Below are 115343 nucleotides of genomic sequence, written 5' to 3'. Positions count from 1 at the left end.
GGGCGAGCGAGGCCGCCAGCCCGTCCTCGCCCCGCTCCCGCATCGTCAGCCGGGCCAGCTCCCGCAGGGTGGCGGCCAGCTGGTCCACCTGCGGAGCCCGGCCGTGCGCGGTGCGGGCGCGGGCCAGCGCCGTCCCGGCGGCGTCCCAGCGGTCGGCCCGGGCGAGCGCCAGGGCGGCCTCGCAGGCGACCATGGTGTGGGTCTCCTGCTCCTCCCAGCCCGCCACCAGGTCGGCCAGCCGCAGGTACTCCTCGGCGGCGTCCCGGTGCTCCTCCAGCTCGGACAGGCCCCGGGCGAGGTCCAGCCGGGCCTGGGCGAGCAGCCGGACGTCCAGCCGCGCCGCCGACGCGTCCAGCAGCACCGACTCCAGGACGGCCACCGCGTCCGCCGGCCGACCGGTGTCGCGCAGCACGTCGCCCAGCTGGAGGCGCACCCGGGCGGCCTCCTCGGCCCCCTCGGCGCCCTTGCGGTCGTAGCGCGCGGCCGCCTCCGACAGTGCGCGGACCGCACCGCCCGGATCCCCCGCCCGGAGGCAGGAGTGGCCGAGCATCGCGTACGTCGGCGCGTACGGGTAGGAGTCGTCGCCCCAGCGGGCGGCCTCGGCCAGCGCCCGGTGGAACACCTCCACGGCCTGGCCCGGCTCGTCGGCCTGCACCAGCACCTGGCCCAGCAGGCCGAGCACCCGCGGGGTGTGCCAGGCCAGGGCGGCCCCGTCCAACCGGGCCAGCACCTCGCGCAGTTCGGCCTCCGCCTCGGCCAGCCGGCCCTGCCGGGCGGCGATGTCCGCGGTGTACTGCCGGGAGGTGGCGGCCCGCCGCTCGGAGCCGAGCTCCACGGCGGTGCTCCGGTAGGCGCCGGCCGCCGACTCGAAGCGCTCGACCACCTCGGCGGAGGGCTCGGGCAGCGCCGCGGCGAGGTCGTGGTGGGCGGCGTAGGTGCGGGTCTGGAGCACGATGAGGTAGTCGTCGTCGGTGAGCGCGCCGTCGGCGCGCAGCTCCTCGGCCCGGGCCAGCACCGCGTCCAGGGCCGGCCAGTCGGCCCGGCGGGCGCCGCCGCTCTCCTCGCCCCGGCCGGTCTCGCCTCCTCCGCCGTCCTCGTCGCCGTGCCCGTCCTCGTCGCCGTGCCCGTTGTCGTCGCCGCTGCCGTCGGCCCTGTTCCCGCCGCTGCCGTCGGCCCCGTTCCCGCCGCCGCCGTCGGCCCCGTCCAGGTCCGCGATCAGCGTCCGGGCGCGGCACATCAGCGCCGGTCCGGGCAGCCCGGCCTGCTCGAACAGCTCGGCGGCGGCCAGCAGCCCGGCCCTGCCCTCCCCGTACGCCTCCCGCTGGAGCGCCTCGTGGGCGCGCTGCTCGGCGAGTTCGGCGCGCAGCCGCTCGGGGCCGCCCAGCTCGGCGCTCTCCGGGTGGACGAAGTTTGCGGCCTCCGCCCGCTCGGCGACCCGCTTCCACAGCCGGTCGGCGTCCGGGTGGCCGAGCACCTCCAGCTCGCGGGCCCGCAGTACCAGCGCGGTGAAGTCCTCCGGCTCCGGCTCGGCCGCCCGGCGCGGCGCGGGCACGACGGCCGGGGCGGCGGACAGCCCGGGAGCGGCGGCCCGCACGCCCAGCGCCAGCGGCTCGGCGAGCAGCGGCTCGGCGGCCAGCCGGGCGCGCCGCCCGGCGCCGACCGCGTCGGTGCCGTTGCGGGCGTCGAAGCGGGCCGCCAGCGCGTCGGCCTCGGTGCGTACGTGGGCGAGCAGGGAGTCCACCGTCCAGGCGGTGCCGGCCGGGCCGCTGACCGCGAGCGCGCCGTGGCCGGACCGGGCGAGCCTGGCGAGCAGCACCTCGACACCGGTCAGCAGGTCCAGTCGGGCGGCCGGCTCGCCGGTGACGGCGAACAGGGCGCGGTTCTCGGCGAGCAGCTCCAGGCCGCGCGGCTCGTTGCCGCTCAGCGCGCAGAACTCGATGTGCAGGCCGACGGCGCTCAGCATCGAGGTCTTGCCGCGGGCGTGGCGGTACCCGGCGAGGTGCCCGGAGCGGGCCTCGTCCAGCCGGCCCTGGCGCAGCTGCGCGAGCAGCGCGGTGGCCTGGCTGAGGGCGGGCTCCTGCTCGCAGCCGCTCCGGCCGTCCAGCACCGGGGCGAGCGTCTCCAGGGCCCGGGCGTCGTCCCCGGCGGCGAGGAAGTGCCGGGCGCGGGCCCGGGTCTCGCAGGCGTGGCAGTCGCTCAGCTCGGAGCGCGGGCGGGCCGCCCACAGCTCGTAGGCGTCCTGCACGTCGACGCCGGTGTGCGCGGCCAGGTGGTAGCGCTGGGCGTAGTACGGCTGGAGGTCGTGGCCGGCCGCGCGGTAGCGGTCGCGCAGCTCGGTGTGCCAGCGCCGCACCGCCGCGAGCGGGACGTCGGGGGTGTCCTTGAGCGTCTCGGCGACCCACTTGAAGCGCCAGAAGACCTGGTGCCGGGCCCAGTCGCCGAAGCCGTCCGGGTCGGTGTCCCAGAGCTTGAGGAGGCGGGCGAAGACGACCGGGCCCTTGCCGCGCTCGCCGTCGTACTCGTAGGCCTCCATCAGCTCCAGCAGGGCCATCGAGCGGACCCTGGTGTCGTCGAACTGCTCGGCGGCTTCGACGAGTTCCTCGGCGGTGACGGTCCTGGTGCGGCCGTACGGGCGGGCGTCGTTCTCCCGCAGCGCGGTCATCACCTCGTCGGGGGTCTCCAGCATCACGCCTCCTGCCCGCCGTCGGACGCCCCGCCCTCGGACCGGCCGCCCTCCGACCGCCCGCGCTCCGACTGCCCGCCCTCCGCGGACCCCGCCGCCTCGTGGCCGAGCATGGCGTGGTCCAGCAGGCTGATGAACGAGCGGTTGAGCAGCGCGGACTCGCTGGCCTTGAGCGGGCGGCGGGTCATCAGCACGGCCTGCCCGTACAGCGCCTCGACGGCGGTGACGGCCAGCTCGCGGCTGGTGACGGTGGCGGCCCGGCGCACCAGCGGGTTGAGGTGGTTGAGCACCAGCTGGGCGCGGGGCGCCTCGGCGCGCAGCGAGCCGAGGATGTCCGCCCACAGGCCGTCGCCCTCGTCGGCGAGTTGGGCCCGGGTGCGCTCGTGCCGGGCCTCCCGGTTGTCCAGCAGCAGGGCGGGCGCGCTGGTCGGGTGGAAGCTGCGCAGGGCGACGTCGCAGTCGAACCGGCCGACCACCTCGCGGGCGATCGTCAGGAAGGCGTTGGCGGCCAGCTCGGCGGCCGGGTCGACGCCGTCCAGGTGCGCGGTGACGGTGCCCGGGTCGAGGTCGGCGACCGCGACCCCGGGGCGGATCTCGGGCAGCCGGTGGACCAGGTCGTGGTCGTAGGTGTAGCCGCCGTTGACCACGCCGAGCCCGGCCGCGCCGGCGATCGGGGCGACCTGCCGGAACTCCTCGACCGTCCGGGTCACCAGCACCGTCGGGTGGCTGCGGGCGAACTCGTCCAGGGTGACGTTGCCGTCGGTGGTCTCGAACGGCAGCCAGGGCAGCATCATCCGCAGCAACTCGTCGTCGTAGCGGGCGAGTTCCTTGACGGCCAGGTGGTGGACGGAGAGGAAGCGGTGCAGCAGCGCGGGGTCGCTCGCGGACAGGCCGGTCAGCCAGTCGCGGATCCGGGCGCCGAGCGCGTCCCGGACGGCGGCCAGCGTCTCGTCGGCGTACAGGCCCTCGCGGGAGGCGGTGGGGCGCAGCCCGTCGGTGTCGACGACGCAGCGGACGAAGAACGCCCAGTCCGGCAGCAGTTCGTCGGCCTGGTCGGAGAGCAGCATGCCCTTCAGGTGCACCCGGTGGCCGTTGCGGCGCGAGGGCGGGGCGGCGTCCGGCAGGACGTACGCGACGCCGCGCAGGCCGACCAGCGGCAGGTCCAGCTCGATGGTGTCGAGCGGGGTGAAGTCGAAGGCGGCGCGGCAGTACTCGGCCAGTGCGTCGCGCCGGGCCGACGGGGAGGCGTGCCGCTCGGCCCACGGCGGGGTGCGGTTGACCCGGTGCTCGGTGCCGCTGCCGTCGACCACGGTGACGTCGTGGCGCAGCAGGCTGCCGAAGTCGCGGGCGAGGGTGAGGACCCGGGCGGGGCGGGTCCACTCGGCGGCGTCGGCGCGCGGGGCCAGCGTGACGGTGGTGCCCGGCTCGGGCCTGGCCGAGGCGGGCAGGGTGCGGATGGTGTAGCTGCCGTCGGAGCTGCCGCGCCACTCGATCGCGGGGGCGTCCGGGGCGGCGGCGGAGCGGGTGACCACGGTGATCTCGTCGGCGACCACGAAGCAGGCGAGCAGGCCGATGCCGAACTGGCCGATGAAGTCGCCACGGGCGCGGGCCAGCCCGTCGCCGTCGAGCCGGCCGTCGGCGTCGCGCTTGGAGCTGCGGCCGATGGTGGCGAGGAAGGTGTGGACGTCCTGCTCGGTCAGGCCGATGCCGGTGTCGGTGACGGACAGCTCGTCGTCGGCCCGGACGGTGATCCGGGCCGGGGCCGCCGGGTCCAGGGCGCGGCGGGCGGAGATCGCGTCCACCGCGTTCTGCAGCAGCTCGCGCAGGTAGACCCGCGGGCTGGAGTAGAGGTGGTGGGAGAGCAGGTCCACCAGGCCGCGCAGGTCCACCTGGAAGGTGTGCGCACTCGTCGGGTTGTCGGTAGGGGACACCGGAGGCTCTTTCGATCGCGGGCGGGTGACGGTCGGTGGGGGTGGCGGGTGGCGGGTGGCGGGTGGCGGTCGGTGGCGGCGGACGCGTACCGGTGCCGGTGCGGGACGGTGCGGTGCGGGACGGCGCCGTACGGCTCAGCGCCGGGCGGAGGCGCAGCGGTCGCGGTGGGCGCGGAAGACCGTGGCCGGATCGCCCGCCAGGTAGTGCCAGGGCGCCTCCGTCACGCAGCCGTCCAACGCGTCGAACAGCAGGCGCGCCGTCTTCGGCTGCTCGGCCAGGGAGAAGGCCATCGCGAAGGCGTTGAAGCTCCGCTGCCAGCCGCGCACCGGCGTGAACGCTGGGTGCAGGACGGAGCGGAAGGCCGCCTCCTGCAACCCGGCGACGACGGCCGGGCCGGTCAGGTAGGCGCGGTCCTCGCCGTCCGGGAGGGACAGCCAGTGCTCCAGGTGCGCGAGCGCCACCAGCTCGCCGAGCGGGCTGCCCTCGGGGGCGGCGAGCATCGTGGCGCGGGCGAAGGCGTGCATCTCCTCGTGCGAACCGCCCCACTTGGCACTCAGCTGCTGGAGCCTGGTCCGGTACGGGCCGGGGCTCCCGGGCGCCCGGCGCACCGCGGCCTCGAAGCGGGTGGTGGCGACGGCCGGGCCGAGCGAGGCGCCGAGGGCGCTCTGCTGGAGGAAGGCCCAGGGGGCGTGCCAGGACGGCTCGCGCTCGGCGGCTTCCAGCAGCTGCTCGTCGGCGGTGTCCAGCCGCTCGTGGAACACCCTCCAGCGCTCCTCGGTGACGTCCTTGGCCCGGCGGCCCGTCCGGGCCTCCCAGCCCCAGACGACGTGCCGGGCGCCGGACAGCACCAGCAGCAGCGGATCGTCCGGGGTCTCGGCCAGGGCGCGGGCCGTCCACTGCTCGACCCTGGGCACCTCGGATATCGCCCCGACGAGGAACGAGCGGTCGTCGTCGTCGGCGGCGGCCAGCGCCGGGCGCAGCGCGGCCCAGTCCCCGGCGCCGGCCTGGCGCAGCGCCCGGCGGACCGCCTCGTCCCCGTACGTCGGGTCGAGCCGCGGCTCGGCGCCGCCGGCCGGGGCGGGCGCGTCGGTGCCCCGGCGGGCGAAGCCGAACCCGAAGCCGCGGCGCTCGGCGCGCTCCTGCCCCTCCCGCCCGCGCTGCCCGCTCTGCCCGCCCGGCCCGCTTTGCCCGCCCTCGCCGCCGGAGCGGCGTCGGAACAGCGGCATGTCTGGCCCCCTCGAACGTCATCGGCATCCATCGCACGGCCGCACGACGGTCACGAGATAGGTACATATCACGCCCGACTGACATCCGTTTGCCCAGCCCAGCGCCCCGGCCGTTCCCGGCGGGGCCGTCAGCCCACGCCGAGCCCCGCGTCCGGCGTCCGCCCGGACTGCGCCTGCTCGATCCGCTTCACCAGCATCACCGCGAACCTGCGCGTCGCGGCCAGGTCCACCGGGCCGCCCTCGGTGGTCACGCTCGCCACCACGGTGCCCGAGCGCACCACGATGCCGACGCCCTCGCCCTCGGCCAGCGGCCCCTGGAAGGCCTGGCTCTCGCTGCCCAGCGCCGGGGTGTCGACCTTCGTGAACGGCCCGGCGGAGTACGAGGCGTAGCTCTCCTTCAGCCGCTGCGCCGCCGCGTCCCGGCTGGGCAGGGTGTCCACCAGGAAGCGGACCACCACGTCCCCCGACGAGAAGCGGACCGATCCGCTGAGCGGCTTGCCGGCGCAGGAGGCCGCGGCGGCACCGGCACAGGTGACGGTGTGGTCGGCGGTGTCGACCTTCCGCTTCTCCTCCTCCCACCCGGCCATCGCCCTGGCGTCCGGCAGCACCTGCCCGACCACCTTGTCGTCCAGCAGCGCCGCCTCCAGGTCCCCGCGCGGCGCCTCCGCGGCGGCCGGGGCCGATGCGGGGGCCGACGCCGACGCGGGGGCCGACGCCGACGCGGGGGCTCCGCCGGCACCCGCCGACGCACCCGCCGCCGTGCCCGCCGTCGCCGTCGCCGTCGCATCCCACGGCGAATCCGTCGGCACCCCCGTCCGGGCCTCCGCCGAAACCGCCGCCGACCCGGGCGAGGCCGTCGCCGCCGACCCGCCGGCCCCCTTCGACCCCCCGGAGGAGCACCCGGCCAGCACACCCGTCAGCACTCCGGCCGCCGCCACCGCGGCGAGCACCCGCCGACCACCCATCCCGTCGCCCTCCCCAGTCCTGTCAGTGACCCCTCAAGATAGCGACCGCCCCGCCCGCGGACGCCGACGGGGCGGTGACCGGTCGGTCACCGCCCCGTCGTACCGGTGCGTCGCCCTGCCCCGGCGGCGGATCAGACCGCCGGCACCGGGAAGGTCGGGTACTCGACGCCCGAGATGTACTGGACGACCCGGATCACCTGGCACGAGTAGCCGAACTCGTTGTCGTACCACAGGTAGAGGATCGCGTTGTCGCCCTCGACCTTGGTCGCGCCGGCGTCCACGATCGAGGCGTGGCGCGAGCCGATGAAGTCGCTGGAGACGGCGTCCGGCGAGTCGGTGTAGTCGATCTGGCGCTTCAGCGGCGAGGTCAGCGAGACGTTCCGCAGGTACTCCAGGACGTCCTCGCGGTTGGTCTCCCGCTTGAGCTGGAGGTTGAGGATCGCGATGGAGACGTCCGGCACGGGGACGCGGATCGAGCTGCCGGTGATCTTCGCCTGGAGGTCCGGCAGGGCCTTGGCGACGGCCGAGGCGGCACCGGTCTCGGTGATCACCATGTTCAGCGGCGCCGAGCGGCCGCGGCGGTCGGCCTTGTGGTAGTTGTCCAGCAGGTTCTGGTCGTTGGTGAACGAGTGGACGGTCTCCACGTGGCCGCGGACCACGCCGTACTCGTCCTCCATCGCCTTCAGCGGCGGGACGATGGCGTTGGTGGTGCAGGAGGCGCAGGACAGGATCTGCTCGTCCGGCTTGATGGTGTCGTGGTTGACGCCGTGCACGATGTTCGGGACGTCGCCCTTGCCCGGCGCGGTCAGCACGACCTTGGCGATGCCGGGGCGCAGGTGCTTCGAGAGGCCCTCGCGGTCGCGCCAGCGGCCGGTGTTGTCGATCAGGATCGCGTCCTTGATCCCGTACTCCGTGTAGTCGACCTTGGTCGGGTCGTCGGAGTAGATCACCGTGATCTCGTTGCCGTTGGCGATGATCTTGTTGTTCGCCTCGTCGACGGTGATCGTGCCCTGGAACTGGCCGTGGATGGAGTCACGGCGCAGCAGCGAGGCGCGCTTGACCAGGTCGTCGCCGCCGCTGTTGCGCACGACGATGGCCTTCAGCCGCAGGCCGTTGCCGGAGGCCTTCTCGACCAGCAGGCGGGCGACCAGCCGCCCGATGCGGCCGAACCCGTACAGCACGACGTCCTGCCCGGACCGGCGCTCCAGCTTGTTCTCGCCGGTGGCGCCGACGACGGCCTGGGCGGTGAACTCCGCGACCGACAGGCCGCGGTCGTCCGCCTTGTACGTCGCGGCGAGCATGCCGAGGTCGATCTGCGAGGGGCCGAGGTCCAGGGCGGTCAGGGCCTCCAGGAACGGCATCGTCTCGGTGACCGAGAGCTCCTCGCCGGCTATCTGCCGGGCGAAGCGGTGCGTCTTGAGGATGCTGACCACCGACTTGTTCACCAGGGACCGGCTGTGGAGCAGGACGGTGACGTCCCGCTCCCGGTGCAGCCGCCCGATGATCGGGATCATCGACTCCGCGATCTCCTCGCGGTTCTTCCAGTCCGTGAACACGTCGTCGTTGACAGTCACAAGTCCATCTTTCGAGCTGAGGGTGTTGCCCACATGGTAGCTTCGCCCGCCCGCGCCCCCACCGCCGGTCCCTCCCCCACCCTCCCCGCCCGCACCCCCGGACCTGCGCTTTCCCCGCCACCCCACCCCCGAAGGTGATCACCGCCACCCTCGGCGAGGGGGCGCCCGCCCCGTAGCGGCACCTCCTGCCCTCCCGGGGGAGGCGGTCCTTCGGTCAGTCAGCCGTTCCGTCCAGCACCGCCAGGGCGGCTTCCCGTTCGGCCTTCGACGCCTTCTTGTCCCGGAGGTTGTTCTTGATGATCGTCGGGATCAGCGAGGTGTCGAGAGCCAATGACTTGAGGGTGTAGACGTCGATCCCGCCCTCGTGGCCGGTGACGATGTCGAGCCCGAGCTCCCGCAGTTCACGCGTACGGCGCTCGGTGTGGACGGAGTCCTTGGTGACGACGCGCAAAAGGGCTGCTTCCACCGGCTTCCCCTGCCGTTGGAGGAGCATGGAGAACAGTTCCTCATGGGTGCGGCTGCCGTAGGGGACGGTCAGGTACCGCTTCCCGATCCGCCCCCCGTACTCCTCCTCCATCCGTCCCGCGAGCTGCGCGCGGAGGTCCCTGAACGCCTCGCACTCCGGGGGCAGGGTGGTCCGCACGAGAGCCTGCATGGACTCGGCCAGCAGGCGCTTCGCATAGAGGTAGACGTCCAGGATGTTCTGCGGATCGTCCTCGTCCTGCTCCAGCTGCTTGAGAACCCCCTTGACCGCGAGGGCGGTGTCCGGCTTAAGCCGGCGCCAGTCTGCCTCAGGGCTGCTGTTGTGGTCGGGCACAGTGGTCGTCCTATCGTTTCGCAGCAGCGGTGGTCGCGCTGTCGGGCGGGTAGCGGAGGATGTGCACGTCCTCGCCGGCGACCTCGACCGCTTCGAGGTCGTCGAGCCATTCGCGGAGGAACTGCTCGCCCTCCTGGTCTGCACGGTTGGCCCGCATGAACCTGACCTGGCTGCCGATCCTCACCCTGGGGTCCCTGGCAGCGCCCCGGGCTCCGAGCGACTCCTGGAGGCTCAGGCCGGCGGCGAAACGGCGGATGTCCGAGACGAAGTCGAGGACGACCACCTTCTCCTTGCCCGGCGCCAGGCGCAGGCCGCGGCCGAGCTGCTGGACGAAGATCCGCCGGCTGTGGGTCACCCTCTGGAAGACGACGATGTTGACGTCCGGGACGTCCACGCCTTCGTTGAGGACGTCGACGGCGCACAGGATGCCGGTGCGGCCGTCGGCGAAGTCCCACAGGATCCGGTTCCTCGTGGCCGCGTCCAAGGCCTTGCCCTGCGCGGTCCTGGAGGCGATCACCTCGGCGCTTGTGAAGCCGAGCGCGTTGATCCGGCCCGCCATGCGCTCGGCGTGGTCGATGGTCCCGCAGAAGACGATGCCGCGCGGCTGGTCCTGCTCGGCCCAGGCCTCGGCGAGCCGGTCCACGACGGCGTCGTCCCACTCGTCGATGAAGACGGTGCGGTTGATCCCCCGGGGGGTGAGGGCGGGTGCGGTCTCCGCGAGCCCGGCCGCGAGCGCGTCCCAGTCGATATTGTCGGTGAACATCCGGTAGTCGACGTTGGCGAGGTAGCCCTCTCGGAGCCCGCGCACCATGTCGATGTCCACGACGGGGTAGTCGAACCATCTGTGCAACGACTTCCCGTCGGGCCTCCACGGCGTTGCGGTCATCCCGAGGAGGAACGCTCCGCCGTCGGCAGCCGACAGTTCGCCGAGGACCGAGTCGTAGGCGATGGTTCCGAGGTGGTGGCACTCGTCGACGAGCACGAGGCCGAACTCCGGCAGCGCGCGCCCGGACCTGACCGCGGTGGCCACGCTGTCGACGCACGCGAAGACGACGTCCAGGTCCTTGAGCGCGTCGCTGTCCGGCCGCTCGTAGCCGTTCCACACCCCGGTGGACGCCGAGGCCGGAAGGAGGGGCCAGAAGGCGCGCTCCAACTGGTAGACGAGCTCGTTCCGGTGAGCCAGGACCAACGTCTTCGTGCGGGGCCGCAGCCCCCGGAGCCGCCGGTGGAACTCGGCGGCCACGTAGGTCTTACCCAGCCCCGTGGCGAGGACGATCAGCGCGCTGCGGGCCCCGTTGACGAACTCGTTCATCAGCCCGTCGACAGCACGTTCCTGATAGGGGCGGAGCTGGAAGCGCTCCGGGTCCCGCAGCGCCGGAGGGGCTTCCCCGACCCGCTCCGCCTGGCGCTGGAGGGTCGACCTGTCCCACAGCTGCAGCGGGATGCCCTTGACGGCGAGCTGCTCCTGCTGGGCCCTGACGGCAGCCTCGAAACCGTTCAGGCTGACGACTACCGGGATGTCGGCTTCGTAGCGGCGGCAGGCGTCGACCGTCTGCGCGACGACCTCGGGCCCGACCGGCCCCCGCCACCGCTTCATCTGGAACAGCCACCGCCGCCCGTTGAGGCTCGCGATCACGTCGGCTCCGCCGTCGCCCGACGCACCGGCGAGCTGGACGCCCGAGTAGCCCCGTGCCGCGACGAGGCGCTGCACGGTCCGCTCGAAGGACTGCCAGCCGGTCCCTGCCAGGTTGAGGTCGGTAACGATGCGCTGGGTCACGCGAGCTTCCCGGCCAGGTAGTCGACTGCCGCCCGGGCGCGGACGACGATGAGCCGCTCCGGCTGGTCGTAGCGGAGGTACGAGGCGCAGTCCTCCAGGCAGCGCAGGTACTTGACTTGCAGGTCGTCCTGGAGCTTGCGTGCGATCAACGGGCCGGCCTCGCTCTCGCTCGGCCACGGGTCGTCCCAGACCAGGCCGTTGAACCATCCCTCGGCATGGCGGGCGAAGAACGCGGTGACCGTGTCCCTGTCGCAGTAGCGGAGGTAGCCGCCGGAGTCCTTGAGGCGCCCGAGCTCGGCGAGGTCGGCACCGGACTTGATCATCGACTCTGCGAGCGCGAGCTGCTGCTGCTCGTCGAGTTCGTCGTAGAAGCGGTCAGCGTGAGGTGCCCTGAGGATCCGCTCGGTGATCTGGTCGAACAGCGACTTGATGGCGCTCCGGACGCTGTCGGCACTGTCCGTGACCGCATCCCCCCACCCCTTCTGGAGGACTTCGGCGGTGAGCACGGCCACGGTGTGCCCGGGACGGCTCTGCAGGTTCCGGTGCAGGGAATGGAGGTACTGGGCGACCTCCGTCGCGATGAGGTACTCCGCCCGGAGCCCCATCGCCGTGAAGACTGCATGGGTCGGATCCATGAAGACGGTGATCTGCCGGGTGTCGGCGCAGGTGACGAGCGGGACCGGGGGCTGTCCGAACGCCGGGAGGATCGGCCGGTGCGTGGTACGGACCCGGACGTCCAGGGGGCTGCTCGTCTTCCCGTCGGCCAGCACGACGGCCAGCTGCTGCGCGCTGAGCTCCGGGGCGGCCGCGGAGGCAGGGTCCAGCGCAGCGGGGCTAGCAGGATGCGGCGCGCCCTTGACGTGGCCGCACACCTCGCAGCGGTCCGCGTCCGCCTTGTTCTCCTCAGCACAGAAGGTGCACTTCCACGGCAGCTGCACCCTGAGGACCTGCGAGGTGCCGCAGTGCGGGCAGGCCGTCGCCGACCGCAGGATCTGCTGCCCGCAGCCGGAGTCCAGACACGGCTTGCCGTCGAGCACGTAGCCGCAGCCTACGCACTCCTCCGCCGTCGCCGTGTTCTGGAAGCCGCACTCCGGGCACTCGGGGAGCACCTGGATCGGAGGCTCTCCGGCCGCCTCGACGCGCTCCCACCACTTCGCGTCGTCGTAGTAGCCGGGCTCGCGGTTGAGGAAGCGGCTGTAGAAGTCCTCCTCGACGGTCCGGGGGATGCGGTCGGCCTTCCCCTTCGCCGGGTTGTACTGGCCCATGTACATGTCCGCGCGGCCGAAGTTGCGGACCTTGCGGTAGCCCTGGAAGAGCCTCGACACGGGCGAGTCGTTCGTCTCGCCGTCGGCCCAGTTGTTCGGCAGCAGCGAGCCCCCGCGCAGGAACCTGATGGCCTCCTGCCACTCGTCGGAAGCCTGCTGGAAGTGCTGCTTCTGGAAGTCGACCGGTACCTGGTCGAGGTGGACCTCCCCGACGATCCGGCCGTACTGCTGGTCGACCGGGTACTCGCGTTCGGCCCGCCCGGTGGACTCGTCGGAGTACTCGAAGAACGCCGTCTTCTCCGCCTGGCGGATGGCCCGCCCGTTGCGGATCAGGTCGATCCCGAAATCGTTCTGGTCGTCGTAGCGCTGGATGCCCACCCAGCCGTGCACCCGGTGGTTGATCTCCCGGCTCTCCGTCCCGCCGCAGCGCGGGCACGCCTCGAGCTCGCCGAAATCGGTGCCGTCGTGGAGGCAGCGCCGCGCACTGCTGATCACCTCGTCGAAGCTGATCTGGGCCGGGATCTTGCCGTGGGACTTCCGCTCGACGAAACGCTCCGGCGCCCACACGCAGTGCTCGAAGGCCTGGCAGCGCTCACCGTTGACGGTCACGACCACCGGCTGGGCTGCCCCCGGGCGCAGAAGGGTGGCGTACCGCCGTCCGAGCCGGCTGCGCAGGGTCTTCTTGGGCATCCTGGCCAGTTCGCGGATGAAGCCGCTGTTGGCGTCCCCGTCGGGCCACCAGCCGCGGATCTCGACGACCGTGCCGTGGCGCAGCCCGGCCGGCTTCTCGATCTGTTCGGCCACCGCGGAGAAGCTCTGGGACTGCATGAGTTCGGGCAGGTCGAGCGTGACCTGTACCGCGTGGTCGTCGGCCGCCCGCGCGGAGATCACCCTGGTGATCCGGCCGAGCTTCCCGGTGGCGATGTTGAAGCCCATGCCGAACAGGCCGAGGCTGTCGAAGTGGTTCTTGGAGGTGAAGCCGGCCCGCATCGAGTCGGCGATCTGCGCCTCGCTGAGGCCGGGCCCGGTGTCACGGACACGGACCACGCCTTCGCCCCTGGAGACCTCTGCCTGGCCAGGAAGATCGATGATCACCTGGCGGACCGCCGAAGGGATGCCGGCGGTGGCGGCGGTCCGGAAGGAGTCGACGGCGTTGTCAATGAGCTCGCTGAGCGCGTCGATCGGCAGGATCGGGGTACGGGTGAGCGCCACGAGTACCCGAGGGCTGGGGGTGATGTCGAGCAGCTTGTGCGCCATCGTTCGGTCGGCTCCGTGTCCAGGTTCAGGGGGGGTGGGCTCGCGCCGACAGCCTATCGACCGGCCGGTGTCGGCCGGGTGGCCGCCGGTCAGGCCTTCAGCTGCACCTGGCGCGCGGCCAGCCGCTGCAGCGGCAGCCGGTCGGTCTCTCCGACGTCACGCACCAGCTGGACGAACCAGGGGGCGACCCAGGTGTCGCTCCGGTAGGGCCACTCGCCCTGCGCCAGTTCCGTGCCCGGATACCACTCCGGCGCGGGCCTGGCCTCGGACCGGACCGCCGCGCAGAGCTCTACGGGGGGCTCGTCCTCCGCAGGGTCGCGGTACCCGAACTCGGCCGTCACCCCGATGAGCCACCACTGGAAGTGGCGGCGCCGCTCGGACTCCGCCAGCTGCTTCGCCGTCCGCGTCGTGAGCCCGGCCGCCCGGTATGCGGCCAGAGCGAGGCCGTCCGGCGGCACGACCACGTGGGCGTTGTCGTCCGTCACCGGGGGCTGCTGGTCGGTGCCGCCTCGCTGCACCACCGCCTCCGCCGCGCGGTCGATCTCCTCGTAGGTGGCGCTGGTGAGTTCCATAGTCGGTGCGAGGAACTCCTCGATCCCCTGGAAGAACTGCCGCGGCTGTTCGACGCGGAGCTCCGCGCCGGTCCGCTGCCGGAGCTCCGTGAACAGCTGCGGCCACGGCCGCTTCCCGCCGTTGCGGTCGAGCTCCTGGTACCAGTCCTTCTTCGTGTCAGCGGACACGAACAGCACCCGTTCCACATCGGGGCGGGCTGCCCGGTCCAGGATCTCGGCCCAGATGAGGTAGTCGCCGGCCTGGTCGAGCGGCTTGCCCTTCCCCTCGTCGGCGAATCCCGGCGGGATCTCGTTGGGGAAGCGGAACAGCAGGGCCTCCTCGAGCCTCTGCTGCACCACCGCGTACTCCGTCGGCGGCGCGATTCGGCCGCCGAACAACGCCGCCACCCGGGGCAGGACGGGGTCGTCCGCCTCGACAGCGGCCGGGACGAGGTCGTGGCCGGACTTCAGCTCCTTGGCGTGCCCCTTCAACAGGTCCTGCCACTCGCTCAGCAGGCTCTTGACCGTGGCCTGGTTGATCGCCTCCTCCAGGCTGCTGTACGCGGCGTGGTCGTTGGCGTACTTCAGCAGCAGCCGCTGCACGTGAGCACTGGCCGCCAGAACCGCCTTGTACGCCTGCTGCAGGTGGCGGTCGATGGTGGCGGCGGCATCGCCGAGCTCCTTGCCGCGCTCGACGATCACCCGGTGCCGCCCCCGCACGAACTCCTGTCCTACCTGGTAAGGGAGCCAGAGCCGGTCCGAGATCTGCTCCATGGCCGCGAGGACCTGGTTGCGCACCGAAGGGTTGTACTCGTAGAGGCTGAGCAGCACATTGGTGTCGAGCACGACGAGAGCGGACTCGAAGAACGCCTTGCGATCGGCCGCACGGGTGCCGCTGTCGGGGAGGATCCAGGATCTGAACTGGTCCACCATCGGTAGGTCTGCCTGGCCCAACGTCCCTCGTCTCCTCCCCTAGCAGGCCCACCATCCTGGCCAGGCGGACTGGTCGCGTCAAGGCGCAGTTACGGAGCGGAGCCGTCGCGATAGTTCCGGCCCGACCTTCTGCTCTGCCGCGCCTCCCGTTCGCACCCGTACCTGCCAGGCCCCGGGGCGAGGCCCGGGCCCCTCCCCCGATGTCCACCGCCCGATACGGACCGCGCCGCCGGTGCGGCATTTTGGGCTGTGTCAGTGCCGTCGCCTAGGCTTCTGGTTCTGCTGGTGGCGCCTGACCCGGGGCAGCTCTCAGAGCACGGTGAACAGCTCCTCGCGCACTGTCGTCGGCAGTAGCAGCGCGTAGTCGGCTGCGAGCAGTAGTGGAACATGTCGGCGTCCGCCACAGCAGGGGCGCCACCGAGAGGAGGTCTCATGGCATCGGAGCGCCTTGAGGTGGTGGAAATTTGCGCCGGCGCGGGCGGTCAGTCCCTCGGCCTGCACAGGGCCGGGTTTGCTCACAGGCTCGCCCTTGAGCTCGACAGCAACGCTGCTACCACGCTCAGCCACAACCTCGCCCGGCTCCTCGTGGCCGAGGAGGGCGCGAGCCCTGAGGAGGCCCAGGAGACGGCGAAGTCGATCGTCAAGGTCGGAGACGTTGCCGACAAGGCCCTCTGGGACCCTTACGACCACAAGGGCGTCGACCTCCTGGCCGGAGGCGTGCCCTGCCCGCCCTTCAGCATCGCCGGCAACCAGCTCGGTGCGACGGACGAGCGCGACCTGTTCGCCTGGGCTGTCCACCTGTGCACCGACATCCAGCCGAAGGCGCTGCTCCTGGAGAACGTCAAGGGCCTGAGCGGCAACCGGTTCTCCGCGTACCGCCAGCACATCCTCGAACTCCTCCACAACGCCGGGTACGTCGGCGAGTGGCGGCTCCTGGAGGCCCACCAGTTCGGCGTCTCCCAGCTGCGGCCGCGGTTCGTCCTGGTCGCGCTGCAGAAGGAGTTCGCCGAGTACTTCCACTGGCCTGAGCCCTCGGCCGAGAAGCCCCCCACGGTCGGCGAGCTCCTCAAGGACCTCATGGCGGAGGACGGCTGGGCAGCTGAGCACGTGGAGGCCTGGGCCGCCAAGGCCTCGGCCATCGCGCCCACCATCGTCGGGGGCTCCAAGAAGCACGGCGGCGCCGACCTGGGCCCGACCAGGGCCAAGGCCGCCTGGCGCGAGCTCGGGGTCGACGCGATGGGCGTGGCCGACAAAGCTCCCGGGGCTGACAAGGGCGGCGACCACCTGCCCAAGCTGACCACGGCCATGGTCGCCCGCATCCAGGGCTGGAGCGGCGAGGACTACTACTGGGAGTTCCAGGGCCGCAAGACCACCGTCTACCGCCAGATCGGCAACGCGTTCCCGCCACCCGTCGCCGAGGCGCTCGGCAAGGCCATCAAGAGCGCACTGCGCAAGGAGAAGAAGCGGGAGGACTCGGTCGAGTGGGCGCGTCCCGACCTCGACCCGGTGTACCTGCTGCTCCGCCACTACCCTGGCAAAGCCCCTCTCACCGCGCAGAAAATGGCCGACCTCATCGCGGTGTCCGGCGGCAAGAAGCTCCCCGTACCGGAGATCGAGCGCCGCATCGCCCACATCGAGCGCGACTTCCACGTGGAGAAGACGGCCCGCAGCAACGGGGAGCTGGCGTACCAGCTCGGGGAGTTCAAGGCCTTCATCGGCCAGCAGGACCACGCCCGCCACGACTACTTCGCCCAGCACCGGGGGAAGGTCAGCTGACGGCCCCGCCTGTGCGTCGCTGCCGGACGTACTCGACCACAGTCGGCGCACAGGACTCCGCTGCCTCGTGCTCCCAGAACCGCAGGACGAGCCAGCCCTCGGCCTCAAGCCGGGCATCGGTGTCCCGGTCCCGCTGGACGTTGCGGCCGATCTTCTCCCGCCAGTAGTCCGGGTTCGTCTTGGGCGGGACGAAGTGGTCCGGGCACCCGTGCCAGAAGCAACCGTCGACGAAGACGGCGACCCTCGCGGGACGGAACAGCAGGTCCGCGCTGCGCCTCATGCCCTGGAGCGGCTTAGCCGCCACCCGGTAGCGCAGCCCCGCAGCGTGGACCAGCCGCCGCAGTGCGAGCTCCGGCTGGGTGTCCCGGCTGCGGTTCCCCACCATGCTGCGGCGGTTGGCTGCCGACGACGCCCAGGACCCGGGCGGCGGGGCCCACTGCTGCGGCGTCTCCACCGGTGTACCACTGGCCACGGCATCGGCTCCTGTTCCTCCGGAGGGTCGGCCGTCCGGCGCGACCGCGGTCCTCAACACTGCTCCACCTGTCGGGTGTTACCAGCCTAGTGCTCCCTTGCGGGCTGTCCGCTGCGCTCGCCGCGGGCAGCGGCCGCCAGTGGCCACAGGGCCTGGAGCTGGCCGCTCGGTGCATCGGCACGGGGTGGCGGCCGACGACCCCTGGCAGCCCCCCCCGGTGCGGAGTTGCCCGGCCCTGTCCGGGGTGGGGTAATGGGAGGCGGCCGGTGTTCGAGTGGTGGCGACGAGCAGCCCCGGGAGCGTGCGATGAGCGGTGAGCCGGAACCGATCAGTGCCGAGGGCCTGCGGGCGGTGCGGGAGGAGTTGGCGCAGCTGCGGGTGGAGCGGGGGCAGGTGGCCGCGACGCTGCGGGGGGTGGAGCCGGGGGACGCGGCGGATGCGGCGGACGAGTTGCAGCGGGCGGCCGAGGTGGACCGGCTGGACCGGCGGATCACCGAGCTGGAGGCCCGGCTGCGGGAGGCCGCGGTGGCCGGGGAGCCGTCCGCGCGGGTGGTCGGGGTGGGGTCCACGGTGACGGTGCGGTTCGACGACGGCACGGAGGAGACCGTCGAGGTCTCGGAGTTGGCCGAGGAGCGGGACCTCACCCTGGTGACCTACGACAGCCCGCTCGGCAAGGCCCTGCTCGGACGGCACGCCGGGGAGACGGTCACCTACGACACCCCGGCCGGTGCGGCCAGCGCGGTGGTGCTGTCGGTGGGCGAGACGGGGTAGCCCGGCAGGAATTCGGAGCGCTTCGACGCCGGGCTCGTTCCGATATCCCGATAGGTGCCGCCTATCGGCATATCGGAACGGCTTCTTTGACGCCCCGGGACGACCGCCCACAGACTGGACCTGCGAAAACCCGGAAACGGCCGGGAATTCGGCAGACGGTCGGGCAGCGGGAATTCCGGAACGGAGCAGGGCAGGGAATGGGCGCTACCGAGGAAATGCCCGTACCCGGCGCCGATTCCGCCCGCCGCTGGCTCCCGGCGGCCGCCGCCGTCGCCGTCGCCGCGTGGGGCGCCAACCAGTTCACCGCGCTCGCCACCGTGTACCGGGCGCGCACCGAGTGGTCGGGCCTGTCGCTGGCCGCGATGTTCTCCGTCTACCTGGTCGGGCTGGTGCCCGGGCTGCTGCTGGGCGGGTCCGCCGCCGACCGGTACGGGCGGCGGCGGACGGTGCGCGGCGCGCTGGGCCTGTCCGCCGCCGCCAGTGCCGTGCTGGCGCTGCCGCAGGAGCCTGCCGTGTTCGCCGCCCGGCTGGCCACCGGCTTCGCGGCCGGGCTGGTCTTCGTGGCCGGGACGGCCTGGCTGCGCGAGCTCTCCGGGCCCGGCGTCCCGCCCGAGCGGGGCGCCCGCCGGGCGATGTACGCCACCGGTACGGGCTTCGCGGCGGGCGCGCTGGCCGCCGGGGTGATCGCCGAGTGGCTGCCCGCCCCGACGGTGCTGCCCGCCCTCGCCCACGCGCTGGGCTGCCTGGTGGTCCTGCGGGCCACCCGCGGCCTCCCGCAGCGCGCCCGGAGCAGGGGCGGCACGCCGCCGCCGCGCGCCGCGGCAGCACGCCACCCCCGGTTCCGCTACGTCGTGCTGCCCGCGAGCCCGGCCGTGCTCGGCGCCGCCACCGTGGCGTACGTGGTGCTGCCGCCGCTGGTCGCCGACCGGGTGCCCGGCTACGCGCCGCTGTTCAGCGGCCTGGTCGCGGCGCTGACGCTGGCCACCGGCGTCGTCGCCCAGCCCTTCGCCGCCCGGCTGGACGACACGAGCAGCGCCCGGGCCACCCTGACCGCGATGGCCACCGTGATCGCCGGGCTGCTGCTCGGCGCCGAGGCCGCCGCCCGCGGCTCGGTGGCCCTGGTGGTGGCGGCGGCCGTGGTCCTCGGCACCGGGTACGGGCTGACGCTCGGCGCGGGGCTGCACGAGGTGGAGCGGCTCACCCCGCCCTCCTCCGGGCCGACCTCCGCCTCGCTCTACCAGAGCACCACCTCCAGCGGGTTCCTCACCCCGCTGCTGCTCGCCGGCACCGCCGGCACCGCCTCCTACCCGGCGCTGCTGGCGGGCATGGCGGCGATCGGCCTGCTCTGCCTGGCGGTCACCGCCGCCCACAGCCGCCGCCACCTGCCCGCCGCCCCGGGCGCCCTCGACGCCCCCGCCCCCGACGCCCCGGACACCCGCGCCGCCCCCAGCACCCCGTCCGTCCCGCCCGCCGCCGCCAGGAGGGAGGATGCATCCGTACCGACCTGACCGCGACCACCGAGGAGCCGACCACCATGGGCCGAGTGACCGTCCCCCGCAGGGTGCTGCGGCTGCGCCGGGGCACCCCCTCGTACCGTCCCGACACCCTGGCCGCCGAGGAGCCGATGGAGATCCGGGTCGGCGGGCGCCCGCTGACGGTGACCATGCGCACCCCGGGCAGCGACTTCGACCTGGCGGCCGGCTTCCTGGTCAGCGAGGGCGTCGTGCACGCCGCCGGGCAGGTGGCCGGGATCCGCTACTGCGCCGGCGCCACCGCCGACGGCGGCAACACCTACAACGTGGTGGACGTCCTGCTCGCCCCCGGCGTGCCCGCCCCGGACGCCTCGCTGGAGCGCAACTTCTACACCACCTCCTCCTGCGGCCTGTGCGGCAAGGCCAGCCTGGACGCGGTGCGCACCACCGCGCCGTGGAGCGTCGCCGAGGACGGGCTGAGCGTCACCCCGGCGCTGCTCTCCGCGCTGCCGGACCGGCTGCGCGCCGCCCAGAAGGTCTTCGACAGCACCGGCGGCCTGCACGCGGCCGGGCTGTTCGACGCCGAGGGGCGGCTGCTCTGCCTGCGCGAGGACGTGGGCCGGCACAACGCCGTGGACAAGGTGGTCGGCCACGCCCTGCGCGAGGGCCTGCTGCCGGCCCGTGGCACGGTGCTGATGGTCAGCGGCCGGGCGTCCTTCGAACTGGTACAGAAGGCGGTGATGGCCGGCGTCCCGGTGCTCGCGGCGGTCTCCGCGCCGTCCTCGCTGGCCGTGGACCTCGCGGAGGAGACCGGGCTGACCCTGGTCGGCTTCCTGCGCGGCGACTCGATGAACGTCTACACCCGCACCGACCGCGTCGACACCGCGACCACCGGCGCCACCACCGGCACCACCGCCGCCACCGGGGCCGACACCAAGCCCGCGACCGCGCCCGAGACCACCGCCGACACCACCGCCGAGACCACCGCCGACACCACCGCCGCCGGGTAGCAGATGCTCCTCCGCCAGCTCGAGTACCTCGTCGCGCTCGCCCGCGAGCGCCACTTCGCCCGCGCCGCCGAGGCCTGCCGGGTCTCCCAGCCCGCGCTCTCCGAGGGCCTGCGCAAGCTGGAGGACGAGCTGGGGGTGCTGCTGGTGCGGCGCGGCCGCGCCTACGAGGGCCTGACCCCCGAGGGCGAGCGGATCGTGCTGCGGGCCCAGCGCATCCTGGCCGACCGGGACGCCCTGCGGGACGAGGTGGACGCGCTGCGCACCGGGCTGAGCGGACGGCTGCGGATCGGCTCGGTGCCGACCGCCTCCGGCGCCGTCCCGCTGCTCACCGGACCCTTCTGCGACGCCCACCCGCTCGTCGCCGTCGAGCTGTCCACCGACCTCCGCTCCGACGAACTCCTGCGCCGGGTACGGAACTTCGAGATCGACGCCGGCCTCAGCTACCTGCCGGGGCCGGACGCCGAGGACCTGCGGGCGCTCCCGCTCTACCAGGAGCGGTACGTCCTGCTGACCGGCCCGGCCGAGGAGTGGGCGCGCCACCCGCGGGCGACCTGGGTGGAGGCCTCCCGGCTGCCGCTGTGCCTGCTGCACCCGGGGATGCAGGGCCGCCGGGTGCTGGACGGGGTGTTCGCCGGCCTCGGGCTGGCGGCGGCGCCCCGGGTCGAGACCGACTCGGTGGCCTCGCTGTTCGCCCACGTCCGCACCGGCCGCTGGGCGAGCATCGTGCCGTACGCCTGGCTGCACGTGTTCGGCGTACCGCCCGGGATGCGGGCCGTCCCGCTGGTGGAGCCCGCGCACAGCGCGCCGATCGCGCTGGTGACCACCGCCCGGGAGCCCGGCCCGGTGACGGCCCGCGCCCTGCTGGAGGTCGCCCGGCGGACGGACTTCTCCGCCCTCCTCGGGGCCCTGCCCGACCGCTAGCCACCCGAGCGCCCCGCAGCGCCCCGGCCTGGAGCGGTTCGACCGGGTGGACGTCACCAGCACCGCCCGGGACGGCAGCACCCGCTCGGTGCACGGCCACCTGGCCGTGCCGTACGGCGTCCCGCGCGGCTGCGCGGCCGGGTACATGCCGGAGCTGAACGTGCTGTGCGCGATCGGCGACCACAGCACCCGGAGCGACCAGCCGATCATGAAGCACCTGCCGGTGACGGTCACCAGGTTCCTAGCTAGGACCTGTCGCCAAGGCCCCGGCCCGGCCTCAGTCGGAGGGCTGGGGCGTCCAGCGGTGCAGGCCCTTGCGGTCGTAGTAGCGGGTCATCCCGAAGCCGAACAGCAGGGCCAGCACCACCCCGACGCCGATCATGACCCAGCCGCGGGTCAGCCCGGCGTCGGCCCGGGCGTCGAAGAAGAGGATCGCCCGGATGCCGTCGCTCAGCTGGCGCATCGGCTCGAAGACGCTCAGGAAGCGGTAGAAGCCCGGCACCGCCTGGAGCGGGACGGTGGCGCCGGAGGAGGGCAACGCCAGCGCGATGAAGACGAACATCGACACCAGCTGCCCGATCCCGCCGAACGCGGCGTTGATCGCCTGCACCCCGAGGCCCACGGCGAGGCTCGCACAGAAGGAGAAGGCCCAGAGCAGCGCCTGGTGCGGGGCGTCCATGCCGAGGATGCCGACGGCGCAGAGCAGCACCAGCGCGGAGGTGAGCAGCATGATCCCGGCCGTCATGACCATCTTGAGCAGCAGCGTCTGGGTGCGGCTGATCGGGACGGTCGGGCGGCGGGTGTGCCAGGGGCCGATCTCGCTGTCGCTGTAGCCGAGCGCGCCGTCCACGCCGTTGTGGATGATGTTGCCGCCGATGAAGCCGGTCAGCACGGCGAGCAGGGTGTAGTAGAAGGCGCTCAGGCCGAGCCCGCTGTGGCCGCCGATCGCGTGGCCGACCCGGGTGGTGACGGCGATCGGGTCGGCGAGCAGCAGCCGCGCGGTGGCGCCGGTGTCCGGGCCCGGGGCGCCGGCGGCGGGGGGCAGCGCGGCCAGCAGCTGCTTCCCCGCGGCCAGCGAGGCCTGGTGGGCGGCGTTCTGGGCGATCTGCGCGGCCATCGAGGAGCCGAGGCTGCCCAGGCCGGGGTTGGTCAGCACGGAGACGGTCGGCCGCTCGGTGGCGCCGCCGGCGACCAGCGCGGTGACGGCGGCGGAGAAGTCCTTCGGGACGACCAGCGCGCCGTAGACCTTGCCCGAGGCGAGCAGCTCGTCCAGCCCGGCCGCGTCCACCTGCCGCCACCGGACGGTGCTGCCGGGGGTGCCGGCCACCACCGCGCCGGCCAGCCGGGCGCCGAGCGGCTCCGGCTGGCCGGGCGGGGGCGGGCCCTGGTCCTCGTTCACCAGGGCGATCGGCATCCGGTGCAGGTGCCCGCTCGGGTCGAGGATGCCGCCCATGTAGAGCAGCGAGAGGACGACGGCCAGCAGGCCGCACAGGATGCTCGGGAAGAGCCACAGCTTCGGGCGCCGGGCGAGTGCCAGTGCCCGTGCCTGCCGGGGAGCCCCCTGGGAGTCCGTGGTCGCCATGCCGCCCCTCGGTTTCGGGCACGCCCTGGTGCCGCGCGCCGGTACGGCGGGAAGTCGTTCCGTGCCGGTCCGGCGGCCAAACCCCCGTCACCCGGGTGGCCGCCGCCCTGGCGGACCACCCCGGAAAGGTAAAGGTTTAACCAAGTGCGCAAGTATCACCCCCGGACGGGACTAAGCTCTGAGCGTTGGGGTGAACCGGCGGTCGCGCTGCGCGGGCCGGTGAACTCCTTGCCGCGTCGATGATCACGCGCCACGGGGTGCGCCGGCCGGGAGGAGGCGAGAGACATGGATTGCAGTAGTCCGGGCCACAGTCGCCCCTACCCCCGCCTGCCCTCGTACACCTCCGGCACGCGGTAACGCCCTTCCCTGCACGCCGCCCTGACGGTCCGTCAGTCGCGACGCCACGTCACGCCCGCACGCGGCCCCGCCGTGCCCGCACGCCGTCCGTACGGGCCCCGCCGCCGCGCGCCGGTGTGCCGTGCCCGCCCGCAGGGAGCGCTGCCGCCTGCCTCCGACCCGCCCCGCCTGCCCGGGGCCCAGGGAGGAACCCCATGACCACCCACGCCACGTTGAACTCCACGGCCCCCGAGCCGCGTTCGGCCGTCCTGGACGACGCGCACCTCGGCGACATCAAGGGTGCGCTCGGCACCATCCGGCTCGACGACACCACCCCCCGCCACGGCCTGTCGGCCCGGCTGAAGACCCTGCTCGCGATCGTCGGGCCCGGCCTGATCGTGATGGTCGGCGACAACGACGCCGGCGCCTTCTCCACCTACGGGCAGGCCGGCCAGGACTACGGCACCCAGCTGCTGTGGACGCTGCTGATGCTCGTCCCGGTGCTCTACGTCAACCAGGAGATGGTGCTGCGGCTGGGTGCCGTCACCGGTGTCGGGCACGCCCGGCTGATCCTGGAGCGCTTCGGGAGGTTCTGGGGCGCGTTCAGCGTGATCGACCTCTTCCTCCTGAACGCGCTGACGCTGGTCACGGAGTTCATCGGGGTCACCCTCGCCGCCGGGTACCTGGGCCTGCCGAAGGCGGCCTCGGTGGTGCTGGCGGCCGGCGTCATCATCGCCTCGGCCTTCACCGGCTCGTTCCGGCGCTTCGAGCGGGTCGCCATCACCCTGTGCATAGGCTCGCTGCTGCTGGTGCCGGTCTACTTCATGGTCCACCCGGCGACCTCGCGGATGGCGCACGACTTCGTCGTCCCGGGCATGCCGGGCGGGGGCGGCCGGCTCGCGGCCGTGATGCTGGTGGTCATCTCCATCGTCGGCACCACCGTGGCGCCCTGGCAGCTGTTCTTCCAGCAGTCGTACGTGATCGACAAGCGGATCACCCCGCGCTTCATGCGGTACGAGAAGGCCGACCTGTGGATCGGCATCGTGGTCGTGATCGTCGGCGCCGCCGCCATGATGGGCCTCACCGCCGCCGCCTTCGCGGGCACCGACGGCTTCGGGCAGTTCTCCGACGCGGCCGCCGTCGCCCGGGGCATCGAGGACAAGGCCGGACGCCTGGCCGGCGTGCTGTTCGCCGTCGCGCTGCTGGACGCCTCGATCATCGGCGCCTTCGCGGTGTCCCTGTCCACCGCGTACGCGATCGGCGACGTCTTCGGCATCCGGCACTCGCTGCACCGCGGGGTGAAGGGCGCCAAGGGCTTCTACGGGATCTACGCGGGCCTGGTGGTCGTGGCGGCGGCGGTGACGCTGCTCTCCACCGACTACACCCAGGGCCTGATGACCCAGTTCGTCCAGGTGCTGGCCGGGGTGCTGCTGCCCTCCGCGACCGTCTTCCTGCTGCTGCTCTGCAACGACCGGGCCGTCCTCGGCCCCTGGGTGAACGGCCCCAGGACCAACGCCTTCACCTCGGCGGTGGTCGGCGTGCTGGTGATGCTCTCGCTGGTCCTCACCGCCGCCGTGGTCTGGCCGGACATCGGCTCCGACGCGATCCTGCGGATCATGACGGGCTGCGGCGTCGCCGGGGTGCTCGTCGCGGGGTACTTCTTCACCCTCGGGCGGCGCGGCACCAAGGAGGACCCGATCGACCGCACCGGCCGCGCGGACTGGCGGATGCCCCCGCTGGCGACCCTCGACAAGCCGGTGCTGTCCACCGCCCGCAAGGTCGGCATGGGCGCCCTGCGCGCCTACCTGCTGGTCGCGATGGCGATGGTCGTCGTCAAGATCGTCCAGACCGCGCTCCACCACTGAGCCGGCGGCTGCCCGCCGCACCCCGCCCCGTCCACCGACCCGTCACGGAGGTGACCTGCCATGTCCGTCGTCGCCGCTTTCCGGCCCGCCCGTCCGTCCACCGACCGGGGCCGGCTGCGCTCCGCCCTCGCCGCCGTCGGCCGACGCCTGGCGGCGAGCCCGCTCGACCACCCCGTCCTGCGGGCCGCCCCGGCTCCGGCCGCCGGCCCGGCGGGCGGGGGCGGGGCGGGCGGCGGCCGGCTGCGGGCCCGCTGGCGGGCCGTCACGGCTCCGGACGGGACCACCCGGCTGGAAGCCGCCTGGCACCCGGAGCGCTGAGCGGCCCGGAGGGGACGGCCCGCCCCGCCCCCTCCGGCCCTGTCCCCTCCGGCCCTGCCCTCTCGGCCCCACCCGCTCCGGCCCCCACCCCCTCCGGCCCCGACCCGTTCGCCCACGACCCCGAAGGAGTCCGACCCCATGGCCCTGCGCTACCCCAGGATCGACGCCCTGTTCTCGGATCGCCCGGTCACCGCCCCCTCCCGGCGCCCGACCCCGGTACCGGCCCCCGCACCCGGCCTGGTGGTGGACACCGAGCAGCGCACCGTCACCGTCGAGGGCCGCGCCGTCACCATGCCGTACCTGGAGTTCGAGCTGCTCGCGCACCTGGTCGGCAACCCGCTGCGGGTGCACTCCCGGCGCCAGCTGATGGAGAACGTCTGGGGCCGCCCCGACACCGGCGACTCCCGCACCGTCGCCACCCACATCGCCCGGATCCGGCGCAAGCTCGGCCCCGGGCACCGGGAGGCGATCGCCACCGTCCGCCAGATCGGCTACAAGTACGACCCCCGGCTGGCCCGCACCGCCTGACCCCGCCCCCGAAGGACCCGACACCGACCCGAAGGAGGACCCGCGATGACCCGAACCGCCCTGTTCCCCAGGACCGGCAGAGGGGCCGCGCTGTGCGGCGTCCTGCTGCTGACCACCGCCGAGGGCCTCGCCGTCGGCCTCGCGCCCCACCCCCTGCGGCTCTTCCTGTCCGGCACCCTCATCGGCGCCTCCGTCGCCGGGCTGCTGCTCGCCCTGCTGCTGGCCACCAGTCGGCGGCGGGCGGGCGGCGGCACGGCCCGGGCAGGTGACGGCGCGGCACGGGCGGGCGACGGCGCGGCACGAGCGGGCGACGGCGCGGCCCGGGCGGGCGGCGGCACGGCCCGGGCGGGCCACGGGCCGCTCCGCGACGACGCCCAGTGGTTCAGCGCCCGCTCGCTGGACGGCTTCCCGATGGACCTGGTCCGCCCGCTGCTGCTCGCCCCCGGCGCGCCCGCGCTGGGCCGGCTCTACACCGCCTGGGTGTTCGCCACCCACGGGCACGACCCGCAGTGGATCGCCCGGCACCTGGAACTGCCCGTCCGCACCTCCCGGCTGCTCGTCACCGCCGCCCGGCGGCACGCCTCCGCCGACGGGTAGCGGGCCGGGGCCCGGGGCGGACCGGCGGGCGAACGGGTCTGCGCACGAACGGGTTTGCGCACGGACGCACGAACGGGACTGCCCATGGACGCACGAACGGGTTTGCGTACGGACGCACCGAGGGAGCAGACTGCCCGGGTTTGCGCCGGAGGTACCGCCATGACCCTGCCGAAGTCCGTCCCGGGCCCGCCCCGGGCGCCGCTGCCCGCCCGGGCGGCGAGCCGCCTCGGCGGACGGTTGTGGGTGGACCTGGTCGTCGCGGCCGCCGTCCTGGTGCTGCTCCACCTGCTGCTGCGCCTCGGCCAGGGCGGCGCCCTGCGCTTCTCCACCGCCCCGGACGCGGCCGTCGACACCGACCCGGCCCGGCTGCCGTACGACGCGCTGCGCTCGCTGCTGCGGATGTTCGCCGCGCTCGTCGTCTCCGTCGTCTTCACCTTCGGATACGCCTACGCCGCCGCCCGCAGCCGCCGGCTGGAGCGAGTGCTGATCCCGGCGCTGGACGTCCTCCAGTCGGTGCCGGTGCTCGCCTTCCTGAGCGTCGCGGTCTCCGGCTTCCTCGCGCTCTTCCCCGGCTCGGTGCTCGGCCTGGAGTGCGCCGCGGTGTTCGCCGTCTTCACCTCCCAGGCCTGGAACATGACCTTCGCCTTCTACCAGGCGCTGGTCTCGCTGCCGCGCGAGCTCGACGAGCTGTCCCGCTCGTTCGGGTTCAGCCGGTGGACGCGGTTCTGGAAGGTCGAACTGCCCTCCGGCATGATCGGCCTGGTCTGGAACGGCATGCTCGGCTTCGGCGGCGGCTGGTTCTTCCTGGTCGCCTCCGAGGCGATCACCGTGAACGGCCAGCGGTACGCCCTGCCCGGGGTCGGCTCGTACGCGGGCGCGGCGATCGCCGCCGGGGACCTCGGCCGGGTCGGCTGGGCGATCGCCACCATGGTGGTGCTGGTGGTCGGCGTCAACTTCCTGTTCTGGCGGCCGCTCACCGCCTGGGCCGAACGGTTCAAGAACGAGCAGGCCGAGGCCACCGAGGTGCAGCGCTCGGTCGTGCTGGACCTGCTGCGCCGCTCCCGCCTGCCCGCCGCGCTCGGCGGGGCGCTGCGCCCCCTCGGGCGGGCCCTGAACCGGGCCGGCCGGGTGTTCGGCACCGCCGGGCGCCCGGCCGCCGTGCACGCCGGCCGGCGGCGGGCCGGGGACGTCGCCTTCGCCCTCGTCGCGGGCGGCATCGTGCTCTGGGGCGTGGTCGACCTCGGCCGCTACCTGGCCGACCGCACCGGCCTCGGCGTCTTCGGCGAGCCGCTGCTGCTCGGGCTCGCCACCCTGGCCCGGGTGGTGGTGCTGGTCGCGGTGGCCACCGTGGTCTGGGTGCCGGTCGGCGTGTGGATCGGCTTCTCGCCCCGGCTGACCAGGATCGCCCAGCCCGTCGTCCAGGTGCTGGCCGGCTTCCCGGCCAACTTCGCCTTCCCGCTGGTGGTCTGGCTGCTGCTGCGCACCGGGGTGTCGATCGACCTCGGCGGCATCCTGCTGATGGCGCTCGGCTCCCAGTGGTACATCCTCTTCAACGCCATCGCCGGCGCCATGGCCGTGCCCACCGACCTGCGCGAGGCCATGGACGACCTCGGCGTGCGCGGCCGGCAGCGCTGGCGGCGGCTGATCGTCCCGGCGGTCTTCCCCGCGTGCGTCACCGGCGGCATCACCGCCTCCGGCGGCGCCTGGAACGCCTCCATCGTCGCCGAGGTGGTCACCTTCGGCTCCACCACGCTCACCGCGACCGGCCTCGGCGCGTACATCGCCCGGGCCGCCGAACACGGCGACCACCCCCGCCTGCTCGCCGGGGTCGCGGTGATGAGCCTGTACGTCGTCCTCCTCAACCGTCTGCTCTGGCGCCGGCTGTACCGGCTGGCCGAGCGCCGCTACTCGCTGTAGTCCGGAGTCCGCCGATGCGCCTGCCGTTCCGCCGCCGCACCACCACCGCCGCCACCCCTGCCCCCGGGCCGGCCCGGGCTCCGGCTCCCGCCGCGGCCCCGGCTCCCGGCACGGCTCACGCCACCGCCCCGACTCCGGCCACGGCCGCGGAGGGGCAGGGCGAGGTCCTGCTGGAAACCGTCGGCCTGACCAAGGCCTATGCCGGAGCCGCCGGCGAACTGCCGGTGCTCTCCGGCATCGACCTGACCGTACGGGCCGGGGAGATCGTCGCCGTGCTCGGGCGCTCGGGCTCCGGCAAGTCCACCCTGCTGCGCTGCCTGGCCGGGCTGATCCCGCCCAGCTCCGGCACCGTGCGCTACCGCGGCGCCCCGCTCACCGGCGCCAACCCCGGCACCGCGCTGGTCTTCCAGACCTTCGCGCTGCTGCCCTGGCTGACCGTCCGGCAGAACGTCGAGCTCGGTTTGGAGGCCCGTGGGGTGCCGCCCCGGGAGCGCGCCCGCGCCGCCGCCCAGGCCATCGACCTGATCGGCCTGACCGGCTTCGCGTCCGCCTACCCCAAGGAGCTCTCCGGCGGCATGCGCCAGCGGGTCGGCTTCGCCCGGGCGCTGGTCGTCGAGCCGGACGTGCTGATGATGGACGAGCCGTTCTCCGCGCTCGACGTGCTCACCGCCGAGAACCTGCGCGGCGAGCTGATGGAGCTGTGGGACTCCGGCCAGTTCCCCACCCGGGCCGTCGTGCTGGTCACCCACAACATCGAGGAGGCGGTGCTGATGGCCGACCGCATCGTGGTCCTCGGCACCCGCCCGTACGGGACCATCCGCGAGACCGTCGAGGTCGCCCTGGAGCGGCCGCGCGACCGCGACTCGGCGGCCTTCGACGAACGGGTGGACCGGGTGTACCGGATCATGACCGGCCGCCCCAGGGACACCCGGGCGCCCGGCCGCAGCGACCCCGCTCCCGACCGCCGCACCGTCGCCAACACCCCGCTGCCCACCGCCGGCGTCGACGGCCTCTCCGGGCTCGCCGAGACGGTCGCCCACCGCGGCGGGAGCTGCGACCTGGCCGGCCTCGCCGACGAACTCGGGCTCGACATCGACGACCTGCTCCCCCAGGTCGACGCCCTCGACCTGCTCGGCTTCGCCGAGGTCCACGGGGACGACCTGCTGCTCACCGAGACCGGCAGCGCCTACGCCGGGGCCGACGTCCAGGACTCCCGCGCCGTCTTCGCCGCCGCGGCCCTGGAGGTGCCGCTGGTCAAGCTGATCGCCAACAGCCTCGGCGACCGGCCCGGGGCCACCGTCCGCGCCGGCTTCCTGCGCGACCTGCTCGGCCGCCACTACACCGTCGAGCAGACCGACCGGCAGCTGGAGACCGCGACCGACTGGGGCCGCTACGCGGGGCTCTTCGGGTACGACGCCGACCGCCAGGAGTACCGGCCGGCGAACCGGCCGGGCGCCGCGGGCTAGGCGTCCTCGGCTGGGCGTCCTCGGCTGGGCGTCCTCGGCTGGGAGCCGTCCGGCCGATGACAGTACGGCCACCTGCGCGCCCGTACCCCCTCGCCCGACACGCTCTTCCGCGCCGAACTCGCCCAGCCGGTCCGCCCCTTGGGCCCCGCCATCCGGGCGCCCCGGCAGGCACCGGAAAACCGCTACCCGGGCACCTGTGTGACTGGCTACGCTCACCTGCTCTGACCAGCACAGATGCGGAGAACGCAGGACGCAGCAGTTCACCGACCGCCAGGGCCGGGCCGTGACGCTTGAGGACATCACGGAGGACAACTGGCGCGATGTCGCCGACGTGGCGCCCGCCGACGAGCAGCGCCGGTACGTGGCCGCGCTCGCGGCGCGCTACCTCCTGCTCTCCCAGCGCGGCGAGGTGTGGACGTCCCTCGCCGTCCGCGCCTGTGACGACGTCGTGGGCCACGTCATGTGGGCGTACGACGACGAGGACGGCACCCACTGGATCGGCGGCATGGTGGTGAGCGCGGCCGAACAGGGCAAGGGTGTGGGCCGCGCCACCCTGGGCGCCGTGATCGAGCGCCTGTCGGCGCTGCCGGGGTGCCGGGAGATCCGGCTCTCGTACCACCCGGACAACACTTCCGCCGGCCGCCTCTACACCTCGTTCGGCTTCCAGCCGACCGGGGACTTCGAGGACGAGGAGATCGTGGTGGCGCTTCCAGTCAGCTAGCTAACCGGTCGCCGGGCGGCGGCGCACCGCGCGGGCCGGGCGGGCGAAGGGCTGCCGCGCGGTCGCCCCGGCCGGGGCGGCGCCGTCGTCGTCACCGCCGTCGCGGCGGGCGGGAAGGTCCTGGGCGACCAGCGCGGCCTCGGTGAGCAGCCCGCGCACCTCGGTGGCCCGGTAGAAGATCCGCGTCCCCTCCCGGCGTGCCACCACCAGCCCGGCCGCCCGGAGCTTCGCCAGGTGCTGGGAGGTCGCCGCGACGTGCGCCCCCAGCAGCTCGGCCAGCTCGCTCACCGGCAGCTCCCGGCCGCTCAGCGCCCACAGCAGCCGGTAGCGCGACGGGTCAGCCACCGCCTTCAGCACCGCCACCGCCCGCTCGGCCGCCTCGGCGTCCCAGGCCTCTTCCCGCGCACCACCCATACCGGGATCGTACCGAGCCGGGCGCGGACGCCCGGAGCCGGGAAGCCCGGCCCCGCCCTGCCCCGCCCTGCCGCGCTCGGCCCCGCCCTGCCGTACTCGGGCCCCGTCCTGCCGCGACCTGCCGCGCTCGGCCCCGCCCTGCCGCGTACCGAGGGCGAGCGGACCGGGCTGCCCGGTGGTGTCAGGTCTCCTCCGGTTGCGTCAGAACCCTGTCGCGGCCGGTCCGGACGGGGAGGATGGGTCGAAGGACCGCGGGACAGCTGCCGAAGCGCCCGTCCGAAGCCCGACGCCCCGAGGAGCGCCGCCGCATGCTGCACGTCGACGTGGCATCCATGACCGCCCGCCAGCGACAGCGCCTGCTGCTGTGGAGCGTGGTCCCCCGGCCGGTCGCCATGGTGAGCACGGTCTCCCCCGGCGGAGCCGTCAACCTGGCGCCCTTCTCGTACTTCACCGCCGTGGGCCACTCCCCGATGGCGCTGCTCTTCTGCGCCGGCCGGCTGGCCGACGGCACCGAGAAGGACTCCTGCCGCAACGCCCGCCTGCCCGCCGAGGGCGGCACCGGGGAGTTCACCGTCAACGTCCTGGTCGAGCAGCACGCCGGGGCCGCCGCCACCGCGGCGAAGCCCCTCCCGTACGGCGAGTCGGAGTACGAGCCGGCCGGGCTGCGCGCGCTGCCCGGGCACGCCGTCCGCTCGCCGCGCATCGACGGCTCGCCGATCGCCTTCGAGTGCCGCACCTCCTCGGTGCTGCCGGTCGGCGATCACCTCGTGGTCGTCGGGGAGGTGGTCCACGTCGTCGTGCAGGAGGGGCTGGTGGACGAGGCCGGCTTCCACGTCGACCTGGACCGCCTCGGCGCGGTCGGCCGGATGGGCGCCGCGGACTTCGTGCGCACCCGGGACCGCTACGCCGTCGACGGCTGACGCCCGACCGGCGGGAGCCCGACCCCGCGGGCCACGGCCCCGCTGCCCCGGAGCCCTTCCTCTCCCCCCGGCCCCCGTGGCCGTTCCCTGCGGCCGTTCCAGGGGGCGGCGAAAGCGCAGGTCAGAGAGGGTGGAACCGTTCCAGCGTCCCGGCTCGGCCGGAAGGTCTGGCGGCCGGGGCGGCCGGCGGACCAGAGTGCTGCCCAGCGGTCGGCGCCGACGGCCCGCCGCTCCGCATCCGCATCCGCACCGTTCCGGGGGAACCTCCATGTCCGATCGCCGTACCGTGTCCGCCCGCCGCTCGCTGTTCGTCCCGGCCGCCCTCGCCCTGGGCGCCGCCCTCGCCCTGACCGCCTGCGGGCCGGACGGCGGCGGCCCGGCCCCGGCCCCGGCCGCGCAGCCCGCGCAGAGCACCGCCGCCACCACCGCGCCGGGCGCCGGAGAGCCCACCGCCCCGGCGGCGCCCACCGCCCAGCCGACCGCCGGTGCCCCCGCTCCCGGCGCCGCCGCTCCCGGTACCGCCGCTCCCGCCGCTCCCGCCGCACCGGCCGGGGCCGGCTCCGCCCGCCCCAGGACCCCGGTGGCGGCCCCCGCGGCGGGCGGCACGACCGCGGCCGGCGGCGACGAGGCGTACGCCTACACCCACTCCTGCAAGGCCGACAAGCTGACGGTCAAGGTGTCCACCCGGGCCGGTGCGCCCGACCAGCGGGTGATCGAGGTGCACAACCAGGGCAGCACCTACTGCGGCCTGAGCTACTACCCGCTCGTCGCCATCGGCAAGGCGAACGCCGCCGACCGCGGCGACAGCGTCACGCCGCTGGTGCCGGGCGGCCTCGGCGGTCCGCCGGCCTACGCCCTGGCCCCCGGCAGGAGCACCTACGCGGTGGTCGACCTCAACCCCGGCAGCGGCGGCTCGGGAGACTGGAACGAGCTGAACGTGCTGGCCGACGACCAGATGCCCAACTCCGACGCCCGGACCTTCCCGCTCGGCGCCGGCGCGAAGGTCGGCAAGCAGCCGAAGCTCGGCCTCTACCGGGAGAACGTCGCCGACGCGGCCGCCTCCGCCCAGACCGCCGGCAGGAGCTGACCCTCCCTCTGCCGCCCTTCCCCACCGCCCCGCCCCTGGTCAGGGCCCTGCCCGGGCCGGCCGGTACGGTGATCCGCGGACCGACGGTGTCCCGGGCCGGGCCCGGGCGGTGGGGGGAAAGGCAGCACATGGGTGTGGAGACCGAGGAGTTCGCGGCGATGCTGCGCGGGCTCAAGGAGCGTTCGGGCCGCAGCTACGGCGCCCTGGCCACCCGGCTGCACGTCAGCACCTCCACCCTGCACCGCTACTGCAACGGGGCCGCCGTGCCGGCCGAGTACGCGCCGGTGGAGCGGCTGGCCCGGGCCTGCGGGGCGGACGCGGGGGAGCTGGTCGAGCTGCACCGCCGCTGGATCCTGGCCGACGCGGCCCGTCGCCGGGAGGCCGGGGCCCCGGCCGGGGCTCCGGCGGAGGCCCCGCCGCCGGAGGCGCCCCCGGTGGCCGCCGCGCCCGCCGAGGCCTCCTGCGAGGCCTCGGACGAGTCTTCGGACCAGGCTTCGCAGGAGGAGCTGGTGAGTGCCCTGCCCCCCGCGCCCGCCGCGCCGCGCCGCAGCGTCCGCCGCCGGGTGCTGCTGAGCGCGACCGCCGTGGCCGCGCTGGCCGCGGTGGTCTACGGCTTCGGCCTGCGCGACGCCGGCCGCACCCCGCACGCCTCCGCCCCCTCGCCCACCGCACCGGCCGCCACGGCACCGGCCACCGCACCGGCGCCCGCCGCACCGACCGCGCCCGCCGCCGCAGGCTCCGCCCCCACGGACACCCCGGCCGCGAAGGCCCCGGAGACCCCGGAGACCCCGGAGGACCTCCCCGCCCCGTTCAGCGTCCGGGTCCTCGGCAACAACTGGGGCTCCCCCTGCGACCAGTGGTTCCTCTCGCCCCGCTCCCCGGCCCAGATGCCCCCGCCCCCGTCCTCCTCCGGCCGGATCGACGGCTGGGCGTCCTCCCAGCGCCTCGTCCCGGCCGGGCACCTGCGCATCGAGCTGACCGCCCTGGGCGCGGACTCGGACGCCGTCGTGCTGAACGCCATGTACGTCCAGGTGGTCAGCGCCCGCCCCGCCCCCAAGTGGAACGCCTACACGCCCGGCTCCGGCTGCGGCGGCGGCCTCGAACCGGCGGCCTTCGCAGTGGACCTCGACGCCGCCGCACCGCACCTCGTCCCCGCCCCGGGCACGCAGGGCCGCGGAAGGACCGACCCGACGCCCTTCCCGTACCGGATCTCGGCCACCGACCCCCAGGTGATCGACGTGGACGCCGCCACCCGCTCCCAGGACGTCAGCTGGTACCTCGAACTGGAGTGGACCGGCAAGGGCCTCAGCGGGACCATGCAGGTGGGCTCCGGCGACCAGCAGCCCTTCCGCACCGTGGGCATGCACGGCGCCCCGAACTACTTCCACAACGGCACCTCCTGGGCCCCGGCCCACGCCGAGGACTAGGTGTTCCGTCCCGTGGGGTCGGGGATGCGGCCGGCGGTCCCGGTCCCGCCCGCCCCTGGCTCCTGCCAGTACCGTCGGCACAACCGCGGCGGATGACCGACCGCGTCGTCCCCGAACCGCAGCGGCGCCGGCGCCGCCCCACCAGGCAGGGCGTGGTGCTGTCCGCCGGACTGACCGTCGACACCGCGATCCGGCTGATCGGCTCGCACGGCGCCGAGGCGCTCACCGTACGGCGGCTGGGCGCCGCGCTCGGCGCCGACCCGAGCGCGGTCTACCGCTACTTGCAGAGCACCGACGACCTGCTGCTCGCCATAGCCGACGGGCTGGTCGGCCGCGCCCAGCAGGGCCGGCGGCCCACCGGCGACTGGCGCGCCGACCTGCGGGCCGTCGGCCTGCGCATCCACTCCAGCCACCAGGCCCACCCCCAGGCCGCCGTCCTCGCCGCCCACCGCACCACGGGCCGCGCCCACGAGATCGCCGCCGTCGAGGCGATCCTCGACGTCCTGCACACCGCGGGCTTCCCCGACCCGGAGGCCGTCCGGATCTACCACGCCTTCGTCGACCAGAGCCTCGGCTTCGCCGCCCTGGACGCCGCCACGCTCGCCCTCCCGTCCGCCGCCCCGCGCGCCGACCCGCGGGTCTGGCAGGCCGCCTACGGCCGGCTCGACACCGCCGACCACCCCCACATCGCAGCCACCGCCCACCTGCTCGCGGCCGGCATGCGCCGCAGCGGCTACCCGGACGCCCTGGAGCTGCTGCTGGAGGCAGCTGCGGGCCTGCGAAGGCTGAGGCCCGGCTGCGGGCCTGCGAAGGCTAAGGCCCGGCTGCGGGCCGGCGAAGGCTGAGGCCCGGCCGGGCGCCGCTCCGCCGGCCCCGGCCCCGCTCAGTCCGCCGCGTGCACCAGTTCCCCGCCGACGTAGGCGCGCAGCACCCGGGCCGAGGCGATCTCCTCCGGCGGCCCGGTGAGGATGTCCCGGTCGAGCACCACCAGGCCGAGCGGCCTGCGCATCGCGACGCGGGGACTGCCCGCCGCGTCCGCTCTCGGGCCGCCGCCCGTGTCCTTCACCGTCGATGCCAACGGATCACCGCCTTCGTCGTGGGGTGCGCGTGTGGGGGAGTTCCCGCACCGCCCGCACACCGGGCTTCTCCCCACCGTCCTCGCCCTGGGCGCGGTCGCGCCGGCCCGTCAGAGGTCGTCGAGGGGCTCGTCGAGGACGCCCTGGCGGGCGATGATGTAGCCGAGGTGGCCGCGGCTGCGGCTGCCGAGGAGTTCGCTGGCCTTCTGGATGTGGCTGGAGACGGTGCGGGTGCTCATGCCGAGGCGGGAGGCGATGGCCTCGTCGGTGTAGCCGTTGACCATCAGGCGCAGCACGTTCTGGCGGGTGCGGGAGGTCAGCAGCCGGGGGCGGTGGTGGCCCTGCTGGTAGGTGACGGGCTCGGCGCGCTCCCACATCAGCTCGAAGATCTTGAGCAGGTACTCGACCAGCGGCGGGAGTTGGATGAGCATCGCCGCGGCCTCGCGGTCGGCGCCGGCCGGGATGAAGGCGGTGGAGCGGTCGCAGATGATCACCCGGTCGAAGACCTCGTTCAGGGTGCGCACCTGGGCGCCCTGGGCGGTGACCTGCTCGATGTAGGCGAGCGTGGGGCCGTGCGAGCGCACGGTGTGCTGGTAGAGGGTGCGCTGGCGCACCCCGCGGCCGGCCAGGGCGAGGTCGCGCGGGAGCGCGTCGGCCAGCTGCTCGGTCCCGCGGCCGCCGCCCGGCTGTGCGGTGAGCAGCTCCTCGGTGCAGTCGGCGACGGCCTTCTCCAGGGCGGGGTTGATCTCCTCCCCGGCCAGCAGCCGGATCGGCAGCTGGGCCCGCCGCATGACGTCGCGGTAGGCGTGCTCGGCGGCGTGGAAGGAGGTGCGCAGTGCGGCGAGCTGCTCCTGCTGGGCCAGGACGGCGAGTTCGAGCGGGCGGGCCATCCCGGTGGCGGCGATGTCGGGCGGGACGGGGGCGAGCCGCCCACCCGTGCCGGGCAGCGGGCGCAGCAGGCCCATCGCGAGCAGGCACTCGGGGGCCTCGCCGCTCGCCTCCCCCTCGGCCAGCGCCGTGCGGTAGAACTCGATGCCCCGGTCGCAGAGCTGGGGTGTTCCCCTTTCCGCGCAGTTGTCCTGGCTTGGGCACATCTGGGCATCCTTCCGGCTTCGGCATTGCGGCTTCACGAATGCCCGTACCGGCTACCGCCAGGCATCCGAACCGGCAAGATGGACGGTGACTGCCGTTCGGAAGCCGCCCCCCGGGCTCCGACAGCCGTGAGTGTACGCCCAAAGGGCGCGGAAATCATCGGCTCACGGTAGTCGGGCGTGCACGCAGGCGGGGGGAGCCGACGGTGACGGTCACGACCGCACCCGGCAGCGGCGTGCGGGGGAGTTTCGGCACGGCCCACAGACGGAAGGCACCCCCAGTTGCGAGCTGATCCCGACCCGGCGGCACCGCCCGCCGCCCTCGCCGGCCTGGTGGACCAGCGCCTGGTACGACAGTTGGCGGAGGCCGCCGCCGCGCAGGTCGGCTCCGGCGCGGTCCGGCTGCTGGGCGACGGCGGGATTCTCCAGGCCTTCGCCAAGCAGCTGATCGAGGGCGCCCTGGAGCTCGAACTCCAGGAGCACCTGCGCGGATCCGGCGGCGACGACGGCGGGGGCGACGGCAGCGGCAGCGGCAGCGGCAGCGGCTCGGGTGCCGGCACCGGCACCGGCACCGGCACCAACGCCCGCAACGGGGCCCGGGCCAGACGGCTGCTCACCGAGATCGGCCCGGTCGAGGTGCGGGTGCCCCGGGACCGTGAGGGCAGCTTCACGCCCAGGGCCGTCCTCCCCCGCGCCCGCCGGCTGCCGGGGCTCGACCGGCTGGTGATCTCGCTGACCGCGCGCGGCCTCAGCTCGGGCGAGCTGGTGGCGCACCTGGCCGAGGTGTACGGCGTGGAGCTGAGCCGGGAGACCGTCTCGGCCATCACCGACCAGGTGCTCGACGAGCTCGCCGAGCGGCGCGGGCGCCGGCTCGACCCGGTCTACCCGGTGGTCTTCGTCGACTCGGTGCGCAGCGGCCGCTCGGGCGGGCCGCTGGTGCACCTGGCGCTCGGGGTGTCCGTCGAGGGGCGGCGGGAGGTGCTGGGCCTGTGGCCGGCCGCGGACGGCGAGCAGTGGCCGCAGGTGCTGGCGGGGCTGGCCGAGCGCGGGGTGCGGGAGGTGTGGGTGCTGGTCGGCGGCACGGGTGCGGTGCTGGCCGAGGCGGCGGCCGCGCAGTGGCCGCGTACGGTGGTGCACGGTTCGGTGGCGCACCTGTTGCACGCGGCGCTGCGGCACGCGCCCGGCGAGGACTGGGCGGCGCTGGCGCGGGCGTTGCGCGAGACCTGTACCGCGCCGTCCGAGGCGGCGGCGCTGGAGCGGCTGGCCCTGGCCGAACGGGAGTGGGGGCCGAGCCACCGCGAGGTGTTCCGGGCCTGGCGGTCGGCCTGGCCGCTGCTGGCGCCCGGGTTCCGGTTCGGCCCGGAGGCCCGGCGGCTGCTGACCGGCGGGGGCGCGCTGGAGCGGCTGCACGCCCGGCTGCGCCGGATCGAGCAGGCGGCGGGCCGGGTGCAGGACGAGCGGGCCGCGCTCAAGCGCGCCTACCTGGCGACGCTGGTCCTGGAGTCGCCCTCCGGGTCGGGCCGGCCGTGGGTCGAGGACTGGCCCGCCGTCCGGGAGGAGTTGCGCCGGGGCTCGGTCCGGCGGGCGGGGGTGCCCGCCTCCGCCCTCCGATGTCCCCCGCGGCACCGGGGTTCCCACCACTGATCTGACAGCACGCAGTGGGATTTGGATCATGTCTGTCTGTTTTTGACACGATCTGACCGGGCTTCCGGTTCCCGCATTGCGTGTTCACGATCAGAGTCAACGCTTCCAAGCGCGTTTGGGCCTTCGGCAGGATGCATTTCAGAGCGAAGAGGGCAGACCGCCCTCCTCAGGAAGAGGAATTCGCGATGCCAAGCCTTGCCGTCCGCGTCCACAAGACGCTCGGGATCCTTGCCCTCCTGCTGGCCGCCTTCGTGGGCCTCCAACTCCACGCCCAGCCGCACCTGTCCGTGGCCTCCCTCACCGCCCACGACGCCCCGCTCGCGGACTCCGGCTGGGGTCCGTGAGCCCTGGATCCGTCTGACCGTCCCGCTGCGACCACCCCGCTCCTCCCCTTCTCGCACCGCTCCGCACGGCAACGACACTGAGAGGAACCGACGATGGCGAACCCGTTCGAGGATGCCGAGGCCAGCTACCTCGTCCTGGTCAACGACGAGGGCCAGCACTCGCTGTGGCCCGTCTTCAGCCCGGTGCCCGCCGGTTGGCAGCAGGTGTTCGGCCCCACCGGCCGGCAGGAATGCCTCGACTACGTCGAGCAGAACTGGCAGGACCTGCGCCCGAAGAGCCTGATCGCGCACCTGTCCGAGAGCTGATCCCGGCCACCCGCCCCACCCGTCGCCCACCGCCCACCGCCCGTCGGAGCGCCGAGCAGCGCCGCCCCCGTACGGGATCCCCGCCGAGCGGGCCGCTCACCCGGCCGCACCACCTCGGCAGCGGGCCCGGAGCGACGACCGGCACGGAGAGCCCGCCGCTCACCCGGCGCGGCCCCGCGCCCCCGGGCCGCCCCGCAGCGGGCCGCCCGCCCGGCAGCCGGCGCACCGCACCACCGGCGCCCGCCGCCCCCTCCGGCCCCGCCCCGGCGTCCCACCGGAGCGCGCCCGGCGCACCACCCCACCGCAGTGCCCCTCCGCAGCACCCCACCGCAGTGCCCCACCGCCGCGCGGCCGCACCGTCACGCCGCCGGCGCCGTCCCACGTCCGGCGTCTACGCGCGTGCACCGACCGGCACCGGCACGCCACCGCCCTTCGCACCGCCACACCGCGCCCGTACGCCGAACGCCGCACCACCGCACCGCCCCCGCATCCCGCCCCTGCACGCCGCACCCGTACACCGCACCACCGCGCGCCCGTCCACCGCGCCGCCGCCACCCGCAGCACCGCCGGCACACCCAGCACCCAGCACCCAGCACCGCAACATCGCTCCGCCGACCCCCGGCCGACCGCCCCGGGGTCAACCCAGCTCGCCGCCCCCGCCACCGCGGGGGCCAGCCGCACGAGGGAGAGAGTCACATGTCCGGGGTCCAGCAGACGCACAGATCCGAGCAGCGGCCGGAAGCGGCCGAGGTGCTGTGCCGACTGTTCGCGGAGGTGCTCGGCCGGCAGTCGGTCGACCCCGCGGCGGGCTTCTACGACCTGGGCGGCGACCGGCCCGCCGCCGAGCGGCTGCTGGACCTCGTGCACGCCGGCTTCGGTGTACGCCTGGCACTGCCCGTCCTGGCGCAGGCCCCCACCCCGGCCGCGCTGGCCGCCCTCCTCACCGCGGCGGCGCCCGCCGCGGCGACCCTCGGCGAGCTGGTCGACGCCCAGGTCGCCCGCACCCCGGACGCCCCCGCGCTGTACGCCGAGGGCACCACCCTCAGCTACGCCGAACTCGACGCCCGCGCCAACCGGTTGGCCCGGGTGCTGGCCGACCGCGGCCTGGGCGCCGAGGACGTCGTCGCACTGGCCCTGCCGAAGTCCCCCGAGGCGATCGCCGCGATCCTCGCCGTCACCAAGACCGGCGCCGCCTGGCTGCCCGCCGACCCGGCCTACCCGGCCGAGCGGCTGCGCCACATGCTCACCGACTCCCGCGCCGCGCTGGTGCTCACCACCGCCGAGGCCGCCGGGCAGCTGCCCGCGACCGACGCCCCGCTCCTGCTGCTGGACTCCCCCGAGCACCTCGCCGACCTCGCGGCCCGGCCCGCCACCCCGTTCACCGCCGCCGAGCGGGTCCGGCCGGTGAGCACCCTGAACACCGCGTACGTCATCTACACCTCGGGCTCGACCGGTGTGCCCAAGGGCGTGGCCGTCACCCACACCGGGCTGCCCAGCATGATCGGCACCCAGGTCGCCGCGACCGGCGTCGGCCCCGGCAGCCGGGTGCTCCAGGCCTCCTCGCTCAGCTTCGACGTGTCCGTCTCCGACCTGTCCGTCGCGCTCACCACCGGCGCCGCACTCGTCCTGCCGCGCGAGCAGAGCCAGCTGGTCGGCGAGGAACTCGCCGCCCTGATCGACCGGTTCGGCGTCACCCACGCCGACGTCGCCACCGCGATGATCTCCACCCTGCCCGACCTGCCGATGCCCTCGCTGCGCACCCTGATCGGCGGCGGCGAGGCCGTCTCCCGCGAGCTGGCGGCCCGCTGCGGCCGCGGCCGGCTGATGCTCAACAGCTACGGGCCCACCGAGGCCACCGTCATCGTCTCCATGAGCGAACCGCTCACCGGCGAGGAGCAGCCCCCGATCGGCCGGCCCTGCCAGGACGTGCGCATCCACGTGCTGGACGAGCAGCTGCGGCAGGTCGAGCCGGGCACCGTGGGCGAGCTGTACCTGGCCGGCCCGCACCTGGCCCGCGGCTACCTGAACCGCCCCGGCCTGACCGCCGAGCGCTTCGTGGCCGACCCGTACGGCGCGCCCGGGAGCCGGATGTACCGCACCGGCGACCTCGGCAGCTACCGCCCGGACGGCCAGCTGGACTTCCTCGGCCGGGCCGACGACCAGGTGAAGATCCGCGGCTTCCGGGTGGAGCTCGGCGAGATCGAGCAGACCCTCTCCGCCCACCCCGGGGTGCGCCAGGCCGTGGTGCTGGTCCGCGAGGACCGCCCGGGCGAGCGCCGGCTGGTCGGCTACACCGTCGGCACCGCCGACCCGGCCGAGCTGCGGGCCCACTGCGCCGAGCGGCTGCCCGACCACATGGTGCCCACCGTGGTGGTGCTCGACCGGCTGCCGCTCACCCCCAACGGCAAGGTCGACAAGCGCGCCCTGCCCGCGCCGGTGTTCGGCGCCGGCGAGGAGGACGGCCGCGCCCCGGCCGGCGAGCTGGAGCACACCCTGGTCCGGCTGTTCGGCGAGGTGCTGGGCCTGCCCCGGGTCGGCGTCACGGACTCCTTCTTCGAGCTGGGCGGCGACTCCATTGTGGCCATCCAGCTGGTCTCCCGGGCCCGGCACGCGGGCCTCCAGCTCACCCCGCGCGAGGTGTTCCTCGCCCCGACCGTCGAGGCGCTGGCCCGGATCGCCCGCCCGCTGGAGGGGCCCGTCGTCGTCGAGCCCGCCGGGGCCGGCCTCGGCGAGGTGCCGCCGACGCCCATCGTGCACTGGCTCGCCGCACAGCACGGCGCGGTGGAGAGCTTCTACCAGTCCACCCTGCTCACCCTGCCCGCCGGCACCACCGCCGAGCACCTGGCCGCCGCCGTCCAGGCCCTGCTCGACCACCACGACCTGTTCCGCGCCCGCACCTCCCCGCTGGCCGAGCGCCCCTGGACGCTGCACGTGCCGGAGCCCGGCGCCGTCCCCGCCGGGGCCGTGCTGCGCCGGGTCGAGGGCCGGGCCGACGCCGCGGCGCTGCGCGCCCAGACCGAGGCCGCCCGCGAGCGGCTGTCCCCCGAGGACGGCCGGATGGTCCAGGCCGTGTGGTTCGACGCCGGTCCGCAGCTGTCCGCCCAGCTGCTGCTGGTGATCCACCACCTGGTGGTGGACGGCGTCACCTGGCGCATCGTCGAGGAGGACCTGCTCGGCGCGCTCACCGCGCTCCGCGAGGGCCGCGCCGTCGAGCTCGCCCCGGTGCCGACCTCCTTCCGCCGCTGGGCCCAGCGCCTCACCGCCGAGGCCAACACCGCCCGCCGGGCCGCCGAACTCCCCCTCTGGCAGGAGGCGTTGGCCACACCGGACCCGCTGCTCGGCGAGCGCCCGCTGGACCCGGCGCGGGACACCTACGCCACCGAGGGCCTGCTGCGGCTGGTCCTGCCCGCCGAGACCACCAGGGCGCTGCTGACCAAGGTCACCGCCGCCTACCACGCCCAGGTCAACGACGTGCTGCTGACCGCCCTGGCGCTGGCCCTCGGGCACTGGCGCGGCCGGGACACCACCGGCCCCGACGGCGCCGTGCTGGTCACCGTGGAGGGCCACGGCCGCGAGGAGGTCGTCGAGGGCGTCGACCTGCACCGCACCGCCGGCTGGTTCACCTCCGTCTACCCCGTCCGGCTCGCCCCCGGGGCGCTGGACTGGTCCGAGGTCACCGCCGCCGGGCCCGGACTCGGCCGCGCCCTCGGCCGGGTGAAGGAGCAGCTGCGCGCCGTCCCGGACAACGGCATCGGCTTCGGCCTGCTGCGCCACCTCAACCCGGAGACCGCCGCCGTCCTCGAAGGCTTCGCCGACCCTCAGGTCGAGTTCAACTACCTGGGCCGCTTCGCCCCCGAGGGCGTCACCGCCGAGGACGTGCTGGCCGGCACCGAGGCGATGTCCGAGGGCGCCGCCACCGGCCTGGCCCTCGGCCGGGTGCTCGGCCTGGACGCCACCACCGTGGACACCCCGCAGGGCCCGCTGCTGGTCGCCCAGTGGTCCTACGCCACCGGGCTGCTCTCCGAGGAGCGGGTCCGGGCCTTCGCCGAGGCCTGGTTCGCCGCGCTGACCGCGCTCGCCGAGCACGCCGAGCGGCCGGACGCGGGCGGGCACACCCCCTCCGACTTCCCGCTGGTCGCCCTCACCCAGGAGGAGCTGGACGGCCTCGCCGCCCACCACGCCCCCGCCCGGCTGGTGGACGTCTGGCCCACCTCGCCGCTCCAGCAGGGCATGGCCTTCCACTCGGCGTACGACGCCGGGGGCGCGGACGTCTACACCTCGGTCGTGACCTTCGACCTCGACGGCCCGGTGGACGCCGACCGGCTGCGCGCCGCGGCCGAAGCGCTGCTGGACCGTCAGCCCAACCTCCGGGCCGCCTTCCACCAGCGGTCCGACGGCCCGCCCGTGCAGGCCGTCCCGGACGCCGTCGAGCTGCCCTTCACCGTGCTCGACCTGAGCGCCCACGCCGACCCGGCGGCCGAGGCCGCCCGGATCGCCGCCGCCGAGTACGGCCGCCGCTTCGACCTCGACCGCCCGCCGCTGCTGCGCTACACCCTGCTGCGGCTCTCCCCCGAGCGCCACCGGCTGATCGCCTCCGCGCACCACATCCTGCTGGACGGCTGGTCCACCCCGCTGTTCGCCGAGGAGCTGTGGGCGCTGTACTTCGGGCGGCCGATGCCCCCGGCGGCCCCGTACCGCGAGTACCTGCGCTGGATCACCCGGCGCGACGGCGAGGCCGCCCGCGCCGCCTGGGCCCAGGCCCTGGCCGGCGCCGACGAGCCCACCCTGCTCGCCCCCGGCCGCTCGGCCGCCGCCCCGCAGCTGCCGCTGCGCCTGCACGCCGGGCTCACCCCGGAGGCCACCGAGGCGCTCGCCCGCACCGCCCGCCGCTACGGCGTCACCCTCAACACCCTGGTCCAGGCGGCCTGGGGCGTGCTGCTGGCCCGGCTCACCGGCCGCGAGGACGTGCTGTTCGGCACCACCGTCTCCGGCCGGCCGCACGACCTGCCGGGCGTGGAGCGGATGATGGGCCTGCTCATCAACACCGTGCCGGTGCGGGTGCGCCTGGACCAGGCGGAGAGCTGGGGCGGGCTGCTGCTGCGCCTCCAGCACGAGCAGTCCGCCCTGCTGGACCACCAGCACCTCAGCCTCACCGAGATCCAGCAGCTCGCCGGGATGGGAAGCCTGTTCGACACCGTCACGGTGTACGGCAACTACCCGGACCCGTCCGCGCTGGACGACGCCGACCCGAGCGGCGCCACCCGCGTCACCCTGGTCGAGGACGTCGACAGCGCCCACTACCCGCTGGTGCTGGCCCTCACCCCCGGCGACGGCCTCCAGCTGCGCCTGGACCACCAGCCGGACGCCTTCACCGCCGAAGAGGCCCGCACACTGCTGGACCGCTTCCTCGCCCTGCTCGACCGGATCGTCGCCGACCCGGCGGAACCCGTGGGCACCGTCGAGGTGTTGACCGCGGCCGAGCGCGCCGAGCTGGTCACCGACTGGAGCGGCACCAGCACCCCGCTGCCGGAGGGCTCGCTGCCCGAGCTGTTCGAGGCCCGCGCCGCGGCCGCCCCGGACGCGATCGCGCTCACCGCCGAGGACGGCGAGCTGACCTACGCCCGGCTCAACGCCCGGGCCAACGGCCTGGCACGGCGGCTGGTCGCGGCCGGGGTCCGCCGGGAGACGCCGGTCGCGCTGATGATCGACCGCTCGGCCGCCCAGGTGGTCGCGATCCTGGCCGTGCTCAAGGCCGGCGGCCTGTACGTGCCGCTGGACGACGCCCAGCCGACGGACCGGCTGCGCACCGTCCTGGCGGACGCCGGGGCCGCGCTGGTGCTGGCCGACGCCGCGCACCGCGAGCACCCGGCGCTGGCCGGGCTGACGGTGCTCGACCCGCACGCCGAGGAGCACCCCGAGAACCTCGGACTGCCCCAGCGCGCCGACCAGTTGGCGTACGTGATGCACACCTCCGGCTCGACCGGCGTGCCCAAGGGCATCGCCGTCACCCACCGCGGCGTGGTGGACCTCGCGCTCGGCGGCCAGTTCACCGGCGGCGGCCACGAGCGCCTGCCGGTGCACGCCCCCTCCGCCTTCGACGCCTCCACCTACGAGATCTGGACCCCGCTGCTCTCCGGCGGCCAGCTGGTGATCGCCCCGGCCGGCCGGCTGGGCATCGCCGAGCTGGCGGCGGTGATCGGCCACGAGCGGACCACCTCGGCCTGGATCAGCGTCGGCCTCTTCAACGTGCTGGCCGCCGAGGCCCCCGAGACCTTCACCGGGCTGCACGAGGTGTGGACGGGCGGGGACATCGCCTCGCCGGTCGCCATGCGGCGGGTGCTGGACGCCTGCCCCGGGCTGCGGCTGGTCAACGTCTACGGGCCCACCGAGACCACCACCTTCGCGACGCACTTCCCGATGACCTCGGCCGCCGAGGTGCCGGACGTCGTGCCGATCGGCCGACCGCTGCCCAACAACCGGCTGTACGTGCTGGACGCCGGGCTGCGCCCGGTGCCGGTCGGCGTGGCCGGCGAGCTGTACATCGGCGGCTCCGGCCTGGCCCGCGGCTACGTCCGGCGCCCCGGCCTGACCGCCGAGCGCTTCGTGGCCTGCCCCTTCGGCGAGCCCGGCGGCCGGATGTACCGCACCGGCGACGTCGTCCGCTGGACCGCCACGGGCGAACTGGAGTTCGTCGGTCGAGCGGACGACCAGGTCAAGCTGCGCGGCTTCCGGATCGAACTCGGCGAGGTGGAGGCCGCGTTCACCGCCCACCCGGAGGTCGGCCAGGTCTGCGTGGCCGTCCGCCAGGACCAGCCGGGCGACAAGCGCCTGGTCGCGTACGTCACCGGCCCGGTGCGCCCCGACGAGCTGCGCGACTTCGTCACCGAGCGCCTGCCCGGCTACATGCTGCCGGCCGCGATCGTCGTCCTCGACGAGCTGCCGGTGAACCCCAACGGCAAGGTGGACCGCAAGGCGCTGCCCGCGCCCGACTACAGCGGCGCCGAGGGCGGGCGCGAGCCGCGCGACGCCACCGAGCGGGCCCTGTGCGCGCTGTTCGCGGAGGTCCTCGGGCTGGCCCGGATCAGCATCGACGACAACTTCTTCGACCGCGGCGGCCACTCGCTGCTCGCCACCCGGCTGGTCAGCCGGATCCGGGCCGGCCTCGGCGCCGAACTGCCGATCCGCGCGCTCTTCGACAACCCGACGGTGGCCCTGCTGGCCGCCGCGCTGCCCGACTCCGCGGCGGCCCGGCCGGCCCTGCGCCCGGCCGCGCGGCCGGAGCGGGTCCCGCTCTCCTCCGCCCAGCAACGCCTCTGGTTCATCGAGCAGTTCGAGGGCCCGAGCGCGCTCTACAACACCCCCGTCGCGGTCCGGCTCACCGGCGCCGTCGACCTGCCCGCCCTGGAGCGGGCCGTCCGGGACGTGGTGGACCGGCACGAGGTGCTGCGCACCGTCTTCCCGACCGTCGACGGCCGGCCCCACCAACTGGTCGTCAGCGCCCAGGAGTTGCCGCTGCACCAGGTCCGGGTGGCGGACCAGGGGCAGCTGCGGGCGGCGCTGGTCGCGGCCGGCGAGGAGGTCTTCGACCTCGCCCACGACCTGCCGGTGCGCGCGACCCTCTTCTCGCTGCCGCACGACGAGCACGTCCTGCTGGTGCTGATGCACCACATCGCCAGCGACGGCTGGTCGGTCGGGCCGCTCTTCCGCGACCTCGCCGAGGCCTACCGGGCCCGGGCGGCCGGCACCGCGCCGCGGTGGGAGCCGCTGCCGGTGCAGTACGCCGACTACACCCTCTGGCAGCGCGAACTGCTCGGCACCGACGAGCGCCCCAGCGCCCTGCTGACCGCGCAGCTCGCCCACTGGCGGCAGACCCTGGCCGACGCCCCGGAGGAGCTGGCGCTCCCCTACGACCGTCCGCGCCCGGCCGTGCCGGGGCACCGCGGCGGCCTGGTGGAGCTGCACGTCGACGCCGGACTGCACGGCGCCCTCGGCGAGTTGGCGGCGGCACAGAACGCCAGCCTGTTCATGGCGCTGCAGGCCGCCGTCGCCACCCTGTACACCCGCCTGGGCGCCGGCACCGACCTCCCGCTGGGCACCCCGGTGGCCGGGCGCACCGACGAGGCCCTGGACGACCTGGTCGGCTTCTTCGTCAACACCCTGCTGCTGCGCACCGACACCAGCGGCGACCCGACCTTCCGCGAACTGCTCGACCGCGTCCGCCGCACCGACCTGGACGCCTACGACCACCAGGACGTCCCCTTCGAGCGCCTGGTCGAACACCTCAACCCCACCCGCACCCCCGCCCGCCACCCGCTCTTCCAGACCCTGGTGGCGCTGGAGAGCCGGGCCGCCGTGCCGGCCGCCTTCGGCGACCTGGGCTGCGCGGAGCACCCCTTCGAACTGGACGTGGCCAAGTTCGACCTGTCCTTCCGCTTCACCGAGCAGGGCCCGCAGGCGGGCCTGACGGTCGCGGTCGAGTACGCCGTCGACCTCTTCGACCACGCCACCGCCGCCGCCATCGGAGAGCGGCTGGTGCGCGTGCTGCGCGCCGCGGTCGCCGCCCCGGACGCGCCGATCGGCGGCATCGAGATCCTCGACCCGGCCGAGCGCGAACAGCTGCTCACCGGCTGGAACGGCCCGGTCACGGCCGTCCCGGAGGCGACCCTGCCCGAGCTGTTCGAGGCCCAGGCCGCCGCCACCCCCGGGGCGCTCGCGGTGGTCTGCGGCACCGAGCGGCTCGACTACGCCGAACTGGACTCCCGGGCCGAGCACCTGGCGGCCCGGCTGGCCGCAGCCGGGGTCGGCGCCGAGACGCCGGTGGTCCTGCTGATGGACCGCTCCGCCGAGCTGCTGGTGGCCGTCCTCGCCGTCGCCAAGGCGGGCGGCACCTACGTCCCGCTGGACGACCGGCACCCGGCCGAGCGGCTGCGGCGGATCACCGCCGGGACGGCCGCGGCCCTCGTCCTGGTCGACGAGGCGCACCGCGACCACCCGCTGGCCGCCGACGCCCCCTGCCCCGTCCTGCCGCTCACCGCGGGCTGGTTCGACGGTCCGCGCGAACGGCGCGCCCACCGCACCGCGCCCCACCCGGAGCAGCTCGCGTACGTGATGTTCACCTCCGGCTCCACCGGAGAGCCCAAGGGCATCGCGATCAGCCACCGGGACGTGGTGCAGCTCGCCACCGACCGGTGCTGGCGGCACGACGAGGGCCTGCGGGTGCTGTTCCACGCGCCGCACGCCTTCGACGCCTCGACCTACGAGATCTGGGCGCCGCTGCTCTCCGGCGGCCGGGTGGTCGTCGCCCCGCCGGGGGACCTGGACGCGGCCGCCATCCGCGAGCTGGTCCGGGTGCACGCGCTCACCCACGTCCACGTCACCGCCGGGCTGTTCCGGGTCATCGCGGAGGAGGACCCGGGCATCTTCGCCGGCGTGCGCGAGGTGCTGACCGGCGGCGACGTGGTCTCCGCCCCGGCCGTGCGCCGGGTGCTGGAGGCCGTCCCCGGCATCGCCGTGCGGGCGCTGTACGGGCCGACCGAGACCACCCTGTGCGCCACCCACCACCCGATGCCGGACGCCGCCGCGGTGCCGGACACGGTGCCGATCGGGCGCCCGCTGGACAACACCCGGCCGTACGTGCTGGACACCGCGCTGCGCCCGGTGCCGGCCGGCGTGGCGGGCGAGCTCTACCTCGCCGGGGCCGGGCTGGCCCGCGGCTACGTCGGCCGCCCGGCGCTGACCGCCGAGCGCTTCGTGGCCTGCCCCTTCGGCGGGCCGGGCGAGCGGATGTACCGCACCGGCGACCTCGTGCGCTGGACGGCCGACGGCGTGCTGGAGTTCCTCGGCCGCGCCGACGACCAGGTCAAGATCCGCGGCTTCCGGATCGAACTCGGCGAGGTGGAGGCCGCGTTCACCGCCCACGAGGGCGTCGGCCAGGCGCTCGCGGTGGTCCGCGAGGACCAGCCGGGCGACAAGCGCCTGGTGGTCTACGCCACCGGCAAGGCCACCGACGGCGAGCTGCGCGCCTTCGTCGCGGACCGCCTCGCCGCCTACATGCTCCCGGCCGCCGTGGTCGTCCTGGACGCCCTGCCGGTCACCGCCAACGGCAAGGTCGACCGCCGGGCCCTGCCCGCCCCCGAGTACGCCGGGGCGGCCGAGGGCCGCGCCCCGCGCACCGAGCGCGAGCGGGAGCTGTGCGCCCTGTTCGCCGAGGTGCTGGGCGTGCCGACGGTCAGCATCGACGACCGCTTCTTCGACCTCGGCGGCCACTCGCTGCTCGCCACCCGGCTGGTCAGCCGGATCCGCGCCGCGCTCGGCGCGGAGCTGCCGATCCGCGCGCTGTTCGACGCCCCCACCGTCGCCGCCCTCGCCGCCGTCCTGCCCGGGGGCGAGGAGGCGCCCGCCCCGAAGAAGGCCCGCCCGGCCCTGCGGCCGATGCGCCGCCCGCAGGCCTGACCGGCGCAGCGCGGCCCGCCGCACCCCACCTCAGCCACAGCAGCCGTACGTCGCCAGTCGGAGGCAGACCTTGATCCCGTTGTCGTTCGCCCAGCAGCGGCTCTGGTTCATCGAACAGTTCGAGGGCCCGAGCGCCCTCTACAACACGCCGTTCGCCCTCCGGCTGACCGGCGCGCTCGACGCCGCCGCCCTCGAAGGCGCGCTCGGCGACGTGGTGGACCGGCACGAGGTGCTGCGCACCGTCTTCCCGACCGTCGACGGCCAGCCCCACCAGCACATCCTGGCCGAGGGGCGCCCGGTGCTGCACCGGGTGCGGGCCGCCGACGGCGCCGAGCTGGACGCACTGCTGCGCGAGGCCGCCGGGCAGGTCTTCGACCTCGCCTCCGACCTGCCGGTGCGGGCCTGGCTGTACGACCTGCCCGCACCGGACGAGCACGTCCTGCTGCTGCTCACCCACCACATCGCCAGCGACGGCTGGTCGGTCGGGCCGCTCTTCCGCGACCTCGCCGAGGCCTACCGGGCCCGGCTGGCCGGCACCGCGCCGCAGTGGGAGCCGCTGCCGGTGCAGTACGCCGACTACACCCTGTGGCAGCGCGAGCTGCTCGGCGAGGAGGACGACCCGCAGAGCGTCGCCTCCCTGCAACTCGCCCACTGGCGGCAGGAGCTGGCCGGCCTGCCGGAGGAGCTGGCGCTCCCCTACGACCGTCCGCGCCCGGCCCAGCCGAGCCGCCGCGGCGGGGCGGCCGACATCGACCTCGACGCCGAACTGCACACCGCGCTCACCGCGTTGGCCTCCTCCCGGCACGCCAGCCTGTTCATGGCGCTGCAGGCCGCCGTCGCCACCCTGTACACCCGCCTGGGCGCCGGCACCGACCTCCCGCTGGGCACCCCGGTGGCCGGGCGCACCGACGAGGCCCTGGACGACCTGGTCGGCTTCTTCGTCAACACCCTGCTGCTGCGCACCGACACCAGCGGCGACCCGACCTTCCGCGAACTGCTCGACCGCGTCCGCCGCACGAACCTGGACGCCTACGACCACCAGGACGTCCCCTTCGAGCGCCTGGTCGAACACCTCAACCCCACCCGCACCCCCGCCCGCCACCCGCTCTTCCAGACCGTCGTCACGCTCACCGCGGAGCGGGCCGGCGACCTCGCCTTCGGCGCCGCGGTGGGCACCCCGCTGGAGGTCGGCGAGGCCCAGGCCCAGTTCGACCTCAACTTCAACTTCGTCGAGCGGCTCGCGCCCGACGGCACCTGCCTGGGCGTGCGCGGCGCCGTCGACTACGCGGCCGACCTCTTCGACCACGCCACCGCCGCCGCCATCGGAGAGCGGCTGGTGCGCGTGCTGCGCGCCGCGGTCGCCGCCCCGGACGCGCCGATCGGCAGCATCGAGATCCTCGACCCGGCCGAGCGCGAACAGCTGCTCACCGGCTGGAACGGCCCGGTCGCGCCCGTCGCCGAGCAGAGCCTGCCCCGGCTGTTCGAGGCCCAGGCCGCCGCCACCCCCGGGGCGCTCGCGCTGGTCTGCGGCACCGAGCGACTCGACTACGCCGAGCTGAACGGCCGCGCCAACCGGCTCGCCGCCCTGCTGCTGGCGCGCGGCCTGACCACCGAACAGCCGGTCGCGGTGCTGATGGAGCGCTCCGCCGGGCTGCTCACCGCCGTCCTCGCGATCGCCAAGGCGGGCGGCACCTACGTCCCGCTGGACGACCGCTACCCGCTGGACCGGCTCCGGCACATCCTCGCCGACACCCGCACCGGCCTGCTGCTCACCGACCCGGCCCACCGGGGCCACCCGGTGCTCGCCACCGAGGGCTTCGCCACCGTCGAGGTCACCGACGCGCTGCTGGCCGGGGCCCCCGCGGCCGGCGACCCGACCGTGCCGGTGCTGCCCGGCCAGCTGGTCTACGTGATGTACACCTCCGGCTCCACCGGCGTGCCCAAGGGCGTCGCCGTCACCCACCGCAACGTGGTGGACCTGCTGGGCAACCCGCACTTCCGGGCCGGCCACCACGAGCGCGTGCTGCTGCACTCGCCCACCGCCTTCGACGCCTCCACCACCGAGATCTGGGCGCCGCTGGTCACCGGCGGGGCGATCGTGCTGGCCGAGCCCGGCGAGCTGGACATCCGCCGGCTCGCCGAGACCGTCACCACCCACCGGGTGACGCTGGTCCAGGCCCCGTCCGGCCTGCTGCGGCTGATGGCCGACGAGGACCCGGCCGCCTTCCGCGACGTCCGGCAGGTGTGGACCGGCGGCGACGTCGTCCCGCCGGAGGCCGTCCGCCGGATCCACCGGGCCTGCCCGGCCACCGACGTGGTCGCGGTGTACGCGCCCACCGAGACCACCGCCATCAAGACCACCTTCACCATGGCCCCCGGCGCGCCCGTCCCCGCCGTGGTGCCGATCGGGCGCCCGCTGGACAACACCCGGCCGTACGTGCTGGACACCGCGCTGCGCCCGGTCCCGGCCGGCGTGGCGGGCGAGCTCTACCTCGCCGGGGCCGGGCTGGCCCGCGGCTACGTCGGCCGCCCGGCGCTGACCGCCGAGCGCTTCGTGGCCTGCCCCTTCGGCGAGCCGGGCGAGCGGATGTACCGCACCGGCGACCTCGTGCGCTGGACGGCCGACGGCGTGCTGGAGTTCCTCGGCCGCGCCGACGACCAGGTGAAGATCCGCGGCTTCCGGATCGAACTCGGCGAGGTGGAGGCCGCGTTCACCGCCCTCCCGGAGGTCGGCCAGGCCTTCGCCGTGGTCCGCGAGGACCGGCCCGGCGACAAGCGCCTGGTGGTCTATGCCACCGGCGGGGGCGACCCGGCCGAGCTGCGCGCCGCCGTCGCCGACGGCCTGCCCGCCTACATGCTCCCGGCCGCCGTGGTCGTCCTGGACGCCCTGCCGGTCACCGCCAACGGCAAGGTCGACCGCCGGGCCCTGCCCGCCCCCGACTGGGCCGGGGTCGCCGAGGGCCGCGCCCCGCGCACCGCCACCGAACGCGCGCTGTGCGACCTCTTCTCCGACGTCCTCGGCGTGGAGCGGATCGGGATCGACGACAGCTTCTTCGACCTCGGCGGCCACTCCCTGCTCGCCACCAAGCTGGTCAGCCGCATCCGCGCCGCGCTCGGCACCGACCTGCCCGTACGCGCCCTGTTCGACGCCCCCAGCGTGGCCGCCCTCGCCGAGGCGCTGCCCGCCCCGGGCGCCGGGCGGCCGGACGCCCGCCCGGCCCTGCGGCCGGTCGAGCGGCCCGAGCGCGTGCCGCTCTCCCCGGCCCAGCAACGCCTCTGGTTCATCGACCAGTTCGAGGGCCCGAGCGCCCTCTACAACACCCCGTGCGCCGTGCGGCTGACCGGCCCGGTCGACACCGCCGCCCTCCAGGCGGCCCTGGCGGACGTGCTCGACCGCCACGAGGTGCTGCGCACCGTCTACCCGACCACCGACGGCCGGCCGCACCAGCTGCTCCTGACCGCGCCCGAACTCCCGCTGCGCACCGCGGCGGTGGCCGACGAGCAGGAGCTCGCCGCGGCCCTGGCCGAGGCCGGGTCGCAGGTCTTCGACCTCGCCCGCGACCTGCCGGTGCGCGCCACCCTCTTCTCGCTGCCCGGCGAGGAGCACGTGCTGCTGGTGCTGATGCACCACATCGCCACCGACGGCTGGTCCGTCGCCCCGCTGCTGCGCGACCTCTCCGAGGCGTACGGGGCCCGCTCGGCCGGCGCCGCGCCGCAGTGGGAGCCGCTGCCGGTGCAGTACGCCGACTACGCCCTGTGGCAGCACGAGCTGCTCGGCACCGACGAGCGCCCCAGCGCCCTGCTGACCGAGCAACTCGCCTACTGGCAGCGGACCCTGGCCGACCTCCCGGAGGAGCTGGCGCTGCCCTTCGACCGCCGCCGCCCGGCCGCCCCGAGCCGCCGCGGCGCCGCCGTGGAGCTCCGGACGGACGCCGGCCTCCACGCCGCCCTGGTCGACCTGGCGCAGCGGAGCCGGGCCAGCGTCTTCATGGTGGTGCAGGCCGCCCTGGCCACCACACTGGGCCGGATCGGCGCCGGCACCGACCTGCCGATCGGCACCGTGGTGGCCGGCCGCACCGAGGAGGCGCTGGAGGACCTGGTCGGCTTCTTCGTCAACACCCTGGTGCTGCGCACCGACACCAGCGGCGACCCGAGCTTCCGGGAGCTGGTGGAGCGGGTGCGGGTCACCACCCTGGAGGCCTTCGAGCACCAGGACGTGCCCTTCGAGCGGCTGGTCGAGCTGCTCAACCCGGCCCGCTCGACCGCCCGCCACCCGCTCTGCCAGGTGATGCTGACCTCCGGTGGCGAGGCCGGCCGCACCAGCCTCGGCGGGCTGCCCGGCCGGGTCGAGCAACTGGACGCGGACCTCGCCAAGTTCGACCTGACCTTCGCCTTCAGCGAGAGCTTCGACGCGGCCGGGGAGCCCGCCGGGCTGGGCCTGACCGTCGAGTACGCCGTCGACCTGTTCGACCGGGCCACCGCCGAGGCGACGGCCGCCCGCTTCGAGCGCGTCCTGCGCGCGGTGCTGGCCGACCCGGACCAGCCCGTCGGCCGGGTCGAGGTGCTGGCCCCCGGGGAGCGCGAGCAGCTGCTCGACGGCTGGAACGACACCCGGGGCGGCCTCCCCGCGGCCACCTTCCCGGCGCTCTTCGAGGCCCAGGCGGCCGCCCGCCCGGAGGCCGTCGCGCTCGCCTTCGGCGCCGAGCGGGTCACCTACCGCGAGCTGAACGAGCGCGCCAACCGCCTGGCCCGGCTGCTGGCCGAGCACGGCGCGGGCCCCGAGCGCTTCGTCGCGATCGCCCTGGAGCGCTCGATCGAGCTGATCGTCGCCCAGCTCGCCGTGCTCAAGGCGGGCGCGGTCTTCCAACCGCTGGACCCGCGCTACCCGGCCGACCGGATCGCCTACATGCTGGACGACGCCCGGCCCGCGCTGGTCCTCACCACCCGGGCGCTGGCCGACGGCCTGCTCGCCGGCAGCGCCGTGCCGCGGCTGCTGGTCGAGGACCTGGACGCCTCCGCCCACCCGGCGCACGACCTCACCGACGTCCCGATCACCCCGCACTCGGCCGCGTACGTCATCTACACCTCGGGCTCCACCGGCCGCCCCAAGGGCGTGGTGGTCACCCACACCGGCCTCGCCGCCATGGTGGAGGGCCAGCGCCGGGGCCTGGCGGTGACCCCGGACAGCCGGGTGCTGCTGTTCGCCTCGCCGTCCTTCGACGCGGCCGTCTGGGAGCTGGGCATGGCGCTGCTCACCGGTGCCCGGGCCGTGCTCGGCGACGCCGACCAGCTGCTGCCCGGCCCCTCGCTGGCCGCGCTGGTCGCCGAGCAGGGCGTCACCCACCTGACGCTGCCGCCGACCGCGCTGGCCGTGCTGGCCCCGGACGCCCTGCCGGAGGGCACCACCCTGGTCGTCGCCGGCGAGGCCTGCCCGCCCGACCTGGTCGAGCACTGGTCGGCCCGGCTGCGGATGGTCAACGCCTACGGGCCGACCGAGTCCACCGTCTGCGCCAGTATGAGCGAGCCGCTGGCCGGCCGGACCACCCCGCCGCTGGGCCGGCCGGTGCCGGACACCCGGCTGTACGTCCTGGACGCCGCGCTCCAGCCCGTCCCGGCCGGGGTCGAGGGCGAGCTGTACATCGCGGGCGCCGGCCTGGCCCGCGGCTACCTCAACCGGCCGGGCCTGAGCGCCGAGCGCTTCGTCGCCGACCCGTACGGCGCCCCCGGCAGCCGGATGTACCGCTCGGGGGACCTGGTCCGCCGCCGCCCCGACGGCACCCTGGAGTACCTGGGCCGCACCGACCACCAGGTGAAGGTCCGCGGCTTCCGGATCGAGCCCGGCGAGATCGAGGCCGTGCTGGCCGCACACCCGTCCCTGGCCCAGGCGTTCGTGCTGGTCCGGGAGGACCGCCCGGGCGACCGCCGGCTGGTCGGCTACGCCGTCGCCCGCCCCGGGCAGGCCGTCGACCAGGCCGCGCTGCGGGCCCACGTGGCCGCCGCCCTGCCGGACTACATGGTGCCCTCGGCGGTCGTCGCGCTGGACGCCCTGCCGCTGACCGCCAACGGCAAGGTCGACCGCCGGGCCCTGCCGGCCCCCGACACCACCTGGCTCGGCGCCGGGCGGGCCCCGGCGACTCCCCGGGAGGAGTTGCTCTGCGGCCTGTTCGCGGACCTGCTCGGGCTGGAGAAGGTCGGCGTGGACGACAACTTCTTCGAGCTGGGCGGGCACTCGCTGCTGGCCAGCCGGCTGGTCGCGGGCCTGCGCGAACTGGTCGGCGAGGACGGGGGGATCGGCGTCCGCACGGTCTTCGAGGCGCCGACGGTGGCCGGGCTGGCCGAGCGGCTCGACCGGGGCCCGGCCGCCGAGAGCTTCCCCGTGCTGCTGCCGATCCGCACCCGCGGCTCGCGCCCGCCGCTGTTCTGCGTCCACCCGGCCGCCGGCATCAGCTGGGTCTACACCGGCCTGCTGCGCCACCTCGACGCCGAACAGCCGATCTACGGCCTCCAGGCCCCCGGCCTGGCCGACCCGCAGGCCCAGCCGGCCTCGGTGGAGGAGCTGGCCCGCACCTACCTGGCGCGGATCCGCGCCGTGCGCCCCGAGGGCCCGTACGCCCTGCTCGGCTGGTCGTTCGGCGGCAGCGTCGCCCACGCGATCGCCGCGCTGCTGCGCGAACAGGGCGAGGAGGTCCGGCTGCTGGCCCTGCTGGACGCCTACCCGGGCACCGGCGAGCCGGGGCCCGAGCAGTGGCGGGACGACCCGGCACAGCTCGCGGTGATCCTCGACTCCCTCGGCCACCCGGCCGGGGAGGTCACCGCGTGGCCCGCCGACGAGGACGGCTACGCCGCGCTCGTCCGGGACGGCGAGGGCCCGCTGACCGGGCTCAGCGGCGCCGGGGTGGCCCGGGTGGTCTCCGTCTTCCAGTCCCACGCCGAGCTGTCCCACGAGCTCCCGCTGCCCGGCTACGACGGCGACGCGCTGTTCTTCACCGCCGCCAAGGACCGGCCGGCCGACGCCCCCGACCCGGAGAGCTGGCGCCCGCACCTGGGCGGCCGGCTCGACGTCCACGAGGTGCCGAGCACCCACGGCGCGATGACGAGCGCCGAGGCGCTCGCCGTCATCGGCCCGGTGCTCGCCGCCCACCTGACCTCCTGACCCGCCCGCACCACCGCCCCACCGACTCGCACCCCCCACCGACCGCAGGCGACCGGCCTGCGCCCACCTCGCGGACCGCACCCGGTCCGCCCACCGAGAAACGGACACCACCATGACCACTGCGGCCATCCCCGACACCTGGCGTGGCATCACCCCGTCGCCGATCACCTCGACAGACGCCTACAACGGCTTCATCGCCGCCAACGTGATCTTCGCCCTGGACCGGATCGGCCTGCTGGAGTCGATCGGGCGCGGCGAGCCGCTCTCGGCCGCCGAGGCCACCGCCCAGGCCGGCGACACCGCCCGGACCGAGGCCGTGCTGCGCGCCGCCGCCGACTACGGCTACCTCAAGGCCGACGGCGACACCTACCTGCCCACCGAGGCCGGACTGGAGATCGCCGCCGCGCGCGGCTACTTCACCTGGGCCGTCGGCGGCTACCACGACGTGTTCGGCCGCGCCGGCCACCTGAGCGCCGGCACCCACCGCTACAACGAGGACGTCTTCCGCGACGAGGCGATGGTCGCCCTCGGCTCCGCCCAGTGCGACCAGTCGCTGTTCGCCGCCCAGCTGACCGACGTACTGAACGGGATCGACTTCCGCACCATCGCCGACCTGGGCTCCGGCACCTCCGCCCGGGTGCGCCGGGTGGTCTCGCAGCGCGAGGGCACCCGGGGCCTGGGCATCGACATCAGCCGCCCGGCCACCGACATCGCCCGCCGCGACATCGTCGAGGCCGGCATGCAGGACCGCGTCACCGCCGTCCGCGCGGACGTGCTCGGCCTGCTCGGCACCCAGATCGACAACGACGCCGAGGCCGCCGAGGTGGCCGAGGTCGACACCGTGATGAGCTTCTTCCTGCTGCACGACCTGCTGGCCGACCCGAGCACCCGCTCCTCGATCTTCACCCGGATGCGGGAGGCCTTCCCCAAGGCCCGGACCTTCGTCCTCGGCGACACCATGCTGCGCGACCCGGGCACCTCCGACGGCGCCCAGCCCGTCTTCTCGGTCGGCTTCGAGCTGGCGCACGCGATGATGGGCGTCCCGCTGCACACCAAGGCCACCTACGAGACCCTCTTCACCGACGCCGGCCTGCGGATCGAGCGCGTCGAGGCGCTGGCCACCCCGCACTCCTGGCTCTACGTCCTCCAGGCCGACTGATGGCCGCCCCGTCGACCGCCAGATTCCTGCTGGCGCAGAACGAGCACCCGTACCCGCCGCTGCCGTCGGTGCTGGCCGCGCTGGCCGGGGCCGCCACCGACCTGCACCGCTACCCGGACTTCCGGCCGGAGCGGATCGCCGGGATCGTCGCCGACTGGCAGGGCGTCCCGGCCGGCCAGGTCGTGGTCGGCCACGGCTCGGCGGGCGTGGCGCTGGACCTCTTCCACGCGGTGGTCGAGCCCGGCGACAACGTGGTGCACTCGGCGCCCTGCTTCGACGCGTACCCGCTGTTCTGCGAGATCGCCCGGGCCGAGGCCCGGCCGGTCCCGCTCGGCCCCGACGCCCGGCACGACCTGGCGGCGATGGCCGGGCGGATGGACGGGCGCACCCGGATCGTCGTGCTGTGCAACCCGCACAACCCGACCGGCACGGTCTACTCCTGGGCCGAGCTGACGGAGTTCTTCCGCCGGGTGCCGTCCACCGCGCTCATCCTGCTCGACGAGGCCTACGTCGACTTTGCCCGGGGCTGGCAGGCCCCGGACGTGCCGGCCCGGATCGCCGAGTGGCCGAACCTGGTGGTGCTGCGCACCCTGTCCAAGTCGCACGGCATCGCCGCGCTGCGGATCGGCTACGCGATGGCGCACGAGTCCGTCGCCCAGCGGGTGCGGGACCACCAGGTGCCGTACGCGGTGAACCGCCTCCAGGAGGCGGGCCTGCTCGCCGCCGTCGCCGCCGAGGACGAGATGGCGCGCCGGATCGAGGAGATCGCCGCGGAGCGCGAGCGCACCGCGGCCGAACTGCGGCGGCTCGGCTGGACGGTGGTGCCCAGCGTCACCAACTTCCTGTGGGTCGACGCCCCCGGCGACCACCTCCCGCTGCGCGCGGAGCTGGAGCGCCTGGGCGTGGCCGTGCGCTACTACCCCGGCCAGGGCATCCGGGTCGCCATCGGCGAGAAGGACGCCAACGACGCGGTGGTCGAGGGCTTCGGCGCCGTCGCCCCGCTCGCCCCGGCCGGCCCCGCCGCACCCTGACCGCCCGGCGCCCTGGGCACCGCGCGTGCGCCAGGGCGCACCCCGGGCCTCCCTGCCCCTGCGCACCACCCGCACACCTGCACACACCCGCACCACCGCTCGGCACCGCACCACCCGCACCACCGCTCGGCACCGCACACCCCGAAGCGCCGTCGGCGCAGCGAAGGAACCGCCATGCACCCCCTGTTGGCCCGCCCGGAGTTCCGGCACTACATCGCCGGGCAGACGCTGTCCGTCCTCGGTGACAGCGCCCTCTCCATCGCCCTCGGCATCTGGGCCAAGGTGCTGACCGGCAGCAACTCCGCCGCCGGTCTGGTGCTGTTCTGCTTCTCCGCGCCGCTGCTGCTGCTGCCGCTCGGCGGCCTGCTCGCCGACCGGGTCCGGCGCAAGCCGCTGCTGGTCGGCGTCAACCTGGCGGTGGCGGCCTCGCTGCTGCCGCTGCTGCTGGTCGACGGCCCGGGCACGGTCTGGATCATCTACTGCACCGCCACCATCTGCGGTCTGGCCGGGGCCGTGCTGGCCCCGGCGCAGAGCGCGCTGCTGCGCGGCATCCTGACGGAGCGCCAGGACTTCGGGGCAGCCGCCGGGATGACCCAGAGCGCCCGGGCCGGCACCACCCTGGTGGCGCCGCTGCTCGGTTCGGGCCTCTACGGCTGGTTCGGCGGGCACGTGGTGGCCGTGGCCGACCTCGCCGTGCTGCTGCTGGCCGCGCTGAGCTTCCTCACCCTGAAGGTGGAGGAGGTCAGGCCGGAGCCCTCGGGCCTGCGCTGGCGCACCGAGGTGCTGGCCGGCTTCGTCCACCTGCGCGCCTCGGTCGGGCTGCGGCCGCTGGTGCTGGCGACGGCCGCCTCCGGTTTCGTGCTGAGCCTGCTCCAGCCCGTGCTGTTCGCGCTGACCCAGCACGGGCTGCACCGCTCGCCGCAGTTCCTCGGCGTGCTGGAGACCACCGAGGCCGTCGGCGCGCTGGCCGGCTCGGTGGTCGGCGGCCTGCTGATCGGCCGGCTCGGGCCGCGCCGCACGGTCATGGCCGGGTCGGCGGTGTTCGGCCTCGGGACGGTCCTGCTGCTCGCCCCGTCGCTGTACGCGGTGTCGGCGGGCCTGGTGATCGCCGGCGCGGGCATCCCGGCCGCGCTGGTCGGGCTCGCCACCGCCGCCCAGGCCTCCACCCCGCCGCAGCTGATGGGGCGCGCCCAGGCGGCCGTCAACCTCTCGCTCACCGCGCCGCAGGCACTGGCCGTCGGCGTCGGCTCCGGTCTGGTGGCCGCACTGGACTTCCGGGTGGTGCTCGGCGTGATGGTGGTCGGCGCGCTGCTCGCCGCGGCCCACCTGATCGGCAAGCCGGAGGCCCCGACGGAGCCACCGGCGCCCGAGGGCGGCTCCGGGGACACCGAGGACTCCGATGGCACCGGGGGCTCCGGGGACACCGGGGGCTCCGGCGGCGACGGCCCGACCGAGCCGCAGGACGCCAGGGACCTCCAGCCCAGCTGACCGGCACCGCACCGCCCGTACACCCGCACCACCCTGCACGTCCGCTGAACCCGACCACCCCTCAGCACCCTCCCGTCCTCCTCACGAGAGAGCTCCTCAGATGACCGACCGTTCCTCTCCCGCCGCCACCCCGATCCCCGTCGAGCTGGACCACGTCGAGTTCTACGTGGCCGACCTCGGCGCCGAGACCGCCAAGCTGACCGCGGAGTACGGCTTCGAGCTGCTCGTCCCGCCGACCGAGCGCGGCGAGGACGCCGAGCGCTGCCTCTCCGCGCTGTTCGGCCAGGCCGACATCCGGCTGCTGGTCACCCAGCCGCTGGCCGCCGGGCACCCGGCCACCGGCTACCTGGAGCGCCACGGCGACGGCGTGGGCGCCCTCGGCCTGCGGGTGCCGGACGCCGCCGACGCGTTCCGCGTCCTGACCGCCCGCGGCGCCGAGCCGCTGCGCGCGCCGCAGGCCTCGGACGGCTGCGTCACCGCCGTGGTCGACGCCTTCGGCGACGTGGTGCACACCCTGGTCGAGCGCGGCCCGGGCGTCCCGGCCGGCCGCATCCCCGGCCTGCCGGACCCGGCCCCGCTGACCGGCGAGGGCGGGGTCGGCCTGCGCTCCGTCGACCACTTCGCGGTCCTCGTCCCGTTCGGCGAGCTGCGCAAGACCGAGCACCGCTACCGCGAGGTTTTCGGCTTCCGGACGATCTTCGAGGAGCGGGTCGAGGTCGGCGCGCTCGGCATGGACTCGGCCGTCGTGCAGAGCGCCGACCGCACCGTCACCCTCACCGTGATCGAGCCGCTCACCGCGGACGCGGGCGGCCAGATCGTCTCCTTCCTGAACGGCCACGGCGGCGCCGGGGTGCAGCACGTCGCCTTCGCCGCCGAGGACGCGGTGCGCTCCGTCGGCGCGATGGCCGAACGCGGCGTGCCGTTCCTGCGCACCCCGCAGACCTACTACGACGCGCTGCCCGGCCGCCTCACCCCGCTGCGGCACTCCGTCGAGCAGCTGCGCGAGCTGAACCTGCTGGTCGACCAGGACCACGACGGCCAGCTGTTCCAGATCTTCACCCGCTCCCAGCACCCGCGGAACACCTACTTCTTCGAGGTGATCGAGCGCATCCGCGCCCGCAACTTCGGCAGCAACAACATCCGCGCCCTCTACGAGGCCGTGGAGCTCCAGCGCAACGCCAGCGAAGTGGCCGGATGAGCGGGCCCGTCCGAAGCGTCCCGCCGGCCGGGCCGGCCGGCGGGCGCCCGGCGCTGTCCGTCGAGGAGTACGCCGAGCGGGCCCGGGCCGTGCTCGCACCGGAGGTCTGGGAGTGGCTGGAGGGCGGCGCCGAGCGCGAGCTGACCCTCGCCGCCAACCGCGCCGCCTTCGACCGGGTGGCCCTCGTGCCCCGGGTGCTGACCGACGTCAGCACCCGGGACACCGCCGCCACCCTGGTGCGCAGCCGGGCGGCCCTGCCGGTGGCGGTGGCGCCCGTCGCGTACCACCGGCTGTTCCACCCCGAGGGCGAGCTGGCCTCGGCCCGCGCCGCGGCCGCCGCCGGCGTGCCGTTCACCGTCGGCACGCTCAGCAGCGTCGGCTTCGAGGAGCTGGCGAAGACGGGCGCCACGCTCTGGTTCCAGCTGTACTGGCTGCGCGACCGCGGCCGGCTGCTGGACCTCGTCCGGGCGGCCGAGGAGGCCGGCAGCGAGGCCCTGGTGGTCACCGCCGACGTGCCGTACATGGGCCGCCGGCTGCGCGACGCCAGGAACGCCTTCGCGCTGCCCGCCGACGTCCGCGCGGCGCTGCTGGAGGGCGGCGCCGGCGGGCGGGCGCACGAGTCCACCGCCGCCGTCTCGGCGGTGGCCGCGCACACCGCCGAACTGCTCTCCCCCGGCGTCACCTGGGCCGACCTGGAGTGGCTGCGGGGGCGGACCGGACTGCCCCTCGTGGTCAAGGGCGTGCTCGACCCTGCCGACGCCCGGCGGGCCGCGGACACCGGCGCCGCGGCCGTGGTGGTCTCCAACCACGGCGGCCGCCAGCTCGACCGGGCCGTGCCCGCCCTGGCGGTCCTGCCGACCGTCGTCGACGCGCTGGCCGGCGAGGACTGCCAGGTGCTGATGGACAGCGGGGTGCGCGGCGGCTCGGACGTGCTCACCGCACTGGCCCTCGGCGCCCGCGGGGTACTGCTCGGCCGCCCGCTGATCTGGGGCCTGGCGGCCGGCGGCGAGGCGGGCTGCACCGAGGTGCTCGACCTGCTCGCCGCCGAACTGCGGCACGCGCTCGGCCTCGCCGGCTGCGCCGACCTGCGGGCCGCCGCCGCGCTGCGCACCACCACCCTGCCCCGCACCACCTGGAGCAACCCGTGACCACCACCGCCGCCCCGCACGACCTGCTGCTGACGGGTCTGCACTCCTCCCTCGCCGACCCGGCGATGACCTCGATGAACCTGCTCAACGAGATCTCCATCCGCTACCCGGAGGCGGTCTCCTTCGCCGCGGGCCGCCCGGCCGAGCAGTTCTTCGAGCTGGACGCCGTCCACCGCCACCTGGACCGCTACCTCGACCACCTGCGCACCGAGCGCGGGCTGACGCCGGAGCAGGCCCGCCGCCAGGTGCTCCAGTACGGGCGGACCAAGGGGATCATCCACGACCTGATCGCCGCCCACCTCGCGAAGGACGAGGGCATCGAGGTGCCCGCCGAGGCCGTCGTGGTGACGGTGGGCTGCCAGGAGGCGATGTTCCTGGTGCTGCGCGCACTGCGCCGCGGCCCCGAGGACGTGGTGCTGGCCGTCTCCCCCACCTACGTGGGGCTGACCGGCGCGGCGCTGCTGGCCGACCTCCCGGTGCGGGCGGTGGCCGACGGCCCGGACGGCGTGGACCTCGCCGACCTGCGCCGCCGACTGAGCGCCGCCCGGGCCGAGGGGCTGCGCCCGCGGGCGCTCTACCTGGTGCCGGACGTGGCCAACCCGAGCGGGGCCAGCCTGCCGCTGGAGCTGCGCCGGGAGCTGCTGGCGCTGGCGGCCGAGGAGGACTTCCTGCTGCTGGAGGACAACCCGTACTGCGTCTTCGCGGGTGAGGAGCGGCTGCCCTCGCTCAAGGCGCTGGACACCGGGCGGCGGGTGGTCCACCTCGGCTCCTTCGCCAAGACGGCGCTGCCGGGCGCCCGGGTCGGGTACGTGCTGGCGGACCAGCTGGTGGCCGACGGGCAGGGCGGCACCGCGCTCTTCGCCGACCTGCTCGGCATGGTCAAGAGCATGACCACGGTGAACACCTCGCCGATCGCCCAGGCGGTGATCGGCGGCGCGCTGCTGGAGCACGACCTGAGCCTGCGGGCCGCCAACACCGAGGTCGCCGCGCTCTACCGGCGCAACCTCTCGCTGGTGCTGGAGGGCCTGGCCAAGCGGTTCCCGCCCGGCAGCGGGGTGACCTGGAACGAGCCGCGCGGCGGGTTCTTCCTGGTGCTCACCGTGCCCTGCGTGGTGGACGACGCGCTGCTGGAGGTCTCGGCCTCGCAGTACGGGGTGATCTGGACGCCGATGTCGCACTTCTACCCGGGAGCGGGCGGGGAGCACCAGCTGCGGCTGTCCGTCAGCCAGGTGGACCCGGCCACCGTCGACCGGGGGCTGGACGGCCTGGCGGCGCTGCTCGCCGACCGGGCCTGACCGGCCCGGGCGGGGGCGCCCCGCTGCGGGGCGCCCCCGCCCGGGAGCGGATCCGCCCGGGACTGACCCGACATCACTTTTCGGCCCGATCCGGTCGATTGCGGCCATCCCCATCCGCCGAACCCTGCGGACCACCTCGGCTTTCGGCTGCCGACCGATCAATCCTGGCCGGAAAGCCGTACCTTGACCCCATCGTTATTGAAAGCCCCCTCGACACGTTGTTATGGTCACGAACTGTCGTGATCAAGTCAGCGCACGAGGGGGCGGTCGATGGACGGGATCATGGACGGAACCGGGTGGTCGCTCGCCCCGGTCGCGATGCTGCGCCACGCGGGCTACCCGCTCTCGCTGCTCGACCGCGTCGTCGCCCCCGGCACCGCGCGGGCCGCCGACACGGTGCTCGCCCTGCGGGACGAGGCCGTCGAGCTGGGGCGGCGGCTGAAGGCCGCCCTGCGCGCGGAGCGGGCCGGCCGCCAGGGCGACCTCGCCTCCGGGGTCGGCATGCTCCGCCCCTTCCCGCCCGCCGACCTCGCCCGGCTGGAGGCCGTCCTCGGCCCGGACGCCCTGGACTCGGCCAAGCGCTACCAGGACGCGGTGCTGGCTCTGGACGCCCACTGGGAGGCCTACCGGCAGGAGCACGGCGCCGCCCTCGCCGACGCCCGCCGGGCCGTCGTCGAGCTGTTCCGCGAGCCCTCCCTCCAGCAGGTCCTGCTGCTGTCCAACGACGCCCGCTTCGAGGAGTTCACCTCCTGGATCGCGGCCGGCGGCACCGGGTCGGACGGGCACGTCAGGCGGATGACCGACCTGCTCGCGATGTACCTCCAGCGGGTCACCACCAAGAACGAGACCCACTCGCACTTCGGGCCCCTGGCCGTCGCCCGCACCGGGGTGCCGGGCGCCGCCGACGGCATCGCCTGGTCCACCGGCGAGCTGCGCCGCACCGCCCTGCTCAGCCACTGGGCGGGCGAGGAGCTGGCCGCCGTCCTCAGCGCCCGCCCCGAGGCCTTCGAGACGGTGCGCCCGCGCCGGCGCCCGCTCGCCTTCGCCGAGGGCCCCACCGTGCGGCTGTACGCCTTCGAGAGCACCACCGGCATGCCGGACGGCTGGCGCTTCGTCGCGGTGAAGTCCGACACCTTCGACGCCGACCGGGCCTGGCTCTGGGAGCGCTGCGACGGGGAGCGCACGGTGGCGCGGCTGCGCGCCGAGTGGGCCGCACGCCCGGACCGTGCCGCCGACCTCGGCCGCGACCGCGACGCCGGCCGTGACTTCGACCGGGTGCTCGCCGAACTCGTCGACCAGGACTGGCTGATCGCCCGCTGGGAGATCCCGATCGGCTCTACCGACGTGCTGCGCTCGCTCGCCGGGCACCTGCCCGAGGACTCGCCCGACCTCGCCGTGGTGCACCGCTTCCAGGACGGCCTGCGCCGCTTCGCCGAGGGCCCGACGGCCGGACGCGCGGCCCTGCTCGGCGAGCTCAAGCAGGCCTTCGAGGAGGCCACCGGGGCCAGCGCCAACCGCTCCGAGGGCCGGCACTACGCCGACCGGAGCATCCTCTACGAGGAGGCGTACAGCCCCGTGCGGGACGTCGTCCTCGGCCCGGACGTCACCGACGTGATCGCCCGCGAGCTGTCCGTGGTCTACGACCTGACGCTGCTCGTCCCGCGCCTGCGCGTGCGCCGCGAACTGGAGGTCCTGCACCGCTGGGCGGCCGGGCGCTTCGGCCTCGGCACGCCCGTCCCGCTGGCGGACTTCTACGCCGCCTTCTTCGCCGACAAGCCCCGGCTCGCCGCGCAGTGCGAGGAGGTCGACCGGGAGATCGCCGCGCTCGACCGGGAGGTCGTCGACCTGCTGCTGGAGGGCGCCGAGGACGGCCGGGCCGAGAGCGTCGTCGACCGGGCCCGGCTGGAGGAGCTGCTCGCCCGCCACCCGGACACCCCGCCCGCGCTGTGCAACCCGGACGTCATGCTCGCCGCGCCGGACACCGCCGCGATCGCCCGCGGCGACTTCCTCGCCGTCGTCGGGGACTGCCACGCCGTGCGCGAGGCGCTCACCCACTCCAGCTTCGCCCCGATGCTCCAGGCCGAGGCGCCGGAGCTCCTCGACGCCGTCCACGAGCGCTACCGGGGGCTGCTCGACGAGGACGAGGTGCTGGTCGACCTCTCCCGCTCCCACCCCGACAAGACCGGCGCCCAACTCACGTACCCCTGCCCGGACCTGGAGGTCCACGGGCTCTCCCCGAAGGCCCGCGGCGACGTCCTCCAGCCCGGCCGGCTCTACCTGCTGGCCACTCCCGAGCGGCTGGAGCTGCGCGCCCACGGCCTGCCGGGCCGGCTCAAGCTGCTCGCCCCGCTGGCCGGCGGCCCGAGCATCCGCCAGGACCCGCTCTCCCCGTTCGCCTTCCCCCGGCACTTCGGCGGCGTCGGCGTCCGCGCGCGGGACCGCGACCACGTGCCCCGCATCCGCTGCGGCCGGATCGTGCTGCACCGGGAGCGCTGGCGCGTCCCCGCCGAGGCCCTGCGCGGCTGGAGCCCCGGCGTCCGCCCCGCCAAGGGCGACGCCCCCGAGTTCGCCGCCGCCCGCCGGCTGCGCCGCGAGCTCGGCCTGCCCCGCCGGGGCTTCCTGAAGATCCCCGGCGAGCCGAAACCGGTCTACGTCGACTGGGACTCCCCGCTCATCGTCCGGCAGGTCTTCCGGCTCGCCCGGCGGACCACCGACCCCCTGGAGTTCAGCGAAATGCTCCCCGCCCCGGAGCACCTCTGGCTCGACATCGACGGAGAACGTCACACCAGCGAGCTGCGCTGTGCGGTCTTCTCGCGCCGTGCCCACTGAGTGCTCCGCGTCGAGGACCCCCAACGTCCCCACGGACCGAAGGCACTGCCATGACCAAGAGCTGCATCGTCCAGTTGCCCTTCCCCTCCAGCCACGACCCCGACCCGAACCTGGCCCGCTACTACGACGACTACGACCGGCGCTTCCGCGCCATGCTGCCCGAGTACTTCATCCCGACCGACGGCCTGTGGGAGATGCCGCTCTGGGTCGCCCACCTGACCGCCCTGCTGAACACCGCGGGCCTGGACTCCGTCTTCCGCGACCTCTCCCGGACGCCGGCCGAGCCGGAGCAGTGCGCCGAGCCGCTGCTGGAGGCCACCGCGCCCGGCGACCTCGTCCTGATGTCGCCGCTCGCCCAGAACCTCCGCCTCGCCCTGGAGGTGGCCAAGCTGCTGGAGCACGCCGGCCGGCGCGTCGTCCTCGGCGGCAACATGGCCCCGCTCGCCCCGGACGGCGCGGTGCACGCCGTGCACCGCGGCCAGCTCGACGCGACCTTCGTGCGCCGGCTCGTCGAACTCGCCTCCGGATCCGGCGGGAGCCTGGAGAAGCCCCTGCTGCCCGGGCTGGTGTCGGACCGGATCACCTGGTCGCCGGACTACCGCCACCTCGGCGCGTACCAGGGGCGGGTCCCGCTGCTGCGGCTCAACGCCAGCCACGGCTGCCTGTACCAGTGCTCGTTCTGCGGCGACGCCTGGAGCAAGCAGCTCACCCTCGTCGCCAAGGACGCGCTCGCCCGGGAGGTGGACGAGCTGACCGCCCGCTTCCCCGACACCCGGCTCTTCTACATCGGCGACAAGACCTTCGGCCAGTCCCGCGAGGCGGTCCGCAACCTGCTGGACGTCTTCCGCGACCGCCCCGGCTACCGCTTCATCGTGCAGACCCACGTGATGCAGGTGAAGGAGTGGATCGTCGAGGCGATGCTCGAACTCGGTGTCGTGGCCGTGGAGCTCGGCTTCGAATCGGCCGACTCGCAGATGCTCAAGCGCCTCAACAAGCTCTCCCGCGGCCTGGACGACTACACTTCGAAGATCCGTCAACTCAGCGACGCCGGGCTGAAGATCGTCCTCAACATGATGGGCGGCCTCGACGAGGAGACGGAGGCCGCGCACGGCCAGACCGTCACCTGGATGCGGGAGAACGAATCGGCGCTGTGGCTCTTCAACCTCTACAACTTCGTCCCGTACCCGCTCACCCCGGACTTCCCCCGGCTGCGCGAGCGCATCTTCAACTGGGACTTCGCCGACTGGCGGGAGGACGCCCCGGTCGTCTACCGGCCCGCGCACCTGTCCCCCGAGGCGAGCTGGGACCTGTTCCAGGAGAAGATCGCCGCCGCCCACGCCATCATCCGCGACCCGCAGCCGGTCGCCGCGAGCACCGCGACCGGCGGGCCCGCCGCGCAGGAGGACTGACATGACCGAGCTCCCCGACTTCGAAGCGCTCCAGAGCAGCGTCAAGCCCGAGGACTTCGAGCAGGACCCGCTGCCGGGCTGGGCCGGCGTCGGCACCCTCTTCGGCGCCCCCACCACCGCCGCCGACCAGGTGGACGTGGGCGAGGCGGGCTGGGTGGTCTCCGGCGTGCCCTTCGACGCCACCGCCAGCTCCCGGCCGGGCGCCGCCGAGGGGCCGCGGGCGATCCGCCAGGCCAGCCTGGTGTTCTCCAGCTACCTCACCAGCCTCGGCCAGTGGCGGATGCTGGACACCCGCACCGGGCAGACCTTCCGCTACCACGCGCCCCGCGTCGCGGACGCCGGCGACCTGCACATCTACCCGACGGACACGGTCAAGACCTTCCAGGCCGTCGCCGCCGAGAGCCGCCGGCTCAGCCGCAACGCCCCGCGCGTCGTCTTCCTCAACGGCGACCACTCCTGCACCTTCCCCACCTTCGCCGGCTTCCGCGCCGGCCGGCTGGACCGCGGCGAGGGCCGGGTGGGGTTCGTCAACATCGACCACCACTTCGACTTCGGCAACTGGAGCACCCTGCACGGGCCGCTCTACCACGGCTCCAACTCCCGCCGGATCAGCGAGATCCCCGGGATGCGCCCGGAGGACATCGCCTTCGTCGGCGTCGGGGACGTCACCAAGTACGACCAGTTCCGCGGCCTGCTCGACAGCGGCTTCCACGTCGTGCCCGGCTCCTCGATCACCCGGGACGGCGCCGCCGCGGCCCTGCGCCCGGTGATCGAGGAGCTCGGCTCGCGCTGCGACACGGTCTACGTCTCGCTCGACATCGACGTGCTCGACAGCGCCGCGGCGACCGGCACCGGCCACGTCACCATGGGCGGGATCGGCATCGGCGACCTCCTCGACGTCTACGAGGAGCTGCGCGCCCTGCCCGTCGGCGCCGTCGACATCGCCGAGATCGCGCCCCGCTACGACCCCTCCGGCGGCACCGCGCAGATCGCCGCCCGGCTGCTCTTCGAGTTCCTGTTCCGCACCGAGGTGGCCCCGGCCGAACTCGCGCCCTGGGCCCCCGCCGCTCCCTCCGCACCCCTGGAGTCCCGGTGAGATTCACCCCCCACGAAGCGCAGTTCGACTGTACCCCGCTGCTCTCCGGGGACCCGGTCGAGCGCGAACGGGCGCTGGACGCCCTCACCGCCGAGGCCGTCGAGGTCATCCACCGGACCGGCTGGGCGGTCTTCCGGATCGGCCGGCTGCGGCTCGGGGTCGAGGACAGCCGCCGGCTGTCCGCCTCCGTCGTCGAGCGCGTCCGCACCACGCTGATCGCCCGCGGCGCCCCGGCCCGGATGCGGCTGGAGATCGACCGGGCGCAGCAGACCTACGTGCCCGAGGGCTACGCCACCCGCACCCTGCTGCCCCACCACGACGGCCAGCACTGCTCGTACCTGACGCCCAGCCTGCTGGACGCCCCCGACTGGGACCCGGCGCTGCGCACCTACGGCGACACCGGGTACACCACGACCCCCGCGCACAAGATGTACCAGGGCATCTTCCTGCCCGAGGTCGGCGAGGGGCTGAGCGTCACCACGTACTACGACTGGCTCGGCGTGATCGAGGAGGTGATGGAGCGGCGCGGCATCGACCGGGGCACCGACCCGGTGGCCGGCGCGGCCCGGTGGCTCGGCGACAACCTGCGCCGCGGCCTGGAGCGCCAGCCCGAACACGGCTGCGCCTACCCCTCGGTGGGCGCCATGCTGGGGCTGGAGGAGCCGTTCTGGCACGGGCTGTCCTTCCACCACAGCGAGGCCGAGCTGACCAAGCAGGAGCGGCTGCGCTACCCGGCGGCCGCCCTGCTGGCCCGCGACTGCGCCTGCGGCGAGTGCCGCGGCGAGGCCGCCCGGCTCTTCTGCCACCAGCTGCTCACCGCCACCGGCCTGACCTGGGCGAGGTTCCGCCGCCGCTGGGAGGTCCTCGCCCCGGGCGAGCAGTACGACCTGCTGCTCGGCCACAACCTGACCATGCTGCACGGCGGCCTGGCCGGCGGCGCGGGGCGGGTCATCGAACCGCTCTGCCTGGTCGTGGACGAGCCGACCGGCCCCGAGTACGAGCGCTGGCTGGCCGCCTCCTGGCGGCGCACCCTGCCCGGAGCCCGCTGATGCGGGGGGCGCCCGCCACCCTGGCCACCCCCGTCGACCTGCACCTGCACACCCGGTGCTCGGACGGGGACGAGACCCCGGCCGAGCTGGCCCGGCGGTGCGTGGCGGCCGGGCTGCGGGTGGCCGCCGTGACGGACCACGACACCGTCGCGGGCGTGGCCGCCTTCGAGCGGGCCGCCGGCGGGCGCCTCACCGTGGTACCGGCCTGCGAGGTCACCACCGAGTGGCGCGGCCGGGAGACCCACTGCCTGGCCTACTTCGTCGACCCGGGCGACGAGGCCTTCCGGCGCCGGATCGGGCGCCTCCACGACGCCGAGCTGGCCTGGTGGGGCGCCTGGACCGACCGGGCGCGGGCCCTCGGCGTGCCGCTCGACCGGGCCGGGGTCGAACGGCGCCTGGGCGGCGGCCGGGTGGCCTTCGTCGACGACTACCTGGCGCTGCTGCTGGAGGCCGCGCGGGACGACCCGCGGTTCGCGCCGTACGCCGACGGCGAGGACCGGTTCGCCCGGCTGGCCGCCGACTGGTGCCGCCCCGGGCAGCCGCTGTACGTCGAACACCCGGTCATGCCCGGCCTGGTGGAGGTGCTGTCCTGGGTCGAACAGGCCGGCGGGGTCGCCGTCCTCGCCCACCCCGGCCGGCTCACCGCCGGGCTGGACGCCGCCGAGGCCGCGGCGCTGCTGGAGCCGCTGCGGGCGGCCGGCCTGGCCGGGCTGGAGGTGTGGACCAGCTGGCACACCCCGGCCGACAGCACCCGGCTCGCCGCGGTGGCCGAGCGGCTCGGCCTGGTCGCCACCGCCGGATCCGACTACCACGGGACGCGGGTCAAGCCGTGGGCGCCGAGCCCCGGCCTGCTGCCCGCGCTCCCCGCCGACCCGTTCGCCGTCCTGGACGCCCTGCACGACCGGCGCCCTTCCGTCCACTCGACTCCCCAGGTGAGGCTGTGACCACCGTCAACGACCCCCAGACCAGCGCCGGGCCCGGTACGCGCGTCGCCTGGCAGCTCGCGCCGGTCGTCGTGCTCCGCCAGGCCGGCTTCCCGATGGAGCTGCTCGCCCCGCTGGCCGACCCGGCCGCCGCCGAGGAGGCCGCGGAGCTCGTCGCCCTCGGGCAGCGGCTGAAGGAGCTGGCCGAGGAGTTCAAGGCCGCCCTGCGCCGGCACCCGGTGCCCGGCGCCGCCCGGCTGTCCTCCCCCGCCGGGTACCTGCTGCCCGTCCCCGAGCCCGAGCTGGCCGCCGCGGCCGCCGCCGTCCCCGCCGACGCGGCCGCCACCCTGCGCGCCTACCAGGACGCCGCCCGGCGGTTCGCCGAGGAGCAGGCGCGGTTCGCCGCCCGGCACCAGGACCGGCTCGACCGGGCCGGGGCCGCGGTGGTCGAGGCCTTCGGCGACGAACGGCTGCGGCAGGTGCTGCTGCTCTCCAACGACTCCGCCTACCCCACCTTCGCCGCCTGGCTGGACTCCCACGACGGCGGGACGGGCCGGCGCACCCGCAAGATGACCGACCTGCTCACCATGTACCTCCAGCGGGTCACCACCAAGAACGAGACCCACTCGCACTTCGGCCCCTTCACCCCGGGCCGCCTCGGCACCGCCCCGGGCATCACCTGGTCCGGCGAACGGGAGCTGGAGCGGCGCGCGCTGTTCAGCCACTGGGCCGCGGAGAGGATCGCCCAGAGCGCCGCCGCCGTCCCCGGCCTGCTCGACTACGCCCGGCCCCGGCGCCGCCCGCTCTCCTTCCTGCGCGACGGCCGGATCGACCTGTACGCCTTCACCACCCGCGACGGCCTGGACACCGACTGGGACTTCCGGCACCTCGGCGGGCGCCCGGTGGAGCCGCACGAGGCCTGGCTGTGGCAGCACTGCGACGGTGAGCGCACCCTGCGCGACCTGCGGCGGGCCTGGCAGGAGGAGCTGCGCTGCCCGCTGCCCTTCGACAAGGTGCTCACCGAACTCGCCGAACGCGAGTGGGTGGTCGTCGAGTTCGAGATCCCGATCGGCGACCACCGGCCGCTGGCCGCGCTGCGCGAGCAGCTGGCCGCCGCCCCCGCCGAGCTCGCCGCCCCGCTGCTCACCGCGATCGACGGCTTCGAGGCGGACCTGGCCCGCTTCGCCCGGCTGCCGCTGAGCGAGCGCGCGGCCGCGCTCGCCGCCGCCAAGGCCCGCTTCGAGGAGCTGACCGGCGGCCCCGCGAACCGCAACAGCGGCCTGCACTACGCCGACCGCAGCATCCTGTTCGAGGAGGCCCGCGGCCGGCCCGTCGACCTGACCGTCGGGCCGGACCTCGCCCGCTTCATCACCGACGAGCTGTCCGTCGTGTACGAGACCGTGCTGGCCGGCCCGCGCCTGCGGATGCGGCGCGAACTGGTCATCCTCACCCGGTGGGTGGCCGACCGCTTCGGCCCGGGGGTGGAGATCCCGCTGGACGTGCTCTACGCCGAGTTCTTCCGCGACCGGGACGCCATCGCCCGCGAGTGCCTGGCCGTCGAGGCCGAACTCGCCGAACTGGACCGGGCGATCGGCGCCGCCCTGCTCGGCGACGCCGCCGCCGACCCGGACCGCTGCGAGGTCGTGGTGGACCGGGAGCGGATGGCGGCCGTCCTCGCCTCCCAGCCGAGCAGCCCGCCGGCGGTCTGCGACCCGGACATCCTGTTCGCCGCGGGAAGCCGGGAGGACCTCGCCGCGGGCCGGTTCACCGCCGTCATCGGCGACTGCCACGCGGTGCGGGAGGTCATCACCCACACCAGCTTCGGCCCGCTGATCCAGGAGCACACCCCCGAGCTGCTCTCCGAGGTGTACCGCGGCTACCGCTCCCTGCTCGCGGACGACGAGGTGCTCGCCAACCTGTCCCGCGGCCACCCCGACAAGTCCTCCACCCAACTCGTCTACCCCTGCCACGACCTGGAGGTCTACGGCCGCTCCGCGCAGTCCCGCGACCGGGTGCTCCAGCCCTCCCGGCTCTACCTGGTGCTGCGCGACGGCCGGCTGGAGCTGCGCGCCCACGGCGTGGAGGGGCGGCTGCGGCTGATGGCGCCCCCGGCCGGCGGCCCGAGCATCCGGCAGGACCCGCTCTCCCCGTTCGCCTTCCCCCGGCACTTCGGCGGCGCCGGGCTGGACGCCCCCGACCTGGCGCACATCCCGCGCATCCGCCACGGCCGGGTGGTGCTCCAGCGCGAGACCTGGCGCATCCCCGCCGCCCGGCTGCGCGACAGCAGCGCGTTCGGCCGCCGCACCGGCCGGGACGACGCCGCGCTGTTCGTCGCCGCCTGCCGGCTGCGCGCCGAGCACCGGCTGCCCCGGCACGTCTTCGTCAAGGTCCCCGGCGAGCCCAAGCCGGTCTACGTCGACTGGGATTCCCCGCTGCTGGTCCGGCAGCTGGGCCGGCTGGCCGCCCGGGTCGAGGGCACCCTGGAGGTCTCCGAGATGCTGCCCGCCCCCGACCAGCGCTGGCTGGAGGTGGACGGCCTGCGGTACACCAGCGAACTGCGCTGCGCCGTCTTCTCGGCGGGCCACCAGGACCGGCCGGAGCCGCGCGGGTGAGCTCCGACACCACCGTCCGCCCGGCCTCCGGCTACCACCGGGTCATCGGCGCCGCCGCCTCCTCCGCGGTCGGCGACGGCATGCGCTTCGCCGCGCTGCCGCTGCTGTCCACGGCGGTGCTGCGCGACGCCTTCCAGGTCTCCGCGGTCACCGCCGCGACCACGGTGCCCTGGCTGCTGTTCGCCCTGCCCGCCGGGGCGTACGCCGACCGCTTCGAGCGGCGCCTGCTGATGGTCCTCGCCGACCTGCTGCGCGCCGCGGTGCTGCTGCTGACCGTCCTGCTGCTCGCCGCCGACCGGCTGACCTTCTGGCCGCTGCTCACCGCGGCGTTCCTGCTGGGCGTCGGCGAGGTGCTGTTCGACTGCGCGTCCTTCGCGCTGCTGCCGAGCGTCGTCCCCCCGGAGCGGCTGGAGGCGGCGAACGGCCGGCTCTTCGCGGTCCAGACGGTCGGCCGCGACCTGCTCGGGCAGGTGGTCGGCGGGGTGCTGTTCACGGTGGGCCGGGCCGTCCCGCTGCTGCTCGACGCGGTCTCCTTCCTGGCCTCCGCGCTGCTGCTGCGCGGCGTGCGCGGATCCGCGCCCGAGGCCGCGGCCGGGGCGGAGGGCGGGGCGGAGGGCGGGGCGGGGCCGTCCGCCGGGCGGCCCCGGCTGCTGGCCGACATCCGGGAGGGCGTCGCCCTGGTGCTGCGCGACCCGCTGCTGCGCGCCCTGACCGTCTCGGCCGGCGTCATCAACGCCGTCTACCTGGGGCAGATCGCGGTCTTCGTGATCCTGGTGCGCGACGTGCTGGGGCTGCCGGACTCCGCGTACGGGGCGCTGCTGGCCGCCGGCGCCGTCGGCGGGGTGCTCGGCAGCACCGTCGCGAGCCGGCTGACCAGGGCGGTCGGGCGGGTCCCCGCGCTGGTCGGCAACCTGGCGCTGATGGGCGTCGCGGGCCTGGCCGTGGGGGCGAGCGACCGGGTGTGGGTGGTGGCCGTCGCCTACTGCGCGACCGGCTTCGCCCTGATGGTCTGGAACGTCGTCGCCGTGTCGCTGCGCCAGACGATCGTCCCGGACCGGATGCTCGGCCGGGCCACCGGCGTCTACCGGCTGTTCGCCTGGGGCACGATGCCCCTCGGCGCGCTGGTCTTCGGCCGGGTGAGCACCGCGGCCGGGCCGGGCGCCGCCTTCGCCCTCGGCGGCGTGGTCACCCTGCTGACCTGCCTGCCGATCGCCTACACCCTGCTGAGGGACAGCAGGGTGTCCGACCGTCGCAAGACTCCCGAGGATGCACCATGAGTGAGCGTTTCGCCGAACTGGACCGGCTGGCCGAGCAGTGGGGCCTGAGCGGCCTGGAACTCGTCGGCAAGGGCCTGGAGTTCACCGTCTTCCGGGCCCTGGACCGGGACGGCGGGCCGGTCGCGGTACGCCTCGCGCACCGGCGGTTCGACTCCAACGCCAACGACCCGCACGTGGACACCCGCGCCCTGCTCGTCCAGGAGCACGCCGTCGCCCGGCACCTGGCCGCGTACGGCCTGCCGGTCGCCCGGGCCCGGGAGCTGGTGCTCGCCGACGACCCCGGCTCCCCCGACGTGCTGCTCTCCGACTACGTCCCCGACGACGGCTCGCCGCTCGACTCCCACGCCCTCGGGCGGCTGCTCGCCGAGCTGCACCGGGTGCCGCCGCCGCGGCTGCGGCCGGTGGCCGCCGAGGGCGCCGGCACCGCCGAGGCGGTCGCCGCCCGGATAGGCCGCCGCTGGGCCGAGCTCGCCCGCCTCGTGGACGACCTGCCCGAGCCCCCGGCCGCCGCCCTGCTCACCCGGCAGCTGGCCGGCCTCACCGAGGACAGCCTGCTTCACCTGGACGTGCGCAGCTCCAACATCCGCCGGGCGCACGGCCGCGCCACCGCCCTGCTGGACTGGTCGAACGCCCTGCTCGGCACGCCCGCCCTGGAGTTCGGCCGGCTCGCCGAGTACGCCCGCTACCCGGAGAACGAGCTCGACCCGGCCGCCCTGCGCGCGGGCTACGCGACCGTCGCCCCCGTCCCCGCCGAGGACGACCCCTGCCTGCTCGCCTGCCGCCTGGACGCCGCCCTGATGCTCGCCCTGGTCTTCCTCTCCGAGGCCCCCGACCCCGCTCGCGGCCCCGGCGCCGCCGCCCACGCCCGCGACCTCGCCCTGCGCCTGGTCCGCGGCTAGGGCCTGTCTTCGAGCTCCCGCCTGCGGGCGTCAGAGACGGGAGATCCACAGGACGGCGATCGCCATGGTCGCGACCAGCAGGAAGAGGAACACCCAGCCGATCAGGTTCCGGTCGTCGCCCTGGTCGTCGGCGTACCGGGACTGCGGCCGCCGGTAGCCGGACAGCGGCGGCGGGCCGGCCGGTGCCGGGGCGGGCGGGGGTTGCGGCGGGGGCGGCTCCTCGGCCCGGGCCGGGGCCGGCAGCGGCGGCGCCTCGGGCGGCAGCTCGGCGCCCGACGGCTCCTGCGGGGCGGGCAGGGGTGGCGGCGGGGGTGCCGGTGCGGGCGCGGGCCGAGGGGCCGGGGCCGCCGGGCGGCCGTGGTGCAGCCGCTGCCACAGGGCGGGCGCCAGGTCCGGCGGGAGCCCGTCGAGCGCGGGTGCCCCCGGCGGGGGAACCAGGGTACGCAGCAGTTCGGCCTCCAGCACGGAGTCGGCGTGGGCCAGGAGCCCGGCCAGCCAGCGGTCGAGCGCCTCGGCGTGGCGGGCCTCCCGGGCGTACGGCGAAACCGCCCAGCCGAACAGCCAGCCGGCCCGCCGGGCGAGTTCGCTGTCCCCGGCCGGCTCCGGCCCGTCACGGAAGAGGTAGAGCCGCTGGCGCAAAGCCTCGGCGCAGAGTTCGGCCCGCGCCTCGGGGCCGCGGTCGGACCGGCCGTCGAAGAGGTGCACCAGCAGTTGGGTGGTCGCCGGGTAGGAGAGGTCCTCCTCCTGGAGCAGGGCGAGCACCGCGCGGTCGTTCAGCCCGCTGATCCAGGCCGCCACGGCCCGGCCCTCCTCGTCGTCGGGGCGCGGGTTGCGCAGGGCCGCGCGCAGCCACGCGGCCGCGGGCGGACGGGCGGAGCGGACGGGAGCGGCGGGCTCCGCGGGCGCCGGCGGGGCGGGCAGCGTCCCGGCTTCCTCGTACACCGACGCCCGGCCGCCCGGTTCCTCGGCCTCGGCGGGTTCCCGCTCCGGCTCCCGCTCCGACCCCGGCTCCGGGGCGCGGGGGGCGCCGGGCCCGGCCCCCTCCCCGTGGTCGCGGGCGCTCGGCCGCGGCCGCTCCTCGGCCGGCAGCCGGGCACCCCCGCGCTGCCCGCGCGCCGGCCCCGCCCGGCCCTCGCCGTGCCCGACGGCGTCCAGGCAGCTGTCGACACGCCGGACCGCTTGCTCGTGCGCCCGGTCCTCCGCGGGCCGTCTCGGGTCGACGCGGCAGCGCGCGCGGTTGCGGCCGTCGTCCGTCGCCCACTCGGAGACCCAGGTGACCAGCAGGTCGTGCCGGTCCGTCATGTCGTGGGTGGCGAAGGTCCAGGGCCGCCCCAGCCGGTCGCCGAAGACCAGGCGCAGGCCCGCGACGACCACCCCGGCCCGGTTGCGCTCCGGCCAGCCCGGCAGGGCGTCGCTGCGCAGCGAAAGGCAGCACCGCTGGTCGCGCAGCAGGGCGGCGGTGGCGGCGGTGAGCGCGTCGCGGACCTCCGGCAGGAGGGCCAGGGTGTCGTTCCAGGCCGGGGCGGCGACCGCCTCCAGCTCCGCGGTCGGCACCGGCGGCTGCCCGCCGTGGGCCTGTTCGGCGAACTCCGGCCCGCTCCACGTCCAGTCGCGCAGGCCCAGGCAGCGGCGGGGGCCGAGGAGCCCGCTCGGCCCGACCAGGACGTGCGCGGCGGTGCTGGGCCGCCCGCCCGCGTCGGCCGTGGGCCAGCGCTGGACGAGGGCGGCGCGGCCGTCCCGCAGCCGGGTGCGCACCACGCTGGGGCAGGGCGCGCCGTCGACGCGCAGGAACGGGGCGAGCTCCCGGCCGAGGTCGTCGGCCTCCTCCCGGGGGCAGGACCAGGCCGCGGCGGCCAGCCCGGCGCCGCGCCGGCCCTGGTTGCCCTGCCAGCGGAACACGATCTGGTCGACGCTCTCCCGGCCCGGGCCGGTGCCTCGCGCGTTCATCGGTCCACCTCGTGGAGGGATCGGCCCTCGGCGAGTTCGACGATGCCGTGCATCGCGAACAGCGAGAGCAGGGGTTCGAGGACCCGCTGGGCGCGCACGCCGCGCGGGTAGCGGCTGTCCTCCTGCCGGCCGCCCGTCGCCGAGGCGACGTGCAGGGTGCAGTGCAGCGCGGTGTCGAAGGGGCGCAGCCAGGCCTTTCCGGCGTGGCGGTCGAGCAGGGCGTACACGTCGCGGCTCTCCTCGCGGAGCCGTCGGCGGCTCAGCGGGGTGTGGCCAGGCTCGCCGAGCCAGCGGTCGACGGGGGGTTCGGACCGCAGCAGGTCGGCCTTGGCGACGACCACCGCGGAGGGGACGGTCAGGTAGGGGCCGGTGCGCGGGACGCGGTCCAGGACGGTGGCGAAGGCCGGGTCGCCGTCCCGGTTGACGTGCAGTCCGAGCGCCGTGCGGATCTCGTCCAGCTGGGCGAGCGGCATGGCGATCGTCGGGTCGACGACGAAGATCAGGGCGTCGACGCCGAGCAGGAACCGCAGCAGGGCGTCGGTGCGCAGCAGGTCCTCGCCGGCGAGGTCGAAGAAGGCCAGCGGCCTGGTCCGGCCGGCCGCGTCGGTGATCAGCAGCGACTCGACGAACCGGGCGGTGTCGTCCCGGCCGAGGGCGGCGGTGTGGGCGAGCACCCGGCCGTCGCGCAGCGGCACCACCCGGTTGGTCAGGAAGCCCGCGTGCTGCTGCGGGTTGACGGACTGCCAGCTGATGCCGTACGGCTTCAGCCGGTCGTCCGCGATCTCGGCCACCATCTGGGTGAGCAGGTGGCTCTTGCCGGTGTTGGACTGGCCGACCATGGCCACCGTCAGCGGGCGGCCGTTCCTCAGGTAGGGGACGGGGATGTGGTGCTCGCGGACGGTGCCGTTGCCCGGGCAGAGCTGGAAGGCGCCGCGCAGCTCGTCGGCGAGCAGCCGGGGGTTGGGCTGGGCCTGCGGGTCGTAGGGGCGCAGCTCCTGGACGGCGTCGGGGGTGTACAGGGCGGTCGGGTCGTAGCGGATCGGCTCCAGGCAGGAGGGGCAGAGCACCGCGTCGCCCGGGGTGCCCCCGGCGCGGTCGGCCGGCTCGCCGACCGGCTCCCCGGGCGCGGCCGCGCCGGCCGAGCGCTTCAGTGCCAGCGTCCGGTCGTACCCGGCGCGGTGCGCGGCGAGCCCGTCGGCGGCCAGCCGGTCGGCGGCGGGCGCGCGGTCGGGGGCGAGCAGGCCGAACAGGGCGGCCGGGGTGGGGCGGTCGGCGGCGCGCGGGGCGAAGGCGGGGCCCATGGTGTGGGCGAGCGAGCGGTGGTCGGCCAGGTCGGGCGGCGGCCGGTCCGGGTCGCCCTCCCGGCCGGTGACCAGGCTGTACATCACCTGGGCGACGCTCCACAGGCCGTCCCGGGGGTCGCTGCACCCGACGCCGTCGCGCACCTCGGGCGGGGCGTACGGCGCGGCCCCGCGCGGCGTGCGGGGGCGGCCGGTGTGGGTCACCGCGTCCAGGCCCCAGAGCTGGACCCGGCGGCCGTCCCAGCGGACGGTGCCCGGGGCGACGCCGTGGTGGACCAGGCCGAGCTCGGCGAGCACGGCGAGGGCATCCACCAGGTCCCGTTCGATGAACCGCAGTTGGGCGCCGGGCAGGCCGTGCAGCCGCTCCACGGTGCGGCCGCGGGGCAGCCGGTAGAGCGCGAACGGCTCGGCGCCGTCGAGCTCGTAGCCGATCAGGGCGGGGAACGGCCCGTCCTCGCCGGGCGCCGCGAGTGCGCGGTGCAGCCGCAGCGCGACGGCCGTCTCGGCGTCGAGGGCGGCGAAGGAGGCCGGGGCGGCCTCGGCGCCGCCGGGCGCGTCGGCCCCGGCGGCCCGCACCTGGAGGCACCGGACGGTGTTGTTCAGCACCGCCCGGCGGGCCCGCAGCGGCCCTCGGGCGGCCGGGCCCGGGTCGGCGCCGAACCGGGCCCAGGTCCGGTTCCGCCGCCCGTCGGGGGTCAGGAAGGCCAGTTCGACGGGCTTCGCGCGGGCGGGGCCGCCGGCCCGCGGGCCGGGCCCGGGGGTGGTCACCATTCCTGCTCCTCGCTCTGGGCCGGGTCGTCGTGCCACTGCCGGACCGTCCGGACGACGCCGGGCCTCAGGCCGGTCAGCCGCAGCAGGCCGGCGTACCGGCCGGAGGCGGTCAGCACCTCCCGCCGCTCGCCCGGGCCCGGCGCGCCGCCGTAGCGCCGCCCGTCGAAGGCCGGGTCACCGAAGGCCTCGTCGGCTCCGGCGGCGGCGCGGGCGGCCTGCGGGCCGAAGCGGATCAGCGCGACGGCCAGCGGGTCGCGGCTGAGCAGGTGGAGCTGCTCCGAGGAGTTGAGCTGGACCACGGTGCGCCCGTCGGGGTCGAGCACGGCCGGGTCGGCGGTCCGCCGGGCGTCGATGCCCAGCAGGCCGGCCGGCCCGCCGCGGTCGCGGTCCGGCGAGGCGTACGGCGGGGCGCAGAGCACGTCGTCGTCCCGCAGGTGGTCGCGGACCGCCCCGAGGTGCTCCCGGACCCGTTCGGCGATCCGCTCCCGGGCGGCGGCGCCGACGTGGCCGCGCTCGACCGCGCCCCAGTACGGCGCCAGCGCGGCCAGCGCGGCGTCGGTCAGGTCCGCGGTCAGCACCGTGACCAGGTCCGGGCCGCCCTTGGCCTCGCCGCGCTCCAGCCAGGCGGGCGCCGCCGCGGGGCGGCCGGTGCCCGGGTCGTCGGGCGCGGGGCCGGCGTCGCCGTCGTCGTCGGGGTCGGAGTCCGGGCCGGAGCGCGGCGGGTCGAGGTCCCAGTCGTAGTCCTCCGACCACTCCGGCTCCTCGAACCCGCCGCTCTCCTCGCCGAGGCCGTTCAGCCAGCTGTCCAGCTCCTCTTCGAGGCCCTCGGGCAGCCCGGCGTCGAGGCCGCGGGCCGCCTCGTCCGCCGCGGCGTCGGCCGTCGCCCGCAGCACCCCGGCCACGGCCAGCGCCGCGTCCGCGCAGTAGCGGCGCTCCTCGACCGCCCAGAACTCGCGCAGCGCCCGGGCCAACAGCCCGTCCAGGCCGTCGAGTTCGTCCCGCAACGGGGCGGTGCCGCGCTCCCGGCCCCAGCGCTGGGCGTGGCCGTGCCAGAGCCGCAGCAGCAGCCAGGCCCAGCCGCCGACGGCCAGCGGCAGCGCCAGCGCGGCCGGCCAGAGCGGCAGGCCCACCAGCGAGGCGCCCGCCGCGCCCGCCGCGGCGCCCAGGAGCGCCGCCGCGCCGAAGCCGAGCCCGTCCGCCGCTCTGGCCGGGCCGCCGGGCAGCCGGCGCGCCACCAGCAGCACGCCCAGCACGACCAGCACCGGGACGGCCAGCGCCACCGGCAGCGCCGCCCCGGTCCACAGCCCGCCCAGCAGGCCGGCCAGCGCCGTGACGGCGAGCACCCCGGCCCCGGGCGGGTCGGGCTCCAGCGGGCCGGCCGGCCGGCCGGCCGCGCCCGGACCGGCGAGTTCGGCGAGCAGCGGCGCGTTGGACAGCGGCTGCACCTGCTCGGCGAGCAGGGCGAAGCGCTGCGCCACCGCGCGCAGCGGCAGCCCGTCGCGCAGCAGCCCGAGCGCGAGGCTGCGCAGGCTGTCGCCGATCCGCTCGCCGCTGGTGGCGGCGGGCGCGACGGCGATCCCGAGCCGGGCGAGCCGGGCGGTGGACTCGGCGGCGGGCAGCGCGCCGGCCGTGCCGCCGTCGCTGCGCAGCACCTGTCCGACCACCTCGCGGTAGCGGTCCAGCGCCTGCCGGGCGCGGTCCAGCGCCGCCTCCAGACCGGCCCGGCCCGAGCCGGTCAGCAGGCCGACGGGGCTGCCGAAGGTCAGCAGCCCGTCGTCGGCGGCGTCGAGGGCGGCGACCGCCTCGCCGTGGGCCCGGGCGGCGGCGCCGCCGTCCTCCCGGCGGCCGGGGCTGCCGGAGGTGGCGCCGGCGACCAGCGCGCAGAGCGCGGGCGGGAGGTCGGCGCCGGCCCTGGCCGTCGTCCCGGCCGGGGCGACGGTGTGGGAGCCGGCGAAGCGCAGCAGCGCCTCGTTCCAGGCCTGGCCCCGGACCTCCGGCGCCAGGCCGTGCTCCAGCACCCGAAGGCCGGGCGCGGCGACCGCGTCGGGCAGCGCCCCCAGCACGTCCAGGGTCTCGTCGAACACCTCGGGCAGGGTGAGCAGGTCGACCAGGACGGCCAGCGCGTGCGGGTCGTCCGGCTCGGCGGCCCCGGGCCGGCCGTCGCCCGCGTGGAGGTCGCCGGCCCAGACCAGCCCGGCCTCGGGGCCGCGCAGGGTCGCCGGGCGGACCAGCCGGCGCTCGGCCGGGCGGTCCTCGGCGGGGACGGCGGGCAGGCCGCCGACCAGCAGGCAGAGCACGCGCACCCGGCCGGGCGCGGGGTAGCCCATCAGCTGCTCGTACCTGGTGCGGTGATCGACCAGGCCGGCCGGGGTGTCGACGACCAGGAAGCGGTGGTCGTGCGGCCGGGGCAGGCCGCGCCGGGCGAGCCGGTCGGCGACGGCGGCCCGCAGGTCGGCCGGGTCGGTGCCGGCGAGTTCGGCGGTGCGCAGGTCCAGGTGGAGGACCGGGGCGTGGGCGCGGATCGGCTCGCTCATGCGTCGTCACCGCCGTCGCGGTCGTCGTCGTACCAGTCCGGGAGCGACGGCTCGTCGGGCTTGCGGAACGGGTCGCGGGTACCGCGGCGGCGGTCGTCGTCGCCCACCCGGTCGCGGCGGCGGTCGTCGTCGCGCTCGCGGTCCCGTGCGCGGTAGCGGTCACGGACGGGTTCCCGGTCGCGGTCGCGGTCGTCGCCGGGCTCCCGGTCCCGGTAGCGGCCGCGGTCGCCGTCGGGCTCCCGGTCCCGCACCCGCTCCTGGTCCGCCCCGTCGGCACGCCGGGCGGTGCCCCAGTCCTCCTCCTCGCCGCGCACCGGCTGCACCGGCCCGTCGTCCTCGACCTCGTCCGCCGGACGCGGCGACAGCTCCCCCCGCCCGATCGCCTCCAGGAGCCGCTCCAGGGTCGGCTGGACGGCGCGCTGGTCGCGGAACTCCGTCCTCAGCGCCGCCGGGAGGGTCTCCGCCCAGAACTGCCACAGCGGGCGGAACCAGCCCTCGACGCGCTCCCCGCCCGACGCCCGCCGGGAGGTGAGCAGGCGCAGCTGCTGCGGGGCGATCTGCTCGACCAGCCGGACGAACAGCGGGTCGGGGCGGCTGGCCGAGCGGGTCAGCCCGGCCGGGCGGGCGTCCATCAGCTGCTCGGCGTAGTCCCCGACCGCCCGCTCGTCGTCCAGCACCGTCCAGCGCTCGTAGGCGCGCAGCAGCTCGGCCCAGCTGGAGACGCCGTCGTGCTGCGCGCCGAGGCGCAGCCGCAGGCTCGGCACCTCGGGGCCGCGCTCGCGGAACAGCCGCAGCCGGATCAGCCGGGGCGAGTCCTCGGGGCCCTCCAGCACCTCCACCTGGCCGTTCCAGAGCAGGCAGAGCAGCCGGTGCAGCACGTGCCGCCGGTCCGCCTCGGTGGACACCAGCCAGTCGTCCCGGTAGCCCAGGCGCTGGCGCCAGCGCAGGACGTCCTCGGCCTGCTCCGCCTCCCTCGCCTTGGCCCACTGCCGCAGCACCTTGCGGACCTCGGGCACCTCGGTGAGGCTCATCTCGCTGCGGAACAGCACGACCGTGATCGACTCCGTCTCCACGCCGCGGAACTCCGCGCGCGCGTCCCCGGGCAGCCGCAGCGCCCGGCGCAGGTAGTCCTCGGCCTCGTCGACGTTCCTGACCTTCGGGTACGTCACCAGCGCCTTGAGCGGCCCGGTGCCCTCCGGCACGAAGCCCGCCGGGAGCAGGCCGGCCACCTTGCGGCCGAACTGGTCCAGGGCCTCCCGGCTGACCTGCTCGCCGGCCTCGGCACTGCCCGCCGCCGCGGCCAGCAGGACGCCCATGGAGGGCAGCAGCGGCCGCTCCTCCAGCTGTTCCCCGCTCTCCGCGAAGAGCCGCTTGACCCCGGCCTCCACGACCGCCTTGACGGCGCCGACCGCGCCGTCCGGGTCGCGCCGGCTGGTCGCGTGCGCCGCGCGCCACTCGTCCCCGTCGACCAGCCGCAGCAGCAGGGCGGCCTGGTCCCCGGTGTCGGCCAGGCCCTCGCGGGTGGCGAGCCTGGCGACCAGGTCGTCGTAGAAGTGCCGCAGGTCGCGCTGCGGCGGCAGCAGGTACGAGACGCCGGTCCGGTCCTCGTACAGGACCCGGGACTGCTCGGCGAAGGCCTTCGGCTCCTGCGCGTTGTGCCGGTGCAGGGCCTCGACCAGGCGGGTCACCTCCCGCTCCAGGGCCCGGGCGGCCGGCTCCCAGCGCTGCTGCTGGTTGCGCCAGCCGTCGTGCCAGACCTGCCGGGCCCGCCAGCGGTACCAGGCGTTCTGCTCGCGCAGCACGGTCTGGACGTCCTCGTCCCCCCAGCGCGGTTGGGCGAGCCCGTAGGCGCGCCGCCTGATCCGGGGCACCGGCGGCGGCTGGTCCGGGGTGCCCGGGGGCAGCGCCGGGGTCCGGGTGCGGTTGTCGAGCAGGCCGAGGAAGCCGAGCCGGGCCAGGTCGTCGGCCTCCTGGGGCCGCCCCTTGACGACCCGCTCGACGGTGAACGGGTCCACGGTGGCGAGCAGTTTGTCCACCGCCCGCCGGGGCGCGAAGTTCTGCGCCATCTCGGCGGTGCGCTGCGCCACCAGCCGGGTGAGGTTCGCGAGGGCCTGCTGCATGTCGCCCTGGCGGGCCATCAGCGCGGCCTCGATCGCCGAACCGCCGCGCGGCTCCGCGGCGAAGGGCTGGAGCTCCAGCGCCCGGCGCTCCAGCAGCTCCTCCAGGCCGGAGTCCGCGAACATCTGCTTCACCAGCTCCTCGACGGGCCGGTGGGCGCGGCGGGTGCCGCCGCTCAGCTGCTCGACCGAGGCCCGCAGGAAGCGGCCCGAGACCAGGGCCGCCAGCTCGTCCGTCGGCGCGGTCATCGAGGCGACCAGGCTGGTCGACACGCCCTGGCGGCCGATCCCGGAGGCGGAGACGGCCGCCCGGTGCACCCCGCGATTGATGAAGCTCGCGGCGAAGGTCTGGTAGTCGTCGTCGGCGCGCGAGCGGGTGCTCTCCCGGCCGTCGCCGAGCTCGGTGCCGATCAGCGACATCACCAGCGAGACCATCGAGCGGCGCAGGTCGTCCTGGCGGATGCCGGCGGTGCGGCTGAACAGGAAGGCGGTCGGCAGGATGCCGCTGCGCAGCCGGATCGGCGCGGCGTGCGGGTACCGGATCCGCAGCGTCAGGTCCTCGCTGAGGTCGCCGACCTCGGCGGCCTCGATGGGCGCGTTCTGCTCGTCCACCAGGCGGAACAGGTCCACCAGGGCGCGGGCGGAGTTCAGCTCCGCCTCCCGGCCGCCCCCGCGCGCGGCCGGGAACGCGGACGGCATCACCACGAGCGGATAGATCTTGACGCCGTCGAAGCGCTTCTCCTGGAAGGCGTGGTTGATCAGGTGCAGGTAGTCCAGGAAGATCCCGGCCCCGGTGCCGCCGGCGACCGAGAAGGCCACGAACACGTCGCAGCCGGACACCGGGCCGCCGCCGAGCTGGCTCAGCGCGCCGCCGCAGCGCGCGAGCGCGTCGATGGCGTCGGTCAGCGGGGCCAGCACCGGGTCCAGCCCGTCGCGCAGGGTGCCGAACAGCCCGGCGCGCCCGACCGTCGGCAGCTGCCCGGCGCCGTTCTTGAGCGGGACGACCCTGGGCTCGTTGGTGCGCGGCGGCAGCCAGGAGGCGGTCTCGCCGGAGAGGCTGGCCCGGAGCATCTTGGTGATGTCGGGCGAACTGTCGTAGTTCGGCAGCAGGTTGGGGGTGGCGCGGGAGGTGCGGCTGTACGCCGCGCGCAGCGCCGGGTCGGTGGTGGAGAGCGGCAGGTGGGCGAGGTCCGCCTCGCTGTAGTCCGCGTAGACGAACTGGAGGCAGTCCGGCAGTTGGTGGGGCGCCATGCCGCCGAGGTGGGTGAGCGCGGTGCCGTCGGGGCCGCACAGTTCGGCGCGCAGGCGCCGCTCCAGTTCGGCGCCGACCAGGCCGCCGGTGCCGCCCAGGCCGACGAACAGCATCGGCTGGAAGATCTTCATGGGTTCCGCCTTCATCCGGCCGCGCGGGCGCGGCCGGCTCGGGTGTCGACCGGCACGGGTCGAGGTGGTGGTCCGGGTGTTCGAGGGTGGGTGGTGGGTGGGGGGTGGTGGATCGGGGCCGGGACGGGGGCCGGGGACGCTCAGAGGTAGTCGCCGCCGACGTCGGACGGTGCTCCGGCGCCTGGTGACGCCACGGTGGCGGCGGCAGCCGTCCGCCGCCGCCGTTCGTCGCGGACCTCCACGAAGAGCCCGCCCGCGAGCGGCACCGCGTGCTCCGGCTGGATCCGGCTCCTCGTCTGCCCGCGCCGCTCCAGCACCACGCCGCCGTCCAGGCTGCGCTGGATCCGGTACGGTCCGCCGGGCCGGCGCACCAGCCGCGGGTGCTCGCCGCCGAGGCCCTCCACCTCGAAGCCGAACCAGCCCCCGCTGCCGGCGTCGGTGGCGAGGTCGCCGCGGTCGCGGCCCTGCTCGTCCAGCAGGAGCAGCCTGAGCCCGGCCGGGCTCCTGCCCCGCTTGCGCTGGAGGCGCACGGCCGTCGCGGCCAGCACGGCCAGCACCGCCGCCAGGCCGCCCAGCAGGACCGCCCACCACCAGGTCTCCCAGAAACCCGGTGGCCGGGTGACCGTCAGCGCCAGCGGGGTGTCGGCCAGCACCTGGTCCCTGTCGCTGCCGTCGAGCACGGTGACCTTGCCGCCGAGCCGCAGGTCCCCGCCGTCGAGCCGGCCGTGGAAGGCGCCCGCCCGGGCGACCGTCACCCTGACGCCCACCTGGCGGGACTCGTTCGGCGCCAGGGTGACCTCCCCGGGGGAGACGGCCAGCAGGCCCGGGGCGGCGTCCCGGAGGGTGAGGCGCAGCGTGTGCGGGGCGCCGTCCGCGTTGTGCACGGCGAGGGTTCCGGCCAGCGCGTCCCCGGGGTCGAGGCTCCGCGCGCCGTCGAGGGTGAGGGCGGCGGTCACCAGCGGCACCGCCGGGGCGACCCGGGTGCCCTGCGAGCGGTCCTCGTCGGCCGTCAGCCCGGACGCGGCGAGGGTGCCGGAGGCCTTGATCCGGCCGGTCGCGGAGGCGGGCACCGTCACCGTCCCGCTGAACACGCCGCTGCCGCCCTGCTGGTCCGGGGCCAGCTGGACCGGCACCGGCGCGAAGCCCTCACCGGTCAGGACCGCGCTGACCCGCAGGTCCTGGAGGTCCTTCGGGTCGTCCACCCGCACGCCCTTGCGGGTCTGGAGCTTGAGCGTCACCACGGCCCGCTCGCCGGCCCGCGGCGAGGGCGGCGCCATGGTGATGGAGCCGACCAGGGCGCCGCGCCACAGCACGCTGACGGCGGCCAGCTGCGCCCGGTGGTCGGCCGGGGCGTCCAGGTGGACCGTCCACTCGCCCGGCACGGGGTCGGTGATGCGCAGCGACTCGACCGCCTGGTCGCGGGGCGAGAGCTCGAACTTCGACCGCTCGTCGGTGGTGGAGGCGGTGATCTCGCGACCGGACGGGTCGACGTAGGTGGCGGTGACGGCCGGGTCGCCCTTGTCGACGACGATGCTGCCCACGGTGGTGAGCGGGGAGATCCGCACCTTGATGTCGATCGGCGGGCGGCCGGTGCCGCCGGTGGTGGCCCGCAGGCAGTGGGCGGCGGCGAAGGCCGTCTGCAGGGCGGCGGCGACGGCGGCGGCATCCGGCACCACGGTCGCCCGGGGGTGGGCGTCGGGCAGGTCGACGCAGCCGTCCTGGAAGCCGGCGGCCGCCATCCGGTCCAGGGCGGCCCGGTCGATGTCCGAGCCGAAGCCGAGCGGCCAGACCTGGATCCGGGCGGCCTTCGCGGCGGCGAGCGCCTCGGCGAGCTTCGCCTCGCCCTCCTCGGCGCGGTGCGCCGGGTCGCCGCCGTAGGCCGGGCTGTCGCCGACGTCGAGCTTGCCGTCGGTGAGGAGGAACAGCACCCGGGGCGTGGCCGGGTCGGCCCCGGCGTCGAGCCGGCTGACCGCCTGGCGGATGGCGTTCGGGAAGTCGGTGCCCTGCCCCTCGTTCGGCTGACGGCTGCGCAGCTGGCTGATGCAGCTGCCGATGCGGTCGCGCCCGGCGCCGTCCAGGACGGTGGGCGGGCAGACCTCGTCCACCGGGTGCTGCGAGTCGTTGTCCGCGCTGGCGAAGCCGAGCACGGTGACGGACGACTTCGGGTGGACCTCGCCGAGGGCGATCCCCGCGGCGGCGGCCCGCTCGCGGTCGACCTCGGCGGGCTTGAGGCTGCCCGACTCGTCCACGGCGATGGCGTAGTCGACCGGGCCGATGGCGGCCGGCGGCGGCGTCGGCGGGGCGCTCGTCGGGGCCGCCGTCGGTGCGGCGGGCGCGGTGGGTGCGGCGGGTGCGGTGGGGCTCGGATCGGCGGCGGCCGGGCCGGGCAGCAGGCCGGCGGCCAGCAGGGACGCCGCGGTGAGGGCGGCGGCCCGCCCGAGTCCGCCGGTGGCGCGCCGGGGCCGGCGGGCCCGTGCGCCGGCGGGGCCGCGCCCGGGCGGGCGGGCGAAGAGCAGGTGTGGCACCGTCGTCTCCTCTGGGTGCGGGGTGCGTTCCACCGGCCGGCGGACGGCCGGGCGGCGGCCGGTGGCGGGTGGTCGGTCGGGGTGGCGCGGTCGGTCGGGGTGAGTCGGTGGGTGCGGGTCGCTCAGGTGAGCAGGATCCCGGCGGTGGCGAGGACCGAGCCGGGGGCCAGGCAGGCGACGCCCCAGCGGATCCGGCGGTACTTGGCGGCCAGGATGGTGCTGACGTCGACGGCCTGGACGAGCAGCCAGTCGAGCGGGTCCCGGCCGGCCGCGACGATCTGTTCGGTGAGGCCGGACCGGCCCTCGGAGCTGAGGAGGTCGCCGAAGAAGGTGACCCCTTCGTGGTCCCGCAGGGTCCCGGTGCGGGGCAGGATCGCCCGGACCAGGGCGACCGCGCCGGCGGCCCAGAACAGGCCGCCGAGCGCGAGCAGCACGGCGGCGAGCGTCCCGGGCCGCCCGTCGGCCCAGGTGCGGTCCAGCATCAGGGCGGGCAGGCCGAGGGCGGCGGTGAGCAGGATCGAGGACTTGGTGTCGGCCCGTCCGATGTCCTCGCGGACGACGCACAGCAGGCGGTCCGCGACGAAGCGGGCCTCGTCCGAGCAGGGGACGGCGGCGGGGTCGGACGCCGGGTCGGACGCCGGGTCGGCCGCGGGGGACGTCGCGGGCAGGGGGACGGGATCAGGGGCGGGCAGGGGGGCGGGTCCGGTCGCGGTCATGAGCGGTCAGCTCCTGTCACCGGGGGGACCGCGGCGGCGGTCCCGGTCGGGGTCCTCACGGTCGTCGTCGCGGTCCTAGCGGTCGTCGCGGTCCTAGCGGTCGTCGTCGCGGTCCCGGCCGCGGCGGTCCTCGGGCGGGGTGCGGTCCCGCGCGGCGGCGTCGGGGTCGGAGTGGTCCCAGTCGTCGAAGAGCTCGCTGGGCCGGCGCGCGGGCTCCTCCACCCAGGACGGGGTGAACGCCGGGCCGTCGCCGTCCCCCCGAGCCTCCCGGCCGCCGCCCTGCTCCCGGGCCGGGAGCTCGGACCGCCGTCCCTGGTCCCTGGTCGGCAGCCGGTTGAAGCCGCCCGGGGAGATGCGGTAGGCGCTCGTCCCCAGCAACTCCCCTACCTGCGCCTCCAGTTCGGCCGACTGGATGACGCCCTTCTCGACCAGGCGCAGGGTGTGCTCCAGCAGCTCCTGCTTGTCCGCGCGGGCCTCCTGGCGCAGCACCTCCATGAAGGCGCGCGCCTGGTCCGGGTTGTCCGCGAGCATGAAGCAGATCTGGTTCCACTCGCCGCCCTCCAGCATGGCCCGGAAGGTGCGCATCCGGATCTGGAGCAGCTCGGTGCGGTGGCGCTCCGCCGCCATCTCGCGGTCGTAGCCCCGGGCCGTGGTGCGGTCCTGGTAGTCGGAGTCCCGGTCAGCGTCGGCGTGCCGGATGGTCGTGCTGTCCACCGCGACCCGTACGTAGACGTCCACGTGCAGCCCGAGGTCGTAGCCCAGGTCGTCCCACTGCCGGTTCCGGCAGGCGGACTTGGCCGCGCGGTCGACCTCGGCGGCGGCGGACACCGGGTAGCCGGAGCAGATCGTGCGCAGGCGTTCCAGCAGCGGGCCCTCCAGGCGCTCCGCGACGTTCCTGACCTGCCCGTCCACCACCTTGTGGTAGTCGGCGACCGCCCACTGCACGTCCACCTCCACCTCGAAGAAGGTGGCGCCGCCGGCCGCCGGGACCTGGAGGGAGAGCCGGCACAGGTGGGTGCCCCGGGCCACCTCGCAGATCGTCACCGGCCGGGCGAAGCGCGGGCGGTCGACGTGCTCGGTGCCCATCGCGGTGACCACGCTGTGGCCGCCGTTGCGGTAGAAGTGCACCAGGGCGACCTGGGCGCTGGGCTTGCGGGTGCAGTCGGCCGGGCGTGCGTACTCCTTCAGCAGCGGTCCGGCCGGCCGGTCGGGCCCCGCCGCGGCGGGGTCCGGCGGGCCGCCGGCCCGGGGGTCGTCCGTCATCGTCGCTCCTCCCTCTCCCTGACGTCCTCACCGGACCGCCCTTCCGGACGGCGGTCGGTGGGCCTGTTCCGCCCGGCGGGCCGCTCGCCGTCGGGGCGGTCGCCGGTGGCGAGGTGCCACAGCTCGCGGGCCCGCGCCTTCGGCAGCGGCTCGTCCGGGTCGCTCATCATGCGGCGCAGCAGCCAGTCCAGGCGCTGCCGGTCGCGACCGGTGCTGATCACGGCCGGGAGCAGCGCGGCCAGGCCCGCCCGGGTGTCCGGGCCGTCCTCGTCGGCGGCCGTCCGCAGCCACAGCTCCAGGCAGTCGGTGGCGGCCTCGTGGGAGCGCGGCGTGTTCAGGGCTGTCCACAGCAGGTCGGCCAGCGGGCCCGCGCGGTCGGGCCGGGTGGCCGCGAGGGCCAGCGGCAGCGGCCACTCCAGGTGGGCCTCCAGGTCCGGCCGGCCCTCGCCGTCCCAGACCTCGCCGACCGTGGTCACCGCGAGCCGGACGACCGCCAGCAGGCCCAGGTCCTGGTGGGGCACCCGCTTGTCGCCGGTCCACCGGGCGAGGCGGCGCAGCACGGCCCGGTCGTCGGGGCCGGCCAGCAGCCGGACGATGCCGTGCGAGGCGATCGGCGCCCTGTCGTCGTCCTCGTGGGTGCCGATCCGGGCCAGGCCGTCGAGGGCGGCCTCGACCGGGGCGGCGTGGCCGAAGCCCAGCACCAGGGCGGCGGTCCAGCGCAGGTGCGCGGAGTGCGACCGGCTCCAGCCGTCGACCAGGGTCTGGACGGCCGGCCGGTGGCTCTCGTGCCGGGCCGCCTGGTCCAGCACGGTGGCGGCGAAGGCCCGGCGCCGGGCCGCCCGGGCGGTGGCCATCGGCCGGACCAGCTTCTCGTAGCCGGTGGCGAAGTCGCGCGCGCAGAGTTCGCCGGAGGCCAGTGCGGCGCGCACCCAGATCTCCGGCCGGGGGTCGTCGGCGAGCACCCGCATCCAGCGGACGACCGGTTCGCGGGCCGGGTGGTGCCGGTCCCAGACCTCGGCGAGCACCGCGGCGGACAGCGCCGAGCCGCGGTAGCGGACGATCCGGGCGGGCGCCCGGACCCCCGCCGTCTCCACCTCGCCGTCGGTCAACTCGGCGCGCAGCGAGGCGAGGTCGGAGACCGGGTCGTCGCAGAACAGCGGGCGGGCGGGCGTGTTGTCCGGGTCGCGGGCGACCGCGAGCTCCCAGGTGAGCAGGCGGGCGGCCTCGGCGACGGCGCTGTGCGCGGCGCCGTTGAGGACCGCCAGGGCGATCCGGGAGGCGGTCGGGTGCAGCACGGCGGCGGCCGACCGGCCGACGGCCCGGGGGGCGGACGGGTCGGGGCCGGCGGCGTCGCCCGGGTCGGCGATCTCGCGGTCGGCACCGGCGAACCACTCCTGGGCCTGCTGCGGGGCCAGGCTGGCGCAGCCCGCGAGGAGTTCCGCGAAGGTCAGCCGGTCGAGCACGTGGGCGGCGATCAGGTCGGCGAGCAGTTCGGCCTCGGCGGGGCGCAGGTCCTCCAGCCCGACGGCGGCGCGCAGTTCGGGGTCCTCGGCGAGCCCTTCGGCCCGCGCGCTCAGCCCGGCGGGGATCCCGGCGTCCCCGGCCGTCCCCGCCGCCAGGCTCGCGGTGATCCGGGCCCGCAGCAGCTCCTCGGTGGGAGCCGGCGGGCAGATCAGCCCGTACCGGCCGGACAGCAGCGGGGTGGCCGTGGGGCCGGCCGCCACGACCAGGACGGCGAAGGAGTCGGAGCCGACGAGAGCCGTGGCGAGGGCATCCAGTTCGAGCTCGCTCGGCGGCTCGGCGCCACCGCCGCGCACGACCGGGAGTTCGAGCAGGTAGCCGTGTCCGCGCCGGGTGTCGCCGGACACGGTGACGGCCAGCCGGCGCACGGCCGTCTCCGGGGAGACCCGGGACACCCGGGGCGGCGGCTCCGCGGCGGCGCCGGTCGCGGAGCCGGTCGCGGAGCCGTCCGCCGGGGCGTCCGGCGCGGTGGCGTCGGCGGTCGGCCGGCGCTGGGTCAGCTCGTCCAGCAGGGCGAGCGCGGTGCAGGTCCGGCCGGTGCCGGGGGCGCCGGCCAGGACCAGGACGCGCTGGCGGCTCAGCGTGCGCTGGAGCTCGACGTAGCCCTGCGGCTCCCGGTATATCCGGCGCACCCGGCGCACCTCCGCCTCGGGGACGGGCCCGCTGACCGCGCCGACGGCCTGCCGGCTGTCCAGCCGCAGGTGGACGTCGCCGATGTGGGCCTGGTGGAACACGGTGCGGTCGAACAGGTGGTGGTCGCCGGCCACCCGGTAGGCGCCGCGGGCCTCGCGGTGGGCCCGGGAGGTCGCCCCCATCCCGGCGGCGGGCCCGCCCTCCTCGTCCTCCTCGTCGAGCAGCCGGTCGCGGCTGCGCTCGCGGAACCGGTCGGCCTGCTCGCGTTCGAGGCGCCTCTGCGCCTCCCGCTCGTCCTCGGCGGCGGCGCCGGGGTCGGGTTCGCCACCGGCGGCGACGGGCGGGTCGACGGGGCGGTCGCCCGGCCCGTCGACGGGGGGCGGCGAGTCGCCCTCCCCCGGCGGCCTCCTGGTCGTCTCGACGGGCCGGGCGTCGGGCAGCGGCTCAGGCACCGTGCACCCCCCGGACGGTGCGGCCGATGTGCACCGGGCCCTGGTAGACGTTGCCCTCGTTGAACGAGACGTCGCCCCCCACCCGGTCCAGCCCGCGCAGGTCCCGGGCGGTGCCGGGCGGGCCCCAGGCCGGCCCTGCGCCCGGCGGTCCTCCGGGGGCCGGGCCGGACGGGCCGTGCGGCGGGCCGTCGGGGCCGTTGGTGCCGTCCGGGCCGGCCGCGCTGTCCGGGCCGGCCGCGCTGTCGGGGCCGGCCGGGCCGGGGTCCGCCGGTTCCCCGTCCTGCGGGAACGGTGCGGGCCGGGGCCGGCCGGGCAGCCGGACCCAGGCGGGGGTGGCGCCCTCCTTGAGGCGCAGCCGGGCCGGGGCGTAGTCCTCGGGGTCGACGAAGCGGCCGCCGTGGCAGACCACCTCGCGGTAGAGCGAGTCGGAGACGACCACGACCAGGTCGGCGCGGTCCCGGTCGAGCAGCCGGCGGGCTGCCTCCGCGTCGGCGAGCCGGCAGGCGAGGTCCACGGCGTGGCCGCTGATGCCGTGGGCGTCGCGCATCACCGGGCCGACGTGCAGGGCGATGCGCAGCCCCAGCCTCGTCGCCAACTCGGCGTTCAGGTACTTCAGTTGCTCGTGCACTTCGGTGACCCAGACGCCGAGGATCCGGGCGGGCGCGATGTCGGGGCCGAGGGCCGCCAGGACGCCGTCGCCCCGGTCCTCGCGGTGGACGGCGCCGGCCGGCACGCCGGCCGCGGCGAAGGCCTGGTCGAGCACGGCGTACAGCCGCCGGCGCATCCGGGTCTTCCTCGCGTCGTCGTAGTCGCCGGACCTCCGGACGTCCACGCTGACCACCAGCTTGTACACGGCATCGACTGCGTGGTCGAGCACGGTCACCCCCGCGGTTGTCTTCGACATGCCGCCAGGATCCGGCGCCGCATGCCGGGCTGTCTGTGATGCTTTACATGCGCGGCCGGACCCCGGCTCCACGCCGGTCTCAGGTCCTTCCGGACCTCGGATGTGGATCTCGGGTGTGGTTCTCGGGCGTGTGGTTCCCGGGTCCGGTTCTCCGGGCGGGCGGATCTCAGGTGTTCGGACGGGCGCCCGGCCCCGGCCCGTGCACCCCTTGGGCGAGCAGCAGGAGCGGGGCGGGGTCGAGGATCTCGACCATCCGGGTGCCGGTGCGCACCAGCCTCCGGTCGCGGAGCAGCTTCAGGGCCTTGGCCACCGCCTCGCGGGTGGCGCCGACGGTGGCCGCGAGGTCGTCCTGCGCCAGGTGCACCACGGCGGCCGGACCGCCGCCGGGGCCACCGGAGCCGGCCGGCCGGACCGCGGCTCCGGTCGCGGAGAGCTCGACGAGCCGCCGGGCCAGCCGCTGGACCACGGTGAGGGAGGCGAAGGCCGAGCGCTCACGGTCGGACTCCCGCAGCCGGGAGGCGAGTTGGGACATGACCTGGCTGCCGACCCGGGGGGCCTCGGCCAGGAACCGCCGGAACCGCTCCCCCGGGATCACGAGCGCCCGGACGGTGCCGAGCGCCTGGGCCGTCGCACTGCGCGGCCGCTCGTCCAACGCGGCCAGTTCGCCGACCAGTTCGCCCGGGCCGCGCAGGCTCAGGACGAGCCGGGTGGCCCCGCGGTCGGTGGCCACGTAGACCATCGCCCAGCCGGTCAGCACCAGCAGGACGTGGGTGGTGCGGTCCCCCTCCGTGACCAGGTGGCGGCCGGGTTCGTAGGTCTTCGGGGCTCCGAGTGCGAGGAACGCCTCACGGTCGTGCGGGCTCAGGGTACGGGCGAACGGCAGGTCATCGCCGAGCAGGCCCATGTCATCCCCCAAAGATCGTCAACGGCCTTGGTTCGGTCCGACGTTGGGAGATCGTAGACCTGCCGGTGGCGAATTTCGGCCAAAGCTGCGCCAACAGGCCCAAGATGGTGCGCACGGGGTGAATGAGTCTGCTGTGGCGTGCGGCGGACCGCCGGTGCGGACGGCACAAGCGACGAGGCCGCAGCCCGACGGCTGAGGCCTCGTCATGCCGAGCACCCTGGTCGTACTCGGCGACCGCCACGGAGATAGCCCACGGCGCCCTCGCCGACCGCCTGCTCGCGGCCGGCCGGCCTGCCGACGAGGCGCCGGCCCGGCGGGAGGCGGCGGCCGCGGCGGCCGCGGCGTACCGGGCGGCCGGCGCGCGGCGGATCAGCGGGCCGGCCCCCGGACCGCCGCCGCCAGCGCCCGCTCCGAGACCAGCCGGACGATCTCCTCCTGGTGGCCGGTCAGGTAGAAGTGCCCGCCGGTGAACACGTGCAGCGAGGACCCGCCGGTGGTGTGCTCGCCCCAGGCCCCGGCCTCGTCCACGGTCGCCTTCTCGTCGCTGTCGCCGACCAGCGCGTGGACCGGGCAGCTCAGCGGCGGCCCGGGCCGGTAGCGGTAGGTCTCGACGGCCCGGTAGTCGGCGCGGACGGCGGGCAGGATCATCCGCAGCAGCTCGGGGTCCTGGAGGGCCCGCGGGTCGGTGCCGTCCAGCTTGCGCAGTTCCGCCACGATGCCGTCCACGCCCCGCAGGTGGACGTCCTCGTCCCGGTGCCGGGAGGGCGCGCGGCGGCCGGAGGCGAACAGGACGGCCGGCGGGGTGCCCAGCTCCTCCAGGCGGCGGGCGACCTCGAAGCCCACGACCGCGCCCATGCTGTGGCCGAACAGCGCGAGGGGCAGGTCACGGTGCGGCAGCAGGGCCTCGGTGACGCGGTCGGCGAGGGCCTCGACGGTCTCCAGGCAGGGTTCGTTGCGCCGGTCCTGCCGACCGGGGTACTGGACGGCGAGGACGTCGACGTCGCCCGGCGTGGCGGCGGACATCGGGTACCAGTAGCTCGCCGACCCTCCCGCGTGGGGCAGGCAGACCAGGCGGACCCGGGCGTCCGGGGCCGGGTGGAAGCGGCGGATCCAGCTGTCGGCCGTACCGTCGGTGAGCGTCATGGTGTCCGGTGGTCCCTTCTGGACGGGGCCCCCGCCCCACCGGCGGGCCACCCCCGCTCCGAGGCTGGGGCAGCGCGGGCGGCCGGGCAACCCCTCAGCGCCCGGCACCCCCGGTTTCCTGCGGTGGGGCCGGGCCGGACAAGGGCCCGTAGGGGAACCGTAGGGGTGCGGCCCCCGGCCGGGGCTGGACGAGACTGCCACGGGATACCGAATGATGCGTCACCCCTACCTGTTCTCCGGGACTTCCGAGCCTCCCGTGCTGTTTCCGCGTGCCCAAGGAGCCGTTGACATGCCGCGTACCGAGCTGATCAGGCCGCTGCCCGAACTGCTGCGCTCCCAGGCCGCGTCGCTCGGCGACAGGGCCGCCTTCCGGGACGGCCGCCGGTCCGTCGGCTACGCCGAGCTGGAGCGCCGGACGGGCCGCCTCGCCGGCCACCTGGCGGCGCTGGGCCTGGAGCGCGGCGGGCGGGTGGCGATCCTCCTGGACGCCGGTGTGGCGGTGGTGGAGGGCTACCTGGCGGCGGTCCGGGCGGCCGGCGTCGCCGTCCCGGTCAACCCGCACTCCAGCGACGAGGAGCTGGCGCACATCCTGGACGACAGCGGCGCGGCCGTGGTCGTCACCGACGCCCACCACCTGGACCAGGTGCTGCGGCTGCGGGCCGAGCGCCCCGGGCTGCTGGTGGTCGTCTCCGGCGCGGCGGCGCCGGACCTGCCGTCGTTCGAGGCGCTGGCCGCCACCGAGCCGCCGGCGCCCGCGCGCGACGACCTCGGCCTGGACGAGACCGCCTTCATGCTCTACACCTCGGGCTCCACCGGCACGCCGAAGGGCGTGCTGTCGACCCAGCGCAGCTGCCTGTGGTCGGTGGCGTCCTGCTACGCGCCGCTGCTCGGGCTCTCCCGGGACGACCTGGTGCTCTGGCCGCTGCCGCTGTTCCACAGCCTGGCGCACATCGTCTGCGTGGTCGGCGTCACCGCGACCGGCGCGACGGCGCACATCATGCCGGGCTTCTCCGCGGACGAGGTGCTGGCCGAGCTGCGCGGCGACGCGTACACCTTCCTGGCCGGCGTGCCCGCCCTCTACCACCACCTGCTGCAGGAGTCCGCCACCGGCCGGGCGGGCCTGCCCGGGCTGCGGGTCTGCCTCTCGACGGGTGCGGTGACCTCGGCCTCGCTGGCCCAGGACTTCGAGGACGCCTTCGGCATCCCGCTGCTGAACAGCTACGGCTCCACCGAGACCTGCGGCGCGATCGCGACCGAGGCTCCGGGTGCCGAGCGGGTCACCGGTTCCTGCGGCCTGCCCGTACCCGGGCTGGAGGTGCGGGTGGTCGACCCGGAGACCGGGATCGACACCGCCCCCGGCGCCGAGGGCGAGGTGTGGGTGCGCGGGCCGAGCCTGATGCAGGGCTACCACAACCGCCCGGAGGCCACCGCCGAGGCGCTGCGGGACGGCTGGTACCGCACCGGCGACCTGGCGCTGCGGGCGCCCGGCGGCCAGCTGACGATCAGCGGGCGGCGCAAGGAGCTGATCATCCGGGGCGGGGAGAACATCCACCCGGGCGAGATCGAGGACGTCGTCCGCTCGGTGCCCGGCGTGCTGGACGTCGCGGTGGCGGGCCGGCCCCACGAGGTGCTCGGCGAGGTGCCGGTGGCGTTCGTGGTCGCAGCGCCGGAGGGCGTCGACGCCGAACTGGTCTTCGCCGCCTGCGCCGAGCAGCTGTCCTGGTACAAGGTGCCGCAGGAGGTGCGGTCGATCGCCGCGGTGCCGCGCACCGCCTCGGGCAAGGTCACCCGGCACCGGCTGCCCGACCTTCCCGGCACGCTGCTCGGCGCCCGGGGCGGGCAGCAGGAGGCGCTGTACCGGACGGACTGGGTGCCGGTGCCCGCCGCACCCGCGCAGCCGGTGCGCGCCGCGCTGCTCGGCCGCCCGGCCGACGCGCCGGAGGGGCTTGGCGGCCTGACGGCCTACCCCGGCCCGGCGGAGCTGGCCGCCGCCGGTGCCGCGCCCGAGGTCGCCTACCTGCCCTGGCCCACCGCCGCCGCACGGCCCGCCCCCGGGGCGGAGCCCGCCGCCGAGCCCCTCGCGGACGCCGCCCGGCGCACCGCTCGCGAGGCCGCCGAGCTGCTGGAGCGCTGGCTCGCCGACGAGCGGCTGCGCGGGACCCGCCTGGTGGTGCTGACCCGCGGCGCGCTGGCCGTGCACCCGGGCGAGGAGGTCCCGGCGCCCGCCCAGGCGCCGGTCTGGGGGCTGCTGCGCGCGGCGCAGGCCGCTCACCCCGGCCGGTTCACCGTGGCCGACCTCGACGGCGAGGCCGCCTCCGCGGCCGCCCTGCCGGCCGCCCTGGCCACCGGCGAGCCGCAGTTCGCCGTCCGCGGCGGGGTGCTGCGGGTGCCCCGCCTGGTGCCGGTGGCCGCGGCGGCCGCCCGGCGCCGCGTCGAGGGCACCGTGCTGGTCACCGGCGCCGACGGGGCGGCCGCCGCCGCGATCGCCCGGCGGCTGGTCGCCGAGCACGGCGTCCGGCACCTGGTGCTGGCCTCCGCCACCCCCGCCACCCCCGGCTCGGCCGCGCTGGCCGCGGAGTTGGGCGGGTCCGGCGCCGAGGTCACCCTGGCCGCCTGCGACGCCGCCGACCGCACGGCCCTCGCCGAGCTGCTGGCCGCCGTCCCCGCCGAGCACCCGCTCGCGGCGGTGGTGCACGCGGCAGGGGACCCCGAACCGGCCGCCGGCGGGCAGGCCGACCGCTGGGTGCGGACCGGTGTCGACGGCGCGGTGGCCCTGCACGAGCTCACCGCCGGGCTCGATCTGACGGCCTTCCTGCTGGTCTCCTCCGCCGGGGCGCTGCGGGGCGCGGACGAGGCCGACCGCGGCGGCTGCGCCGCCTTCCTGGACGCGCTGGCCCAGCACCGCCGGGCGGGCGGCCGGCACGCCGTCTCGCTGGCCTGGGACGCCACCGGGCCGGGCGCGGTGTCCGAGGCCGAGCTGGGCGCGCTGCTGGATGCCGCGCTGGCCGGCACCGACACCCCCGTGGTCGCCACCCGGGACACCGCCGGCGTCCTCTTCCAGGACCCGGCGGACGCCGGGGAGGGCGCGGCGGACACCGCCTTCGCCGCCCGGCTGCGCACGCTGCCCCGGGAGGAGGCCCGGCAGGCGCTGCTCGGCCTGGTGCGGGCCGAGGCGGCCGGCGTGCTCGGCCGGGGCCTGCCGCGGACGATCGCCCCCGAACGGGCCTTCAAGGACCTCGGGATCGACTCCGCCTCGGCCGTACGGCTGCGCAACCGGCTGCGCACCGCGCTCGGTCTGCGCCTCGCCGCGACCGTGGTCTTCGACCACCCCACCCCGGCCCGGCTGACCGCCTTCCTGCTGGCCGGCCTCCTCGACGAGGCACCGCTGCCGGCCGCCCCGGCCCGGTCCGCGGCGGCCGAGGAGGACCCGGTCGCGATCGTCGCGATGAGCTGCCGCTACCCGGGCGGGGCGGTCACCCCGGAGGCCCTGTGGGAGCTGGTGGCCGAGGGCCGGGACGCCGTCTCCGCGTTCCCGACGGACCGCGGCTGGGACACCGGGGCGCTGTTCGGCGGCGCCCCCGGCTCGGCGGGCTCCTCCTCCGTCCGGGAGGGCGGATTCCTGTACGACAGCGCCGAGTTCGACGCCGGGTTCTTCGGGATCAGCCCGCGCGAGGCGCTCGCCATGGACCCGCAGCAGCGGCTGCTGCTGGAGACCTCCTGGGAGGCCCTGGAGCGCGCCGGCATCGACCCGGAGGCGCTGCGCGGCAGCCGCACCGGCGTGTTCACCGGCGTGATGTTCCACGACTACGCCGGCCGGCTGGCCCGGGTGCCCGAGGAGGTGGAGGGCTACCTCGGCACCGGCACCGCGGGCAGCGTCGCCTCCGGCCGGGTGGCGTACACCTTCGGCTTCGAAGGCCCGGCGATCACCGTGGACACCGCCTGCTCCTCCTCGCTGGTGGCCCTGCACCTGGCCGTGGCCGCGCTGCGCCGCGGTGAGTGCGACCTCGCCCTGGCGGGCGGCGTGGCGCTGATGGCCACGCCCGAGGTGTTCGTCGAGTTCAGCCGCCAGCGCGGCCTGGCCGAGGACGGCCGCTGCAAGTCCTTCGCCGCCTCCGCCGACGGCACCGGCTGGGCGGAGGGTGCGGGCGTGCTGCTGGTCGAGCGGCTCTCCGACGCCCGCCGCAACGGGCACCCGGTGCTCGCCGTGGTCCGCGGCACGGCGGTGAACCAGGACGGCGCCTCCAACGGGCTGACCGCCCCGAGCGGCCCGGCACAGGAGCGGGTGATCCGCGAGGCGCTGGCCGCCGCCGGCCTCGGCTCCGCCGACGTGGACGCCGTCGAGGCGCACGGCACCGGCACCCGCCTGGGCGACCCCATCGAGGCCAACGCCCTGCTCGCCACCTACGGCCAGGACCGCGAACTCCCGCTGCTGCTCGGCTCGCTGAAGTCCAACATCGGCCACGCCCAGGCCGCCGCCGGCGTCGGCGGCATCATCAAGATGGTGCTCGCCATGCGGCACGGCGTCCTCCCCCGCACCCTGCACGTCGACGAGCCCACCCCGCACGTGGACTGGACGGCCGGCGCGGTCGAACTCCTCACCGAACAGCGGGCATGGCCCGAGACCGGCCGCCCGCGCCGGGCCGGCGTCTCCTCCTTCGGCGTCAGCGGCACCAACGCCCACGTCATCATCGAGCAGGCGGAGCCGGAGCCGGCCCCGTCGGACGAGCCGGACGCGCACGGGGTGCTGCCGCTGCTGCTCTCCGCCAAGTCCCCGGAGGCCCTGCGGGCCCAGGCCGCGCGGCTCCTGGCCTCCGAGGCCGCCCCGGCCGACCTCGCCCACTCGCTCGCGACCACCCGCTCGCTGTTCAACCACCGTGCGGTGGTGCTCGGTTCGGACCGCGCCGAACTGGACGCGGGCCTGCGGGCCCTCGCCGAGGGGGCCGAGAGCCCCGCCCTGGTGACCGGCACGGCGGAGGTGACCGGCAGGACGGTCTTCGTCTTCCCCGGCCAGGGCTCCCAGTGGGCCGGCATGGCCGTCGAACTCCTCGACACCGAACCGGTCTTCGCCCAGCGCATCACCGAATGCGCCGACGCCCTCGCCGAGTTCACCGACTGGAACCTGACCGACGTCCTCCGAGGCACCGACGGCGCCCCCGGCTACGACCGCGTCGACGTCGTCCAACCCGCCCTGTGGGCCGTCATGGTCTCCCTCGCCGCCCTCTGGCAGGCCCACGGCGTCCACCCCGACGCCGTCATCGGCCACTCCCAGGGCGAGATCGCCGCCGCCACCGTCGCCGGCGCCCTCACCCTCCACGACGCCGCCCGCATCGTCGCCCTGCGCTCCCAGGCCATCACCGCCATCGCCGGCCACGGCGGCATGGTGTCGCTGCCCCTGTCCGCCGAGGACGCGCTCGCCACCCTCGCGCCGTGGGCCGGCCGGATCTCCGTCGCCGCCGTCAACGGCCCCGCCTCGGCCGTCGTCGCCGGAGACGCCGACGCCCTGGACGAACTGCTGGAGCGCTGCACCGCCGAGGGCGTCCAGGCCCGCAGGATCAACGTCGACTACGCCTCCCACTCGGCCCATGTCGAGGCGCTGGAAGCCGAGCTGCTCGACCTGCTCGCCCCCGTCACCCCCCGCCCCGCCGCCACCCCGTTCTGGTCCACCGTCGACAGCCAGTGGCTGGACACCACGACGATGGACGCCGCCTACTGGTACCGCAACCTGCGCCAGACCGTCCGCCTCGCCGACGCCACCCGCCGCCTCGCCGACGAAGGCCACGACCTCTTCATCGAGATCAGCCCCCACCCCGTCCTCACCGGCGCCATCCAGGACACCCTCCACCACACCACCGCCCACACCCTCGGCACCCTGCGCCGCGACCACGGCACCACCCACCGCTTCCTCACCTCCCTCGCCGAAGCCCACGTCCACGGCACCCCCGTCGACTGGAGCCCCCGCACCACCGCCGGCCGCCGCACCGACCTGCCCACCTACCCCTTCCAGCGCACCCGCTACTGGCTGGAGGCCGCCGCCGGCGCTTCGGACGTGACCGCCGTCGGCCTGGCCGCGGCCGACCACCCGATGCTCGGCGCGGCCGTCCCGCTCGCCGACGGCCGCGGCCACCTGCTCACCGGCCTGGTCTCGCGCACCACCCACCCCTGGCTGGCCGACCACACCGTCATGGGCACCACCCTGCTGCCGGGCACCGCCATGGTGGACCTGGCCGTCCGGGCCGGCGACGAGGTCGGCTGCGGCCGCCTCGACGAACTCACCCTGGAGGCCCCGCTGGTGCTGCCCGAGCAGGGCGCCGTCCAGGTCCAGGTGGTGGTCGGCGAGCCGGACGCCTCGGGCGCGCGGCCGGTCGGCCTGCACTCCCGGCCGCAGGACGCCGCGGCGTCCCGGCCGTGGACCCGGCACGCCGTCGGCACCCTCTCCCCCGCCGCTGCGGCCGCCCCCGCGGACCTCACCCAGTGGCCCCCGGCCGGCGCCGAACCGCTGCCGGTCGAGGACCTGTACGAGCGGCTGCCCGCCGGGTACGGCCCGGCCTTCCAGGGCGTGCGCGCGGCCTGGCGGCGCGGCGAGGAGGTGTTCAGCGAGGTCGTGCTGCCCGAGGAGGCCGCCGACCGCTCGGCCCGCTACGGGCTGCACCCGGCGCTGCTGGACGCCGCCCTGCACGCCATGGACCTCGGCGCCGTCCGGCACCGCGAGGAGTCCGCGGAGGGCCACCTGGCGTTCGCGTGGAGCGGCGTGACGCTGCACGCCGCCGGCGCGACGGCGCTGCGCGTCCGGCTCTCCCCGGCCGGCCCGGACTCCGTCGCCCTGGAGGCCTCCGACGAGCACGGCGTGCCCGTGGTCTCGGTGGAGGGACTGGCCGTCCGGCCGGTCTCGGCCGAGCAGCTGCGCGCAGTGCGCACCGCGCCCGACGGCGACTCGCTGTTCCGCGTCGACTGGACGGACCTGCCCGGGACCGCCCCCGTCACCGGCCGCTACGCCCTGGTCGGCGAGGACGCGCTCGGCCTGGCCGCCGGGCTCACCGCGGCCGGCAGCACGGTGGACGGGCACGCCGACCTGGCCGCGCTCGCCGCCGCCGACGGCCGCGTCCCCGGCACCGTCCTGCTGCCCCTCGCGCCGGGCGCGGGGCAGGAGCCGGTCCCCGCCGTACGGGCGGCCGCCCACGCGCTGCTGGGCCTGCTCCGGCAGTGGCTGGCCGAGGAGCGCTTCGCCGAGAGCCGGCTGGTCGTGCTGACCAGGGGCGCGGTGGCCGACGACGGCCTGCCGGACCTGGTGACCGCCCCGCTGTGGGGCCTGGTCCGCTCCGCGCAGTCCGAGCACCCGGACCGCATCGTCCTCGTCGACCTGGACGCCCAGGACGCCTCCTACCGCGCCCTGCCCGCGGCCCTGGCCGGCGACGAGCCGCAGCTGCTGGTGCGGGCCGGCGCCGTCCGGGCGGCCCGGCTGGCCCGGGTGCGGCCCGCCGGGGAGGGCGCCCCGGCGCTCGACCCGAACGGGACCGCGCTGGTCACCGGCGCCACCGGCGGCCTCGGCGCGCTGGCCGCCCGCCACCTGGTCACCGCGCACGGCGTCCGGCGCCTGCTGCTGACCAGCCGCAGCGGCCCCGACGCCCCCGGCGCGGCCGAACTCCTCGCCGACCTGCGCGAGGCGGGCGCCGAGGCCACCCTGGCCGCCTGCGACGTCGCCGACCGCGCCCAGCTCGCCGCCCTGCTCGCCACCGTCCCCGCCGAGCACCCGCTCACCGCCGTCGTGCACACCGCCGGCGTGGTCGACGACGGCGTGATCGAGACGCTCACCGACGCGCAGTTCGACCGGGTGCTCGCGCCCAAGCTCGACGGCGCGCTCAACCTCGCCGAGCTCACCCGCGACGCCGACCTGGCCGCCTTCGTGCTGTACTCCTCCGCCGCCGCCGTGTTCGGGGCCGGCGGGCAGGCCAACTACGCCGCCGCCAACGCCTTCCTGGACGCCTACGCGCGGCACCTGCGCGCCGAGGGCCGGCCGGCCGTCTCGCTGGCCTGGGGCCTGTGGGCGGAGCGCGCCGGCATGGGCGGCCGCCTCACCGGCACCGACCTGCGCCGGATGGCCGGCGTCGGCACCGCGGCGCTCGCCGCCGAGGAGGGCCTGGCGCTGCTGGACGCCGCCCGCGCGGTCGGCGAGCCGGCCCTGATGCCCGTCCGGCTCGACCTGGCCGCCGTACGCGCCCGGACGGAGGCCGTCCACCCGCTGCTGCGCGGCCTGGTCCGCACCCGCTCCGGCCGGCGGCGCCCGGCCGAGGGCGGCGGCTCGGCGCTCGCCGGGCGGCTGGCCGCGCTGACCGGGCCCGAGTGCGACCGGGAGCTGCTCGACCTGGTCCGCGCGACCGCCGGCACCGTGCTCGGGTACCCGGCCGGCACCGCCGTGGACCCCGAACGGACCTTCAAGGAACTGGGCTTCGACTCCCTCACCGCGGTCGAGCTGCGCAACCGCCTGCACGGCTCGACCGGGCTGCGGCTGCCCGCCACCCTGATCTTCAACTACCCGACCGCGAAGGCGCTGGCCGGCCACCTGCGCGAGCAGCTGCTCGGCGACCGGCTGCCCGCCGCCGGACCGGTCGCACCCGCCCCGACGGCCCCGGACGACGACCCGGTCGTGATCGTCGGCATGGGCTGCCGCTTCCCCGGCGGGGTCCGCACCCCGGAGGAGCTGTGGGAGCTGGTCCTCGCCGGGCGCGACGCGGTCGGCGCCCTGCCGACCGACCGCGGCTGGGACCTCGACGGGCTCTACGACCCCGACCCCGACCGGGTCGGCACCTCGTACACCCGCGAGGGCGGCTTCCTGTACGACGTCGCCGACTTCGACGCGGCGTTCTTCGGGATCAGCCCGCGCGAGGCGCACGCCATGGACCCGCAGCAGCGGCTGCTGCTGGAGACCTCCTGGGAGGCCTTCGAGCGGGCCGGGATCGACCCGGTGTCCGTCCGGGGCGGGCAGGTCGGCGTGTTCGTCGGCACCCACGGCCAGGACTACGCCGCCCTGCTGGCCGCCGCCCCGCCCGGCAACGAGGGGTACCTGGTCACCGGCAACGCGGCCAGCGTGGTCTCCGGCCGGATCTCCTACACGCTCGGCCTGGAAGGGCCGGCCGTGACCGTCGACACCGCCTGCTCCTCCTCCCTGGTCGCCCTGCACCTCGCCGTCCAGGCGCTGCGCGCCGGCGAGTGCTCGATGGCGCTCGCGGCCGGGGCCGCGGTGATGGCCACCCCCGAGGGGCTGGTGGCGTTCAGCCGCCAGCGCGGCCTGGCCGAGGACGGGCGCTGCAAGGCCTTCGCGGCCGCCGCCGACGGCTTCGGCATGGCCGAGGGCGTGGGCGTGCTGCTGGTCGAGCGGCTCTCCGACGCCCGCCGCAACGGGCACCCGGTGCTGGCGGTCGTCCGGTCCACCGCGATCAACCAGGACGGCGCCTCCAACGGCCTCACCGCGCCGAACGGCCCCTCCCAGGAGCGGGTGATCCGCCAGGCCCTCGCCGCCGCGGGCCTCGGCTCCGCCGACGTGGACGCCGTCGAGGCGCACGGCACCGGCACCCGCCTGGGCGACCCGATCGAGGCCAACGCCCTGCTCGCCACCTACGGCCAGGACCGCGAACTCCCGCTGCTGCTGGGCTCGGTGAAGTCCAACCTGGGCCACACCCAGAGCGCGGCCGGCGCCGCTGGCATCATCAAGATGGTGCTGGCGATGCGGCACGGGGTACTGCCCCGCACCCTGCACGTGGACGCCCCCACGCCCGAGGTGGACTGGTCGGCGGGCGCGGTGGAGCTGCTGACCGAGGAGCGGGCATGGCCCGAGACCGGCCGCCCGCGCCGGGCCGGCGTCTCCTCCTTCGGCGTCAGCGGCACCAACGCCCACGTCATCCTCGAACAGCCCGCCGCGGAAGAAGCCGTGACGGACGAGGCGCCGGCACCCGGCGTGCTGCCGCTGCTGCTCTCCGCCAAGTCCCCGCAGGCCCTGCGGGCCCAGGCCGCCCGGCTCCTGGCCTCCGAGGCCGCCCCGGCCGACCTCGCCCACTCGCTCGCGACCACCCGCTCACTGTTCAACCACCGCGCGGTGGTGCTCGGTTCGGACCGCACCGAACTGGACGCGGGCCTGCGGGCCCTCGCCGAGGGCGCCGAGAGCCCCGCCCTGGTGACCGGCACGGCGGAGGTGACCGGCAGGACGGTCTTCGTCTTCCCCGGCCAGGGCTCCCAGTGGGCCGGCATGGCCGTCGAACTCCTCGACACCGAACCGGTCTTCGCCCAGCGCATCACCGAATGCGCCGACGCGCTGGCCGAGTTCACCGACTGGAACCTGACCGACGTCCTGCGCGGCACCGACGGCGCCCCCGGCTACGACCGCGTCGACGTCGTCCAACCCGCCCTGTGGGCCGTCATGGTCTCCCTCGCCGCCCTCTGGCAGGCCCACGGCGTCCACCCCGACGCCGTCATCGGCCACTCCCAGGGCGAGATCGCCGCCGCCACCGTCGCCGGCGCCCTCACCCTCCACGACGCCGCCCGCGTCGTCGCCCTGCGCTCCCAGGCCATCACCGCCATCGCCGGCCACGGCGGCATGGTCTCCATCGCCCAACCCGCCGAACACATCGACCTCACCCCCTGGCACGACCGCATCTCCGTCGCCGCCGTCAACGGCCCCGCCTCCACCGTCGTCGCCGGAGACACCGACGCCCTCGACGAACTCCTCGAACAGCTCACCGCCGACGGCATCCGCGCCCGCCGCGTCCCCGTCGACTACGCCTCCCACTCCGCCCACGTCGAGGCGCTGCAAGACGAACTGCTCGACCTGCTCGCCCCCGTCACCCCCCGCCCCGCCGCCACCCCGTTCTGGTCCACCGTCGACAGCCAGTGGCTGGACACCACGACGATGGACGCCGCCTACTGGTACCGCAACCTGCGCCAGACCGTCCGCCTCGCCGACGCCACCCGCCGCCTCGCCGACGAAGGCCACGACCTCTTCATCGAGATCAGCCCCCACCCCGTCCTCACCGGCGCCATCCAGGACACCCTCCACCACACCACCGCCCACACCCTCGGCACCCTGCGCCGCGACCACGGCACCACCCACCGCTTCCTCACCTCCCTCGCCGAAGCCCACGTCCTCGGCGCCCCCGCCGACTTCACCCCCCTCCTCACCGGCGGCCACCGCACCGACCTGCCCACCTACCCCTTCCAGCGCACCCGCTACTGGTTGGACACCGTGGCCGGTTCGGGCGCCGTCACCACGGCGGGCCTCACCGCCCCCGAACACCCCCTGCTCGGCGCGGCCGTCCCGCTCGCCGACGGCCACGGCCACCTGCTCACCGGGCTGCTCTCCCGGCACAGCACGCCGTGGCTCGCCGACCACACCGTCATGGGCAACACCCTGCTGCCCGGCACGGCGTTCCTGGAGCTGGCCGTCCGGGCCGGCGACGAGGTGGGCTGCGGCCGCCTCGACGAACTCACCCTGGAGGCCCCGCTGGTGCTGCCCGAGCGCGGCGGCGTCCGGCTCCAGGTCCTGGTCGGCGCGGAGCAGGACGGCGTGCGGCCGCTGCGGATCGACTCCCGGCCGGCCGACGCCGCCGAGGACGAGCCGTGGACCCGGCACGCCTCGGGCACGCTCGCCTCGGCGGCCGGAGACGAACCCGCCGCCGACCTCACCGCCTGGCCGCCGGCCGGTGCGACCCCGCTGGACGTCACCGACGCCTACCAGCGGCTCGCCGAGGCCGGAGTGGACTACGGCCCGGCCTTCCAGGGCCTGCGGGCCGCCTGGCTCCACGGCGACGAGGTCTTCGCCGAGGTCGCCCTGCCCGCCTCCGAGCAGACCGCGGCCGCCCGGTACGGGCTGCACCCGGCGCTCCTGGACGCCGCCCTGCACGCCATGGGCCTGGTGCCCGACGCCGACCAGGGCAGGCTCGCCTTCTCCTGGGGCGGGATCCGGCTGCACGCGAGCGGCGCGACCGCGCTGCGCGTCCGGCTGGCCCGCACCGCCCCGGAGACCCTCTCGCTGACCGTGGCGGACCTCGCCGGCGCGCCGGTCGCCTCGGTGGACTCGCTGCTGCTGCGGCCCGTCTCCGCCGAGCAGCTGCGCACCACCGACCGGGCCGTGCGCGAGTCGCTGCTGCGGGTCGAGTGGCTGCCGGTACCGGCCGGTCCGCCGGCCGACCGCTCCTGGGCCCTCCTCGGCACGGACAGCGCGGACGGTACGGACGGTACGGACTGCCTGGCCGCCCTGGCCGAGCTGGGCTCGGCGGTGGACGCCGGCGCGGCCGTGCCCGAGGTGGTCGCGGTCGAACTCCCCCGGTACGACGGGCCCGACACCACGGACGAGCTGGCCGCAGCGGTGGCCCGGACGGCCGAGCGGGTGCTGCGCCTGGTCCAGGAGTGGCTGGTGGACCGGCGGTTCACCGAGTCCCGCCTCGCCGTGCTGACCCGCGGCGCGGTCGCGGTCGAGGAGGACGGCGCGCCCGACCCGGTGCTGGCCGCCGTCTGGGGCCTGGTCCGCTCCGCGCAGTCGGAGAACCCGCAGCGGCTCCTGCTGGTCGACCACGACGGCGGCGAACTGCCCTCGGCCGCGCTGCCGGTGGACACCGAGCCGCAGCTGGCCGTGCGCCGGGGCGCCCTGCTGGCGCCGCGCCTGGCCAAGGCGCCGGACGCCGCCGGGGAGCCGCGCACGCTGGACGTCTCCGGCACGGTCCTGGTCACCGGCGCGATCGGCGGCCTCGGCGAGCTGACCGCCCGCCACCTGGTCGCCGCGCACGGCGCACGGCACCTGCTGCTGACCAGCCGCCGCGGCCCGCAGGCCGAGGGCGCCGCCGAACTCCTCGCCGACCTGCGCGAGGCGGGCGTCGAGGCCACCCTGGCCGCCTGCGACGTGGCCGACCGCGCCCAGCTCGCCGCCCTGCTCGCCACCGTCCCCGCCGAGCACCCGCTCACCGCCGTCGTGCACACCGCCGGCGTGGTCGACGACGGCACGGTGCTCTCGCTCTCCCCCGCGCAGTTCGACCGGGTGCTCGCCCCCAAGGTCACCGGCGCGCTCAACCTGCACGAACTGGCCGGGGACACCGCCGACTTCGTCCTCTTCTCGGCCGCCGCCGGCGTGCTCGGCAACCCCGGCCAGGCCAACTACGCCGCCGCCAACTCCTTCCTGGACGCCCTGGCCCGGCGCCGGCGCGCCCAGGGCCGGCCGGCCCTCGCGCTGGCCTGGGGCCTGTGGCAGGAGCGGTCCGGCATGGCCGGGCGCCTCGACGACGCCGACCTGAAGCGCATCGTGCGCGGCGGTGCGGTGCCGATGAGCGCCGGGACCGGACTGGCCCTGTTCGACGCGGCCGTGGCCTCGGGCGAGACGGTGCTGGTGCCGATCCAGCTGGACCGCTCGCAGCTGCGCGGCCGAGCCGCCGAGGTCCCCGCGCTGCTGCGCGGCCTGGCCTCCGGCGGACCGGCCCGCCGCACCGCCGGGGCGGCCGGCCCCGCTGCGGCGGGCGGCCTGGCCGAGCGCCTGGCCGGGCTCTCCGGCGAGGACCGCCGGCGGACCGTGCTCGACCTGGTCCGCGGCCACGTCGCCGCGGTGCTCGGCCACGGGTCGGGCGACGCGGTGGAGGAGGAGAAGGCCCTCAAGGAGCTGGGATTCGACTCGCTGACGGCGGTCGAGCTGCGCAACCGGCTCAACTCCGCGACCGGGCTGCGCCTCCCGGCCACCCTGGTGTTCAACCACCCGACGCCGCGCGCGCTCGCCGCGCACCTGCTCGTCGAACTGCTCGGCGCCGACGCGGACGCCGCCGCCCCGGCGGCGGTGGCCGCCGTGGCCGATCCCGAGGAGCCGATCGCGATCGTCGCGATGAGCTGCCGCTTCCCCGGCGGCATCGCCACCCCGGAGGCACTCTGGGAGGTGCTGGCCGAGGGCGGCTCGGTGCTCTCGGACTTCCCGACCGACCGCGGCTGGGACCTGGAGGGCATCTACCACCCCGAGCCGGGCACCCCGGGCCGCACCTACACCCGGACCGGCGGCTTCCTGACCGACGTGGCCGGCTTCGACCCGGCGTTCTTCGGCATCAACCACCGCGAGGCCCTCGCCATGGACCCGCAGCAGCGGCTGCTGCTGGAGACCTCCTGGGAGGCCGTGGAGCGGGCCGGGATCGACCCGCTCGGCCTGCGCGGCAGCCGGACGGGCGTGTACGCCGGCATGGTCTACCACGACTACGCGACCTGGGTGCGGGACGTCCCCGAGGAGGTGGACGGCTACCTGGGCAACGGCAGCGCGGCCAGCGTGGCCACCGGCCGGGTGGCGTACGCGCTGGGCCTGGAGGGCCCGGCCGTCACCGTGGACACCGCCTGCTCCTCATCGCTGGTGGCCCTGCACTTCGCGGCGGCCGCGCTGCGCCGCGGCGAGTGCGACCTCGCGCTGGCCGGCGGCGTGACGGTGATGTCCACGCCGAAGCTGCTGATCGAGTTCGCCCGCCAGCGGGGCCTCGCCGAGGACGGCCGCTGCAAGGCCTTCGCGGCAGGCGCCGACGGCACCGGGTTCTCCGAAGGCATCGGCATGCTGCTGGTCGAGCGGCTCTCCGACGCGCGGCGCAACGGGCACCCGGTGCTCGCGGTGCTGCGCGGCAGCGCCGTCAACCAGGACGGCGCCTCCAACGGGCTGACCGCCCCCAACGGCACCGCCCAGGAGCGCGTCATCCGGCAGGCGCTGGCCGCCGCCGGGCTCGCCCCGGGCGAGGTGGACGTGGTGGAGGCGCACGGCACCGGCACCCGGCTGGGCGACCCGATCGAGGCCCAGGCGCTGCTGGCCACCTACGGCCAGGACCGCGAACTGCCGCTGCTGCTCGGTTCGGTGAAGTCCAACCTCGGCCACACCCAGGCCGCGGCGGGCGTCGCCGGCGTGATCAAGACGGTGCTCGCCATGCGGCACGGCGTCCTGCCCGGCACCCTGCACGTGGACGAGCCCTCGCCGCACGTGGACTGGACGGCCGGCGCGGTGGAACTCGCCACCGGGACGCGGGCGTGGCCCGAGACCGGCCGCCCGCGCCGGGCCGGCGTCTCCTCCTTCGGCATCAGCGGCACCAACGCCCACCTCGTGCTGGAGCAGGGGGACCCGGCGCCGACCGCCCCCGAGCGGGCCCCCGAGGCCCCGGCCGTCCGGCCGTTGCTGCTCTCCGGCCGCTCGGAGGAGGCCCTGCGCGGCCAGGCGGAACGCCTGCTGGCGCTGGTCGAGGAGCAGCCGCTGCTGCACCCGGCCGACCTCGGGCTGTCCCTGGCCACCACGCGCTCGCAGTTCGCGCACCGGGGGGCCGTGGTCGCAGCGGACCGCGAGGGCCTGCTGACCGGGCTGCGTGCCCTGGCCACCGGGGCGCCGCAGGCGGCCGGGGTGCTGCGGGGGGTGGCGGCCTCCGGCCGGACCGCCTTCCTGTTCACCGGCCAGGGCGCCCAGCGCGCCGGCATGGGCGGCGAACTGTACCGGCGGTACCCGGTGTTCGCCGCGGCCTTCGACGCCGTCTGCGCGGAACTGGACCGCCACCTGGAGCGGCCACTGGCCGAGGTGATCACCGAGGGCGGCGAGCTGCTGGACCGCACCGGCTGGACCCAACCCGCCCTGTTCGCCCTCGAAGTCGCCCTCTACCGCCTCGTCGAATCCTGGGGCGTACGCCCGCACTTCCTCGCCGGACACTCCATCGGCGAGATCGCCGCCGCCCACGCCGCCGGCGTCCTCGACCTCCCCGACGCCGCCCGACTGATCACCACCCGCGCCCGCCTGATGGAACAACTCCCCACCGGCGGAACCATGGTGGCCCTGCGCGCCACCGAGGCCGACGTCCTGCCCCTGCTCACCGAACGCGTCTCCGTCGCCGCCGTCAACAGCCCCACCTCCCTCGTCATCGCCGGCCACACCGACGACGTCCGCACCATCGCCGAGAAGTTCGACAAGACCCGCGAACTACGCGTCAGCCACGCCTTCCACTCCCCCCTCATGGAACCCGTGCTCGACGAGTTCCGCACCACCCTCACCGAACTCACCTTCCACACCCCCACCATCCCCATCGTCTCCACCCTCACCGGCAAACCCGCCACCACCGACGAACTCACCGACCCCGACTACTGGACCCGCCACGCCCGCCACACCGTCCGCTTCCACGACGCCCTGGCCGCGCTGCTGGCGGAGGGTGTCACCACCTTCCTGGAACTCGGCCCCGACGGTGTGCTCACCGCCCTGGGACAGGAGTGCCTGGACGCCGCACGGGCCGGCGGCCGGGCGGCCCTGGTCGCCGCGCAGCGCCGGGACCGCTCCGAGGAGTTCGGCCTGGTGTCCGCCCTGGCCGCACTGCACCTGCACGGCGTGCCGGTGGACTGGAGGGCGTTCCACGCGGACGGCCGCACGGTCGACCTGCCCACCTACGCCTTCCAGCGCCGCCGGTACTGGCTGGACGCCGTCCAGCCGAAGGCCGGTGCCGAGGCGGCGGCCCCGCTGGACGCGTCCTTCTGGGCGGCCGTCGAGCAGCAGGACGAGGCCTCGCTGGCGGCCGTCCTGCGGCCGGACGGTGGCGGTGAGCTCCCGGCCGAGCTGCGGGCCGCACTGCCGCTGCTCGCCGCCTGGCGGCGCGCCGCCCGGGAGGACGCCCCCGCGCCGCGGCCGGGCGCCGCGCCGGGCGACGCCCCGGCCGACGGGGAGCGGCCGGACCGGTCCGCCGGGCTGCGCGAGCGGCTCGCCGGCCTCACCGAGCCGGAGCGCGACGAGCTGCTGCTGGAGCTGGTCGAGGAGTGCGCCGCCGGGGTGCTCGGCGGGGCGCCGTCGACCGGCCTGGACCCGGAGGGCGGCTTCCTGGAGCAGGGCTTCGACTCCCTGACCGCCGTCGAGCTGCGCAAGCTGCTCACCGAGGCGACCGGTCTGCGCCTGAGCAGCACGCTGATCTTCGACTACCCGACCCCGGCCGTCCTCGCCAAGCAGCTGCGCACCGCGCTGGACCCGCGGCTGCCGGGCGACGGAGGGCCCGTACCGGACGGCGCCGCCCAGGACGGCGCTCCCCAGGACGGCGCCGTCGCGGCGGTCGGGACGGCCGAGGCGGTCGGCGACGAGCTGATCGACGGCATGGATCTGGCCGAGCTGCTCCGCCTGGCCCGCGACAACTAGGGACACGCCCCGGACGGTCCGCGCCCTGCCCGCACCGGGCACGGCGCGGATCGTCGGCCGTCCCCCCACCTGAGCCCGATGCCCGATGTACGGAGATTTGTGATGAACGCAGCACCCCAGGAAGTCGTCGCGGCGCTCCGGGATTCCCTCAAGGAGATCCAGCGGCTGCGCCGGGAGAACCGGCAGCTGGTCGACGCCGGCCGGGAGCCGATCGCCATCGTCGGCATGGCCTGCCGCTACCCGGGCGAGGTCACCTCGCCCGAGGAGCTGTGGCAGCTCGTCGCCGGGGGCGTGGACGCGATATCCGGCTTCCCGGTGAACCGGGGCTGGGACATCGAGGCGCTGTACGACCCGGACCCGGACAGGCCGGGCACCAGCTACGTGCGCGAGGGCGGCTTCCTGCACCGGGCGGACGAGTTCGATCCGGCGTTCTTCGGGATCAGCCCGCGCGAGGCGCTGGCGATGGACCCGCAGCAGCGGCTGCTGCTGGAGACCTCCTGGGAGGCCTTCGAGCGGGCCGGGATCGCGCCGACCGCGGTGCGCGGCAGCCGGGTCGGGGTGTTCGCCGGCATCGCCACCGCGGACTACGCGGCCCGCTTCCAGTCCGTCCCCGAGGAGGTGGAGGGCTACCTGGGCAACGGCAGCGCCGGCAGCGTGGCCTCCGGCCGGGTGGCGTACGCGCTGGGCCTGGAGGGCCCGGCCGTCACCGTGGACACCGCCTGCTCCTCCTCGCTGGTCGCCCTGCACCTGGCGGCCCAGGCGCTGCGCTCCGGCGAGTGCTCGCTGGCCCTGGCGGGCGGCGTCACGGTGCTCTCGACCCCGGCCGGGTTCGTGGAGTTCAGCCGCCAGCGCGGGCTCGCGCCGGACGGCCGCTGCAAGTCCTTCGCCGCCGCCGCGGACGGCACGGCCTGGGGCGAGGGCGTGGGCATGCTGCTGCTGGAGCGGCTCTCCGACGCCCGCCGCAACGGGCACCCGGTGCTGGCGCTCGTCCGCGGCTCGGGCATCAACCAGGACGGGGCGAGCAGCGGGCTCACCGCGCCCAACGGCCCCGCCCAGCAGCGGGTGATCCGGCAGGCGCTGGAGAGCGCCGGGCTGTCGGCGGCCGAGGTGGACGTGGTGGAGGCGCACGGCACCGGCACCACCCTGGGCGACCCGATCGAGGCCCAGGCACTGCTGGCCACCTACGGCCAGGACCGCGAACTGCCCTTGCTGCTAGGCTCGTTGAAGTCCAACATCGGCCACACCCAGGCCGCCGCCGGCGTCGGCGGCATCATCAAGATGGTCGAGGCGATGCGCCGGGGCACCGTCCCGCGCACCCTGCACGTGGACGCCCCGACGCCCGAGGTGGACTGGACGGCCGGATCGGTCGAGCTGGTCACCGAGGAGCGGGCGTGGCCCGTAACCGGCCGCCCGCGCCGGGCCGGCGTCTCCTCCTTCGGCGTCAGCGGCACCAACGCCCACGTCATCGTCGAGCAGGCGCCGGATGAGCCGGCCGGGACGACCGACGCCCCGGCCGGGGCAGCGCCCGCGCTCGTCCCGCACCTGCTGTCGGCGAAGACCGTCCCCGCGCTGCGCGAGCAGGCCGCCCGGCTGCGCGCCCGGCTGGACGCGGACCCGGGGCTGGACCTCACCGACCTGGCCTACTCGCTGGCCACCGGCCGCGCGCAGTTCGCCCACCGGGCCGCCGTGGTCGCCGCGGACCGCACCGAACTCGCCGCCGGACTGGCCGCCCTGGCCGAGGGCGAGGGGATCACCGGGACGGCCTCCGGCCGGACCGCCTTCCTGTTCACCGGCCAGGGCGCCCAGCGCGCCGGCATGGGCGGCGAACTGTACCGGCGGTACCCGGTGTTCGCCGCGGCCTTCGACGCCGTCTGCGCGGAACTGGACCGCCACCTGGAGCGGCCACTGGCCGAGGTGATCACCGAGGGCGGCGAGCTGCTCGACCGCACCGGCTGGACCCAACCCGCCCTGTTCGCCCTCGAAGTCGCCCTCTACCGCCTCGTCGAATCCTGGGGCGTACGCCCGCACTTCCTCGC

General features: G+C 75.8%; 62 protein-coding genes and 1 pseudogene (1 of these 63 running past the window's edge). 38 read left to right on the top strand and 25 right to left on the bottom strand.

Translation table 11 applies throughout. From position 1 onward, the window contains the following. The 9 genes from ACH5AR_RS00315 to ACH5AR_RS00275 all read right to left on the bottom strand — a co-directional run. Positions 1–2686, bottom strand: the 5' portion of a protein-coding gene (locus tag ACH5AR_RS00315) for a hypothetical protein (protein WP_396299094.1). Its footprint begins 365 nt before the window's first position; 2686 of the gene's 3051 nt are visible here — the first part of the coding sequence; it begins with the start codon at positions 2684–2686; the stop codon falls past the left edge of the window. After that, positions 2686–4614, bottom strand: a complete 1929-nt coding sequence (locus tag ACH5AR_RS00310) for an HSP90 family protein (RefSeq protein ID WP_396299093.1) — start codon at positions 4612–4614, stop codon at positions 2686–2688. Before ACH5AR_RS00310 ends, ACH5AR_RS00315 begins: the two co-directional genes overlap by 1 nt. Before the next feature lie 135 nt (positions 4615–4749). Continuing rightward, positions 4750–5841 carry a hypothetical protein gene (locus ACH5AR_RS00305; protein ID WP_396299092.1) on the bottom strand — a complete coding sequence of 364 codons (1092 nt, stop codon included), beginning with the start codon at positions 5839–5841 and terminating at the stop codon, positions 4750–4752. 128 nt (positions 5842–5969) lie between these two features. Further along, positions 5970–6650: a hypothetical protein gene (locus tag ACH5AR_RS00300; RefSeq protein ID WP_396299091.1), complete on the bottom strand. Its 681-nt coding sequence runs from the start codon at positions 6648–6650 to the stop codon at positions 5970–5972. Between the two features lie 287 nt (positions 6651–6937). Then, a complete protein-coding gene (locus ACH5AR_RS00295) occupies positions 6938–8380 on the bottom strand; it encodes a glyceraldehyde-3-phosphate dehydrogenase (RefSeq protein WP_396299090.1) in 1443 nt (480 codons plus the stop codon). Between the two features lie 214 nt (positions 8381–8594). Next, positions 8595–9197 carry a hypothetical protein gene (locus ACH5AR_RS00290; protein ID WP_396299089.1) on the bottom strand — a complete coding sequence of 201 codons (603 nt, stop codon included), beginning with the start codon at positions 9195–9197 and terminating at the stop codon, positions 8595–8597. 10 nt (positions 9198–9207) lie between these two features. Beyond that, positions 9208–10974, bottom strand: a complete 1767-nt coding sequence (locus ACH5AR_RS00285; RefSeq protein WP_396299088.1) for a DEAD/DEAH box helicase family protein — start codon at positions 10972–10974, stop codon at positions 9208–9210. Next, positions 10971–13496, bottom strand: coding sequence for an ATP-binding protein (locus ACH5AR_RS00280; protein ID WP_396299087.1), 2526 nt, complete (start codon positions 13494–13496; stop codon positions 10971–10973). The genes ACH5AR_RS00285 and ACH5AR_RS00280 overlap by 4 nt, the downstream gene beginning before the upstream one ends. 89 nt (positions 13497–13585) lie before the next feature. Then, positions 13586–14977 (bottom strand): PIN-like domain-containing protein, encoded by a 1392-nt coding sequence (locus ACH5AR_RS00275; protein ID WP_396299086.1) that lies wholly within the window; start codon positions 14975–14977, stop codon positions 13586–13588. Positions 14978–15412: 435 nt separating this feature from the next. On the opposite strand from ACH5AR_RS00275, the gene ACH5AR_RS00270 reads away from it, so the two are divergent. Then, positions 15413–16756 (top strand): DNA cytosine methyltransferase, encoded by a 1344-nt coding sequence (locus tag ACH5AR_RS00270; protein WP_396299085.1) that lies wholly within the window; start codon positions 15413–15415, stop codon positions 16754–16756. Here the strand turns inward: ACH5AR_RS00270 and ACH5AR_RS00265 are convergent. Further along, a complete protein-coding gene (locus tag ACH5AR_RS00265; protein WP_396299084.1) occupies positions 16749–17228 on the bottom strand; it encodes a very short patch repair endonuclease in 480 nt (159 codons plus the stop codon). The genes ACH5AR_RS00270 and ACH5AR_RS00265 overlap by 8 nt on opposite strands. A gap of 306 nt (positions 17229–17534) precedes the next feature. On the opposite strand from ACH5AR_RS00265, the gene ACH5AR_RS00260 reads away from it, so the two are divergent. The 5 genes and pseudogenes from ACH5AR_RS00260 to ACH5AR_RS00240 form a co-directional block, all read left to right on the top strand. Next, positions 17535–17999 (top strand): GreA/GreB family elongation factor, encoded by a 465-nt coding sequence (locus ACH5AR_RS00260; RefSeq protein ID WP_396299083.1) that lies wholly within the window; start codon positions 17535–17537, stop codon positions 17997–17999. Positions 18000–18214: 215 nt separating this feature from the next. Continuing rightward, positions 18215–19507, top strand: coding sequence for an MFS transporter (locus ACH5AR_RS00255; RefSeq protein ID WP_396299082.1), 1293 nt, complete (start codon positions 18215–18217; stop codon positions 19505–19507). Between the two features lie 26 nt (positions 19508–19533). Next, positions 19534–20481: a formate dehydrogenase accessory sulfurtransferase FdhD gene (gene fdhD / locus ACH5AR_RS00250; protein WP_396299081.1), complete on the top strand. Its 948-nt coding sequence runs from the start codon at positions 19534–19536 to the stop codon at positions 20479–20481. Between the two features lie 3 nt (positions 20482–20484). Continuing rightward, entirely contained in the window at positions 20485–21402 is a 918-nt protein-coding gene (locus ACH5AR_RS00245) for a LysR family transcriptional regulator (RefSeq protein ID WP_396299080.1), read from the top strand. 46 nt (positions 21403–21448) lie between these two features. Then, positions 21449–21634, top strand: a pseudogene (locus ACH5AR_RS00240) (hypothetical protein); the annotation flags it as partial. A 45-nt stretch (positions 21635–21679) separates the two neighbouring features. Here ACH5AR_RS00240 and ACH5AR_RS00235 read toward each other — a convergent pair. Beyond that, positions 21680–22984, bottom strand: a complete 1305-nt coding sequence (locus ACH5AR_RS00235) for a YhgE/Pip domain-containing protein (RefSeq protein WP_396299079.1) — start codon at positions 22982–22984, stop codon at positions 21680–21682. A 551-nt stretch (positions 22985–23535) separates the two neighbouring features. On the opposite strand from ACH5AR_RS00235, the gene ACH5AR_RS00230 reads away from it, so the two are divergent. The 7 genes from ACH5AR_RS00230 to ACH5AR_RS00200 all read left to right on the top strand — a co-directional run bounded on the left by ACH5AR_RS00230 (position 23536) and on the right by ACH5AR_RS00200 (position 30732). After that, complete coding sequence (locus tag ACH5AR_RS00230) at positions 23536–25185, top strand: NRAMP family divalent metal transporter (protein WP_396299078.1); 1650 nt, start codon at positions 23536–23538, stop codon at positions 25183–25185. 60 nt (positions 25186–25245) lie between these two features. Continuing rightward, a complete protein-coding gene (locus ACH5AR_RS00225) occupies positions 25246–25503 on the top strand; it encodes a hypothetical protein (RefSeq protein ID WP_396299077.1) in 258 nt (85 codons plus the stop codon). A 138-nt stretch (positions 25504–25641) separates the two neighbouring features. Further along, positions 25642–26031, top strand: coding sequence for a winged helix-turn-helix domain-containing protein (locus ACH5AR_RS00220; RefSeq protein ID WP_396299076.1), 390 nt, complete (start codon positions 25642–25644; stop codon positions 26029–26031). Positions 26032–26076: 45 nt separating this feature from the next. Next, a complete protein-coding gene (locus ACH5AR_RS00215; protein ID WP_396299075.1) occupies positions 26077–26628 on the top strand; it encodes a hypothetical protein in 552 nt (183 codons plus the stop codon). A 159-nt stretch (positions 26629–26787) separates the two neighbouring features. Continuing rightward, the gene (locus tag ACH5AR_RS00210) at positions 26788–28545 is read left to right on the top strand and encodes an ABC transporter permease (protein WP_396299074.1); all 1758 of its coding nucleotides are present in this window, start codon (positions 26788–26790) and stop codon (positions 28543–28545) included. A 14-nt stretch (positions 28546–28559) separates the two neighbouring features. Further along, positions 28560–30011, top strand: a complete 1452-nt coding sequence (locus ACH5AR_RS00205) for a nitrate/sulfonate/bicarbonate ABC transporter ATP-binding protein (protein ID WP_396299073.1) — start codon at positions 28560–28562, stop codon at positions 30009–30011. Between the two features lie 283 nt (positions 30012–30294). Continuing rightward, positions 30295–30732, top strand: coding sequence for a GNAT family N-acetyltransferase (locus ACH5AR_RS00200; protein ID WP_396299072.1), 438 nt, complete (start codon positions 30295–30297; stop codon positions 30730–30732). Here the strand turns inward: ACH5AR_RS00200 and ACH5AR_RS00195 are convergent, their stop codons facing one another. Then, on the bottom strand, positions 30733–31146 hold the full coding sequence (locus ACH5AR_RS00195; RefSeq protein ID WP_396299071.1) for an ArsR/SmtB family transcription factor: 414 nt from the start codon (positions 31144–31146) through the stop codon (positions 30733–30735). Between the two features lie 308 nt (positions 31147–31454). Here ACH5AR_RS00195 and ACH5AR_RS00190 point away from each other — a divergent pair, with 308 nt between their 5' ends. From ACH5AR_RS00190 to ACH5AR_RS00175, 4 genes are all read left to right on the top strand, one after another. After that, positions 31455–32066, top strand: a complete 612-nt coding sequence (locus tag ACH5AR_RS00190) for a flavin reductase family protein (RefSeq protein WP_396299070.1) — start codon at positions 31455–31457, stop codon at positions 32064–32066. 268 nt (positions 32067–32334) lie between these two features. Then, complete coding sequence (locus ACH5AR_RS00185; protein WP_396299069.1) at positions 32335–33153, top strand: hypothetical protein; 819 nt, start codon at positions 32335–32337, stop codon at positions 33151–33153. 128 nt (positions 33154–33281) lie between these two features. Then, complete coding sequence (locus tag ACH5AR_RS00180; protein ID WP_396299068.1) at positions 33282–34580, top strand: helix-turn-helix domain-containing protein; 1299 nt, start codon at positions 33282–33284, stop codon at positions 34578–34580. Positions 34581–34672: 92 nt separating this feature from the next. Then, on the top strand, positions 34673–35425 hold the full coding sequence (locus tag ACH5AR_RS00175) for a TetR/AcrR family transcriptional regulator (RefSeq protein WP_396299067.1): 753 nt from the start codon (positions 34673–34675) through the stop codon (positions 35423–35425). Positions 35426–35463: 38 nt separating this feature from the next. Here the strand turns inward: ACH5AR_RS00175 and ACH5AR_RS00170 are convergent, their stop codons facing one another. Continuing rightward, positions 35464–35658, bottom strand: coding sequence for a hypothetical protein (locus tag ACH5AR_RS00170; protein ID WP_396299066.1), 195 nt, complete (start codon positions 35656–35658; stop codon positions 35464–35466). A gap of 108 nt (positions 35659–35766) precedes the next feature. Beyond that, entirely contained in the window at positions 35767–36750 is a 984-nt protein-coding gene (locus ACH5AR_RS00165) for a LuxR C-terminal-related transcriptional regulator (protein ID WP_396299065.1), read from the bottom strand. 279 nt (positions 36751–37029) lie between these two features. Here ACH5AR_RS00165 and ACH5AR_RS00160 point away from each other — a divergent pair, with 279 nt between their 5' ends. The 19 genes from ACH5AR_RS00160 to ACH5AR_RS00070 all read left to right on the top strand — a co-directional run bounded on the left by ACH5AR_RS00160 (position 37030) and on the right by ACH5AR_RS00070 (position 76059). Then, complete coding sequence (locus ACH5AR_RS00160) at positions 37030–38391, top strand: IS256 family transposase (RefSeq protein WP_396299064.1); 1362 nt, start codon at positions 37030–37032, stop codon at positions 38389–38391. Positions 38392–38576: 185 nt separating this feature from the next. Continuing rightward, positions 38577–38735 carry a hypothetical protein gene (locus tag ACH5AR_RS00155; RefSeq protein ID WP_396299063.1) on the top strand — a complete coding sequence of 53 codons (159 nt, stop codon included), beginning with the start codon at positions 38577–38579 and terminating at the stop codon, positions 38733–38735. Positions 38736–38828: 93 nt separating this feature from the next. Next, positions 38829–39041: an MbtH family protein gene (locus ACH5AR_RS00150; RefSeq protein WP_396299062.1), complete on the top strand. Its 213-nt coding sequence runs from the start codon at positions 38829–38831 to the stop codon at positions 39039–39041. 696 nt (positions 39042–39737) lie between these two features. After that, entirely contained in the window at positions 39738–49493 is a 9756-nt protein-coding gene (locus ACH5AR_RS00145; protein ID WP_396299061.1) for an amino acid adenylation domain-containing protein, read from the top strand. Between the two features lie 70 nt (positions 49494–49563). Next, complete coding sequence (locus ACH5AR_RS00140; RefSeq protein WP_396299060.1) at positions 49564–56646, top strand: amino acid adenylation domain-containing protein; 7083 nt, start codon at positions 49564–49566, stop codon at positions 56644–56646. Positions 56647–56758: 112 nt separating this feature from the next. Then, on the top strand, positions 56759–57805 hold the full coding sequence (locus ACH5AR_RS00135) for an SAM-dependent methyltransferase (RefSeq protein ID WP_396299059.1): 1047 nt from the start codon (positions 56759–56761) through the stop codon (positions 57803–57805). Further along, positions 57805–58836, top strand: coding sequence for a pyridoxal phosphate-dependent aminotransferase (locus tag ACH5AR_RS00130; protein ID WP_396299058.1), 1032 nt, complete (start codon positions 57805–57807; stop codon positions 58834–58836). Before ACH5AR_RS00135 ends, ACH5AR_RS00130 begins: the two co-directional genes overlap by 1 nt. 174 nt (positions 58837–59010) lie before the next feature. Beyond that, complete coding sequence (locus ACH5AR_RS00125) at positions 59011–60324, top strand: MFS transporter (protein ID WP_396299057.1); 1314 nt, start codon at positions 59011–59013, stop codon at positions 60322–60324. 100 nt (positions 60325–60424) lie between these two features. Continuing rightward, entirely contained in the window at positions 60425–61522 is a 1098-nt protein-coding gene (gene hppD, locus ACH5AR_RS00120; RefSeq protein WP_396299056.1) for a 4-hydroxyphenylpyruvate dioxygenase, read from the top strand. Next, entirely contained in the window at positions 61519–62670 is a 1152-nt protein-coding gene (locus ACH5AR_RS00115; protein ID WP_396299055.1) for an alpha-hydroxy acid oxidase, read from the top strand. The genes hppD and ACH5AR_RS00115 overlap by 4 nt, the downstream gene beginning before the upstream one ends. Before the next feature lie 65 nt (positions 62671–62735). After that, the gene (locus ACH5AR_RS00110) at positions 62736–63965 is read left to right on the top strand and encodes an aminotransferase class I/II-fold pyridoxal phosphate-dependent enzyme (protein WP_396299516.1); all 1230 of its coding nucleotides are present in this window, start codon (positions 62736–62738) and stop codon (positions 63963–63965) included. 282 nt (positions 63966–64247) lie between these two features. After that, complete coding sequence (locus ACH5AR_RS00105; RefSeq protein WP_396299054.1) at positions 64248–66794, top strand: lantibiotic dehydratase; 2547 nt, start codon at positions 64248–64250, stop codon at positions 66792–66794. Between the two features lie 50 nt (positions 66795–66844). Then, positions 66845–68203: a B12-binding domain-containing radical SAM protein gene (locus tag ACH5AR_RS00100; RefSeq protein WP_396299053.1), complete on the top strand. Its 1359-nt coding sequence runs from the start codon at positions 66845–66847 to the stop codon at positions 68201–68203. 1 nt (position 68204) lies between these two features. Further along, complete coding sequence (locus ACH5AR_RS00095; protein ID WP_396299052.1) at positions 68205–69299, top strand: arginase family protein; 1095 nt, start codon at positions 68205–68207, stop codon at positions 69297–69299. Beyond that, positions 69296–70348, top strand: coding sequence for a hypothetical protein (locus ACH5AR_RS00090; protein ID WP_396299051.1), 1053 nt, complete (start codon positions 69296–69298; stop codon positions 70346–70348). Before ACH5AR_RS00095 ends, ACH5AR_RS00090 begins: the two co-directional genes overlap by 4 nt. Then, a complete protein-coding gene (locus ACH5AR_RS00085) occupies positions 70348–71292 on the top strand; it encodes a PHP domain-containing protein (RefSeq protein ID WP_396299050.1) in 945 nt (314 codons plus the stop codon). Before ACH5AR_RS00090 ends, ACH5AR_RS00085 begins: the two co-directional genes overlap by 1 nt. Further along, on the top strand, positions 71289–73883 hold the full coding sequence (locus tag ACH5AR_RS00080; RefSeq protein WP_396299049.1) for a lantibiotic dehydratase: 2595 nt from the start codon (positions 71289–71291) through the stop codon (positions 73881–73883). Before ACH5AR_RS00085 ends, ACH5AR_RS00080 begins: the two co-directional genes overlap by 4 nt. Beyond that, positions 73880–75160, top strand: a complete 1281-nt coding sequence (locus ACH5AR_RS00075; RefSeq protein ID WP_396299048.1) for an MFS transporter — start codon at positions 73880–73882, stop codon at positions 75158–75160. Before ACH5AR_RS00080 ends, ACH5AR_RS00075 begins: the two co-directional genes overlap by 4 nt. Then, positions 75157–76059, top strand: coding sequence for a phosphotransferase family protein (locus ACH5AR_RS00070; RefSeq protein WP_396299047.1), 903 nt, complete (start codon positions 75157–75159; stop codon positions 76057–76059). The genes ACH5AR_RS00075 and ACH5AR_RS00070 overlap by 4 nt, the downstream gene beginning before the upstream one ends. A 30-nt stretch (positions 76060–76089) precedes the next feature. Here ACH5AR_RS00070 and ACH5AR_RS00065 read toward each other — a convergent pair whose 3' ends face one another. The 11 genes from ACH5AR_RS00065 to ACH5AR_RS00015 form a co-directional block, all read right to left on the bottom strand. Then, complete coding sequence (locus ACH5AR_RS00065; protein WP_396299046.1) at positions 76090–78006, bottom strand: hypothetical protein; 1917 nt, start codon at positions 78004–78006, stop codon at positions 76090–76092. Further along, a complete protein-coding gene (locus ACH5AR_RS00060) occupies positions 78003–80078 on the bottom strand; it encodes a hypothetical protein (RefSeq protein WP_396299045.1) in 2076 nt (691 codons plus the stop codon). The genes ACH5AR_RS00065 and ACH5AR_RS00060 overlap by 4 nt, the downstream gene beginning before the upstream one ends. After that, the gene (locus ACH5AR_RS00055) at positions 80072–82612 is read right to left on the bottom strand and encodes a hypothetical protein (RefSeq protein ID WP_396299044.1); all 2541 of its coding nucleotides are present in this window, start codon (positions 82610–82612) and stop codon (positions 80072–80074) included. The genes ACH5AR_RS00060 and ACH5AR_RS00055 overlap by 7 nt, the downstream gene beginning before the upstream one ends. Continuing rightward, a complete protein-coding gene (locus ACH5AR_RS00050; RefSeq protein WP_396299043.1) occupies positions 82609–86112 on the bottom strand; it encodes a tubulin-like doman-containing protein in 3504 nt (1167 codons plus the stop codon). The genes ACH5AR_RS00055 and ACH5AR_RS00050 overlap by 4 nt, the downstream gene beginning before the upstream one ends. Before the next feature lie 140 nt (positions 86113–86252). After that, positions 86253–88637 carry a VWA domain-containing protein gene (locus tag ACH5AR_RS00045; RefSeq protein ID WP_396299042.1) on the bottom strand — a complete coding sequence of 795 codons (2385 nt, stop codon included), beginning with the start codon at positions 88635–88637 and terminating at the stop codon, positions 86253–86255. Positions 88638–88759: 122 nt separating this feature from the next. After that, entirely contained in the window at positions 88760–89353 is a 594-nt protein-coding gene (locus ACH5AR_RS00040; RefSeq protein WP_396299041.1) for a Pycsar system effector family protein, read from the bottom strand. A gap of 93 nt (positions 89354–89446) precedes the next feature. Next, on the bottom strand, positions 89447–90616 hold the full coding sequence (locus ACH5AR_RS00035) for a hypothetical protein (protein WP_396299040.1): 1170 nt from the start codon (positions 90614–90616) through the stop codon (positions 89447–89449). Further along, positions 90613–93222 carry a hypothetical protein gene (locus ACH5AR_RS00030; protein ID WP_396299039.1) on the bottom strand — a complete coding sequence of 870 codons (2610 nt, stop codon included), beginning with the start codon at positions 93220–93222 and terminating at the stop codon, positions 90613–90615. Before ACH5AR_RS00030 ends, ACH5AR_RS00035 begins: the two co-directional genes overlap by 4 nt. Beyond that, on the bottom strand, positions 93215–94126 hold the full coding sequence (locus ACH5AR_RS00025) for a hypothetical protein (protein WP_396299038.1): 912 nt from the start codon (positions 94124–94126) through the stop codon (positions 93215–93217). Before ACH5AR_RS00025 ends, ACH5AR_RS00030 begins: the two co-directional genes overlap by 8 nt. A 166-nt stretch (positions 94127–94292) precedes the next feature. Then, entirely contained in the window at positions 94293–95030 is a 738-nt protein-coding gene (locus ACH5AR_RS00020) for a Crp/Fnr family transcriptional regulator (RefSeq protein WP_396299037.1), read from the bottom strand. Positions 95031–95399: 369 nt separating this feature from the next. Continuing rightward, positions 95400–96173 carry a thioesterase II family protein gene (locus ACH5AR_RS00015; protein WP_396299036.1) on the bottom strand — a complete coding sequence of 258 codons (774 nt, stop codon included), beginning with the start codon at positions 96171–96173 and terminating at the stop codon, positions 95400–95402. Between the two features lie 289 nt (positions 96174–96462). Here ACH5AR_RS00015 and ACH5AR_RS00010 point away from each other — a divergent pair, with 289 nt between their 5' ends. After that, positions 96463–113307: an SDR family NAD(P)-dependent oxidoreductase gene (locus ACH5AR_RS00010; RefSeq protein ID WP_396299035.1), complete on the top strand. Its 16845-nt coding sequence runs from the start codon at positions 96463–96465 to the stop codon at positions 113305–113307. A 99-nt stretch (positions 113308–113406) separates the two neighbouring features. Beyond that, positions 113407–115343 (top strand): type I polyketide synthase (locus ACH5AR_RS00005; RefSeq protein WP_396299034.1); only part of this gene is annotated, 1937 nt, incomplete at its 3' end.

The organism is Kitasatospora sp. NPDC018619, from assembly GCF_044391605.1.
GTDB lineage: Bacteria > Actinomycetota > Actinomycetes > Streptomycetales > Streptomycetaceae > Kitasatospora.
This window is presented reverse-complemented; position numbering and strand designations above follow the sequence as displayed.

Bases quoted from the DNA above. Each gene is read 5' to 3' on its own strand.
- ACH5AR_RS00205 (WP_396299073.1), top strand. From the start codon at position 28,560: ATGCGCCTGCCGTTCCGCCGCCGCACCACCACCGCCGCCACCCCTGCC.
- ACH5AR_RS00065 (WP_396299046.1), bottom strand. From the start codon at position 78,006: ATGAACGCGCGAGGCACCGGCCCGGGCCGGGAGAGCGTCGACCAGATC.
- ACH5AR_RS00210 (WP_396299074.1), top strand. From the start codon at position 26,788: ATGACCCTGCCGAAGTCCGTCCCGGGCCCGCCCCGGGCGCCGCTGCCC.
- ACH5AR_RS00105 (WP_396299054.1), top strand. From the start codon at position 64,248: ATGGACGGAACCGGGTGGTCGCTCGCCCCGGTCGCGATGCTGCGCCAC.
- ACH5AR_RS00055 (WP_396299044.1), bottom strand. From the start codon at position 82,612: ATGAGCGAGCCGATCCGCGCCCACGCCCCGGTCCTCCACCTGGACCTG.
- ACH5AR_RS00020 (WP_396299037.1), bottom strand. From the start codon at position 95,030: ATGGGCCTGCTCGGCGATGACCTGCCGTTCGCCCGTACCCTGAGCCCG.
- ACH5AR_RS00220 (WP_396299076.1), top strand. From the start codon at position 25,642: ATGGCCCTGCGCTACCCCAGGATCGACGCCCTGTTCTCGGATCGCCCG.
- ACH5AR_RS00070 (WP_396299047.1), top strand. From the start codon at position 75,157: ATGAGTGAGCGTTTCGCCGAACTGGACCGGCTGGCCGAGCAGTGGGGC.
- ACH5AR_RS00280 (WP_396299087.1), bottom strand. From the start codon at position 13,496: ATGGCGCACAAGCTGCTCGACATCACCCCCAGCCCTCGGGTACTCGTG.
- ACH5AR_RS00010 (WP_396299035.1), top strand. From the start codon at position 96,463: ATGCCGCGTACCGAGCTGATCAGGCCGCTGCCCGAACTGCTGCGCTCC.
- ACH5AR_RS00230 (WP_396299078.1), top strand. From the start codon at position 23,536: ATGACCACCCACGCCACGTTGAACTCCACGGCCCCCGAGCCGCGTTCG.
- ACH5AR_RS00085 (WP_396299050.1), top strand. From the start codon at position 70,348: ATGCGGGGGGCGCCCGCCACCCTGGCCACCCCCGTCGACCTGCACCTG.
- ACH5AR_RS00150 (WP_396299062.1), top strand. From the start codon at position 38,829: ATGGCGAACCCGTTCGAGGATGCCGAGGCCAGCTACCTCGTCCTGGTC.
- ACH5AR_RS00015 (WP_396299036.1), bottom strand. From the start codon at position 96,173: ATGACGCTCACCGACGGTACGGCCGACAGCTGGATCCGCCGCTTCCAC.
- ACH5AR_RS00260 (WP_396299083.1), top strand. From the start codon at position 17,535: ATGAGCGGTGAGCCGGAACCGATCAGTGCCGAGGGCCTGCGGGCGGTG.
- ACH5AR_RS00115 (WP_396299055.1), top strand. From the start codon at position 61,519: ATGAGCGGGCCCGTCCGAAGCGTCCCGCCGGCCGGGCCGGCCGGCGGG.
- ACH5AR_RS00095 (WP_396299052.1), top strand. From the start codon at position 68,205: ATGACCGAGCTCCCCGACTTCGAAGCGCTCCAGAGCAGCGTCAAGCCC.
- ACH5AR_RS00135 (WP_396299059.1), top strand. From the start codon at position 56,759: ATGACCACTGCGGCCATCCCCGACACCTGGCGTGGCATCACCCCGTCG.
- ACH5AR_RS00215 (WP_396299075.1), top strand. From the start codon at position 26,077: ATGACCCGAACCGCCCTGTTCCCCAGGACCGGCAGAGGGGCCGCGCTG.
- fdhD (WP_396299081.1), top strand. From the start codon at position 19,534: ATGGGCCGAGTGACCGTCCCCCGCAGGGTGCTGCGGCTGCGCCGGGGC.
- ACH5AR_RS00235 (WP_396299079.1), bottom strand. From the start codon at position 22,984: ATGGCGACCACGGACTCCCAGGGGGCTCCCCGGCAGGCACGGGCACTG.
- ACH5AR_RS00225 (WP_396299077.1), top strand. From the start codon at position 25,246: ATGTCCGTCGTCGCCGCTTTCCGGCCCGCCCGTCCGTCCACCGACCGG.
- ACH5AR_RS00195 (WP_396299071.1), bottom strand. From the start codon at position 31,146: ATGGGTGGTGCGCGGGAAGAGGCCTGGGACGCCGAGGCGGCCGAGCGG.
- ACH5AR_RS00110 (WP_396299516.1), top strand. From the start codon at position 62,736: ATGACCTCGATGAACCTGCTCAACGAGATCTCCATCCGCTACCCGGAG.
- hppD (WP_396299056.1), top strand. From the start codon at position 60,425: ATGACCGACCGTTCCTCTCCCGCCGCCACCCCGATCCCCGTCGAGCTG.
- ACH5AR_RS00145 (WP_396299061.1), top strand. From the start codon at position 39,738: ATGTCCGGGGTCCAGCAGACGCACAGATCCGAGCAGCGGCCGGAAGCG.
- ACH5AR_RS00155 (WP_396299063.1), top strand. From the start codon at position 38,577: ATGCCAAGCCTTGCCGTCCGCGTCCACAAGACGCTCGGGATCCTTGCC.
- ACH5AR_RS00050 (WP_396299043.1), bottom strand. From the start codon at position 86,112: ATGAAGATCTTCCAGCCGATGCTGTTCGTCGGCCTGGGCGGCACCGGC.
- ACH5AR_RS00130 (WP_396299058.1), top strand. From the start codon at position 57,805: ATGGCCGCCCCGTCGACCGCCAGATTCCTGCTGGCGCAGAACGAGCAC.
- ACH5AR_RS00180 (WP_396299068.1), top strand. From the start codon at position 33,282: ATGGGTGTGGAGACCGAGGAGTTCGCGGCGATGCTGCGCGGGCTCAAG.
- ACH5AR_RS00185 (WP_396299069.1), top strand. From the start codon at position 32,335: ATGTCCGATCGCCGTACCGTGTCCGCCCGCCGCTCGCTGTTCGTCCCG.
- ACH5AR_RS00125 (WP_396299057.1), top strand. From the start codon at position 59,011: ATGCACCCCCTGTTGGCCCGCCCGGAGTTCCGGCACTACATCGCCGGG.
- ACH5AR_RS00305 (WP_396299092.1), bottom strand. From the start codon at position 5,841: ATGCCGCTGTTCCGACGCCGCTCCGGCGGCGAGGGCGGGCAAAGCGGG.
- ACH5AR_RS00100 (WP_396299053.1), top strand. From the start codon at position 66,845: ATGACCAAGAGCTGCATCGTCCAGTTGCCCTTCCCCTCCAGCCACGAC.
- ACH5AR_RS00270 (WP_396299085.1), top strand. From the start codon at position 15,413: ATGGCATCGGAGCGCCTTGAGGTGGTGGAAATTTGCGCCGGCGCGGGC.
- ACH5AR_RS00035 (WP_396299040.1), bottom strand. From the start codon at position 90,616: ATGACGGACGACCCCCGGGCCGGCGGCCCGCCGGACCCCGCCGCGGCG.
- ACH5AR_RS00040 (WP_396299041.1), bottom strand. From the start codon at position 89,353: ATGACCGCGACCGGACCCGCCCCCCTGCCCGCCCCTGATCCCGTCCCC.
- ACH5AR_RS00190 (WP_396299070.1), top strand. From the start codon at position 31,455: ATGCTGCACGTCGACGTGGCATCCATGACCGCCCGCCAGCGACAGCGC.
- ACH5AR_RS00060 (WP_396299045.1), bottom strand. From the start codon at position 80,078: ATGGTGACCACCCCCGGGCCCGGCCCGCGGGCCGGCGGCCCCGCCCGC.
- ACH5AR_RS00255 (WP_396299082.1), top strand. From the start codon at position 18,215: ATGCCCGTACCCGGCGCCGATTCCGCCCGCCGCTGGCTCCCGGCGGCC.
- ACH5AR_RS00025 (WP_396299038.1), bottom strand. From the start codon at position 94,126: ATGTCGAAGACAACCGCGGGGGTGACCGTGCTCGACCACGCAGTCGAT.
- ACH5AR_RS00175 (WP_396299067.1), top strand. From the start codon at position 34,673: ATGACCGACCGCGTCGTCCCCGAACCGCAGCGGCGCCGGCGCCGCCCC.
- ACH5AR_RS00245 (WP_396299080.1), top strand. From the start codon at position 20,485: ATGCTCCTCCGCCAGCTCGAGTACCTCGTCGCGCTCGCCCGCGAGCGC.
- ACH5AR_RS00165 (WP_396299065.1), bottom strand. From the start codon at position 36,750: ATGTGCCCAAGCCAGGACAACTGCGCGGAAAGGGGAACACCCCAGCTC.